Here is a 113432-nt window from a genome sequence, read left to right as displayed (position 1 = left end):
CGGACCAGGTGATCGTCCAGGTCCTGAACGAGGACCCGTGGCCGGCGTACCGCGCGCTGGCGGCGGCGCTGCGCTGAGCGTGTGACGCCCGTCCGGCCGCCGGTTCCGCCGGTGGCCGGACGGCTTCCTTCTGAACCGATCCCACGTGCGCGGAAGTTTCGGAGCGGGGACCGGTGTGCGGCGGCGGTACACCTCGTACGATGCGGTCGGGACCCATCCCTGCCAAGGAGGAATACCGATGCCCATCGCGACCCCCGAGGTCTACGCGGAGATGCTGGATCGGGCCAAGGCGAACGAGTTCGCCTACCCCGCCATCAACGTGACCTCGTCCGAAACCGTGAACGCCGCCATCCGCGGCTTCGCCGAAGCGGAGAGCGACGGGATCATCCAGTTCTCCACCGGCGGCGCCGAGTTCGCCTCCGGCCAAAAAGTCAAGGACATGGTCGTCGGCTCCGTCGCCCTCGCCGAGTTCGCGCAGGTCGTCGCCGCCCGCTACGACGTCAACGTCGCCCTGCACACCGACCACTGCCCCAAGGACAAACTCGACGGGTTCGTCCGGCCGCTGATCGAGATCTCCGCCGAACGCGTCAAGAACGGCCAGAACCCGCTGTTCCAGTCCCACATGTGGGACGGCTCCGCGATCGACCTCGACGAGAACCTCGTCATCGCGCAGGAGCTGCTGGCCAAGACCGCGGCCGCGAACATCATCCTCGAGGTGGAGATCGGCGTCGTCGGCGGCGAAGAGGACGGTGTCGAGGCGGAGATCAACGAGAAGCTCTACACCGCCGAAGGCGACTTCCTGAAGACCATCGACGCGCTCGGGTCCGGCGAGAACGGCCGCTACCTGCTCGCCGCCACGTTCGGGAACGTGCACGGCGTGTACAAGCCGGGCAACGTCAAGCTGCGCCCGGACGTGCTCAAGGGCGGTCAGGAAGCCGCGTCGAAGAAGCTCGGCCTCGACGCCGGGTCGAAGCCCTTCGAGCTGGTCTTCCACGGCGGCTCCGGGTCGCTGCCGGAAGAAATCCGCGAAGCCGTCTCCTACGGCGTGGTGAAGATGAACGTGGACACCGACACGCAGTACGCATTCACCCGCCCGATCGTGGACCACTTCTTCAAGAACTACGACGGCGTCCTGAAGATCGACGGCGAGGTCGGCAACAAGAAGTTCTACGACCCCCGCTCCTACCTCAAGGCTGCTGAGGGTGGCATGGCCGCCCGGATCGTGGAGGCCTGCCAGGCCCTGGGCTCGGCCGGCACCAAGCTCAAGTAGAACGAAACGAAGGCCGCCACGAAAGGTCGTGGCGGCCTTCGTGCTGCTCAGACTTCTATGACCTCGAGCATGCTCTCGAGGCCCTGGAAGTCCTTCGCGTTACGGGTGTAGAGCGGCAGGTTTCGTGACGACGCGATCGCCGCGATCATCAAGTCCAGCTGCCGTGATCGCGGGGTCCGCCCGGCGGCCAGTGTCAAGGCGACCATCGTGCCGTACCGTGCGGCTGCTTCACCGTCGAACGGCAACGGGGTGTACTCGACGAGTGCGGCACCGAGTTGCTCGGTCCGCACGGCTTTCTTCGCCGGGTCCGTCGTCATGACGACGCCTTGGTGAAGCTCGGCCATGGTCACCGCGGTGACTTCCGGGAACTCCGGGAGCGTCGCCGGGTCCAGTCTGTCGATTTCGATGCAGGTGCAGGTGTCGAGCACGCCGGCGGTGTGACGCTCAGCCACGCGTACGCTCCCACGGGTTGTCGTCGTCGCTGAGGCGATCTTCGCCGAAGAACTCATCGGCCTCTCGTCGCAGCTCGGCGGCATCTACCCTGGGTAGTCGCTTGTGCCGCTCGACAAGTTCCTCGGCCGTGAACCTGCGTCGTCGGGACAAGGGGCGCAGCTCGGCGATCTCCGTGCCATTGCGCGTGACGTGGAATGTCTCGCCGGCTTCCACGGCGTCCATGATCGCGGCCGAGCCGTTGCGGAGCTCCCGTTGGCTGATGATCTTCACTAGTCAAGTGTAGCACCGCGTGCTACGCCGTGACCCGCCTCGCGTTCCACCGCCGGGTCACCGGGCCGGCCGCTGCCCACAGCACGAACACCGCCACCAGCGCCACCCCCGCCGTCCAGTACTCCACCGGTGGGGCCGACTCTGTGTGCGCGTCGCCCAGGACCCACGGCCTGACCTGCGACTGCACCCACAGCGCCCCGTACCCGAACGCCGTCACCAGCAGGGCTCCCGCGCCCGCCGTCAACAGGCCGTGACCCCGGCCGATGGTGAACGCCAAGTCCACGGCGAGACCCACGAAGAGCAGGTAGAACGGGATCGTCGAGACCGGGAAGCCCAGGCCCAGCAGCAGTGGCCACATCACCGCGCGGTAGGCGATGTAGGCCAGCGCCACAAAGGACGCCGACCAGCGGCGGCCGAGTGTCTGGCGGGCCAGGGCCAGGATCAGCGCCATCACGCCGATGCCCCACAGCGGGTACACCCACTCCGGGATCGGCATCGTGAAGTGCAGGATCGCCGTCCGGTCGACCGGGTGGCCGATCTGGTTCGCCGCGAACGAGAGCAGCGACGGCTCGGCCTCCGGCGCGCCGCGTTCCCACGCGCGCAGGCCGAGGATGCCGTACTCCTGCTGGCCGTTCGGGAAGAACGTGTTCTCCAGGAAGAACGCCCACAGCGCGAGCAGCACGCCGCTGCGGAAGCGGCCCGGCGGCGCCAGCCGGAGCCAGCCGAGCAGCACGCCCGCCTGCATGATGCCCGTGCCCAGGTAGAGCATCATGTGCGACGGGCTCCACGCGGTCAGGTCGAGGCCGTTGACGCGGTGGTTGATGACGTCCAGCGGCGCCGCGACCAGGAACATCAGCAGGCCGATCTGCATCAGCCGCAGCGACGGCTTGTCGGCGCCCAGCCCGGTGTAGCTGTGGATCGCCACCAGCACGACGATGATCACCGTGCCGACGGTGTTGATCAGGTGCGGCGGCGCCAGGTCGTCGCGCAGCCACATGAAGTGCCACGACATGTCCCACGACGAGCCGACCAGCTTGAACGCGAACGCCGCCAGCCACATCCCGTAGCAGAACCGGAGCACCCAGTCCGGTGTCGGCTGCCCGGGTGCGCCGCGGTGCCAGTGCCGCGCGAAGAACAGCCGCGTCTTGCCGATGGGGCTGCGCGGGATCACGTCCGCAACCGGGACGTCCACTGCCTTGGCCATGCGGACATCATGGCCGGTCGTGGTCACGAGCGGGCCAAGACAGTGGCAAACGACGCGAAAATCGGGGTTCACCCCTACGGGTGGACGATTTGCTTTCGCCCAGCGGGAGTTGGCAGGGTGTGCCGCCATGATGCCGAAACGAGTTGTGGCCGCGGTTCTGATCGGCGCGCTGGTGCTGGCCGGCGGCGGGGTTCTCGCGGGCCTGTTCTTCTGACCCACCAGCCCCTGACCCGCGGGCGTGAGCAGAATGGGCGCATGACGCACAACCTGCTCGGCCCCGAGCCGACGCTGCTGCCCGAGCACACCGCCGCCCAGGCCGCGCTCGACGCCGGGAACGACCCGGCGACCGTCGCGGCCGAACACCCCTACTACAGCGAGGCGTGGGCGTCGCTGGCCGAGAAGGCCTTCGAGTCGGGTGAGACCGTCGCCGCCTACGCCTACGCGCGCACCGGCTACCACCGCGGTCTCGACCAGCTGCGCCGCGCGGGCTGGAAGGGCTTCGGCCCGGTGCCGTGGACGCACCGCCCGAACCAGGGCTTCCTGCGCGCCCTCGCCGTGCTGGGCAAGGCCGCCGGCAAGATCGGCGAGACCGAGGAGTACGACCGCTGCCGGACGTTCCTCGCCGACTCCGACCCGGCCGCCGCGGAAGCCACCGGCCTCAAGTGACCCACCCCTCGTGAGTGGTAATGAGGGTTCTAACCCGAATTACCACTCACGACGGGCCGCGGCAGACCGCAGAACCAGTGAGGTGGGTCACCATGTCGAGCCCCGCTCCGCGCGGGCGGCCGCGGAAGCTCCCGGTCGCGGAGCAGCGCGCCCGCGTGCTGCAGGCGACGGCGAAGGTCGTCGCGCAGCACGGGATGCAGGGCGCGACGATCGAGCAGATCGCGCGCGAGGCCGGCGTCTCGCGCCAGGCCGTCTACGAACAGTTCGGCGACCGGACGGCGCTCTTCGCCGAGGTCGTGGCCGAGATCGAGGAGCGGGCCTTCACGGCCATCGCCGGCGCGTCGGTGGCCGATCCGCAGACCGGGCTCCGGGGGTGGGCGCGGGCCAACTACGCCACCATGGTCACGTTCGTCGCCGACAGCCCGGAGGCCTACGGCGTGCTCCGGGCGGCGGAACGCGCGGGCGACCCCGCGCTCACGCGGCTGCGGGAGCGGCTGGCCGTCGTCTACGCCGACGCCACTGCCAAGCGGTGGGCCGCGCACGGCATCGACTCCGGCCGCGCCGACCGCGCGCTCATCACGCTCGTCTTCGCGATGACCGAGTCACTGGTCCAGGCGACCTGGGACGGCGAGCCGCCGCCGCAGGACGCCCTGATCGACCTGCTGACCGAGTTCACCGTCGGTGGCGTCGCCCGCCTGCAGACCAAGGCGAGCGACGTCATCGAACGGCTGCGCTGAACCAGCCTGCGCTAAGCGGCGGCCATCGTCAGTTCCCGCGACCCGACGACGCGGTTGCGCCCGCCGTCCTTCGCCGCGTAGACGGCGGCGTCCGCGGACGCCATCACTTCCTCGATGGACGCCCCGTCGAGTGGGTAGCAGGCAACGCCGATCGACGCCGTCTGCCGCTTGATGTCCACCGCCTCGCCCTCGTTGGTGGTGGTGCTGATGATCAGCTCGCTGACCCGCTGCCGGATGCGTTCCGCCGTGACGATCGCGTCCTCTTTGGACGTCGACGGCAGCAGCGCGACGAACTCCTCGCCGCCGAACCGGCCGACCAGGTCGTGCGCCCGCGTCTCCTGCTTGACCACGGCCGCGACCGCCTTGAGCACGTCGTCCCCCGCCAGGTGCCCGTAGGTGTCGTTGATCCGCTTGAAGTGGTCGAGGTCGATCATCATGGCGCCGAAGCTGCCCTTCTCCCGCTCCGCGCGGGAGATTTCGCGCTGCGCGCCGTCCTGCCAGGTCGTGGCGTTGAGCAGCTGGGTCTTCTGGTCGGTGGTGGCGAGCTCTTCGAGCCGCTTGATCAGCATCGAGCGCTGCAGCACGTACAGCGGCAGGATCACCAGCACCGACAGCAGCGGCTCGTCGGTCAGCACCATCACCAGCAGGCCGCCGACGCACAGGGTGGCCAGCTCCAGCAGGTTGTCGTCCATGTTCCCCAGGCAGCCCTCGATCGTGGCGTTCTCCTCGTTGGCGAGGTAGAGGCCGACGCTGGTGAGCAGGGCGTTGACGACGAAGTACACGGCGACCGCGACGCACACGGTCAGCACGCTGAGCTGCGGCGACACGTGGATCGCGAGCCCGGCGGTGCACGCGGAGAGGCTGGCGGTGGTGGCGTTGGCGGCGACCCGGTGCGGCTGCCCCGGCCGCGTGCCGGACCAGCTGCGCAGCGCCATGTTGAGGTAGAGCGACACGCTCAGCGCGACGACCAGGTGCGCCGGCAGCAGCAGGCCGGCCGGGATGAGCCAGACCGACGTCATGTTGACGTGCGAGGTCTCGCTCAAGCTGCGGCGCGCGCGCTCGATCCGGCGGCTGATCTCGTTCTGGGCGACGGCCAGCGCGAGCAGCAGGCCGAACATACCGATTTGGTCAAGGGAGACCGAGTTCGTGATCGTGGCGGCGGCTCCCCAAGCCAGCGCCGCGGTGATTGCGGTCAATGTGAGGGCGATCCAGCGCGGCGGCCGCCGCCAAAGTGCCCACTCCGCAACACCAAATACCCGGTCTTGTCCAGATCGTTCCCCCGATGTGACCATTTTTCCCCCAAGCTATTGCGTAGATCCGCGGTGACACCCCACTCACGGACAGTTTCAGCCCGTTTGCCTCCTGTCCACAAGGGCAATCGGTGTGTACCTTTTTCCTGACGCCGGATGAAGGGTGACCAGCGATGCGAACCAGAGACCAGTAACCAGGCGCACCGCAAGGTCGCGAGGTCTAGTGACCCGCGCGTGGGGCACGAGGATCAAGCGTGCTCGGCGCGCGGGGCTTCGTTGTCGACTCTGGACGTCGTCCCCGTGTTCATCGACCGGTGCCAGGCCACGGCCAGCGGGAGAGTGAGCACAACTCCTGCCACGCCGAAGATGCCGACCGTCGTCTGTGGACCCACCAGGTCCGTGAGCAGTCCGCCGATCAGCGGGCTCACCCCCAGCATCGTCGTCAGCCCCGTGTTGGACAGGCCCATCGTCTGCGCGCGGTTCTCGTCCGGCACCGCCAGCGTCAGCGACGCCGTCGCCTGCAGCAGCGCCACCGAGCCGAACGCGCCCGACAGGACGAAGAGGACGATCGAGAGCGGCGTGCCGGGCTGGGTGAACCCCACCAGCATCGGCACGGCGCACAGCGCCGACAGCGGCGCGATCAGCTTCGGCCGGGCTTGGGCGGGCACCCAGCGCGTGAACACGAACGTGCCGATCACGCTGCCCACCGGGTCGGCTGCCAGCAGGAGCCCGACGAGCTCGGGGCCACCGCCCGCCGACGAGACGTACGGCGCCGCGATGCCTTCGTAGACCGGCAGCAGGCCCATCAGCCAGGTGAACAGCACGAGCGCCCGCAGTGCGGGGCTGGACCACGCCACCCGGCCGCCGGTGCTGATCATGGCGAAGAACGACTTCCGCTTCTCGGCGCTCGCGGCGGGCGGCCGGGCCTGGACGCCGAACCGGACGAAGGCCGCGGACAGCAGGAACGTGGCGGCGTCGATGACGAGCGCCAGGTGCGGGTCCACCGCGAGCAGCAGCGCCCCGCCGCCGGCGAAGCCGAGCAGCTGCGCGGACTGGACCGTCATGCTCCGCACGCCCATGCCGACCACGAACCGGTCGCCTTCGAGCACCTGCGGCAGCAGCGCGAGCTGGGCGGCCTTGAACGGCGGGTTCAGCAGCGAGACGGCGCCGACGAGCACGCAGACGACCCAAAAGGGCAACGCGGGGAGGGCGACCAGCACGATCAGGCCGGCCCGCAGCAGGTCGACGACGACCATCACGGTGCGGCGGGAGAAGCGGTCGGCGAGGCCGGTCAGGAAGATCCCGCCGAGCAGTGACGGCGCGAAGGTCAGCGCGTAGGTCAGGCCGGTCAGGGTGGCGGAGCCGGTGGCGGTGAACACCAGGATCGACAGCGCGACTCTCGCCAGCTGGTCACCGGCGATCGAAAGCAGTTCCGCGAGCCACAGCGCCCGGAACTCGGCGATTCCGAACACCTCGCGGAACGTGACTCGATCCGGCGGTGCTGCCATGCGTTTCTCCGACCCTTTTGTGCCAGTCCTTTGCGCTCCCTTGACCACCGGCGTGTCACGGGGCGATCACGAGACGTGAGTTACCTCCGCCAGTGTCTCGTGACTGTTGGTGAATCTCTAGGTTCTTTCGCCGGTATCGAAGGTGTGACGAAGCTTTCCCGAACGTGTCAGACGATAGCCCGCCGTGTCTGCCCGATCGCTCAGGAGTCACCAATGGATCATTCCTCACCCGTTGACCCAGGACCAGAGGCAAAAGTAGCCACCTCGCGCGGGGCGAGGTGGCTACCGGGTGAAGTGGATCGGGCGATTCGGGCTCAGCCGTCGACGGCCAAGGCGTCCTCGGCGGGCGCGCGGGTGGTGCCGGCGGCTCGGGCCGCGTCGCGCTTGGCGACCTCTTCGCGGACGATCGGGATGACGTAGCGGCCGAAGTCGATCGTGTCGCCGAGCATGTCGTAGCCCCGGGCCGACAGGATCTCGACGCCGAGGTCGTAGTAGTCCAGCAACGCCTGCGCGACCGTCTCCGGCGTGCCGACCAGCGCGTTCGAGTTGCCCGCGCCGCCCGTCGCGGCCGCCGTCGGCGTCCACAGAGCACGGTCGAACCGCTCGCCCTGCGCCGCGACCGCCAGGAGCCGCTGGGAGCCCGTGTTCTCCGGCTCGGTCAGCTTGTGCCGCCGGGTCAGCGGCTGCCCGCCCTTGGTGCGGTCCTTGATCGCGCCGACCGTGCGGTGGGCCTTCTCCCAGGCCAGCTCCTCCGTCGGGGCGATGATCGGGCGGAACGCGACCTGGATGCGCGGCACGTCCGTGCGGCCGGCCGCCAGCGCCGCCGCCTTGACCGACTCGATCTGCTCGGCGGTCTGGGCCAGCGGCTCGCCCCACAGGCAGAAGATGTCGGCTTCGGCGCCACCGGCGGCGTACGCGGCCGGCGAGGACCCGCCGAAGGAGACGCCCGGCCGCGGCTGCTGCGCCGGCTTGATGTCGCTGACGTAGTCGGCGAAGCGGTAGTACTCGCCTTCGAAGTCGAACGGCTCGGCCGACGTCCAGGCCTTCTTGATGATCTGGATGGCCTCGCGGGTGCGCCCGTAGCGCTGGTCCTTCGTCAGGAAGTCGCCCTCGCGCTGCTGCTCGTGGTCGTTGCCGCCGGTGATGAAGTGGACCGTCAGCCGGCCGTCGGAGATCTGGTCGAGCGTCGCGAACGTCTTCGCGGCGAACGTCGGGTACGAGACGTTCGCCCGGTGCGCGAGCAGGATCTGCAGCTTGTCCAGCTTCGTGGCGACGTACGCGGCCGCCTGCGCGGGATCCGGCGAACCCGAGCCGTAGGCGAACAGCACCCGGTCCCAGCCGAAGTCTTCGTGCGCGCGGGCCAGGCGCAGCGTGTACTCCTTGTCGAACACCCCGCCCGAGCGGGCGTGCGTCTCCGACCCGTCGTGCGTGCCCCCGATGCCCAGGAACTCCACCGGCATGACGTCCACCTTCTCTCGCGTCGCTCCCTCAACGGCTACGCCTGGACGCACCGGTGCGGCAACGACGTCCGCAGGGTGGAACGGTTCGAGGCTGCTGCGGGAACCCCGGCGTAGCTTCGAACACGTGGCCGATCTCGCGCCGTTCACACTCGCCGTCGTGGGCGCCGGACCCCGCGGGGTCGGCGTCCTCGAACGGCTCGGCGCGAACGCCGCCGAGCTGCTCGGCGGCCGGCGGCTCGAAGTCCACCTGATCGACCCGTTCCCGCCGGGGCCGGGCCGCGTGTGGCGCTACGACCAGTCACCGTTGCTGCGGATGAACTCCATGCCCGAGGACGTCACGATGTTCACCGACGAGTCGGTGAAGATGGCGGGCCCGGTGCTGCCCGGGCCGGCGCTGCTGGAGTGGGCGCGGCTGGTGCGGGACGGCTCGCTCGAGGCCGAGGTGCCCGCGGACGTCGTCGCCGAGCTGACCGCGCTGGACGCCTTCCACTTCCCGACGCGGCGGCTGCAGAGCGCGTACCTGACCTGGGTGTACCGGAAGATCCTCGGCGACCTGCCCGGCGGCATCGACGTCGTCGAGCACGCGGCGCGCGCGGTGGACGTCGAAGGTTCGCTGGTCCGGCTCTCGGACGGTTCGGAGCTGAACGCGGACGCCGTCGTGTTCACGGTCGGGCACCTCGACGCGGAACCGGACGAGCGGGAGCGCGAGCTGGCGTCGTTCGCCGGGCGCCACGGGCTCGCCTACTACCCGGCCGGCTACACCGCCGACGTCGACTACTCCGCCGTCGAACCGGGGGAAACCGTGCTGGTGCGCGGGTTCGGCCTGGCGTTCGTCGACCTGATGCTGCTGCTCACCGAAGGCCGCGGCGGCCGCTTCGAGGAGCTCGACGGCGGCGGCCTGCGCTACCACCCGAGCGGCACCGAGCCGGTGCTGCACGTCGGCTCGCGGCGCGGCGTGCCCTACCACGCGAAGATCGGCTACCGGCTGCGCGGGAAACCGTTGCGGCTGCCCAGGTTCTTCGACGCCTACGCCATCGACGAGCTGGCCGGGGCGCCGGGCGCGCTCGACTTCCGCGCCGACGTCTGGCCGCGGATCGCGAAGGAGCTGGCCTGGGGTTACTACAGCGAGCTGTTCACCGGGCACCCGGACCGGGTGCGGCTGGACTTCGCCGTGTTCGCCGACGCCTTCGCCGACCTGGCCTGGGATTCGCCGGGGATGCGGGACCTCGTCGCGCGGGCCGTGCCCGCCGAGGAGGACCGCCTCGACCTCGACCGGCTGGACCGGCCGATGGCGGGCCGCGCGTTCGGGACGGCCGAGGAGTTCGGCAAGGAGCTGCGCGAATACCTCGAGGCGGACCTCTCGCGCCGCGCCGACCAGACGTTCAGCGCCGACCTGGGTGCGTTCATGGCGCTGCTCTCGGTGTACGGCCAGATGCCGGCGTTGGTCCAAAAGCGACGGTTGAACGCGGCCTCCCAAGTGTCCGATATGGACGGTTGGTTCCACGGGTTCTTCTCGTACTACGCCAGCGGGCCGCCGCCGCGCCGGCTGGAGGAGCTGCTCGCGCTGCACGAAGCCGGGGTGGTTTCGTTCGCGGGCGCGGAAATGCGCGTGACGGCGGACGCCGCGCGCGGCGTCTTCTTGGCGTCCGGGGCGAGCTACCCGGGCGAGGTCGTGTCGCGCACGCTGATCGAGGCACGGCTGCCGGGCCCGAGCGTGACGCGCGCGGCGGACGTCCTGCTGCGGCAGCTGCGTGACACGGGCCAGCTGGCGGAGGAGACGGTGGCGGACCCCGAGACCGGAGTGCACCTGCCGTCGGGCCGGATCCACACGCGCGTCTCGGACTCCCGCCTCCTGGACGGCGCGGGCCACCCGCACACGCACCGCTTCGCCGTGGGCCCGCACACCAGCGCCCGTTCGGCGGCGGCCTTCACCCGGCCGCGGACGAACGCGTCGTCGTTCCGGCAGAACGACGCCGTGGCGCGCGAGATCCTGGCGCTGGTCAACCCGCCCAGCTGACGAGCTCGTCGAGCACCTGCTCCGGCGCGGGCATGGCGGCGATCTCCCGTGCGACGCCTTCGGCGATGGCGCGCGGCTTCGGGTCGGCCAGCAGCTCGCGGGCCGCGGCTTCGATCGCGTCCATCCGCACGGCGTCGCCCACCAGGGACTGCGCCGCACCCAGAGCGGTGAGCGTCTCGGCGTTGACGAACTGGTCGGCGCCCTGCGGCAGCACCAGCTGGGGCAGGCCGGCGGCGAGCGCGGCGAGCACCGTGCCGGTGCCGCCGTGGTGCACGACCAGGCCCGCGTGCTTCAGCACCTCGGCCTGCGGCACGAACCCGGCGGCCCGCACCCGGTCCGGCAGCTCGCCCAGCAGCGCGGGATCACCGGGGCCGAGCGCCACCAGCACGTCGACCGGCAGCCGGGCCAGCGCGTGCAGCGCCCCGCGCAGCACCTTCGTCGCGCCGAACACCACGGTGCCCAGCGTCAGGTAGACGAACCCGTCGGCCGGCAGCGGCGGCAACGGGACGTCGGGGTCGACCGGCGTCGGGCGCATCCGGAACACCTTCGGCACGCCCGCGGTGCCCGGGTCGCGGACGCTGTCGGGCCAGACGTCCACGCAGGCGTCGCCGAACATGGCGTCCGCGGGGAGCGTGCCCCAGAGCGGAGCCAGCCGTTCGGTGGCGAGGGCCAGCAGCTCCGGCGGCATGGACCGGCCGATCACGACGGAAACGGCGGGGATCCCCGCGCGGCGGGCCGCCACGCCGGCGCCGACGTCGCTCTGCTCGTAGACGACGAGGTCCGGGCGCAGCCGCGGGAGCAGCGGAGTCAGGTCTTCGAGCAGCGCCACCGGCAGCAGCTCGCCGAACATCGTGATGCCGACCTCGGCGAAGCCGGCGTCCTCGCCGTGCCGCCGGTTGGCCTCGGTTTCCGCGTCGCTGATGGCGATGCCGGCGCGGTGGGCCTCGAAACCGAGGTCGCGCACGGTGGCGAGGAAGGCCTCACCGGTGCCGAACACGACGTCGTGGCCGACGGCTTTCGCCGCGTCGGCCAAGGGCAGCAGGGGGAAGAGGTGGCCGTACGCCGGGCGGCACGAGAAGAGAATTCGCACCACCCGAGCGTACTGGTCAGCCCTTCACGACCGGGGCGATCTGCTGCACCCACTGCCACGGCGCGGACGTGCCGCCGGGCAGGGAGTTGAAGTACTCCCAGCCGTCGATCCCGCCGAAGTCCGGGTACTTCGAGACGAGACCGCGCACCGTCGACTGGAGGGTCGACATGGCGACGTAACCACTGCAGTTCGCGGGGTTCGTCACGGTCCCGGCGACGACCTTGCTCGCGGGCACGATGCCGCGCTTGACGATGTTGTCGTAGCCGGACGTGCTGCTCAGCGAGCCCCAGCCGCAGTAGAACTGCGTGTTGAACCAGGAGATCTGCGCGCCGCGGTCGCGGTAGAGGGTGTCGTAGTTCAGCCCGGACAGCCCGCCGCCGCCGGTCAGCTCGCTCGCCACCGGGGCGAGCGTGACGAGGAACGAGCTGCCGAAGTCTGCCCGCAGCGCGTCGATCAGCTTGTTGAGCGCGCCGTTGGACATGTGCTCTTCGACGTCCAGGTCGATGCCGGACAGCGAGTACGTCCGGATCAGGTTGCGCAGCAAGGGGTAGTAGGTGTCGAACTGCGTTTCGAGCCGCTGGAAGCTGCCCGCCGCGGCCCCGCCGACGAAGGCGAGCACGTGCACCCCCTGGCTGCGCAGGGTCGCGAGGTCCTGCCACATCCGCGTGAACTTCGCCGCGTTCGGCGGATCGTCGTTGAGGTGCACAACACTGTTCGTGTCGAGGTGGATCGCCCCGACCACGACGTCGGTGACGCCGGTGTTGTTCTGGGTGAGCGTGAGCGGTGAGACGTAGATGGAGCCGTTGTAGATGGTCTGGTAGTAGACGATCACCCTGCGCCCGGCGGCGGCCGAAGCCGGCACCGCACCCGAAAGCAGCATCACCAAGGCCACGAAGGCCACGCCGATCCTCCGCATGGTCCAGACCATACGTCGCGGAGGGTGGTGAGGAAAGAACCCACCGTCGATCCTGTCCGGTTTTGTCTCAACCGACCTCCTGGACCGACCGCCCCGGGATCGCCGCCAGCAGTTCCTTCGTGTAATCCGCCTTCGGCTCGTGCAGCACCTGCGCGGCCGGGCCCAGTTCGACCATCGTTCCCGCCCGCAGCACGCCCACCTGGTCCGCGAGCTGCCGGACCACCGCCAGGTCGTGCGAGATGAACAGGTATGACAACCCCAGCTCCGACTGCAGTTCCGCCAGCAGCCGCAGGATCTGGGCCTGTACTGAGACGTCCAGCGCCGACACCGGCTCGTCGCACACCACCAGGTCCGGCCGCAGCGCCAATGCCCGCGCGATCGCGACCCGCTGACGTTGGCCGCCCGAGAGCTCCGCCGGCTTTCGGCGGGCCACCGACGCAGGCAGCGCGACCTGCTCCAGCAGCTCCGGAACCCGGGTGCGCGGCAGACCGAATGCCCGCAGTGGCTCCGCGATGACGTCCTCGATCGAGAACTTCGGGTTCAGCGACGCGTACGGGTTCTGGTAGACGATCTGCATCCGGCGCCGCAGCCGGCGCAGCTCGTTGCCGCCGAGTGACGTGATGTCCTGGCCGTCGAACTCGATCGCACCGGCGGACGGCGTTTCGAGGCGCAGCAGCATGCGCGCCGTCGTCGACTTGCCCGAGCCGGACTCTCCCACCAGCGCCAGGGTCTGGCCGCGGGGGATGTCGAACGAGATGCCGTCGACCGCGCGGATGCCGCCGTCGAACGTCTTCGCCAGGTCTCGCACCGTCACCAGTGGCTCGGCGGCCGGAGCCGCCGGACGCAGTGTGCTCGTCATGCTCGGTGCCGCCGCGAGCAGTTGCTGTGTATACGGCTGCGAAGGCGCGCTGACGATTTCGGCGGTCTTGCCCTCTTCGGCGACTTCGCCGCGGGAGAGCACGACGATCCGTGACGCGCGATCGGCCGCGACGCCCAGGTCGTGCGTGATCAGCAGGATCGCCGTCCCCGACTCCGCGGCCAGCGACGTCAGGTGGTCGAGGATCCGCCGCTGCACGGTGACGTCGAGCGCGCTGGTCGGCTCGTCCGCGATGATCAGCTTCGGCCGCCCGGCCAGCGCGGCCGCGATCAGCACGCGCTGCCGCAGCCCGCCCGACAACTGGTGCGGGTACTGCTTCGCCCGCAGTTCCGGCTCCGGCACGCCCGCGCGTTCGAGCAGTTCGACGGCCTGCAGCGAAGCGGCGCGGCGGTCGGCGAGGCCGTGGATCCGCAGCACCTCCGCGACCTGGTCGCCGATCCGGTGCACCGGGTTGAGCGAGACGGCCGGGTCCTGCGGCACCAGCGCGATCTCCCGGCCTCGCACAGTCCGCCACTGCTTGGGGGACAACGACGTCAGGTCGCGGTTGCCGAAGCTGATCGCGCCGCTGTCGATCCGGCCGCCACGGGGGAGTAGGCCGATCGCCGCGTGTGCGGTGGTCGACTTGCCCGAGCCGGACTCGCCGACGACCGCGACGACCTCGCCTTCGCCGACGTCGAGGCTGACGTCTTGGACGGCCGGGACCAGCCCGGCCCGCGTCCGGTACGACACGGCCAGGTTTTCGATGCGCAGCAGGGTCATCGCTCGCCTCCGTCCAGTGCCCGGGACAGCCGGTTCGCGGACAGGACCACCGCCGCGACCGTCAATCCCGGGAACGTCGTCATCCACCAGGCCGTGGCCAGGAAACTGCGGCCGCCGGCGACGAGCGAGCCCCACTCCGGCGTCGGCGGGGTCGCGCCGAAACCGAGGAAGCTCAGCGCCGACACCTCGAGCACGGCCGTGCCGAGGGTGAGCGTCGCGAGGGCGAGCACCGGGCCGGCCGCGTTCGGCAGGACGTGCCGCAGCAGCACACCGGACCAGCGCACTCCACTGGCTCGCGCGGCTTCGACGAACACGCCGCTTCGCACGCGAAGCACCTCCGCGCGCATGACTCGCGCGAAGGACGCGAGGTTCGCGATGCCGACGGCGATCGCGACGTTCGTCGTGCCGAAACCCAGCGCCGTCACCAGGGCCAGCGACAGCAGGATCGGCGGGATGGCCAGGAAGACGTCGACGATCCGCATGATCACGGTGTCGGCCCAGCCGCCGCGGAACCCGGCGAGCAGGCCCAGTGCCGAGCCCGCGATCAACGCCGTCAGCACGGCGATCGCGGTGGCGCGCAGCGAGAGGGACGCGCCGTGGATCACCCGCGCGTAGACGTCACGCCCGGTCTCGTCGGTGCCGAAGAAGTGGTGCAGCGACGGCCCTTGCAGCCGTTCGGCCGGGACGCCGGTGATCGGGTCGTAGCTGGTCAACAGGCCGGGCACGAAGGCCGCCAGCAGCACGAACGCCAGCACCACAACGGCGATCACGAGACCGGGCGGGAACGGCACTTTCACGTGAAAGTGCCGCTTGGTGGCGAGGTCAACCACGGGCCACCGCCTCGGGGGTACGCGCGATCCGCGGATCGAGCAGCGGGTAGAGCAGGTCGACGCTCAGGTTGAGCACCACGAACACCAGCGCGGCCAGCACGATCACCGCCTGCACCACCGGGACGTCCTGCGCGGTGACGGCGGCCGCGGTCACCCGGCCGACGCCGTCGCGCGAGAACACCGTCTCGGTGATCACCGAACCGGCGACCAGGTTGCCCGCCACCACCCCGGCGACGGTCAGCGTCGGCACGGCGGCGTTGCGCAGCAGGTGTCCGAAGTGGACGCGCCAGCGGCTCGCGCCCTTGGCCGCGGCGATCTCCGCGTACGGCTGCTCCTGCTGCGTGGCCAGGCTCTTCGCCAGCACCTGGCCGATGATCGCGCCGGTCGGCAGGGCGAGCGTGATCGCGGGCAGGATGATCGTCTCGAAGCCCTGCGTGCCGAGCGCGGGCAGCAGCCGCAGCCGGAACGAGAAGAACTGGATCAGCACCAGGCCCACCCAGAACGGCGGCAGCGAGATCGCCAGCGACGGCAGGGACAGCAGCGCCTGCCGCAGCCAGCGGAACCGCGTGAACGTGCCCAGGAACGCCGAGCCACCACCGAACAGCACGGCGAGCACCAGGGCCAGGCTCGTCACGGCGAGCGTCGGCGGCAACGCCGTGACGACCATGTGCGTCGCGTCGTCGCCGGTCGCGACACTGCGGCCGAAGTCGCCGTGCAGCGCCGAGACCAGCCGTTTCAGGTACTGGACCGGCAGCGGCGAGTCGAGGCCGTACTCCGCGCGGGCCGCGGCGAGCTGCTCCGGCGTCGTCGACGACCCGGCCTCCCCGCCGGCGAGCTTCGCCGAAACGGCGTCACCCGGCAGCAGGTAGAGGATCAGGAACGACAGCGTGAACGCCGCCCACAGCACGAAGACCGCTTGCGCGACCCGGCGGAGCAGGTAGTTCCTCACGACAGCCACGCGTCGAACAGCTGCAGCCGTGACGACGCTTCGAAGTCGACGGCGTGCGCCTTGGCGCTCTCCGCGACGACCTGGGTCAGCTCGAACACCGGCACCGCGTAGGCGTGGTCGACGATCAGCTTCTGCGCCTCGTCGGCCGACGGCTTCCGCTTGGCGTTGTCCACAGTGGACGACTGGGCGTCGAGGGCGACGTCGAGCGGGTTGCCCGGCGTGAGCCGGCTGCGGTTGCCGGCCTTCGTGGAGAACTGGCCGCGCAGGATGTCCGGGTCGGCGCGGGTGACGTTGTACCAGAGGAAGTCGTAGTTGCCGCTCAGCTGGATCTGGGTGGTCTCGGCGTTGGTGTGCTGCTCGATCTTGAGGTCGAAACCGATCTTGCGCAGCTGCTGCTGGATCAGCTCCAGCACGCTGCGGTTCTGGTTGAACACCGGCGAGAACACGACGGCCGCGCTCAGCCGTTGCCCGTTCTTCGTGCGGATGCCGTCGGCGCCGGGCACCCAGCCGTCGCCGTCCAGCAGCGCCGTGGCGCCCTTCTGGTCGTAGGCCAGCTGCGCGGACAGGTCGCTGTGCAACGGCGTCGCCGAGCCCAGGATGCTGGTGGCCGGCTTGTAGCTCGGCGTCAGCACGGTGTTCACGACCTCGGTGCGGTCGACGCCCTTGAGCACGGCCTGGCGCACCTTTTCGTCGGTGAGCACGCCGCGGGTGGTGTTCGCGTGCAGGTTGAACACGACCCCCGGGTTCGGCCGGATGTTCTCGGTGAAGCCGTTGCTCGTGAACTGCGGCTCGTCGACCGGCTGGACGTCGGTGATCGCGTCGAGCTGGCCGGAGGCGAGGCTGCCGGTGCGGACGCCGGGCTCCGGCACGATCTTGTAGTCGATCTTGTCGAGGTACGCCTCACCCTGGTGCTTGAACAGCGACGAGCCCCAGGTGTAGCCCTTGCGCTTGGCCAGCACGATCTCCTGGTTCTGCTTCAGGCTTTCGAAGGTGAACGGCCCGGAGCCGACCAGGCCGTTGCCCTGGCAGCGCTGCTCCGGCGTCTTCTGGAACGCCGCGGGGGCCAGGACGCCGAGCGACACCGTCGAGCTGGCCTGCAGGAACTGGGCGCTGGGCGCGGAGAACTCGAGGCGCGCGGTCCGCGGGTCGACGACGGTCGTGCTCTTGTAGGCCGCGAGGTAGCCGTAGCCGAGCTGGGCCTTCGTGCCGAGAGCCTTGATGCCGTCGAAGCTGGTCTTGATCGCGGCGGCGTCGACCGGGGTGCCGTCGGAGAACGTCGCGCCGGCGCGCAGGTGGAAGGTGAACGCCGTCGAATCGGCGTTGCTCTCCCACTTCTCGGCCAGCCACGGCTTGATCTCGCCGCTCTTCGGGTCCTGGTCGGTCAGCGAGTCGACCAGCTGGCGCGCGACGTTGATCGACGCGTTCGTGGCGGTCTGCTGCGGGTCGATGCAGTCGGGCGCGGACGAGATGCCGAGCCGGAGCGTGCCGCCGGCCTTGGGCGGGCCGGCGTCGGCGGCGGACTGCTCGCCGCCCGCAGCGGAGCAGGCGGTCAGCAGCACGGGCAGGGCGAGCAGGGCCGCGGCGTTGCGGGCACGGGAAAGCTGGGACACCGACGGCCTCCAGGGGAGCGGTTGCGACTTCAAGCGCGACGCTAGTTCCGCACTTGAGGCCGTCCCACAGTGCGAACCCGGGTCCCAACCCCTGGCACCGCAACGATTCCCCCTTGACTTCCGCTCGGCTCGAGTTGTCGTGAGTGTTTAGGGCGGTTCTAACCGCCCTAAACACTCACGACGAGCTGCGGCAGACCCGGGTCAGCAGCGGCCGAGCATGTCCGTCAGGGCCGTCTTCTCCGCGGTGTTGACGGTGAGCTTGAACTTCGTCTTCACCGCGACCCACATCTTCGCGTAGGTGCACCAGTAGCCGGTGAGCGGCGGCTTCCACTGGTCAGGCGACTTGTCGCCCTTCGACTGGTTGACGTTGTCCGTCACGGCGATGAGCTGCGGGTCGGTCAGGTCGTTCGCGTACGCCTGGCGCTGGGCCGTCGTCCACGACGACGCGCCGGTGCGCCACGCGGCGGCCAGCGGCACGACGTGGTCGATGTCCACATCGGACGCCGCCGTCCAGGTCTCGCCGTCGTACGGGCTGAACCAGCTGCCGGAGGTGGCGGCGCAGTTCGACCCGGTGACGACGTTCGTGCCGTCGCGCTTCAACACGACTTCGCGCGTGTCGCAGCTGTTGCCCTGGTCGATCCAGTGCGGGAACTTGTCGCGGCTGTAGCCGGTCTGGGACCCGTCGGCCTTCACGGTCAGCGAAGCCAGCTCCGACTTCGCCGTCGCGGCGGACGGGACGCCCGGCGGGGTGGCGTCGGCGACGCCGGCCAATGTTCCGGAGAGCACCGCGGTGGCGGCGAGGACAGCCAAGGAATGACGAACAGCACGCCTGGTTGGCATATTGCTGCCTCCATGTCAGGTGTGGGGACAGCTAACCCTGATACACCTGAGTGGCGTGTGCAACACGTATAGGTGATATGTTGCTGCCCGTTCGCCAACGCTGAGTGTCCGCTGGCTCACGTGAGAGTGAAAAACGCAGGTCAGGCCGCTCCACGAACGAGTCGCAGATCCTCCGTGTGCCGGTACCAGGTCCACTTGTTCACCGCGCGGTCGAAGACCACGTCGTCGCGCACCGGCCGCGTGGGGATGCAGCCGATCTGGAAAGCGCGCGAGTACAGCGTCGTCGGCCGCTTGAAGACGGTCCCCTTCACCACGCGCACGGCCAGGCCCGGCCCGCCCGGATCCGGCGTCACCTCGATCGACGCGGCCGGCCCGCGCAACGCGACCTGCTCGTCGCAGTAGGCCACCCCGCGGACGAGCCGCAGCAGCCCGCGCCCGACGAGCACACCGCCGACGTCGTCGCGGATCAGCGGCACCGGGTCGACCTCGCCGCGCAACGCGAGCGCGAGCGCCTGCAGCGGCGTCTTCGGCAGCCCCCACAGCGCGGCGACCGAAGAGTCCGGCGAGGACGGCACGAACCCGACCGACACGCCGGAGATCGCGTCCTTCCGCAACAGTCGCAACACGACCGCGGCGAGATCGGCGTCCGTGCCCGACACCACCAGGTGATCGTGTTCGCCCAGCAAGGGGTCGATTTCCGCTTTGCCGGGACGGCTCGGCACGCGGACCGATTCGACGTCATCGACTTCTTCGAAGCCGGCCGCGTCGTCGCCACAGGCCACCACTATTCCGCGCACCCGCGGGTCCTCCGTTACAGTCATGCACCGGCATTTACCAGCGCCACCGGTGTCCGCCCCGGACACCAAACCTCACGTCGTCGAACACCTTGGAGTGTCACATGCCGGCCATCGTGCTCATCGGTGCCCAATGGGGAGACGAAGGCAAGGGCAAGGCCACCGACCTGATGGGTGACCGCGTTCAGTGGGTCGTCCGCTACCAGGGTGGCAACAACGCCGGTCACACGGTCGTCCTGCCGAACGGCGAGAACTTCGCCCTGCACCTCATCCCGTCCGGCATCCTCACCCCCGGCGTGACCAACGTCATCGGCAACGGCGTGGTCGTCGATCCGGGTGTGCTGCTGGACGAGCTGTCCGGACTCGAAGCGCGGGACGTCGACACGTCCAAGCTGCTGATCTCCGCCGACGCGCACTTGATCATGCCGTACCACGTGGCCATCGACAAAGTCACCGAGCGCTACCTGGGCAGCCGCAAGATCGGCACCACCGGCCGCGGCATCGGGCCGTGCTACCAGGACAAGATCGCCCGCGTCGGCGTCCGCGTGCAGGACCTGCTCGACGAGAAGATCTTCCGGCAGAAGGTCGAAGCCGCGCTGGAGTTCAAGAACCAGGTGCTGGTGAAGGTCTACAACCGCAAGGCGCTGGAGGCGAACCAGGTCGCCGACGAGGTGCTCGCCGCGGGCGAGAAGTTCGCGCACCGCATCGCCGACACCCGGCTGCAGCTCAACCAGGCCCTCGAGCGCGGCGAGACCGTGCTGCTCGAAGGCTCACAGGGCACGCTGCTCGACGTCGACCACGGCACCTACCCGTTCGTGACGTCGTCGAACCCGACGTCCGGCGGCGCGAGCGCCGGTTCGGGCATCGGCCCGGGCCGGATCGGCACGGTGCTCGGCATCCTCAAGGCCTACACCACGCGCGTCGGCTCCGGGCCGTTCCCGACCGAGCTGAACGACGAGTCCGGCGAGTACCTGCGCAAGCAGGGCGGCGAGTTCGGCGTCACCACGGGCCGCTCGCGGCGCACCGGCTGGTTCGACGCGGTGATCGCGCGCTACGCGGTCCGCGTCAACGGCATCACCGACTACTTCCTCACCAAGCTGGACGTGCTGTCCGGGCTGGAGAAGGTGCCGGTGTGCGTGGGTTACGAGGTCGACGGCTTCCGCACGCAGGACATGCCGATGACGCAGACCGACGTGCACCACGCGATCCCCATCTACGAAGAGCACCCGGGCTGGTTCGAGGACATCTCGGCGTGCCGCACGTTCGAGGAGCTCCCGGCGAACGCCCGCGCGTACGTCGAGCGCCTCGAAGAGCTGTCGGGCGCCCGGATCTCGGCGATCGGCGTCGGCCCGGGCCGCGAGCAGACGATCGTGCGGCACCAGTTCGTTTAAGGCGCTGTCGTTCAGGTCAGCTTCGTGCTGACCGGCGTCTCGTTGCGGAACAGGTCGAGAACCGGGCAGTGCTCGTCGACCTCGCGCTTGAGGTCTTCGTAGCGCTCGCGGCTCGCCGGCCCTTCGAGCTCGACGGACACCCGGACGTCCCCGAAACCGGGGCGGGTGTTGAGCGAGAAGCCGAAGAAGCCGTGCAGGTCGAGGTCGCCGTCGACGGTGACCTTGACCGAGTCGAGCGGGATCCCGCGCTTGGCCGCCCAGAACTGGTACGTGATCACCTGGCACGACCCGAGCGCGGCGAGCGCGAACTCGACGGGGTTCGCGGCCTGGTCGGCACCGCCGAGCGCCGGCGGCTCGTCGACGGTGAACTCGTGCCCCCGCACCTTGACGGCGACTTCGGTCCTGGTGCCGGGCTTCAGGGTGTGCTCCACGCTGAAGGACACGGCGGCGTTGTGCGGGTCGGCGTCGACGGCCTTGCGAGTGCCGTCGATGACGTCGGTCAGCGACATGGGATCTCCTGAGGATGGTGATCGGGATCTCGCCCCAGAGTGGGTGATTCCCTCACGGTTCGCGCGAGTTCCCACGCGCTGGGAGCGCCGGTTCCCGGGATGCGGAAGCGCTTGCCTGACCGGCCGATGCGGGGATCATGGCGCGGTGGTCCGCCTTCTGGCGTGGGCCGGGGTCCGCCGGGTTTGCCCGGCCATCCCGCCGCCGAGGCCCACCCCGCCCTTCCCTTGGGGGGCCGGTCCCGTCTCCAGCGTATCGGCACCCCCGGCGCGAAAACGGGTCCGGACGAAATCTGTGGACAACCGAACCCATTGTGGATAACTCCGCTTCTCAAGCGCTGAGAAGCCGGAAACCGGTGGCACCGAGGGTTAGCGTGAGGATCATGACCATCGGAGTCACGCTTCCCTCGGGCGACACCGCCGCCGCGCCCAACCTCGTCGACGAGCTCCTGGCGCAGGCCAGGCAAGCCGCCGACGCCGGGCTCAAGTCCGTGTGGTTCTCGCAGCTTCCGCTCAGCCAGGACGCCATCACCGTCGCCGCACTCGCGGGGCGGGAGAACCCCGGGCTCGAGGTCGGCACCTCCGTGGTGCCCATCTACCCGCGGCACCCGCTGGTGGTCGCGAACGCGGCGCAGACCGCCCACGCCGCCACCGGTGGGCGGTTCACCCTCGGCGTCGGGCTCGGCTCGAAGGGGTTCCTCGGGCCCGTCTACGGCGTCGAGTACCCGCCGCCCATCAAGCACCTGCGCGAGTACCTGACCGTGCTCAAGCAGGTCTTCACCGGCGAGGCCGTCGACTTCGACGGCGAGACCGTCCAGGCTCACGCGCCCGGACTGTCCACTGTGGGCGGTGACGTGCCGATCATCGTCGCCGCGATGGGGCCGCAGGCGCTGCGCGTCACCGGTGAGCTGGCCGACGGGACCCTGCCGTTCCTCGCCGGGCCGCGGGCGCTGGCCGAACAGATCGTGCCGCACCTGCCCGCGGGCAAGCGGATCCTCGCCGCCGTGCCCGCGATCGTCACGAACGAGCCCGACGCCGTGCGCGCCCTCGCCGTCGAACAGATGGGCTTCTACGCGCAGATCCCGTCGTATCAACGGATCCTGGCCGCGGAAGGTGTCGATCATCCGGCGGATCTGGCGATCATCGGTGACGAGAAGACCGTCCTCGCCGGGCTCCGGCGGTACTACGACGCCGGCGCGACCGACGTCCTCGTGTCGCAGACCGGCATCCGCTCGTCCGAAGAGCGGCGCCGGACCTGGGAGGTGATCAGCTCAATCGGTTCGTGAGCGTCGTCGACACCGACAGCTCCTCCAGGTCCAGCTCGCGCAGCATCTTCCCGAGGATCTCGTCGTCGAGCCGGCCGGCGCGGTTCTCCTCGATCATCGCCTTGCGCTGGGTGATCAGCAGCTCGCGCCGGGCCTTCGCGAACTGCGCCTGCGGGCTGCCGGAGCGGTCCTCGCCGGACAGTGTGATCGCCGCTTTGGCGAACCGGTAGCGCGTGTCGACGAGCCGTTCCAGCCGCTCCTTCAGGCGCTCGACCTTCTCCGGCGGCAGGTCCAGCTCGGCGAGCCGGTCGCGGCTGATCTCGCGCAACCGCGCGTGCGCCGCCTTCTGCGCGACCTCGCGGGCCGCGAGTTCCTCGGCCTCGTCCCGCGAGGTCTCCGACGGGTCCTGCACCTTCAGCACCCGGATCAGCGGCGGCAGCGTGAGGCCCTGGATGAGCACGGTGCCGATCGCCACCGCGAACGCGAACAGCTGGATCTCCTCGCGGCCGGGCGTGTCGGCCGGGACGCCGGCCGCGGCGGCGAGCGTGACGACGCCGCGCATGCCGGTCCACGAGATCACCGCGATCGTCTGCCAGTCGGGCGCCCGGCGGACCTGGCCGAACAGCCGCAACGTCTTCGGCAGGTACGCGAAGAGCGCCACCGCCGGGATCCGCACCAGCATCGTCACCGCGAGCACGGCCAGCGCCACCAGCGCGAGGGTGCCGTTGTCGCGGGCCGCGTGCGCGGCGCCGTCGAGCACAAACGGCAGCTGCAGGCCCATCAGCGCGAACACCAGCGCCTCCAGCAGGACGTCGATCGACGCCCAGACGGATCTGTCCTGCATGCGCGTCGCGGGTGACGCGTAGAGCGAGCGGTGCCCGAGGTAGAGGCCCGCGGCGACGACGGCGAGCACGCCGGACCCGCTGAACTCCTCACCGAACGGGTGCAGGTGCTCGGCGGTGACGTACGCGCCGAACGGCACGATGATCCCGAACGCCGACTCCAGCAGCGGGTCGTCGAGCAGCCGCCGGATCCCCACCACGAGCGCGCCGATCGCCAGGCCGACGGCGATGCCCAGCACGGTGGCGACGCCGAACACCGCGAAGCCGTGCCCGGCCGAGCCCGCGGTGCCGGCGACGGCGGCCAGCGCGACCTTGTAGAGCGTCAGCGCGGCGGCGTCGTTGACCAGGCTTTCGCCGGTCAGCACGCTCATCACGCGCCGCGGCAGGCCGAGCTTGCGGCCGATCGCCACCGCCGTCACGGCGTCCGGCGGCGCCACGACCGCGCCGAGGACGAGCGCGGAGGCGAACGGCACGTCCGGCAGCAGCAGGTGCACGACCAGCGCGACGACCACCGCGGTGACGGCCACCAGCACCACGCCCAGCGCGACGATCGGGCGCAGGTTGCGCTTGAAGTGCGTCACCGAGCTTTCGAGCGACGTCGAGTAGAGCAGCGGCGGCAGCACGACGGTGAGGACGAGCTCCGGCTCCAGCTCGAGCCGCGGCACGCCGGGAATCAGCGCGACCCCGAGCGCGACCACCACGACCAGCAGTGGCGCGGACAGGTTGTAGCGCCGCGCGAACGCCGTCAGCGCGAGCGAGCCGGTGAGCACGCCCATCAGGACCAGGATCTCCACGCGCGTGATCTTCCCGCAGGTAGAGAGCCTGCGCTTGCCTTCCGGTGAATGGAAGTGACCTGGATTACGTCGTACCCCCTGTGCATACTTGTGCGCACTACGCACACCTGTGCGGATGACGTGCACCGACGCACATCCGGAGGTTCCCCATGTCCCCTGGCACTCGCTCCTGGGTCGTGCCCCTGGCCTGGACCGCCGTACTGCTCGACGGGTTCGACCTCGTCGTGCTCGGCTCAGTGCTGCCCGTGCTCCTGCGTGACCACGTCTGGGGCCTGACGCCCGCCACGGCGTCGGTCGTCTCGACGGTCGGCCTGGCCGGGATGATGCTGGGCGGCCTGGCGATCGGCACGATCACCGACGTCATCGGCCGCCGGAAGTCCCTGATCATCTCGGTCGCGTTGTTCTCGCTGTGCACGCTGTTGTGCGCCTTCGCGCCGTCGACGTTCGTCTTCGGCCTGCTGCGCTTCGTCGCCGGGCTCGGCCTCGGCGGCTGCCTGCCGACGGCCATCACGCTGGTCACGGAGTACGCGCGCCGCGGCAAGGCCGGCAGCGCGACGACCACGGTGATGACCGGCTACCACGTCGGCGCGGTACTGACGGCGCTGCTGGCGATCGTGCTGATCTCGCCGCTGGGCTGGCGCGCGATGTTCGTCGCCGGGGCGCTGCCCGCGGTGGTGCTGATCCCGCTGATGCTGAAGTTCCTGCCGGAGTCCGAGTCGTTCCAGCGGGTCCGCGAGACCGAGCGCTCGGCCGGGCACGCGGTCGCCGGGCTGTTCCGCGGCGGGCTGCTGCGCGCCACCATCGCGTTCTGGATCACGTCGTTCATGGGCCTGCTGCTGGTCTACGGCTTGAACACCTGGCTGCCGGAGATCATGCGCCAGGCCGGCTACCCGCTCGGCGCGGCGCTCAGCCTGCTGCTGACGCTGAACGTCGGCGGCATCGTGGGCCTGCTCGTCGCGGGCCGGGTCGCCGACCGCGTCGGCATCCGGCCGTCCGCACGCGTCTGGTTCATCGCGGGTGCGGTGTTCCTGGCGCTGCTGAGCGTGCGGCTGCCGGCCGTCGGGCTGTACGCGGCGGTGTTCCTGACCGGCTGCTTCGTCTTCAGCGCCCAGGTGCTGGTGTACGCCTACATCGGCCGGATCTACCCGGACGCGATCCGCGCGACCGGCCTCGGCTGGTCCGCCGGCATCGGCCGGATCGGCGCGATCTCCGGCCCGCTGCTGGGCGGCGCGCTGCTGACGGCCGGAATCGCCTACCCGTGGGGCTTCTACGCCTTCGCGGCGGTCGGCGCCCTGGGCGCGGTGGCGGTCACGGTCGTCCGCCCGGGCCACGACGTCCGGGTCGAGGACTCCGTCCCGGCACGGGAAGCCCGGACTTCCTGAGTCTGCCGCGGCTCGTCGTGAGTGTTTAGGGCGGTTAGAACCGCCCTAAACACTCACGACAACTTGCACCGAGCGTCAGCCGAGTTCCTTGAGTTCCTGTTCCACGGCCGCGAGTTCGGCCTCCGAGCCCTGGACCTTGGGGCCCTTGAACCACTTCCGCGCCGAGAGCACCCACCACAGTCCCGCGCCGCCGAGCACCACGAGGAACGCGACCGGTGTGTAGTTGAACGAGTCCACCGTCACCGGGGAAACCTGCGGCAGCATGAACAGGATGAAGATCAGGACGACCCACGTGGTCGCGACGATGCCGACCGGCTTGCCCCAGCGGCCGAGGTGCCACGGCCCGCGCTCGAAGTCGTCACCCTGGCGGACGCGCAGGAACACCGGGATCACGTACGCCACGTACAGCCCCACCACGGCGATCGAGGTCACCGCCGCGTAGGCCGTCGCGCTCCACAGGTACGGCAGCGCGAGTACCAGCGCGCCGCCCGCACCCAGCCAGACAGCGTTGGTCGGCGTCTGCGTGCGCTTGTTGATCTTGTGCCAGAACTTCGACCCGGGGATCGCGCCGTCGCGGGCGAACGCGTAGATCATCCGCGAGTTGGCCGTCACCGACGCCATGCCGCAGAACAGCTGCGCGCCGATGCAGATCAGCAGCAGGAACTTGCCGGTGACCGCGCCGGTCGCGTCGATGAAGATCTGCGCGGGCGGGACGCCGGTGGCCGAGCCGACTTCGCCCGCGTAGTCCTGGATCGCGAACGTCAGGCCGATCAGCAGGATCCAGCCCGCGACGAGCGAGACGACGATCGACATCACGATGCCGCGCGGCCCGGCCGTCGCCGCGCTCTTCGTCTCCTCGGTCATGTGCGCCGACGCGTCGTAACCGGTCAGCGTGTACTGCGCCACCAGGAGACCCAGCGCGAAGACGTAGAACGCCGAGCCCCAGCCCGTCTGGTTCACGAAACTGCCGAAGACGAACGACGCGTCCTGGTGCTTGGCGGGCACGAAGATCAGCACGCCGACGATCACCAGCACGCCGATGAGGTGCCACCACACGCTGACGTTGTTGAGGATCGCCACGATCCGGACCCCGAAGGTGTTCAGCAGGCCGTGCACCACGAGGATGATCGCGAGCAGCAGGATCGTGTGCCCCGGCGTCGCCGAGAAGCCCCACTGCAGGTCGAGGAACGCGTTGAGGAACAGGGCCGCGCCGAAGTCGATGCCCGCGGTGACGGCGATCTGCCCGACGAGGTTGAACCAGCCGGTGAACCACGACCACGCGGGGCCGTTCTTCCGCGCCAGCCGCGCCGCCCAGTAGTACAGCCCGCCCGCGGTCGGGTAGCTGGAGCAGACCTCGGCCATGCCCAGGCCGACCAGGATGACGAAGATCCCGACGAGCGGCCAGCCCCAGATCATCGCGGCCGGCCCGCCGGTCTTCATGCCGAACCCGTAGAGCGTCAGGCAGCCGGACAGGATGGAGATGATGGTGAACGAGACGGCGAAGTTCGAGAACCCCGACATCGTCCGCTTGAGCTCCTGCGCGTAGCCGAGCTGGTGCAGGCGTGCGGAGTCGTCGTCCTGGGCGGGGTCGTGGTCGGGAGTGGTCTGCTGGTCGGAGACATCCATCGGGCACCTCTTGAAAGGTATGCGGCCAGACCATTGAATTCGCCGAAGTTAGCCCCGGCGGCCGAGGGGTGTCAAGGCTTCGTCAAGAACTCGTCCAGCCGCTGGAGCAGCGGTCCGCCGCCGCGGTGGTCGTTCGAGAGGAGCGTCGCGGTGACGCCCCCGGAGTGCGTGCTCCGGAACGAGACGCCGTGGTCGCCGCCTTCGAGCCGCACGGCGCCGGGCCACGGCAGCCAGAAGCCGAGGCCGTAACCCGGGGCGTGCGGGCGCAGCATCCGGGCCACCCACTCGCGGGGCACGATCCGGCCGTCGAGGAACGCGGGCCAGAACCGCCGGAAGTCCGGCGCGGTGCTGTAGCTCCCGCCGTCGCCGTGCCCGCGCACCGGCAGGCTGAACACGTTGGTGCGGCCGTCTTCCAGGTAGCCGGTGGCGGTCCGGCCGGGCAGCGCGTCCGACCGGAGGAACGCCGTGTCCGCCATTCCGGCGGGCGCGCAGACGCGCTCGTGCACGAGGTCGGGGAACGGCCGGCCCGCGACCCGTTCGGCGAGCAGGCCGAGGACGGCGAACGCGCCGTTGTTGTAGTGGAACTCCGTGCCGGGCGCGGACCTCTGCGGATAGCCGTCGAGCGCGGCGAGGTAGTCGGCTGACGTGGCGAGGGACGGCGTCGGCGGCGGGTCCGCCTCTTCGTCGCAGTAGTCGCCGATGCCGGACGTGTGCGTCAGCAGGTGCTCGACGGTGACGGCGTCGTCGATCAGCGGGAGGTCGCCGCCCAGCAAGTCGCGGGCGCGGGCGTCCAGGGTCAGCCGTCCTTCGGCGATCAGCCCGACGACGACCAGCGCGGTGAACCCCTTGGTGCCGCTGGCGATCGCGAACCGGGTGTCGACGGTGTTCTCGACGCCGTAGCCGCGGTGCGCGTACCCGGCCGCCTCGGCGAGCAGCGTCTCGTCACCGCGGCTGACCAGCGCCACGCCGGAGAACGCCGTGAGGGGCACCTTCATGGACGAAGCGTCCCTGAAGGTGCCCCTCACGGCAAAGCGATTACCGGCCCAGGAACGCGTGCAGCGACTCGAGTGCGGTGTCGCCCTGGTCGGCGAAGAAGCCGTCGACGCCCGCCTTGAGGAACGCCGCTTCTTCGGTGAACACGTCACCGTAGGCGTCCGGCTCGGCCGAGGAGCGCAGGTTGGCCGGCAGGAACGGGTTCTCGTTCCGGAACGTGTACGGCTGCACCTTCAGGCCCGCCTTGTGCGCGTCCGCGACGATCGCGGTCGGCTTCGTCAGGTTCCCGGCGGCGTCCAGCGGGATGATCTGGCTCTTGTCCGGCCCGAGGTACTTCGCGTACTTCGCGACGTCCTTCAGCCCGGACGCCGTCACGAGGTCCGCGTACGTCCGCTTGTCGCCCTTCGCGACGAAGTCGGCCGGGGCGCCGGTCGCCGACGTCAGCTGCAGCAGCGGCGTCCGGACCTGCTTGTGCAGCGCGATCAGGTTCGACACCTCGAACGACTGGATGATCGCCGGCGCGTCCGGCCGGTCGAGGCCGTTGCGCTCGAGCGCCGTCACCAGCTTCGGCTCGATCGGGTTGCCGATCGTCTGGAAGAACGTCGAGTGCTTGACCTCGGGGTAGGTGCCCAGCGTCCGGTGCAGTTCCTTGCCGAGGCGCTTGGTCAGGTCGAGCACCTCCTGGAAGGAGGCGATCTGGTAGCGCCCGTTGTACAGCGTGTTGTGCGGCCGGTTCGCCGGGATCCGCTCGACCGCGCGCAGCGTCTTCAGCTCGGCCAGCGTGAAGTCCTGGGTGAACCAGCCGGTCGTCGAGACGCCGTCGATGACCAGGGTCTTCTTGCGGGACGCGAACTCCGGGTGCTGCGCGACGTCGGTGGTGCCGCCGATCTCCGGTTCGTGCCGCGCGACCAGCCGGCCGTCCTTCGTGGGCACGAGGTCGACGTCGACCCAATCGACGCCGAGGCGGTAGGCGAGCTCGTACGAGGCGAGCGTGTGCTCCGGCCGGTACCCGGGCGCGCCGCGGTGTCCGATGATCACGGGGTCATCGTGACCCCGCCCGTGCGCGGCCGCATCGGCGGACCCGGTCTCGGCCGCGTTGGCCGAGCCGATCGCGAATCCGGTGACGCTCAGCAACGCCAGTCCGGCGAGTGCCAGGACGCCGACACGTTTGCGCTTCATCTGGTGACCTCTTTTCACAGGGTGTGCCCTGACTACTCGCGCAACCCTCACTGTCGCAAGCATCCGAAGTGCGTATCCGGGCGAAAGCGGCGGTAAACGGCACGTGGACACCCGCCCCGGGGACGGCGAAATGTCCGGCGCGAAGCCGTCCGGATACGCTGTGCGGCGTGCGCGTACTGGTAATCGGCTCCGGCGCCCGTGAGCACGCTCTCGTCCTCGCGGCGTCCGGCGACCCCACGGTCACCGCCCTGGCCTGCGCGCCCGGCAACGCCGGGACGGCCGCGATGGCCGAGCAGCTCGGCGTCGAAGCGGCGGACCCGGAAGCGGTCGCGGCCCTCGCGAAGAGCTGGCAGGCCGACCTGGTGGTGATCGGGCCCGAGGTCCCGCTCGTCGCCGGCGTCGCCGACGCCGTCCGCAAGGCCGGCATCGCCTGCTTCGGCCCGTCGGCCTCGGCGGCCCGCATCGAAGGCTCGAAGGCGTTCGCCAAGGACGTCATGGCCGCGGCGAACGTGCCGACCGCGCGCAGCGAGGTGGTCGACAACCCGGCCCGCCTCGACGCCGCGCTCGCCCGCTTCGGCCCGACCTGGGTGGTCAAGGACGACGGCCTCGCCGCGGGCAAGGGCGTCGTCGTCACGACCGACTACGACGTCGCGCGCAAGCACGCCATCATGCTGCTCGACGGCGGTCACCCCGTCCTCCTGGAGTCCTTTTTGGACGGTCCGGAGGCCTCGCTCTTCTGCTTCGTCGACGGCCACACCGTCGTGCCGCTGCTGCCCGCGCAGGACTTCAAGCGCGTCGGCGACGATGACGCCGGCCCGAACACCGGCGGCATGGGCGCCTACGCCCCGCTGCCCTGGGCGCCCGAGAACCTGGTCGACGACCTGGTCGAGCGCGTCGTCCAGCCGGTCGCCGACGAGCTGGTCGCGCGCGACGCCTCGTTCTCCGGCCTGCTCTACGCCGGGCTCGCGCTGACGTCCGAAGGCCCGCAGGTCATCGAGTTCAACTGCCGCTTCGGCGACCCGGAGACCCAGGTCGTGCTGGCCCTGCTGCGCACGCCGATCGCCGGGCTGATGCAGGCCACCGCCACCGGCAAGCTCGCCGAGCACCCGCCGCTGGAGTGGGCCGGCGGCGCCGCGGTCACCGTCGTGATCGCGGCCGACGGCTACCCGGGCAAGCCGCGCACCGGCGACGTCATCACCGGCGGCGAGATCGACGGCGTGCTGCACGCCGGCACCCGGCGGCGTGACGACGGCGCGGTCGTGTCCGCCGGCGGCCGCGTGCTCTCGGTCGTCGCCACGGGCAAGACGCTCAAGTCGGCGCGCAAGCACGCGTACGAAACCGTGGAGAAGGTGCACCTCGCGGGCTCGCACCACCGCACGGACATCGCGCTCAAGGCGGCGAACGGCGAGGTCGGCGCCCCGGTGGCGCAGCAGAACGCCTGATCTGAGGGAACGAGGGAACCGGCGGGCGACGAACTTCGTCGAATCTCAGGCTCCGGCTACGTCGTGGTTGGTAGCCTCAACGGGAATCGACCGGTCACTGTCGGTATCACGTCAGGGGAGAGCATGTCAGGACCCTCGTACGACCTCAGCACGGCCGTCCCGGTGGCGCCGGCCGCCGCGGACGTCCTGGTCCGCCCGGACAAGGTCCTCGACGTCGCCCGGATCGTCGAAGAGCAGGCCAACGCGCTCGAAGACCAGCTGCTCACGCGGCTCGGCGAGCTGCGGATCGACGCGCCGTCCGCCGACGTGATCAGCACCCAGTCGATGGCGGCCTGGAACTCCGTGATCGCCGACGGCGACCGCTCCTACGCGGGCCAGGTCCGCGAGTACGTCGCGGGTCTCAAGCGCCTGGTTTCGCAGCTGCGAGACGCGGCGAAGGATTACCAAGTCAGCGAAGACGAGAAGGCGGCGGTGTTCGGTGACCGCGGCAAGCACGGTGCGTAACCGGACCTTGCGGATCACCGGTGGCGTGCTCGCGACAGCGGCGCTCGCCGGCTGCTCGGCGGGCACCGAAGGCACCCCCTACCCGGTCGAGACGGCCGCGACCGCGGCGTCGCAGAGCGCCAAGGCGGCTCAGCTGCCGCAACGGCCGGCCGAGCTGACGCTGCAGGGTGTCAACCTGTGCGACGTCTTCCCGCAGGTGCAGCTCGACGCGCTGAAGATCACCAGCGCGCCCCGGGAGGCGCCGGAGCAGGACGGGCCGACCTGCGTGTTCGACGCGGACGGTGCCGAGCCGGTGCACTCCTACCACGTGCGGGCGGTGTCGTCCGACCTCGACCAGTGGATCACCGGCGCCCGCAAGAAGAACAGCATGACCACCGAACCGAAGAACATCGGCGGTTATCCGGCGCTGACGAACTACCGCGCGGCCGGCGAACCGGCCGACTGCGAAACGCTCGTCGGCGTGGCGAGGGGCCAGACGCTGGCCGTCCAGACCTTCGCCGTCACCCGCGGCCAGCTCACGCAGCCGCAGCTGTGCGACATGTCGGCGCACGCCGCCGACCTGGCGCTGCAGTCCTTGAAGTCACGCAACTAGGGAGAGCGCGTGGAATTCTCCGAGCTCGCGGCCGGGATCCAGAACCACCGGTTCGACGGCTGGACCAACACCGCGATCGCCGACCAGATCACGCGGATGATCACCGGCGACGGCACCGGCAGCATCGGGACCGCCGTCGACGCGCTGAAGGCCGTCGCGACCGCTCTCGCCCACACCGACCAGACGCTGCGCGCCCAGCTGCTCAAGCTCGGCGTCGAGTGGCAGAGCCAGGCCGGCGGCGCGGCGAGCCAGGTGCTCACCGAGCAGGCCGGGTTCTCCCAGGACGCCACCACGAAGGTCGCGCACGCCGCGGAGATGGTGTTCGAGCAGGGTGAGGCGTTCAACCGCACCAAGTACAAGCTCCCGGACGCCGAGACCGTCCGGAAGGGCGCGGGCGGTTACACCCTCGGCGACGGCCTGCTGCTGAGCCTGATCGGCTTCGAGACCGATCACGCCCGGCAGGTCGAGGCCGCGAACAACGCGAAGGCGCAGGCGACGCAGGCGCTGAACGAGTACGCGCAGGACAGCGGCACCAACCTGCTCTCGACGCAGTCGCTGTCGGACCCCGAGTCGCTGAAGCTGGCCGCTCCCGGTGTCACGCCCGGCGTGCTGGACGTCGCCGGCGCGTCCGTCGCGGTCACCCCGGACGGCAGCGTGCGGCCGGCGTCGGACAAGGTCCGCTCGGTGCACGTCGACCCGCCGGTGGTGCAGCCGGTGTCGCACACGGTCCACGCCGACCCGCCGACCCCGGTCTACGGCACCCCGGCGCAGCAGCAGCCGTCGCGGCCGGTGGCGCCGCCGCCGCGGCACACCGGCGTGACCGTCCCGGCGAGCCAGGGCACGTCGCCCAGCTCCGCGACGGCGCCGTCGGCCGCGAAGCCGCCGACGTCACCCGGCCCCGGCTGGGTCAACGCCCCGGGCCGCGGCACGGCCGGCGAGCCCGGCCGGCCCGGCGGGTTCAACCCCGGCCGGCCCGGTGGCGGCGACCCGAACACCTTCGTCCCGCCGGGCGCGCCCGGTTCGTCCGGTCCCGGCTCTGGCTCTGGTTCCGGCCAGCTGCCGGGCGGGCCCGCGACCGGCTCGACGGCGACGTCGCCGATCAAGTCGCTCGGCGGTGGCGGTGCTTCCGGCTCCGGCGTGACGGGGCTCGAAGGCTCGGCCAGTGGCGCGAACCGCGGCGCGGACGGCCTGCTGGCGAAGGGCCGCACGGTCGGCGCCGCCCCGCAGGCCCCGATCGCGCCGGGGCAGTTCACGGCCGAACGCGGGTTCGCGGCGAAGCCGGGCGCGACCCCGGGCGAGCTGGGCGCGGGTGCGGCGGCGGTCGGCGCGGGTGCGGCCGGTGGCGCGCTCGCCGGCGACAAGGACCGCGAGAAGCGCAGCCAGAACCAGCCGAAGGGCCCGGTGCGGCCGCTGCCGGTCGGCGAGCTGCCCGAGGAGGAAGCCGCCGCGCTGCGGAAGTCGGAGCAGATCGGCACGAAGCAGAAGGGCGAGGACCCGCGGTTCCTGTCGCAGGCCGCGCCGCAGGAGGAGGACGACGAGCACGTCCGCCGCTTCGGCGTCGACGACAAGGACCTGTTCGCCGACCAGCGCATGGTTTCGCCCGACGTGATCGGTGACCACGGCGGGGACGGGCACTGACCGTGACGCGTGACCACGGCAGCCTCGTGCTGTCCGCGTCCGAGTTCGACGTCCTCTGGGAGTCGCTCGGACTGCCTCGCCGGCACGTCGCGCTGGACGTGCCGAGCGGGGGAACCACCCGCACGGAACGCGCGGAGGTCGTCGAGGCGGCCTGGACGTCGCTGGCCGAGCGGCGCCTGGCCCGCAACCGCCGGGTGTCCGGCGAGGTGGCCGACATGCTGCACCTGCTGGCCCGCCCGCAGTTCGGCATCGACGTGTGGGTGTGGGCCGAGCGCGAGATCCGCGGCCGCGCGGTCAACGTCCGCAGCCAGGCGGTCCTGGCCGTGGTCGACAACAACGAGGTCTGGCTGATCCCGGCGGCGGAGGACGGCCTCCCGGAGGCGGCGGTCTCGGTGGCGGGCGACCTCGGCCCGGGCATCGGCCAGACGGTCAGCATCCCGTACGACACGCTGCGCGCGGCGGACGCGGCGGCGAGCGGCGACCCGAAGGCGCTGGTCACGGCCTTGGAAGACCAGGGCGTCGTGCTGTTCCAGGCCCAGGAGCTGTCCGGCATGCTGCTGGGCCAGGAAGCCCGCGGCCAGTTCGGCGCGGAACGCACCGGCCGCGACGGCGTGGCCCACCGGGCGCCCCGGGTCCTGGCGTTCTTCGACACGGACGCGGGCCGCTACCTGTTCCAGGTGGCGAAGGACCGCGACGGCCGCGAGTGGGCGACCGTCACCCCGGCGGACAACGCCCTGCTGGCGACCCGGATCCGCGAACTGGTGGCGGAGGCCTGAACCCCGCCGGGGGAAGTTGGCGGAGATCGGTACGCACAGTGCGCGGGACGTCATAAAGTATGCGGGGAACCGTCCTGGTCGTGCCGACGTCTGATCGGGCGGACACAAGTTTTCCGAAGGGGATGACGAACCGTGCCTGTCTACGACGCCGACTCGATGGCCATCGCGGCCGGCCAGGTGGAGAAGCTGAAGGACGAGTTCGAGAAGTCCAAGGGCAAGCTCACCGGCATGGACCACGAGAAGGAAAGCCCCTTCGGCGGGATGGACGCCAACGGCGAGGCGCACAGCTCGGTCGGCAAGTTCAAGGACGGCGTGCACAGCCAGTTCGACGCCGCGGGCAAGCACATGGAGGCGCTGGGGTTCGCCATGCGCAAGGCCGCCGGCCTGATCGCCGAAACCGACCAGGTCGGGGCGAGCGACCTCAAGCTGCACGTCGACAAGTGAACTGAGCAGGGGGCACGAGAGTGGCATTGAACGGGGTCGGCGCCGGGACGCCCGACAATTGGGACGCCTTCCTGCAAAAGGTGAACCAGGTCGAAAAGGTCGATCTGCAGAAAATCACCGACGCCGCGACGCAGTTCCGCGACGCCGGAAAGAACGCGGGTGACCACAACGCCTCGCTGAAGACCTCCACGGACTCGCTGGACGCGCACGTGTGGGCCGGTCCCGCGGCGGACCAGTTCTTCACCTACGTCCGCCAGGTCCGCGACGCCGGGACGAAGGTGCAGACCCACCTCGAAGACGTCGCCAAGGACCTCGACGACCTGCAGCAGAACCTCGCGCAGATCAAGAAGACCGTCCAGGACAAGCAGCTGGCCGCGGAGAAGGACGTCAACGCCCGCAACACCACGGCCGAGTCGGCCATGAACAAAGCGCTGGCTGACGCCAAGACGGCGGTCGACAACGGCAAGCCGGCCCCGAGCCCCAGCGCGGCCGAGATCCTCGCGACGGCCAAGACCGACATCCACACCATCACCGCGGGCTACGACGGTGACGTGGCCGGGCTGCAGACCCAGGCCGACACCGCGATCAAGGCGTCGCAGACGCTGATGTCCCAGCAGATCGAGGGCGGCTACGACCAGGTGCCGCTGCCGGCCAGCTCGGCCGCGGCCCCCAAGAGCACCGGCGGCATCCACTCCAACGGCGCGTCCCACGGCGGCGGCGGTGGGAGCGGAGGCGGCGGTGGTGGTGGCGGAGGCGGTGGCCTCGGCCCCAGCGGCGGCCCGCCCGCGTCGCCGCCCCCGGGCAACGTCCAGCAGTGGATCCAGGAGGCCATCAAGGCACTCCAGGCCGCCGGCGTCCCCGTGACCGACGCCGACATCCCCAACATCTGGGCGATCATCCAGCACGAGTCCGGCGGGAACCCGAACGCCATCAACAACTGGGACTGCGTGCCACTGGACACGCTGATCTTGACCAAGCGTGGTGTCCTGAAGCACGACGCGGTCGAGGTCGGCGACGAGACGATCGGCTTCGACCCGGCCACCGGGCGCGGCAAGTGGACGCGGATCACCAGGGTCGTCCACCACGAGGACGCCGAGCTGGTCCGGATGAGCAACTCCCGGTGGAGTGCGACCACGACACCGAACCATCGCTGGCTCAACCTGCCGCGGGTCAATGTCCGGCGTTCCGACCTGCCGGTGATTTGTCCGGAATGTGGGTGGGCGCCGCGTGCGGCGCACCAGCCGGAGAACGGCGTGGCGGTGCATCGGCGCAAGAAACACGGCTTCGTTTCGCCGAAGCAGGAGAACCGGTACGAGAACGAGCCCGGCTTCGTCGCCACCCAGGACGTCGGATCGCGTGACCGGATTCTGCTGACGGCGCCGGCCGCGACCGAGTCGACGCTGGAAATCAGCGTGCCGGAAGCCGCCGTTCTCGGGTGGATCGCCGGTGATGGTCACGTCGAAACCCGGCAGCACCGCCCGACCATGTCCATCGCCCAGTCGAAGCCCGAAATGGTGGCGAAGATCCGCCGGCTTCTCGACGGCGTGCCGCACGCGGTGTACGTCGACGACCGCGGCGGGTGCGGGCCTCGACACCAGTTCCGCCTGGACCACGACTACGCCCAGGATCTGCTGAGGCGAGCCGGAAATCCCAAGTCCGACGCGGTCGCCCAGGTGCTGGCGATGTCCAGCGGGCAGCGTGCGGCGTGGCTGGAAGCGGTCATCGACGCCGAGGGAAGCCGGTACTCGCGGCCCGGCTATTCGCGACCTCAGGTGGTCGTCTACCAGGCGGCCGGTGCCGTTCTCGACGCCATCGCGCTGGCCGGTTACCTGTCCGGATCGCGGCCTCGCGTTCTCCCGGTCGAACGGGCGAACCAGCCGAAAACGTGGCGCCGGGAGTTCTCCGTGCACCTGAACAACCCGGTCGTCACTGGAGCCTTCCTGAACAAGGAAGCTGCCGGCCGGGGTGACGTGTGGTGCGTGACGACGGAACTGGGCACGTGGACGGCTCAGGAAGGTGATCACATCTTCTTGACCGGAAACTCGAACGCGGCCGCCGGGCACCCGTCCAAGGGGCTCATGCAGTGCATCGACTCGACGTTCAACGCGCACAAGCTGCCCGGGCACGACAACATCTACAACCCGGTCGACAACATCATCGCCGGCGTGAAGTACTCGGTCGACCGCTACGGCGGCCTCGGCAACGTGCCCGGCATCAAGGCGATGGCGCACGGCGGCGCCTACCAAGGCTACTGAGCCAAAAGCCGTGAAGGCCTCCTTACCGGCCATAAGAGCCGGGAAGGAGGCCTTCACGGCTTTTCGGTGACCGGGAGCTAGCCTGGCGGCATGGTCGACCTCGGAGCCTTCGCCGGGCCCGCGCTGCGGGCCGCGGTGCCGCCCTTCCACGTCATGGACGTCATCTCCGCGGCCGGGGCGCGGCAGCGCAGTCACGGCGATCTCGTGTCGCTCGCCGCCGGGCAGCCGTCCGTGCCCGCGCCGAAGCCCGTCCTCGAAGCCGCGGAAAAGGCGCTCCGGAGCAGCCCCCTCGGCTACACCGAGCAGCTCGGCGTCCCGGAGCTGCGGGACGCCGTCGCGGGGCACTACCGGCGGAAGTACGGCCTCGACGTCAGCGCGCAGGACGTCGTCATGACGACCGGGTCGTCCGGCGGGTTCCTGCTGGCCTTCCTCAGCGCGTTCGACCCCGGCGCCCGGGTCGCGATGGCCCGGCCCGGCTACCCGGCCTACCGGAACCTGCTGTCCGTGCTCGGCTGCGAGGTCGTCGAGTTCGCGACGACCGCCGAGACGAACTTCCAGCCCACCGTGGCCCTGCTCGACGAGCTGGGCCCGATCGACGGCCTGATCGTCGCGAGCCCCAGCAACCCGACCGGCACCGTGCTGCCGCCCGGGGAGCTCGCCGCGATCACCGGCTGGTGCGCGTCGCATGGCGTCCAGCTGATCAGCGACGAGATCTACCACGGTGTCTCCTACGGCGCCGAGCTCGACTGCGCGTGGCAGTACGGCCGTGAGCCGATGGTGCTCGGCAGCTTCTCGAAGTACTTCGCGATGACCGGCTGGCGGCTCGGCTGGATGCTCGTGCCGCAGCGGCTGCACCGCGCGGTCGACGTCCTGACCGGCAACTTCACCATCTGCCCGCCCGCGGTCTCCCAGTACGCGGCCATCGCGGCGTTCACGCCGGAGGCGTACGCCGAGGCCGACGCGCACGTCGAGCACTACCGGGCCAACCGCGACCGGCTCTTCGCCGGCCTGAAGGGCATCGGCCTCGACAAGCTGGCCCCCGCTGACGGCGCCTTCTACGCGTACGCCGACGTCAGCGCCCACACCGAGGACAGCCTCAGCTGGTGTCAGCGGCTGCTGGCCGACACCGGGCTCGCCATCACGCCCGGCGTCGACTTCGACCCGGTCGACGGCGGCAAGTACGTGCGCTTCTCCTTCGCGGGCAGCGCCGACGACATCGACGAGGGCGTCCGCCGCCTGGGGGCCTGGCTGGGCCAGGGGGAACCCTGATTCATCCCTGAACGTTGCTCTTGCGAGGGGAGTTTCCCCGGCCGAGGTGGCACGCTTGAGTCACGAGGCCGGAGGGGCCACGGGAACACATCGGAGGAAGCCATGTTCTGGAAGATCGTCGGCGGCCTGATCGTCGCCTGGGTGGCGTTCATGGTGCTGGGCGCCGTGATCGGCTTCGTGTTCAAGGCCGTCCTGTGGATCGCCATCATCGGCGGCGTGATCTTCCTCGGCACGGCCGCCTACGGCGCCATCAGCGGCAAGAAGGACCCCAAGCGCATCAACCGCTACTGAGCGCGGCGCCGGAGCGGCGCCGGGCGGCTCACTCGAGCCACGCCCGCGCCGCCTCGGCACCGTTCCACAGCTGGGCCTGGAGCCCGACCGCCCGCGCGCCGTCCACATTGGACTGACGGTCGTCGAAGAACAGGCAGTCGCCCGGCTCGGCCCCGAGCTGCTCCAGCAGCAGCTCGAAGATCTTCGCGTCCGGTTTCACGCACCGGACGTCGCCGGAGAACAGCGTCACCTGGAACAACCGCGCCCAGTCCTGCTCGCGGACCCACTCGCCGAACACCGACGGCGCGTTCGAGAGCAGGGCCAGTGACGCGCCCGCCTCGGCCAGCGCCTCGAGCAGGTCCTTCGACGACGGCTCCAGGTGCGCCCAGCCCTCGACGTCGATCCGGGTCAGCTCGTCCGACAGCGCCTCGTCGACGGGCCGGCCCAGCGCGTCGCCGACCGTCTGCCAGTACTCCAGCGGCGTGCTGCCGGCGTCGTAGGGGATCCGCAGGTCCCAGTAGGCCCGCTCGAACTCGGGCAGCGGCGCGCCGAGCTTGGCGGCCAGCTCCGGGCGGGCCGCGCTCGGCTTGCTGAGCACGTCGCCGTAGTCGAAGACGATCCAGTTCACTGCTTCTCCATCCGGCGCAGGGTTTCGTCGATGTCGGCCGCGCTCAGGTCCCGGTGCGTGACGAACCGGACCTTGCCCGCCATCGGCCCGGTGCGGATGCCGAGCGAGTCGAGCCAGGCCAGCGCCGCCGGCACGTCGGGCACCTCGGCCAGCACGATGTTCGTGTCCGGCGTGTTGGTCGGCCAGCCGTGTTCGTTCAGGCCCTCGGCCAGCCGTCGCGCGTTCTCGTGCGAGGCGGCCAGGTCGGGGACGCGGTCCAGGGCGATCAGGCAGGCCGCGGCCAGGACGCCGCCCTGCCGGACGCCGCCGCCGAGCATCTGCCGCATCCGGCGGGCCCGCTCGACGAAGTCCACGCTGCCCGCGACGACCGAGCCGACCGGCGCGCCGAGGCCCTTGCTGAAGCAGGCCGACACGGTGTCGACGCCGACCGTCAGCGCCGCCGGCGGCACCTCCAGGGCCACCGCGGCCTGCCAGAGCCGGGCGCCGTCGAGGTGCACGGTCAGCCCGGCCTCTTTCGCGACGGCCAGCAGCTGGGCGTGCTCGTCGGGCGGGGTCACCGCGCCGCCGGCCGAGTTGTGCGTGTTCTCGAGGCAGAGGAGAGATGTCCGTAATGTGAAGTACGGCCCGGGTTGTCCGATCGCCGCCTTGAGGGTGCTCGGCGAAGGGCGGCCCGGGCCGCCGTCGTGCTCCAGCGCCTCCGGCATGCCGCCGGCCAGCCACGCGGCCGAGCCCAGCTCGTTGGCGAGCACGTGCGCCCCGCGCGTGGCCAGGAACCGGTCGCCGCGCTGCAGGTGCAGGCTCAACGCGACGAGGTTGGCCATCGTCCCGCTCGGCACCCACAGGGCGGCCGGCATGCCCAGGACGTGGGCGGCCTTCTCTTCGAGCTCGGCGACGGTCGGGTCGCGTTCGAGGACGTTGTCCCCGACCTCGGCGGAGGCCATCGCCGCCCGCATCGTGTCGTCCGGCCGGGTGACGGTGTCGGAACGGAAGTCCAGCGGAGGCAGCGTGAAGGTCACGGAGTGATCACATCACACCGGCCGGACGGGGATCAATGAGCCCTTGAGTGGTCGAACCCGGGTGGTCCGTGCAACCGTGGACGCCCCTGATTCCGTCCTACCCACCGACGACAACAGAGCGGAGCACGACAGCGCGTGGATCAGCGCGACGAACAGGAGTTCGCGGAGTACTTCGCCGCCCGGCGGGACGCCGTGCGCCGGACCGCGTACATGCTCTGCGGCGACTGGCACCGGGCGGACGACCTCGCGCAGACGGCGTTCGTCGCGCTGCACCGGAGGTGGAAGAAGATCAGGGATCGCGCGGCGACCGACGCGTACGTGCGCAAGACGCTCGTGCGGGCGACGATCGACGAATCGCGGCGTCCGTGGCGGCGCGAGTGGCAGACCGAAGTGCTGCCGGAACGCGTCGACGACGGACCCGGGCTCGACGACCTCGTCGCGACCAGGGAAGACCTGCTCGCGGCGTTGAAGGAAGTGCCGCCCAAGCAGCGCGCGGTGCTGGTCATGCGGTTCTTCGAAGGACTGGACGTGACCGGCGCGGCGCAGGCGCTGGGCTGCAGCGAAGGCAACGTGAAGAGCCAGACCGCCCGCGGGCTGGCGAACCTGAAGCAGGTACTCGAACGGGAGGTGGAGACCAATGGATGAGCAGGAGCTGCGGTCGTTGTTCTCCGCCGCGCCCGGGGACGCGCCGTCGCCCTCGTTCGACCAGGGTGACGTCGTGCGCGAGTCCCGCCGCCAGACCGTGCGGCGCCGGAACCGGATCACCGCCGGGGTGAGCGCCGCGGCCCTGGTCGTCGTCGGGTTCGGCGCTTACGGGCTGCTCTCCGGGGGTACCCCCGAGTCGCTGACCGCGGCGAGCGACAACGCCGTGTCGGCGCAGTCGGGCCCGGGTTCGGGACAACCGAACCCCAGCGTGGCCCGTCCTCAAGCCGGTGGGGAGTCACCGAACTTCTCGTCCACGCCGCCCCAGCAGGGGGGCGGCGTAGACGGGAAGACCGGCCAGCTGGCCGAAGGCGCCTCCGGGTGCGAAGAGGTGGACGGGGAGCTCGCCATCGCCCTCGCTGGCGAGCTTCCCGGCCACGTCGCCGCCGCCCAGGCGTCCCCGGGCAGCGCCTGTACGACGGCGTCGCGGTCCGCGGGGTTCCCGGTTCCGGGCGGCGAGGTCGCCGCGGCGGTGTACCCGAAGGGCATTTCGGTGGCCTTCAAGTCCCAGCCGGCGGGCACGGTGACGGCGCGGGTGGCCACGGCGTCCGGCGGCACGTTGGTGCTGGTCAGCGTGCCGGACGCGGCGAACGCGGCCCCGTACGCGGGTGACGTGGACCGGTTCGCGAGCGAACTCGCGCCCCGCTTCTGAGGCGCCGCCGGGCCGCTTGGCAGAATGAACGGCCATGACCGCTGCGGCAACTCCCAAGGGGGAACGACGGCGCGCCGCGCTCGTCGAGGCCGCCGCGAAGCTGCTCGTCGAGGGCGGGTTCGACGCCGTGCGGCACCGCGCGGTGGCCGAGCGGGCCGGGCTGCCGCTCGCGTCGACGACGTACTACTTCGACTCGCTGGAGGACCTGGTCGCCGCGGCGGTCGAGCACCACGGCAACGCCGAGCTCGAGACCGGCCGCCGCCGGCTGGAGGAGCTCGCCACGCGCAACCGCGGCGTCCAGGCGATGGTCGAGCTGGTGCTCGACATGCTGCTGGGCCCGGAGAGCGGCGACGAGGAAGCGGACGCCGAAGCCGTGCTGCTGCGCTACGAGCGCCTGGTCGCCACCGGCCGCCGGCCGTACCTGCGGCCGTTGATGCGGACGCTGTCGGTCCAGCTCAACGAGCTGCTGACGGAGATCTTCGCCCGCTCGGGCACGCCGGTGCGCGAGGCCGAGCTGGAGAAGCTGGTGGCGCTGGTCGACGGCGCGGTCGTCAACGCGCTGATCGCCGTCGACCCGGCACCCCGCGCCGCCGCGGCCCGCATGCTGCAGGCGGCGCTCGACGGCTCGTGAGTGCGTAACAGTGTTAGAACACTGTTACGCACTCACGACCGCGTGCGCTGAGCCTTCGCCAGGTCGTCGCGGGACTTGGTGACCAGCGCCAGCATCGCCTGCTCGGCCGCGGCCGGGTCCTGGGCGATGATCGCGTCCAGCACCTTGCGGTGCGACGGCACCGGGTCCTCCGCCGCCGAAGCGCCGTGCACCACCTTGTCGCGCTCGGCCAGGCCGATCGCGATGATCCGCTCCATCCGCATCAGGAAGTTGTTGTGGGTGGCCGTCATCAGCCGCCGGTGGAACGCCAGGTCGGCCTGGACGCTGGCCTCCGGACCCTCCGCCGCGGCCATGTCCGACAGCGCCTCCCGCAGCGACTCGATGTCCTCGTCGGACGCTCGTTCCGCCGCGATCCGGGCGGCGGCCGGTTCGACGACCGCGCGGACCTCGGTCAGCTCGTCGAGCAGGCCCGGGTCGTCGGCGGCCGCGGTCTGCCAGCGCATGACGTCGGCGTCGAGCATGTTCCACTTTTCGCGCGGCTGGACGAACGTGCCGCGCTTCTGGCGCGCGTCGATCATGCCCTTCGCGGCCAGCACCTTCAGGGCCTCACGCAGCGCGGTGAGGCTGATGTCGAGCTCTTCGCGCAGCGCCGGCAGGTCGAGGACGGTGCCCTCGCCCCACTCGTTGGAGAGGATCCGGCTGGCCAGCGCCTCCACGGTCTGGCCGTGCAGCCCGCGTGGCCGGTGTTCGGTCAATGGAGGGCCCTCTCAGCTGGCGGCGGTCTAGCTGAGCGCATCCTACGCTGACGGCGAAGTCGTCATAAATTATGAATACATCTTGACAGCGACGGCGCCCGGTTGCACTCTTTGGCAGCAGTCACGCCCGTGCGGACATCGAGACAAAGGGGTCAAGAGATGACGAGTGCCGGCCTGTCCCGCCGTCGTTTCCTGCGCAACGCGAGCCTGGCCGGGCTGGGCGCGATCGGCTCGAGCAGTTTCCTCGCCGCCTGCGCCACTTCCGCGTCCAACGGCCCGGTCAAGCAGGCCGCCGGCGCGGTCACCGTCCAGTCGAACCTGTCCTCGCCCGAGGCGAAGAAGGCCATCGAGGCCCTCGCGCAGGCGTTCGGCGCGAAGGGCGGCGCGACGGCGACGGTCAACACCGTCGCGTCGGAGACCTTCCGCACCCAGCTGCCCAGCTACCTCACCGCGGCCAACCCACCGGACACCTTCACGTGGTACCCGGGTTCGCTGCTGTCGGGCTACGCGCGCAAGGGCCTGCTGCTCGACGTCGGCGACGTCTGGCAGACCATGGGCAACTACAGCGCGGCCTTCCGGAACCTCTCCGGCGACGGCGCCGGGCACCAGGTCTTCGTCCCGACGTCGTACTACTGGTGGGGCTTCTTCTACCGCAAGTCGAACTTCGCGAAGTGGGGCGTGCGGCCGCCGACCACCTGGAGCGAGTTCCTCGCGCTGTGCGAAACGTTGAAGGGCAAGGGCATCGCGCCGATCGGCATGGGCGCCGGCGGCACCACGCCGTGGACCGCGTCGGCCTGGTTCGACTACCTGAACATCCGGATCAACGGCGCGCCGTTCCACCGCGAACTGCTGGCCGGCAAGCAGCGCTTCGACGACCCGCGCGTCAAGAAGATCTTCGACCCGTGGCGCCAGGCGCTGCCCTACACCGACCCCAACGGCACCGCGATCGCGTTCCAGGACGCCACGACCGTGCTGCTCCAGGGCCGCACCGGGATGATCCTGACCGGCACGTTCTTCGCCGACGCCGCCCCGAAAGACGCGTTGGACGACCTCGACTTCTTCCAGTTCCCGATCCTCGACCCGGCCGTGCCGGTCGCCGAGGAGGGCCCGACCGACGGCTTCTTCGCCAGCGCGCGTACCCCGCACGTCGCCGAGGTCAAGGAGTGGTTCTCCTACGCCGCGACGGCCGAGGCGCAGGAGCTCTACATCAAGAACTCCTCCGGCACGGTCCTGCCGACCAACCCGGACGCCAAGGACAACGGCACGCCGTTGGTCCGAAAAGGACGGAAGCTGCTCACCGACGCCAAGGAGATCACGCAGTTCTTCAACCGCGACTCCTCCGACGCGCTGCAGCCGACCGCCGACGCGGCCCTGATCCGGTTCATCCAGAAGCCGAACGAGCTCGACTCGATCCTGAGCGACTGGCAGACCGCCGCGCAGAAGGTCTGGCAGTCCTGAGATGGCGGTGCTGACCGCGAAACGGCCCGACACGGCGTTCCTGGCCGCGAAACGCCGTCGTCGCCGCCGGGTCTCGCCCGTGCTGCTGGCGTTCGTCCTGGTGCCCCTCGTCGTCGAGGGGTTCTGGGTGTTCTGGCCCGCGCTGCAGGGGTTCTACCTGGCGCTGACGAACTGGGACGGCGTCTCGGCGCCGCAGTTCGTCGGCCTGGGGAACTTCGCCGAGATGTTCTCCGACGACATCTTCGGCACGGCCGCGCTCGACACGGTGATCTGGCTCGTGCTCTTCGGCGGCCTCTCGGCCGTCGGCGGGCTCGCGCTCGCCACGCTGCTGCAGAAGGAACGCAAGGGCGTCGGCTTCTACCGGGCCGCGTTGTTCACGCCGGTGGTGTTCTCGCTGGTGGCGACGTCGCTGATCTGGCAGGTGATCTACCAGCCGGACGGCGTGATCAACCGGCTGCTCGCCGCGATCGGGCTCGGCAGCTGGCAGCACGCCTGGCTCGCCGACCCGAAGACCGCGTTGTACGCGGTGCTCGTGCCGGCGTTATGGCGGCAGCTCGGGTACGTGATGGTGCTGTACCTGGCCGGGCTCAAGGGCATCGACCCGGTGCTCTACGAAGCGGCCAAACTGGATGGGGCCACGGCGTGGCAGCAGTTCCGCAACGTCACCTGGCCGCAGCTGCGCAGCGTCAACTCCGTGGTCCTGTCGGTGATCATCATCGATTCGCTGCGGTCGTTCGACGTCATCTGGTCGATGACGAAGGGCGGGCCGTACCACTCGTCCGAGGTGCTCAGCACGTACATGTACGCGACGGCGTTCCAGTCGCTGCGGCTCGGTTACGCGTCCGCGCTGGCCGTCGTGATCTTCGTGCTGGCGTTCGGCGTGATCGTGACCTACCTCGTGCGCGCATTCCGGGAGGACTCGTGAGGCGGACGCGGACCGCGGGGTTCCACCTGCTCGCGGGCGGGCTTTCGGTGCTGTGGCTGCTGCCGATCGTGCTGGTGCTGACGACCAGCGTCCGGACGTTCTCCGACATCGCGTCGAACGGCCTCGGCGCGCTGCCGGCGTCGTTCTCGCTCGACGGCTTCGGGCAGGCGTGGGGCGAGGGCGGCGGCGGGCACGCGATGCTGAACAGCCTGATCGTCACGATCCCGACGGTGCTGCTGTCGTTGCTGCTCAGCGCGGCGGCGGCGTTCGCGCTGAGCCGGTACCAGATTCCGTTGCGGCGCACGATCATCCTGGTGATGCTGTCCGGCAACTTGTTGCCACCGCAGATCCTGCTGGTCCCGGTGGCGAAGCTGTCGGAGCTGCTGGGGATCTACGACACACTGACGGCGTTGATCGTCGTGCAGGTCGGGTTCGGGCTCGGCTTCTACACGTTCGTGCTGCAGGGGTTCATGCGCTCGATCCCGGACGAGATCCAGCAGGCGGCGCTGATCGACGGCGCCGGCGTGGTGCAGATCTTCGGGCGGATCATCCTGCCGATGACCCGCCCGGCGCTGGCCGCGCTCGGCGCGCTGGCGTTCACCTGGACGTTCAACGACCTGCTGTGGTCGATCACCGTGCTGCGCACCGGCACGGTGATGCCGGTGACGCCGGCGCTGCTCGGCCTGCAGGGGCAGTACGTGTCCAACTGGAACGTGATCGCGGCGGGCTCGGTCATCGCGGCCGTCCCGACGGTCGCCGTCTTCCTGCGGTTCCAGAAGCACTTCATCTCGGGGCTGGCGATCGGGGCGATCAAGTGACGTGGACCGTGGCCATGAAGACCACCTCGTACACCGTGGCGCTGGACCCCACTTCCCGGTGGGCCGAACTCGTCGCCTGGGGACCGGCCGGGATCGAGGACGGCCCGTCGGTTTTCACGAACGCGGGCTCGGTGCACTTCATCACCGAGGCCGACGCGGCCCCGGTCGAGTACGCACCGCTGGGCCTGCGCCCGTTCTCCGGCGCGGACGTCGCCGTGCGCGGCGGTTCGTGGTGGCGCTTCGACGGCGCCGCATCGGATGCGGATCTGCGTCTGACCTTTGTGGACGAAGTGACCGGGTTGCGCGCGGTGCTGTGCTACCGGCCGGTGCCCGACACGGACGTCCTCACGCGGTGGGTCGAGTTCACCAACACCGGAACATCGACGCTGGAGTTCGACCGGCTCGGCTCGGCGGGCGTGTGCGTCCCGACGGTCGGCGGCGCCCAGCTGACGTACCTGACCGGCCAGTGGTCACAGGAGTTCACCCGGCAGACACTGGCTCTGCCCGCCGGCGGGTTCCGGATGGAGAGCCGGTTCGGCGTGCCGGGCCACGCGCACGTCCCGTGGCTGGCGGTGCAGGACGTCTCCGGCGGCCCTGCTTACGGCGTCTCGCTGGCCTGGCCGGGTTCGTGGTCCATCGAGGCGGACATCGAGCCGTCCGGCTTGACGCGCATCCGAGCCGGACGGCTGCCGTCCCCGGGCCCGGTGCTTTTAGAACCCGGCGCCTCTCTGTCAACACCGCCGGTCGCCCTGGCGTCCAATGTGGACGGACTGCCGAGGCTGGCGTCGGTCTGGCACGACTACGACCGAGTGCTGGCCGGCTCCCGGTGGCAGCGTCCGCGTCCGGTGCTCTACAACTCTTGGGAAGCAACGGGTTTCGACGTCCGAAGCGAGCATCAGCTGGAGCTGGCGAAGCACGCGGCCGACATCGGCGTCGAGCTGTTCGTGGTGGACGACGGCTGGTTCACCGGCCGCGACGACGACACCGGCGGCCTGGGTGACTGGACCCCGGCGGACGAGTCGTTCGGCGCGTTCGTCGACTCGGTGCGGGACCTGGGGCTGGAGTTCGGCCTGTGGGTGGAGCCGGAGGCGGTGAGCCCGAAGTCGCGGCTCTACGCCGCGCATCCGGACTGGGTGTACCGCATCGACGGGCGTCCCTTGACGCTGATCCGCAACCAGCTGCTGCTGGACCTGGGCCAACCCGCGGTGGTCTCCTTCATCAAGTCCACTCTGGACTCACTGCTGTCGACGTACCCGATCTCGTACCTGAAGTGGGACATGAACCGCCCACCAACGGAACGCGGCCGCCCCGGTTCCCCCTCCGCCGACTTGGACGCCGAGCACGTCGAGGGTTATCTCTCGGTCCTGGACCACCTGCGCGCTCAACACCCACACGTAACGATCGAGGCCTGCGCAGGCGGCGGCGGCCGCACGGACCTGGCAACGGTAGCGCGCACGGACGTCGTCTGGCCGAGCGACAACACGGGCCCGCTGGACCGCCTGTCCATCCAGGACGGCTTCCTGCTGATGCACGCGCCGCACCTGATGAGTTCCTGGGTGACAGACGCACCGGGAGTCTTCGACCCACGCCCGCGTTCGCTGCGTTTCCGCTTCGTCACAGCAATGGCCGGAGTGCTGGGAATCGGCGCGGACCTGTCACGCTGGAACCCTTCTCAACTCGCAGAAGCGGCTGCCTTGGTGGCGCTGTACAAGCAGATCCGCCCAGTGATCCACCACGGCACGGCCCAGGCAATCCACGGCCCAACCGCCCCCACGGCGGCCACCCAGTACACCTCGGAAGACGGCGACACGGTGGTCGTCCTGGCGTGGAACACGGGCACCTTGACCGGAGCACCCTTGGTCCCGGGCCGCTCGTCGCGGGTACGCCTCTCGGTGCGCTCGAATTCGTCCTATGTGGACGCCTCCGGTGTGCACTACTCGGGCACGCACCTGAGGTACGCGGGCCTCCCGTTCGACTGGACCGCAGACCACGACGCCGACGTGGTCATCCTCCGCCGAAAGCCGTGAAGGCCTCCTTCCCGGCTCTTATGGCCGGTAAGGAGGCCTTCACGGCTTTCAGGGCAGCGAGACCGGCAGCACGAACGTCGGCGACCCCGTCGGGTAGCGGCGCAGCTCCGCGTCGCCCGACGCCGTCAGCGTGAACGCCGTGATCGCGTCGTCGCTCTGGGCCGCGACGTAACACGTGCCGTCCACCAGGGCGAAGTGTCGCGGGTTCGCGCCGGACGGCTGGTCCGACACCGCGGCCGCGTCGTCGAGGGCGAACTCCGTGACGCAGTCCGGGCCGCGGTTCGAGACGTACATTCGCGAGCCCGCCAGCTCCAGGTGGGCCACCAGGTTCGGTGTCACCGACGACAGCGTCGACGGCGTCACGGCTACAACCGAGAACGCGCCCGGAGACGTCTCGCGGACCGTCACCAGCGTTCCGGCCAGCTCGCCGACCACGTACGCCAGGTCCGTCCCCGGCCGCCGCACCAGCTGACGTGGGCCGGTGCCCGGCGGCAGGGACGAGACGGCGAGTGGCGACAGGGAACCGTCAGAAGACAGCGTGTAGCTGCGGATCTCGTCCGTGCCCAGGTCGACCGCGCTCACCACCGTCGAATCCGCCGACGGGACCGCCATGTGGACGTGCGCCGCCTCCTGTCGGTCGGCAGAGGGGCCGCTTCCGGTGTGCTGGACCAAGGCCGTCCGGGAGACCAAGGCGCCCGAAGTGGACAGCGAGAACACCGCCAGGCTGCCGCCGGTGTAGTTGGCGCACAACAGGAACCGGCCGTCCGGGGTCACCGCCAGGTGGCACGGGTGGGCTCCGCCGGTAGAAGCAGTGCCCAACACCGAAAGAGCCCCGGCAGGCGACAACGACAGTGCTGTCACAAAGCCGGTGGCGGTCTCGTTCGCCGCGTACAGCACCGGGAGCGACGGGTGCCGGACCAGCCACGACGGCGACTCCAGTGGCAGCGAGGCGACCTCGGTCAAGCCGGACGACGACCGTGAGAACGTCGTGATCCCGGTGCCGTTTCCCGCCTCGCCGGTGTAGCAGCCGACGAAGACCAGCTCAGCCATGCGTGCTCCTCAACAACGTCTCGACCCGGACGGCGATCTCCTCGGTGGTCCCGCGCGTCAGCGCCGAGCCGACCCCGCAGGCCACCGCGCCGGCCGCCAGCCAGCGTGGCACGTCCTCCGGGCCGATGCCGCCGGTGGGTACCAGCGGCGCCTGCGGCAGCGCCGCCCGGACGTCCGAGATCCACGACGGCGCCAGCGCGGACGCCGGGAACACCTTCACCGCGTCCGCGCCTTCCTCCAGCGCCCGCACGATCTCCGTCACCGAGCCCGCGCCGGGGAACGCCGCGACGCCGTACCGGTGCGCGGTCCGGATCACCGCGGCGTCCACCGACGGTGACACCAGGAACCGCGCGCCGGCGCGGATGGCCAGGACCGCTGACGCCTCGTCGAGCACCGTGCCGGCGCCGATCGTCGCGTCCGGGTAGGCCGCGGAGAGCCCCGAGATCGCGTCCAGCGCGCCGGGGTTCGTGAGCGGCAGCTCCACCGAGCGCAGCCCGGCTTCGATGACCGCGCGCGCCGCTTCCACCGCGGATTCCGCGTCGTGCGTCCGTACGATTCCGACGACGCCCTGACGCAGCGCATTCGCCGTGATCTCCCAGCGGTAGGTCATCGGTCCACCTCCGTGCTGATCAGTGCCAGTTCTCTCCGGTCCGGCAGGCCTTCGAGGTCGGTCCGCGTGCCGACGACCCGGGCCGCGCAGGCCGCGCCCGCGCGCAACGCCTCCTCCGGCGACGTGCCGCGCAGCCACGCCGACAGGTACCCCGCCGTCAGCGCGTCCCCCGCGCCGACCGGATCGACGACCCGCGTGACCAGGCTGTCCTGCTTCCACGAGCCCTCCGCCGTCACTGCCCGCGCGATCTTGTCCCGCTGCTTGACGACCACCGTCCGCGCCCGGCCCGCGAGCAGCGGGTCCGGTGTCTGCCCGAGCAGTTCGAGTTCCTCTTCACCGGCGAAGACCAGATCCGCCCTGGTCAGCAGCGGCCCGACGGTCTCGCGCCAGCGCTCCGGGCGGCCGAGCTTCAGCCGGACGTTCGGATCGAAGGACACCCAGGCGCCCGAAGCGCGTGCGAGCGCGAAGAGCGCTTCGACGGCTTCACACGCTCCGGGTGACAGCATCGCCGTGATCCCGGAGACGTGCACGAGCCGAGCGCCATCGAGGCCCGCTTCGCGCACGTACGCAGCTGACAGGCGCGAAGCAGCGGAGCCGCTTCGGTGGTACTCGACCGTTTCGGTGTCCCGGAGCAAGAAGCCCGTGTAGCGCTCGGGATCAACCTCGACGCGCGAGACGTCGACGCCGTCCGCGCGCAGCGTCGCGAGCACGTGCGCGCCGGACGGGTCGTCGCCGACGCGGCTCAGCCAGCGGACGCCGTGGCCGAGCCGGGCCAGGCCGACCGCGACGTTCGTCTCGGCGCCGGCGACCGACGAGGTGAAGGTGTGCGCGCGCCGCAGCGCGACGCCGGGCTCGGCGAGCAGCAGCCGCATCGCCTCGCCGAGAGTGACGACTTCGGTGTTCATCAACGAGAGCATAGCGCGTGAAATCTTAATTTAGGATTTATTCTTGACGGAGCCTGAGGCGTCCCGGCATGCTGCTCGACGGCCAGCTCGACGCTGTAACAACCGGGGCTCCGCCCCGGGCCGGGGGCTCCGCCACCCGGAGCCCCCGCAAAGCACCTGTTCACTGGAGAAGGGTGTCCAGCAACATGCTCCTGAAGAGATCCCTAGCGGTCGTAGCAGCGGCAACCGCCGCGCTCACCGCCATCGCGATCCCGGCCCAGGCCACACCGGCCGTCGACCAAGGCGCTCCCGACTACTACGACAGCGGGGTCGCGAAGACCCCGTACATGGGCTGGAACACCTACTACGGCCTGGGTGCGCCCAGCGAGGCGTCGGTCGAGTCCGTCGCGGACTTCCTCGTCTCCAGCGGCCTGCGCGACGCCGGTTACCGCTACGTCTGGATCGACGGCGGCTGGACCGCCGCGGACCCGCGGGACAAGAGCGGCAACCTCCTCGCGGACCCGGCCAAGTTCCCGAGTGGACTGTCCACTTTGGTCAATTACCTGCACTCCCGTGGGCTCAAGGCCGGCATCTACACCGACGCGGGGGCGTCGGACGGCAAGAACTGCGCGGCCGGCTCCGGCGGCCACTACGAGCAGGACACCAAGCGGTTCGCGAGCTGGAAGTTCGACGCCGTCAAGGTCGACTTCCTCTGCGGCATCGCCCAGAACCTCAAGCCCGCCGACGCGTTCTCGCAGTTCAGCAAGGCCCTCGCCAAGGCGGGCCGGCCGATGGTTCTGAACGTCTGCAACCCGGTCACCGACGAGTGGGGCACCCCGCACGGGCCGGACCAGGTCGCCGGGATCGCCTACAGCTACGGCCCGCTCGTCGCCGACTCCTGGCGCACCAGTACGGACATCGCGTTCGGCACGCCGTACGAGGGGATCTGGACCGACGTCCTGCGCAACATGGACGCCAACGCCGCGCACCCCGAGGCGAACGGACCGGGGCACTACAACGACCCCGACTACCTGATCCCGATGCGCAAGACCGAGCAGGGCACCTACGAGCTCAACGAGGAGGAGTCGACCACCCAGTTCGTCATGTGGGCGGAGATGGCCTCCCCGCTGATCCTCGGCTCCGACCCGCGCACGCTGCCCGCGTCGATGATCAGCACGCTGAAGAACCCGGAGATCGTGGGCGTCAACCAGGACCGCCTGGGCACCCAGGGCGTCCGCGTCGCTAACAACGGCAGCACCGACACCTACAGCAAGGTCCTCTCCCGCGACGGCGAGCGCGCGGTCGTGCTGCTCAACCGCGGTGAGACGCCGATGCAGATGACGCTCAGCTTCGCCGACGCCGGGCTCAAGGGCCGGGTGTCCGTTCGCGACCTGCGCGCCCGCGCCGACCGCGGCAGCGCGACCGGCTCGTACACCGTCACCGTGCCCGCGCACGGCACGGCGTTCCTGCGCCTGCACGGCACCGACCTCGTCCCGGGTGACGACCTCGGCGGCGACGCGTCCGCCAGTCCGACGATCGTCCGCACCGGCGGCAAGACGGTGACGTTCTTCCGGGACCGGAACGGCTCCCTGCAGGTCAAGGGCCTGGACGGCCCGCGTCAGGTCGGCGGCGAGTTCCTCGGCCAGCCCGCCGCGGTCGCCTCGGACGGGAAGATCGACGTCTACGTCCGCGGCCTCGACAACGCGGCCTACCAGCGCACCTACGCGAAGGGCCGCTGGGGCGACTGGAAGCGGCTCGGCGGCACGCTCACCGATTCGCCGTCCGTCACCGGCGACGGCACGCTCTTCGCGCGTGGCGCCGACGGCCAGGTCTGGCTGCGGACCAGCGCGGGTCAGTGGTCCGGTCTCGGCGCGCCCGGCGGCAAGCCGATCTACGGCCGGCCCGGCGCGGCGACGTCCACGAACGGCACGGTCGTCGCGGTCCGCACCGCCGACGACAGCGTCTGGACGCGCACCAGGACCGGCGCCACGTGGTCGGACTGGACGGGCATCGGCGGCACGGTCAGCAGCAGCCCGACGCTTGTGGCGGTCGGCGCGAAGGTCGCGCTCACCGCGTCCGCGAGCGACTACTCGCTGTGGGCCAACGAGTGGTCCGGCACCTGGGCGGGCTGGTTCAAACGGCCGGAGTACCCGAGCGGGAGCATCGTGGGAACCCTCGGCGCGGCGTCGGACGGCGCGTCACTGTGGCTCGCCGCCCGCGGGCCGGACGACCATGTGCACGTAGCGAAGTTCTGAGATAGGGAGAGGCGATGTCCACGCGTACCGCGGTGGTGACCGGAGCGGCGTCCGGGATCGGGGCGGCAACGGCCCGGAAACTGCTCGACGACGGCTACCGCGTACTCGGCGTGGACATCGCCGAACTCCCCGACGGCGTCACGCCGATCCGGGGCGACGTCACCGACGAGGCGACCTGGGCGGCCATCGGCGAGGTGGACGCCCTGGTCAGCAACGCCTACGTCCCCAGCACCGGGCCACTGCACGAGATCGACCGCGCCGAGTGGCGGCGGCAGCTCGACGTCAACCTGACCGGCGCGTACCTCGCCGTGAAGGCCTGCTTGCCGTCGCTGCGGGCGCGGGGCGGGGCGATCGTGCTCGTCTCGTCGGTGCACGCGCACTTCGGCCTGCCGGGTCATCCCGCGTACGCCGCGAGCAAGGGCGCGCTGGTCGCGCTGGCCCGGCAGCTGGCCGTGGAGTACGCCCCGGCCGTGCGCGTCAACTCCGTGCTGCCGGGGCCGGTGCTCACCGAGGCCTGGAGCCGCATCTCGCCCGAGGACCGCGAGCGCAGTGCCCGCGCGACGCCGGCCGGGCGGCTCGGCGAGCCGGCCGAGGTGGCGGACGTGATCGCCTTCCTGCTCTCGGACGCCGCGTCGTTCGTCACCGGCGCCGAGCTGACCGTCGACGGCGGCTGGTCCGCCGCCAAGGATTCCGCATGATGGGGACGCAGATGGGGGACACGGGTGAAGATCACCGGGGTTGAAACGTTTCTGGTCGCGCCGCGCTGGCTGTTCCTCAAGGTCAGCACGGACGAGGGCATCAGCGGCTGGGGCGAGCCCGTGGTCGAGGGCCGCGCGGAGACCGTGCGCGCGGCCGTGCACGAGCTGTCCGAGCTGCTGATCGGCCAGGACCCGCTGCGCATCGAGGACCACTGGCAGGTGCTGCGCCGCGGCGGCTTCTACCGCGGCGGGCCGGTGCTTTCGAGCGCCTTGGCCGGGTTCGACCACGCGCTGTGGGACATCGCCGGGAAGGTCCGCGACGCGCCGGTCCACGAGCTGCTCGGCGGCCCGGTCCGCGACCGCGTCCGGGTCTACAGCTGGGTCGGCGGCGACCGGCCGTCCGGCATCCGCGAAGCGGTGACCGCGCAGGTCGAGGCGGGGTTCACGGCGGTGAAGATGAACGTCGCCGGCCCGTTGACGGCGATCGCGTCACCCCGCGAAGCCGATGCGGCGGTCGCCCGCGCGTGGGAAGCGCGCGAGGCGCTCGGCCCGGACCGCGACCTCGCCATCGACTTCCACGGCCGCGTCTCGCCCGCGATGGCCCGGCGGCTGGTCAAGATGCTGGAAGACGTCCAGCCGATGTTCGTCGAGGAGCCGATCCTGCCGGAGACGCAGGGCGACGCGCTGCGCTCGGTCGTCGAGGCGTCGACCGTGCCGATCGCGGTCGGCGAGCGGCTGTACTCGCGCTGGGAGTTCAAGCCGGTGCTCGACGCCGGGGTCGCGGTCGTGCAGCCGGACCCGTCGCACGCCGGCGGCATCTCCGAGCTGCGCCGGATCGGCGCGCTGGCCGAGATGTACGGCGCGTCGCTCGCACCGCACTGCCCGCTCGGGCCGATCTCACTGGCCGCGTCGCTGCAGGTCTCGTTCGCGACGCCGAACTTCCTGATCCAGGAACAGAGTCTCGGCATGCACTACCACGAGGGCACCGAGCACTCCTACCTCGTCGACCCGTCGATCTTCACCTTCCAGGACGGCTACGCGGCCCGCCCGCTCGGCTCGGGCCTCGGCATCGAGGTCGACGAAGCCGCCGTCCGCCGGGCCGACGAGATCGGGCACGCCTGGCGGTCGCCGGTGTGGCGCCACGACGACGGCGGCCTCGCCGAATGGTGACCTGGCTCGAGCGCGGCGACCTGCGGCTGGGCCTGGTGCCGGAGCTGGGCGGCCGGCTGCTGTCGGTGCGCCACCGCGGCGTCGAGCTGCTCTGGCGCAACGCCGAGCACCTGGACGACGACCTGCGCGGCGACTACGCGCCGAACTCGGGCCGGATGGGCGACTGGGTCAACTACGGCGGCGACAAGACGTGGCCCGCGCCCCAGGGCTGGGACGGCCCGGACCAGTGGGCCGGCCCGCCGGACCCGGTGCTGGACTCCGGGCCGTACGCCGTGGCCGCCGACGGCGACACGGTCACCATGACCAGCGCGCCGGACCCGCGCACCGGCCTGCGGTTCACCCGCGCGATAACCATCCTCGACGACGGCTACCGGCTGGACCTGCGCGCGGAGAACGTCAGCGACCGCGAAGTGCGCTGGGCCCTGTGGAACGTGACACAGTGCCCCGGCGGCGGCGCGGTCACCGCCGGGCTCCGGCGGCCGGACGTCGTCGCGCTGGTGGCGGGGACGGGCACGCCGGAGTACACAGTGGACGGTGACCGGCTGGTCGTGCCGCCGCAGGACGTCGTCGGCAAGCTGGGTGTGCCGGGCACGGCGGGCTGGGTGTCCTACGGCGCGCTGACGCTGTCCTTCGACGTCGACCCGGTGGGCGAGTACCCGGACGAGGGCTCGCCGCTGGAGATCTGGCTGGAGCACCCGCTGCCGGAGCCGCTCGCGGAGCTGGGCGACCTGGCCCCGCCCGCGCGGATCGTCGAGCTGGAGGTCCTCGGCCCGCTGACGACGCTGGAGCCGGGGGCCTCGACCGCCCTCACGATCCGCGCGACCCTCGCCTGACCTGCACAGGTATCGTGAAAGCCGTGACGGACAAGCCCCGCATTCCCAACGTGCTCGCCGCCCGCTACGCGTCGCCGGAGCTGGTTTCGCTCTGGTCTCCGGAGGAGAAGGTCGTCCTGGAGCGGCAGCTCTGGATCGCCGTGCTCAAGGCGCAGAAGGACCTCGGCGTCGACGTGCCCGACGGTGTCGTCGAGGACTACGAGCGCGTGCTGAGGCAGGTCGACCTCGGGTCGATCGCGGCCCGGGAGCGGGTCACCCGCCACGACGTCAAGGCGCGCATCGAGGAGTTCAGCGACCTGGCCGGGCAGGAGCACATCCACAAGGGGATGACCTCGCGCGACCTCACCGAGAACGTCGAGCAGCTGCAGCTGCTCCGCTCGCTGGAGCTGGTCCGCGCCCGCGTCGCCGCCGTGCTCGCCCGGCTGGCCGTGCTCGCCGTCGAGCACACCGACACCGTCATGGCCGGGCGCTCGCACAACGTCGCCGCGCAGGCCACCACCCTCGGCAAGCGGTTCGCCACGGCCGCCGACGAGCTGCTGGTCGCCTTCGAGCGGCTCGACAACCTCATCGGCCGCTACCCGCTGCGCGGCATCAAGGGCCCGGTCGGCACCGCGCAGGACATGCTCGACCTGCTCGGCGACGAGTCCACTTTGGACGAACTCGAAGACCGCGTGATGCAGCACCTCGGCTTCAACCGCCGGTTCGTCAGCGTCGGCCAGGTCTACCCGCGCTCGCTCGACTTCGACGTGCTGTCCACTGTGGTCCAGGTCGCCGCGGCGCCGTCCAGCCTGGCCAAGACGATCCGGCTGATGGCCGGCCACGAGCTGGTCACCGAGGGCTTCAAGCCCGGCCAGGTCGGCTCGTCCGCGATGCCGCACAAGATGAACACCCGCTCCTGCGAGCGCGTCAACGGCCTCGCCGTCGTGCTGCGCGGTTACCTGTCGATGATCGGCGAGCTGGCCGGCGACCAGTGGAACGAGGGGGACGTCTCCGACTCCGTCGTCCGCCGCGTCGCGCTGCCGGACGCCTTCTTCGCGCTCGACGGCCTGCTGGAGACGTTCCTCACGGTGCTGGCCGAGTTCGGCGCCTTCCCGGCCGTCATCGAGCGTGAGCTGGATCGCTACCTGCCGTTCCTCACCACGACGAAGGTGCTCATGGCGTCGGTCCGCGCGGGCGTCGGACGTGAGACGGCCCACGAAGCCATCAAGGAGCACTCCGTCGCCGTCGCGCTGGAGATGCGCGAAGGGCGCGCGGAGAACGACCTGCTCGACCGGTTCGCGGCCGACGAGCGCATCCCGCTCGACCGCGGTGAGCTGGACAAGCTGCTCGCCGACCGGATCTCGTTCACCGGGACGGCCGGGCGTCAGGTGACGCAGGTCGCCGAGCGCGTCGCGCAGGTGCTCGAGCAGTTCCCCGAAGCGGCGGGCTACGCGCCCCAGCCGATCCTGTGAGCTGACGCACGAGTCCACGGACTGGAACGAATCCACACGAACGGGCGAAATCCCTAATCTCGACCGCTGAACCCGGAGCGTCAGATCGTCTACCAGATGACCTGACGTGCTTTCCTCGCGCCACCGGCGCGCCAACCTCTGGAAGAAGCGATGAGATCCACGCTGTCGAAGATCGCCGCCGCCGTCACCGCGGGCGCGCTGACGCTGACCCTGGCCGCCTGCGGTGGTGCCGACTCCTCGGCCGCGAGCAAGACCCTGCGCGTCGGCACGCTGAGCGACGCCCCGCCGTCGATCTACCTGGAGAACGGCCGGTTCACCGGCTACGACAACGAGCTGCTGCGCGACATCGCGAAGCGTGAGGGCTTCGAGGTCGAGTTCGTCGGCACCGAGTTCTCCGGCCTGCTGGCCGGCGTCGCGACCGGCAAGTTCGACATCGGCAGCTCGACGATTTCGAGCACCGAGGCGCGCAAGAAGACGGTCTCCTTCTCCAACGGGTACAACACCGGCTTCACGACGATCGTGACCGAGAAGGGCGCAAACCTCAAGGACCCGGCGGCGTTCGCGGGCAAGCGGCTCGGCGTCGTCCAGGGTTCGGTGCAGGACGAGTTCGCGGGCAAGACCAACGGCGCCCAGGTCGTCCGCTTCCCCGACTACAACGCGGGTTTCGCGCAGCTGAAGAACGGCACGCTGGACGGCTGGGTCGTGCCGCAGGACATCGGCCAGAAGTACCTGGACCAGAACCCCGCGGTGCCGCTGGAGCTCGGCTACACCGTCGAGGACAAGGACACGCCGTCGGCGTTCGCCGTCGCCAAGACCGATCCCGACCTGCTGAAGAAGCTGAACGACGGGCTCGCGAAGGCCATCGCGGACGGCACGGTCGCGCGGATCTACGGCCAGTTCTACAAGACGACACCGCTGTCGAAGGAACTCCAGCAGGGCGGCCCCGGCCTGCCCGTGAAGAACCTGGGTGCGTGACATGAAGAAGCTGATCGTCACCGTACTGGCCGCGGCCCTCACGCTCACCGCGTGCGGCAGTGGCTCGGACAGCGCTTCCCCGACGTTGCACGTCGGCACCCTCAGCGACGCGCCGCCGAACATCTTCCTCAAGGACGGCAACTACACCGGCTTCGACAACGAGCTGCTCAAGGCCATCGCGGCCAAGCAGAACCTGAAGCTGGAGTTCGCCGCGACGGACTTCTCCGCGCTGCTCGGCCAGGTCGCGTCCGGCCGCTACGACATCGCCAGCTCGGCGATCGCGCAGACGGACGAGCGCAAGAAGACCGTCGACTTCTCGGCGGCCTACGACTTCGAGACCATGAGCATCCAGGCCAAGCAGGGCACGCCGGTCACCGACGAGAAGGCGTTGGCGGGCAAGCGGGTCGCCGTCATCCAGGCGACCGTCGGCGACCACTGGCTGGGCACCACGGTGCCGACCGCGCAGGCCGTGCGCTTCCCGGACTACGCCGCCGCGCTGACCGCGTTGAAGACCGGCGCCGTCGACGCGTACATCCTGGACCAGAGCATCGCCGAGAAGAACGTCACCGACAACCCCGACGCCAAGCTCGTCGTCGTGAAGAGCTTCGTCACGGACGTGCCGCACGGCTTCGCGGTGAAGAAGGGCAACACCGAACTGCTCGGCAAGATCGACGCCGGGCTCAAGCAGGTGATCTCCGACGGTACCTGGCTTAAGCTGCACCAGCAGTTCCTGCCGACCGCTCCGGTGCCGGCCGGGTTCCAGGGTTAGGAGACCCATGAAGAAGACACTGGTCACGGCGATCGCGGCGACGCTGCTGGCCGCGCTCACGGCGTGTGGCGGCGGCTCGGACAGCGGCGGCGGTGACAAGACCCTGCGCGTCGGCACGCTGAGCGACTCGAAGCCGAACGCCTACCAGGAGAACGGCACCTTCACCGGCTTCGACAACGAGCTGCTCAAGGCCATCGCGCAGAAAGAGGGCCTGAAGCTCGAATTCGTCGCGACGGACTTCTCGGCGCTGCTCGGCCAGGTCGCGAACGGCACGTTCGACATCGGCAGCTCGGCGATCTCGCAGACCGACGCCCGCAAGAAGACCGTCGACTTCTCGGCGCCGTACAACTACCAGTCCCTCGGCATCGAAGCCAAGGAGACCGCCGGCATCACGGACGAGAACTCCTTGGCGAGCAAGCGGATCGGCGTCGTCCAGGGCACGGTGTCGGACACCTGGCTCGGCACGAACGCGCCGACCGCGCAGGCCGTCCGGTTCCCGAACGACGCCGCCGCGCTCGCCGCGCTCAAGACCGGCGCGGTCGACGGCGCGGTGTTCGACCAGGCCACCGCCGAGGACTACGCGAAGAACAACCCGGACGCGAAGCTCAAGGTGACCAAGGCGATCACCACGACCATCCCGCACGGGTTCGCCTTCAAGAAGGGCAACACCGACCTCATCACCAAGGTCAACGACGGCCTGAAGAAGGTCATCGCGGACGGCACCTGGGTGAAGGTGCACGACCAGTTCGAGGCCACCGCGCCGGTGCCGGCGGAGTTCAAGGCGGGGCAGTAGAACCGCGATGGATCAGTTCTTCGACACCTTCCTCGACTGGGAGTACATCTGGCAGGTCTTCCCGGACCTGCTGAAGACCGGTCTGCTCAACACGCTGATCCTGGCGTTCACCTCCGCGGTGATCGGCACCGTGCTCGGCATGGTCGTCGCGGTGATGGGCCTGTCCACCAAGGCGTGGCTGCGCTGGCCGGCCCGGGTGTACACCGACATCTTCCGCGGCCTGCCGGCGATCCTGACCATCCTCGTGATCGGCCAGGGTCTCGGCACGCTCGCCCGGGACGTCGTCGGCACCAACCCGTACCCGCTGGGCATCCTGGCGCTGAGCCTGATCGCCGCCGCCTACATCGGCGAGATCTTCCGGGCCGGCATCCAGAGTGTCGAAAAAGGACAGCTGGAGGCCAGCCGCGCGCTCGGGATGAGCTACAGCAAGGCGATGCTGCTGATCGTCATCCCGCAGGGCGTCCGGCGCGTGCTGCCCGCCCTGGTGAACCAGTTCATCTCGCTGGTCAAGGACTCCAGCCTGGTGTACTTCCTCGGCCTGCTGTCCGAGCAGCGCGAGCTGTTCCGGATCGGGCAGGACCTGGCGGCCAACACCGGGAACCTGTCGCCGCTGGTCGCGGCCGGGTTCGTCTACCTGGTGATCACGGTGCCGCTGACGCACCTGGTGAACTACATCGACAAGAAGCTCCGGACCGGGCGCAAGGTCCGCGCCGACGAGCCGGACGAAGGCGACCCGGTGGAGATCGGTCCCGGCGGAAGGGTGAGCGCGTGGTGACGACGACAGCGGTGCGTTCGTCCAGTGTGGAACTGCGGGACATCCACGTCAGCTTCGGCACGCTGGAAGTCCTGCGCGGGGTCGACCTCAAGGTGCCGAGCGGCAAGACGACCTGCGTGATCGGGCCGTCCGGTTCCGGCAAGTCGACGCTCCTGCGGTGCGTGAACCGCCTGCAGGAGCCCGACTCCGGCGACCTGTTGCTCGACGGCGAGTCCGTGATCCGGTCCGACCCGGACGCCCTGCGCCAGCGCGTCGGCATGGTGTTCCAGCACTTCAACCTCTTCGGTCACCGGAGTGTGCTGGACAACATCGTGCTGCCGCTGCGCAGCGTGAAGAAGCTGAGCAAGGAGGAAGCGGCGGCGATCGCCCGCGCCCGGCTGGCGGACGTCGGCCTGGCCGACAAGGCGCCGTACCGGCCCAGCGCGTTGTCGGGCGGGCAGCAGCAGCGCGTCGCGATCGCCCGCGCGCTGGCGATGGACCCCGAGGTCATGCTGTTCGACGAGGCCACCAGCGCGCTCGACCCGGAGCTGGTCAAGGGTGTGCTGACGCTGATGGCGGGCCTGGCCGAACGCGGGCTGACGCTGATCGTGGTCACCCATGAGATGGGCTTCGCCCGCAGCGTCGCCGACGAGGTCGCGTTCATGGACGCGGGCAGGATCGTGGAGCAGGGCCCGCCGGCGCAGCTCTTCGACGACCCGCAAAGCCCGCGCCTGCAACGGTTCCTCTCGCAGGTGCTCTGACGCGGTCGTGAGTGGGAAACAGTGTTAGAACACTGTTTCCCACTCACGACTGTGGACCGCCCGCTCAGGTGGCCGTCGGCGACGACGTGATCGTGCACTCCTGGGCCGGGCCCAGCCCGAGCACGGCCGCCGCCGAACTGCCGTTGACGGCGACGGCGAGCCGGCCCGCCGAGTCCGCGAAGAGCACGCTCGCCCCGATGGGCACGTCCGCGAACGTCCGCCCGACCGCCGTGATCACCGCGACCCGCTCGCTGTGCACCGAAACCGCGCCGGTCAGCCCGCTCAGCTCGAGATCCGCCGGCGTCGCGGCCAGCTGGACGTTGCCGAAGTGGTCGACCGTCAGCACTTCCGACACCAGCTTGCCGGGGAACGCCGCCACGAACGGCTCGGGCAGCTCCACCAGCGTCTCGACGGCGTTGCCGAATGCAGACGGCAAGACGCCCAATGCAAGGTGCGCGGCCGCGGGCGCGAAGATGTCCCGCCCGTGGAACGTCGCCGACGTCACCGGCAGCCGCAGCGACGGCTCGGTCAGCTCGTACGCGGCCCGGACCCCGCCGAGGGCCCGCGCGGCGGGCAGCAGCAGGCCGTTGTCCGGTCCGACCAGCAGCCCGCCCTCGGCGACGACGACCACCCCACGCCGTGCCGTGCCGACGCCCGGGTCGACCACCGCGACGTGCACGGCCTCCGGCAGGTAGGGCGCCGTCTGCGCCAGCGCCATGGCCCCGTGGCGGACGTTCTGGGGCGGCACCTCGTGCGTCACGTCGATGACCCGCACGGCGGGCGCCAGCCGCGCGATCACGCCGTGGCAGGCCGCCACGAAGCCGTCGCGCAGCCCGTAGTCGGTGGTCATCGAGGCCCATGTCAGCGGCATGTGCAGCATCATCCTCGGTGGCGGAGCGTGCCCGTTAGGGTTCAGTGCGTGACACCCCTCCCCAGACACCCCAAGCTCGTCACCGGCAAGGTCCGCGACCTGTACGACGCGGGCGACGACCGGCTCCTGATCGTTGCTTCCGACCGCATTTCGGCTTTTGAACGTGTATTTGTCACCCCCGTTCCGGACAAGGGACGGGTGCTCACGGCGATGAGCGTGTTCTGGTTCGGCGAGCTCGCCGACGTCCTGCCGAACCACCTCGTGGCCAGTGACGGGCCGGGGATCCCCGACGCCGTGCGTGGCCGGGCGATGCTGGTCGAGCGGCTCGAGATGCTGCCGGTGGAGGCCGTCGTCCGCGGCTACCTGACCGGCCGCGGCTACGCGGACTACCGCCGTGACGGCGCGGTGTGTGGCGTCGTGCCGCCGCCCGGGCTCGCCGAGGCGGCCCGGCTGCCCGAGCCGATCTTCACGCCGTCCACAAAGGCCCGTCCCGGCGAACCCGACGAGAACATCGACTTCGACACGTTCGTCTCGGTCCTCGGCCGCGCGCTCGCGGAGGAGGTCCGCGAGGCGTCGCTCGAGCTGTACCGCCGCGGTGCCGCGCGGGCCGCGGAGCAGGGCCTGCTGCTGGCCGACACGAAGTTCGAGTTCGGCATCGGCGCGCACGGCGGCCTGGTGCTGGCCGACGAGGTGCTGACGCCGGATTCGGCGCGCTACTGGCCCGCCGACGGCCACCGGCCCGGCCGGCCGTCGTTCGACAAGCAGCACGTGCGCGACTGGCTCGTCGACCCGGTGTCCGGTTGGGACTGCGCGTCCCCGTTGCCGCCGTTGCCGCCCGAAGTGGTGACGGCCACGCGGGACCGCTACATCGAGGCTTATCACCGCATCACCGGGCTGTGCCTGGCAGACTGGCCCCGTGATCCTGCTGATCTGCGGCAGCCTGCGAGCAGGCTCGGGCAATGCGGCGGTACTGGGGACCGTCGCGACCCTCACGGAGACCACGACGTTCACCGGACTCGGCGATCTCCCGCACTTCAACCCCGATGACGACCGCGACCCGCTGCACCCCGCCGTCGCTTCGCTGCGCGCGGCCATCGCGGCCGCGACGTCGGTGCTGATCTGCACCCCGGAGTACGCCGGCGGCCTGCCGGGGTCGTTCAAGAACCTGCTCGACTGGACGGTCGGCGGCGGTGAGATCTACGGCAAGCCGGTCGCCTGGATCAACGCCTCGTCCGTAGCGGCGCCGACTGGCGGCGGCGACGCGCACGACTCGCTGCGCAAGGTGCTGACGTACGCGGGCGCCGAGATCGTCGAGGAAGCCTGCGCGCGGATCCCGGTCCCGCGCGCCGCGGTCGCCGACGGCGTGGTCGTCGACCCCGACCTGCGCGAGCGCATCGCCGTGGCGGTAAAGCGCCTGAGTGAAGGCGGCTGACCCTTCCGGCAACGGCCGCCCGCCCGTCCTGCGCAGTTCACGCCGACGTCAGACGCGTGCGTCCCAATGGTGGCGTGGACGCTCAGTTGCTGGTTTCGCTGTCGGGCATCACCCCGCGCACGCTGCACCGGTGCGCCGATCTCGCGGCCGAGCTCGACCGCCGCAAGGTGCCGCTGTCGGTGCTGTACGCCGCGCGCACCGGCGAAGGCCCGGTGACGGAGTGGGTGCGCACCCGCGCCCGCCGTGGTGATTCCGTGCTGCTGCACGGCTACGACCACGTCGTCACGCCTACGCACCGCACGGTGTACCTGGGCAAGAAGGCGGAGTTCGCGACGCTGCCCGCGCACGAGGCGCGGCTGCGGCTGATCGCCGCGAAGGCCGCGCTCGACGCCGCCGGACTGGCCGTGGACGGCTTCGCGCCGCCGCGCTGGATCGCGTCCCAGGGCACGCTTCAGGCGCTGGGCGAGCACGGCTTCCGCCTGTGCGCGGACCTCGGCGCGGTGCGCGACCTCGTCACCGGCGAGGTGCGCCGCGCCCGCGTCCAGGAGTTCACCAGCCAGTCGCAGCGCACCGAGACTGTCCGCTGCTTCGCGCTGGTGCTGGCGGCCGCGCGCGCCGCGCGCCGGGGCGGCCTGGTCCGGCTCGGTGTCGACGCCATCGACCTCACCCGCCCCGGCCTCCGCCAGGCCCTCCTCGACGCCGTCGACGTCGCCCTGGAGAACCGCGCGTTCGGCGCGACCTACGGCTCACTGCGCACCGTCGCCGCCTAGAGCTTCGCCGGCTCCGCGCGCTCGAGCACCTTCACCTCGGTGCCTTCGGGCGCGAGGTTGCCGAACAGGCCGTAGTGCATGCCCGGGTTGGCGAGCACGGCTTCGTGGATCGGCACGGCGATCCGCGGCGCCACCGCGCGCAGGTAGTCGACCGCCTCGCCGGCCTTGAGCCACGGCGCGCCGGTCGGCAGGCCGAGGACGTCGATGTGCTGCTCCGGCACGAAGAACGAGTCGCCGGGGTGGAAGAACGCGCCGTCGTCGAAGACGTAGCCGATGTTCGGGATCGTCGGGATGTCGCTGTGGATCACGGCGTGCTCGCCGCCGACGGCCTTGATCGACGTGTCCCCGATCGCGAACGCGTCCCCGACGTTCGCGATGTCGAACGGGACACCCAGCTTCCCGACGGCCTCGGCCGAGCCGGGGTCGACGATCAGCTTCGCGTCCGGGTTGGCTTCGAGCACCTTCGGCAGCCGCTCGACGTCGAGGTGGTCGAAGTGCTGGTGCGTGATCAGCACGGCGGCCAGCTCACGCTCGCGCTCGAAGTCCGTGGAGAACGTGCCGGGGTCGATCAGGATCCGCTCCGAGCCGGTCTCCAGCAGCACACAGGCATGTCCGAAATGGACGATACGCATCGATGATTCTCCTTCACGGGTCGTGATTCCACCCTAGTCAGAGTTTGCCGGTCAGCAACGCGTCGCCGAGACCGGTGCGGCGGTACAGCACCCGGTGCCCGCTGCGCTCCGACGTCAGCAGCCCGGCCGCGCGCAACGCCGTCAGGTGCGCCGACACCGTCGCCGGGGCGAGGTCGAAGCGGCGCGCCAGGTCGGCCGTCGCGGCCGGGGCGTCCAGGCCGGTCAGCAGCAGCGCCCGGGTCCGGCCGAGCACCTCGGCCAGCGGTTCCGGCGGTGCCGTCGCCGACGTCCACAGCGACGCGACGCCGCGGGCGGGGTAGAGCAGTGACGTCTGCCACGGCGGCACCGTCACCACCCCGACGTTCGGCCACGCGAACACCGCCGGGATGAACAGCAGGCCGCGGGAGTCGATCTCGAGCCGTTCGCGGGAGCGGACGTCGACCAGCACCGACGTCCCGGCCAGCCGGACCTGCGGGTGGAGTCCGGCCAGCATCGCGGTGATGCCCCCGGAGCCGAGCAGCCGCGTCCGGTACGCGATGTCGGCGGCCAGCAGCTCGCGCAGGCGCGGCCACCGCGGGGCGAGCAGCGCGTTCCAGACGGTCTCGAGCTGGCCGGCCAGCAGGTCCCGCGCGGCCGCCGGGTCGGCCGGGAGCAGCGAAAGGTCGGCGTCGACCATCGCCAGCTCCAGCGCGACCTGGTGCGGCGGCGTCTCGCGGACCACCCGCAGCTGGGCCTCGGCGGTGGTCTCCGGCCCGTCGGGCGGCGGACTGAGGAACTCGGTGATGTAGTGCCGCGCGCTCAGGACCGCCGCCAGCTCGGGGACGTCGAGCGCGGGGGCCGCGGACACCCACGGCAGGTGCGCCGGGTGTCCGCGGAGCCCGAGCAGGGTCTGGACGGCGCCGAGGACCTCTTCCAGCGGCGAGATCGCGAAGCGGACGCGCTGGCTGCCGGCCGCGCTCAGGACCAGCTCGATCATGGCGACCCCGGATTCGCTCGTGCCCGAATCAGTATGGCGCAAACCGCTGCCGTAAGAGCGTGCTCCCATGTCGTTGTTCACCCATCGCGCCTACTGGCGCTGGTCGGCGGGCGTCCAGTTCGCCCGGCTCCCGGCGACCATGGCGCCGCTCGCGTTCACCCTGCTGACCACGGCCACCACCGGCTCGTACCGGCTCGGCGGGGTGCTGATGTCGGTCTACGTCGTCGCCGAGATGACCGGCGCGGTGCCGGTCGGGCGGCTGCTGGACCGCGTCGGCGTGACGCGCGGCCTGCCCGCGCTGCTGCTCCTGACCGCCGCCGGCTTCGCCGTGCTCGCCTTCGCGGCGTCGGCGGCCGCGCCGACCGCCGTGCTGCTCGCGCTGGTCCTGCTGCCCGGCGCCACCGCGGGTGCGTTGTCCGGCGGGTTCCGGACGCTGCTCGCGGACACCGTCGACGACGCGCTGCTGCCGCGGGCCATCTCCGTCGACGCGATGCTGCTCGAAGGCGTGCTCATCGGCGGCCCGGCGCTGGTCGCGCTGCTCGACCTGGCCGGTCCGTTCGTGCCGCTCGCCGCGATGGCCGCCGCCTGCGTGGGCGCCGCCGTGCTCGTCCCGCGCCGCGCCGCTGAGCGCGAACGGGAAGAAACCGGGCCGGACGTGCCACCGGTCGGCGTCGGCACCTACCTGCCGTGGCTGTGCTGCGCGTTCACCGTCGGGCTGCTGCTGTCGACGATCGAGGTCGCGCCGCTGCCGCTCGTCCAGCGGCTCGGCGCGCCCGACACGGCCGCGCCGGTGGTGATCGCGGTGCTGAGCGGCGCGAGCATCGTGGGCAGCGCGCTCTACGCGTGGCGCGGCAAGACCGGCGACCCGCGGCTGTTCCTCGGCGGGTTCATCGTCGGCGGACTCGCCCTCGCGGGCGACTTCGGCTGGCCGGGCCTGATCGCTTCGGTGGCCGTGATCGGCGGGTGCACCGGGCCGCTGGTGGCCGCGACCTCGGTCAACCTGCAGCGGCTGCTGCCGAAGAACCGCAGGTCAGCGGGCTTCTCGCTGTCGTTCACGGTGCAGGCGTGCGGCTTCGGGCTCGGCTCGCTGGCGGTGGGCGTGCTGCCGCTGTGGCTCGCTCCGGTGTTCGGTGTCTTTGCTGCGGCGATCGCCGGTGCAATGCTGGTGGCGAAGCCCGCAGGCGCTATTGGCACCACGTCAGTAACGTCGTAACCTGGGCTGAACCTCGACCTTGCGGGAGACGCCGATGATTGCCGTCCAGCCTAAGCCGACGTCCCTCGGCGAGACCTTCGACTCGCTGAGCCCGGCGACCGACGAGGTCGTCGGGACCTACCCGGTACACAGCGCCGAGGACGTGCAGGCCGCCGTGGTGCGGGCGCGCGTCGCGGCGAAGTGGTGGGCTGACCTCGGCTTCGCCGGCCGCGCGGAGCGGCTTCGCGGCTGGAAGGGCGTGCTGACGCGACGGCTGCCGCAGCTGTGCCAGGTGGTGCGCGACGAGACCGGCAAGCCGATCGCCGACGCGCAGCTCGAGAGCGTCCTGGCCATCGAGCACATCGCGTGGGCCGGCAAGCACGCGAAGAAGATCCTCGGCAAGCAGAAGCGCTCGGCCGGGCTGCTGATGTCGAACCAGGCGGCCACCGTCGAGTACCAGCCGCTCGGCGTCGTCGGCGTGATCGGCCCGTGGAACTACCCGGTGTTCACGCCGCTCGGCTCGATCGCCTACGCGCTCGCGGCGGGCAACGCCGTCGTCTTCAAGCCCAGCGAGTACACCCCGGGCGTCGGCAAGTGGCTGGTCGACGCGTTCGCCGAGATCGTCCCGGAGCAGCCGGTGCTGCAGCTGATCACCGGCTTCGGCGAGACGGGCGCGGCGCTGGTCGGCGCGGGCGTCGACAAGATCGCGTTCACAGGCTCGACCGCCACCGGCAAGCGGATCATGGCCGCGGCCGCCGAGACGCTCACCCCGGTCGTCATCGAGGCGGGCGGCAAGGACCCGGTGCTGGTCGACGCGGACGCCGACCTCGACGCCGCGGCCGACGCGACGGTCTGGGGCGCGTTCTCCAACTCCGGCCAGACCTGCATCGGCGTCGAGCGGGTGTACGTCCACGAGAAGGTGCACGACGAGTTCGTCGCGAAGGTCGTCGAGAAGTCGAAGGACGTCCGCGCGGGCTCGGACGAGGCCGCCCAGTACGGCCCGGTGACGATGCCGTCGCAGCTCGGCGTGATCAGGCGCCACATCCAGGACGCCGTGGCCCGCGGCGGCAAGGCGGTGCTGGGCGGCGAGGACTCGGTCGGCGACCGGTACGCGCAGCCGACGGTCCTGATCGACGTCCCCGAGGACTCCGAAGCCGTCACGGAGGAGACGTTCGGCCCGACGGTGACCATCGCGAAGGTCCGCAACATGGACGAAGCGATCGAAAAGGCGAACAACACGAAGTACGGCCTGGGCTCGACGGTGTTTTCGAAGTCCCGCGGCGTCGAGCTGGCGGAAAAGCTGCGCACGGGCATGACGTCCATCAACGCCCCGCTCTCGTTCGCGGGCATCGCATCCCTGCCGTTCGGCGGCGTGGGCGACTCGGGCTTCGGCCGCATCCACGGCCCGGAGGGCCTGCGCGAGTTCGCCCGCACCAAGGCCATCGCCCGCCAACGCTTCACGGCGCCGTTGACGCTGACGTCGTTCACCCGCAAGCCTTCGACGGACGCGATGGTCGCCAAGCTGGTGACCATCCTCCACGGCAAGCGCTGACCGGCTCCGGGGTTGTGGACAACTCCCGTCCGCAGCCCCGGAACTGTCGGTAGCCTCCGGTAAACTGGATACCGGGGGCCGCGGCCCGCCCTCAGCGCCCCCGGATGAGGTCCGCCGCCTTCTCCGCCACCATGATCGTCGGCGCGTTCGTGTTCCCGCGCGGCACCACCGGCATCACCGACGCGTCCACCACCCGCAGCCCCTCGATCCCGCGCACCCGCAGCTGCGGGTCGACCACCGCCTGCTCGCCCGTGCCCATCGCGCACGTCCCGACCGGGTGGTACAGCGTCTGCGTGTTCTCGCGGATGTGCTCCACGAACTCGGCGTCGGTCAGGTCGTGCCGCGTGGGCAGGAACGGCTTGTCGAGGAATCGCTTGAGCGGCCCCGACTTCCCGATCTCGACGAGCGCCTTCAGTCCGGCGATCATCGCGTCCATGTCCTTCGACTCCGCGTAGTAGGCCGGGTCGATTTCCGGCTTCCACAACGGATTCGCCGACTTCAGCCGCAGCCGGCCGCGGCTGGCCACGTCCACCAGCGTCGCCGCCGACGTGAAACCGGGGACGGTCGGTTCGCGCATCCCGTTGTCGTAGAACAACGTCGGCGCCACGTGGATCTGCATGTCCGGCGCGGGCAGGCCGTCGCCGGTCGGGAAGAACGCGCCCGCCTCGCCGATGTTCGACGCCAGCGGCCCGCGCTTGGTCAGCTGGTAGCGCACGAGTCCGGCCGGCGTGGCGGCGTTCACCAGGTCGGTGGTGCCGCGGGTGGACCAGATGATCCCGCACGCGGGGTGGTCGTGCAGGTTCTCGCCGACGCCGGGCAGCGCGGTGACGATGTCGATGCCGTGCTCGCGCAGGTGCTCGGCCGGGCCGACGCCGGAGACCATCAGCAGCTGCGGCGAGTTGACCGCGCCGCCGCTGAGCAGCACTTCGGCCGACGCGCGCGCGGTGCGCTCGACGCCGTTGTCCACATAGGACACGCCGATCGCGCGAGTGCCCTCGAACACGATCCGGGTGGCCTGCGCGCCGGTCTTCACGGTGAGGTTCGGCCGGTCGAGCGCCGGGCGCAGGTAGGCGTCCGCAGTGGACCAGCGACGGCCCTTCTTGCAGGTCACCTGGTAGTTGCCGGCGCCTTCCTGGCTCTCGCCGTTGAAGTCGTCGGTGCGCTTGAGGCCCCACGCGACGGCGGAGTCGACCCACGCGCTCGACAGCTCGTGGGTGAACCGGCGGTCCTCGACGTGCAGCGGGCCGTCGGTGCCGTGCAGCGGCCCGCCGAGGCGCTGGTTGCCTTCGGCGCGCTTGAAGTAGGGGAGGACGTCGTCCCAGCCCCAGCCTTCGGCACCGTGGGAATCGCGCCAGCCGTCGTAGTCGGCGCGGTTGCCGCGGATGTAGATCATGGCGTTGATCGACGAGCAGCCGCCGAGCATCTTCCCGCGCGGCCAGTACGCGGACTTGCCGGTGTGCTTCTGCTCGACGGTCTCGTAGTTCCAGTCCCACCGGGTCTTGAACAGCGACGCGAACGCGGCCGGAATGCGGACTTCGTCGGCGGTGTCCTCGCCGCCCGCCTCCAGCAGCAGGACCTGCGCCGACGGATCCTCGGTGAGGCGGTTCGCCAGCACGCACCCGGCGCTGCCCGCACCGACGATCACGTAGTCAAAGGAGTCCTGGACGGCCACGGTGCCTCCACTCGCTGTTGGCGCGATGTCAACGACTCATCATGGCGCAGCACCGCGCCGTGGGCCAGTCTAGGTTTTCCGGTGGCCCTCGCCACCTGGGCGCGGGTCCGGTGAACCGGGTGAACTATGCTCGCCGGGTACCCACGACCTGCGTGAATAAGGAGCAGCCTGCCGTGGCCCGAGTTGTCGTCGACGTCATGCCCAAGCCCGAAATCCTCGACCCGCAGGGACAGGCCGCGCTCGGCGCCGCCGGCCGTCTCGGCTTCACCGGGATCAAGGAGATCCGCCAGGGCAAGCACTTCGAGATCGAGGTCGACGACTCCGTCGACGACGCGACGCTCGAGAAGATCGCCGAAGGTTTCCTCGCGAACCCGGTGATCGAGCAGTGGACCATCACGCGGGTCGGCGCGTGAGCGCCCGCATCGGCGTCATCACCTTCCCGGGCACCCTCGACGACGGCGACGCCGCCCGCGCGGTCCGCTACGCCGACGCGGAGGCCGTGCCCCTGTGGCACGCCGACGAGGACCTGCGCGGCGTCGACGCCGTGGTCGTCCCGGGTGGCTTCTCGTACGGCGACTACCTGCGCGCGGGCGTCATCGCCCGGTTCGCGCCGGTGATGACGTCGGTGATCGAGGCCGCGCGGGCCGGGATGCCGGTGCTCGGCATCTGCAACGGGTTCCAGATCCTCTGCGAGGCCGGCCTGCTGCCGGGCGCGATGATCCGCAACCAGGGCCTGCACTTCATCTGCCGCGACCAGTGGCTGCGCGTCGAGAACACCTCGACGGCGTGGACCTCGCGCTACGAGCAGGGCGCCGAGATCCTCATCCCGATGAAGAACATCGACGGCTGCTACGTGGCCGAGCAGTCCACTTTGGACGCGCTGGAGGCCGAGGACCGGGTCGTGTTCCGCTACGTCGGCGGCAACCCGAACGGCTCCCGCAACGACATCGCGGGCATCCGCAGCGAGAACGGCCGCGTGGTCGGGCTCATGCCGCACCCGGAGCACGCGATCGACGCACTCACCGGCCCGTCCGACGACGGTCTCGGCATGTTCTACAGCGCGGTGGACGCGCTGATCAAGGCTTGACGCACCGGCCGGGGAGGGTGTCGCCTCCCCGGCCACCGCGCCGACCCTCCCGGCACGCGCCCCGACTCCCCAGGTACGCGAGTCGACTCCCCAGGTACGCGACCCGACTGCCTGGGTACGCGACCCGACTGCCTGGGTACGCGTGTCGTCCCGGTGATCACGCGTGTCGACTGCTCAATCACGCGTGTCGACTGCTCAATCACGCGAGTCGACCCTTCGATCACGCGTGTCGGCGCTTCGCGCACGGCTTCCGGCCGGAACTCGCGAGCCGATCGCTGTGCTCACCGCGCGAAGTGCGGCCCGCGGCCCCCGGAATCCAGTTTACCGGCGTCCACCGACAGTTCCGGGGCCGCGCACAGGGGATCAGCTTCCCCATCCACAACCCGCGAGTTGTCCACAATCCGGACCGGTCAGGTCTTGCTCTGGTCGTTCGAGAGCCACTTCTCCGGCCGCACCCGCACGAGCACCGACTGCGGGCCCAGTGCCGAGTCGACGTACTCCTTCGCCTGCTCCGCCGGCCAATACCGGCCTGCTATCCGCAACGCCTGTTCGCGCGTCGGGGGCTCGTCGTTCGCGATCACCGGGCCCTCCACCGTCACGTACCTGTACGGCGGTGTCTCGTCCTGTGCGGCCAGGCTCAGCCGGCCCGCCGCGCGGATCGCGCGGTCCTTGACCGTGTCGCGTTCCATCCAGATCAGCAGCTCGCCGCCCGGCGCGTAGTCGTACCAGACCGGGACCGCCAGCGGTGCGCGTCCGGCGCGCTCCACCGCCAGCACCCCGACGTGCACCCCGCTCAGGAACGCTTCGCGCTCCGAAGCCGTCATGACGAAAGACGACATGTCACTCCCCAGGTAGCGGTCATCTACCGGGGAGCAACACGTCGGCGAGTCCGGACATTCCGGACTCAGCTCGCCGCCGCCACCAGGCGGGCGTACGAACCGCCCGCCGCCAGCAGTGACGCGTGCGGGCCCAGCTCCGTGATGCGGCCGCCCTCGACCACCGCGACGCGGTCGGCCGCCGCCGCTGTGTGCAGGCGGTGGGCGATCGCGATCACCGTGCGGCCGGCCAGCACGCTGTTCAGCGAACGCTCCAGGTCGCGCGCCGAGCCCGTGTCCAGCAGGGACGTCGCTTCGTCGAGCACCAGCGTGTGCGGGTCCGCGAGCACGACCCGGGCCAGCGCCAGCTGCTGCGCGACCGCCGCCGGCACCGGGTACGCGCCCGAGCCGATCTTCGTGTCGAGGCCGTCCGGCAGGCCCGCGACCCAGCCGGACGCGCCCGCCGACTCCAGGGCCGCCGTCAGCTCGGCGTCCGGCCAGTCGCCGCCCGCGCGGCGGGCCGGCAGGGCCAGGTTCTGCCGGAGCGTCCCCGAGAAGACGTGGTGCTCCTGGGTCAGCAGCAGGACCTCGCCGCGCAGCACGTCGTCGGCCAGCGCCGAGACGTCCTGGCCGCCGATGCGCACCGAGCCCGCGGACGGCACCGCGATGCCGGCCAGCAGCCGCCCGAGCGTCGACTTGCCCGCGCCCGACGGGCCGACGATCGCCAGCCGCTCGCCGCGTGGGACGCGCAGGTCGATGCCGTGCAGCACTTCGCGGTCGGCGGTGTAGGCGAACCGGACGTCGTGCACGTCTATGTCGCGCCCGCGCGGCACCTGCGTCACCTTCGGGGTTTCCTCCACCGCGACCTCGCGGATGCCGAGGATCCGGCGGGCCGCGGCCGCCGCGACCTGCAGGTCCTCCAGCCAGAACAGCGCGGAGTTGAGCGGGTTCGCCATCGCCTGCATGTACAGCAGCATCGTGGTGATCTCACCGAGCCCGGCCCAGCCGCGCGTGTACGCGAGCAGCCCGAGCAGCAGCATGACGGCCAGCGGCAGCACGTAGCTGATCTCCAGCGACGGCAGCCAGCGCAGCTGCAGCGCCCGCATCCGGCGTTCGCCGAGGATGCTCCGGTCCAGGTCGTCGTGGGCGCCGGTGACCCGGCGTTCGGTCAGCCCGAGCGCCTCGACCGTCCGCGCGCCCTCGGCCGTCTCGTGGACGCTGGTCGTCAGGTCCGCCCAGCGGTCCAGCATCGCCTGCATCAGCGCCGGGATCCGCCGTTGGTACCAGACGTTGACGCTGATCAGCAGCGGTGCCGCGACCAGCAGGCCCAGGGCCAGCAGTGGTGACGTCAGCACCATCGCCGCCACCGTGAACACCACGGTCACCGCCGCGACCAGGATCTCCGGCGCCGCGAACCGCGCCGCGTGGTCGATCCGGCCGAGGTCGGTGGTGGCCCGGCTGAGCAGGTCGCCGGTGCCGGCCGCCTCGACGGTGCCGAGCGGCAGCTGCAGCGCCGTGCCGACGAACTCCTCGCGGGTCTCGGCCAGCACCAGCTCGGCGAACACCGCGCCGCGCATCCGCGCGACCTTCCGCGACAGCGCCTGCAGCAGCAGGATCACGACGAACACGCCCGCCAGCACGTCGACGTGCGTGGTCGTGGTCCCGGCCGCGACGGCGTCGACCAGCGAACCGAGCAGCTGCGGGCCGGCCAGCCCGATCAGCGTGGACACGGCGAGCGCGCCGAGCAGCAGCGCGACCTCGCGCTTGTGGGCCGCCGCCGTCCGCAACGCCCAGCGGCGGACGTCCCGCCGGGACGCCGTGGGGAGCCGCTTCACACCGTCACCACCTTCGTCGTGAATACCTCGTCGGCCACATGTGTCCACAATGGACTCTGGCTGAACACCACCGTCGTCTTGCCGCGGCGCAGGGCCGCGACGCGCTCGGTGATGCGTGCCTCCGTGTGCGCGTCGACCGCCGACGTCGGCTCGTCCAGCACCAGGACGTCCGCGTCCACCGCCAGCGCGCGGGCCAGGTTCAGCCGTTGCCGCTGGCCGCCGGACACCTCACGGCCGCGCTCGCCGATCACCTCGTCGACGCCGTCGGGCAGCGCCTCGACGATGTCGTCGGCGTCGGCCGCGTACAGCGCGTCGGTGATGTCCACGCCGCTCGGCCGCGCCGGCGTCAGCTGCTCGCGCAGCACGCCGGAGAACCAGATGTCCTGGTTGTGCGCGTACACCACCCGCCGCCGCAGCTCCACGAGCGCGACCTGGTCCGCCCGGACTCCGCCGACCAGCACTTCCTCGCCCGCGGCCGGGTCGGCGAACCGGGCCAGCCGGTCGGCCACCGCCTCGCCGCCGGCGCCGAAGTCGACCACCGTCAGCTGCCCGGCCACGACCCGCACCCCGGACTCCGTGTCCGCCAGGTCCAGCGGCCCGTCGGGCAGCCGCACCGGCGTTTCGGGGTCCGCCAGCGCCGGGTGCAGCGCCAGCAGCGCCACCACCTTCCGCGACGCCACCAGGCCGGACGTCAACGACCCGACGGCTTCCGTGGCGGCGGAGACCGGCCAGATGAGGAACATCGAAACGCCGTAGAACGCCACCAGCTGCCCGAGGTCGATGGTGCCGCCCACGGCCAGCCGCGCGCCCAGCCACGTGATCACCACGGTGACCAGGCCCGGCATCGCGACTTCGGCCGCGGCCAGCCACGACTCGGCCTTGCCGACCTCGACGCCGGCCCGGCGCACGCGCTGGCTGGTCTCGCGGAAGCGGCCGGAGAACCGCCGCTCACCGCCGATGCCACGCAGGATCCGCAGGCCGGACACGATGTCCGCGCCGAGGGCGTTGACCTCGCCGCGCATCTCGCGCTGGCTCGTCTTGCGCTTCTGCAGCGGGGCCAGCAGCGGCCCGATGCCCAGCACCGCGAGCGGCACGCCGACCAGCGCGACCACGCCGAGCAGCGGCGACGTCGAGACCAGCCAGATCGCGACCACGACGAACGCCAGCAGCGAGCCGAACGCCCGGCCGGCCATCTCGACGGTGTTGCCGATGTGGTTGATGTCGGTGGTGGCGATCGCGACCAGGTTGCCGGTGGTCGTCTGCTCGCGCAGGCCGGCGCCGACGCGCGTGGTGTGCGTCGACACGAGCCGCTGGGTGGAGCCCGCGCCGTGCAGCCACAGGCCGTAGTTGATGAAGTGCATCCAGGTCCCGGACACGGTCTGCACGACGCCGAGCACGGCCGCGGCCAGCGCCCAGCGCCCCACGCCCGCGCCGTCGTGCGCGGTGATGGCGCCGATGCCCTGGCCGATCACCAGGGGCAGCAGGGCGCCCGGCAGCGCCCACACGACGCCGATCGTCGCCGAGCCCAGCACCGTGCCGAGGCGAGCCCGGAACACGGCGAGCAGGAACCGGCTCGCGGTCGGCCGTGCGGGGAGCCGCAGCGGCGGGAAGGGATATGTGGCGGAAAGCACGATTCCCGACGTTAAGCCGACGACCCGGGGTTGGCGACCGATTTTCGCGCGCCCGCCTGCGGCCGCGCCTCCGCTCGGTGGCCGCGCACCCGGCCGGTCGCTCGTCTGCCGGAGTCCCGGATCAGCCGATCCGGGACCGGAAGTACTACTCCGCGCGGGCCTTCAGCCGCAGCTCCCGGACGATCTTCGCCCACTCGGGTTGTCTGCTCCGTCACACCCGGAACGGTGAGATCCGGTGGGGCGGCCCAGTGTCCGGGGCACCCGGGCCCGGCACGTATCCTGGCGGCCGTGGCGAACCCTGACACGGACACCGTGACCAGCACCGTTGACACCACCGAGCGGGCCGGGGCGACCCCGGACCACACCCAGCCCTATCGCGAGCTCGGGCTCGCCGACGACGAGTACGCCCGCATCCGGGAAATCCTCGGCCGCCGGCCCACCGACGCCGAGCTGGCCATGTACTCGGTGATGTGGAGCGAGCACTGCTCCTACAAGTCCTCCAAGAAGCACCTTCGCTACTTCGGCGAGACCGCGACCGACGAGATGAAGGCCAAGATGCTGGCCGGCATCGGCGAGAACGCCGGCGTCGTCGACATCGGCGAGGGCTGGGCGGTCACCTTCAAGGTGGAGAGCCACAACCACCCGTCCTATGTGGAGCCCTACCAGGGCGCCGCGACCGGCGTCGGCGGCATCGTGCGCGACATCATGGCGATGGGCGCGCGGCCGCTCGCGGTGGCGGACGCGCTGCGCTTCGGCCCGGCCGACGCCCCCGACACCAAGCGCGTGCTGCCCGGGGTCGTCGCCGGCGTCGGGGGTTACGGCAACTGCCTCGGCCTGCCGAACATCGGCGGCGAGCTGGTCTTCGACCCGTCCTACAGCGGCAACCCGCTGGTCAACGCGCTGTGCGTCGGCGCGATGCGCGTCGAGGACCTGCACCTGGCCTTCGCGTCCGGCACCGGCAACAAGATCATCCTGTTCGGCGCCCGCACCGGCCTCGACGGCATCGGCGGCGTCTCCGTCCTGGCGAGTGACACCTTTTCGGGTGACGAGTCGTCGGGTGGCCGCAAGAAGCTGCCGAGCGTCCAGGTCGGCGACCCGTTCACCGAGAAGGTGCTCATCGAGTGCTGCCTCGAGCTGTTCGCGGCCGACCTCGTTGTCGGCATCCAGGACCTCGGCGGCGCCGGGCTGTCCTGCGCGACGTCGGAGCTGGCCGCGGCCGGTGACGGCGGCATGCACGTCTACCTCGACCGGGTTCCGTTGCGCGCCACCGGGATGACCCCGGCAGAGGTGCTCTCCAGCGAGTCGCAGGAGCGCATGTGCGCGGTCGTCTCGCCGGAGAACGTCGAGGCGTTCATGGCCGTCTGCCGCAAGTGGGACGTCATCGCCACCGACATCGGCGAGGTCACCGACGGCGAGCACCTGGTGATCACCTGGCACGACGAGGTCGTCGTCGACGTCCCGGCGCACACCGTGGCGCACCAGGGCCCGGTGTACGACCGGCCGATCGAGCGACCGTCCTTTCAGGACGCTCTGATCGCCGACACCTCGGCGAACCTGCCGCGTCCGGCCACTCCTGAAGAATTGCGCGCGGACGTGCTCAAGCTGATCTCGTCGCCGAACCAGGCGTCGAAGGAATGGGTGACGTCGCAGTACGACCGGTACGTGCGCGGCAACTCCGTGCTCTCGCAGCCGTCCGACTCGGGCATGATCCGGATCGACGAGTCGAGCGGCCGCGGCGTCTCGGTGGCGACCGACTGCAACAGCAAGTTCGTCTACCTCGACCCGTACCGCGGCGCGCAGCTGGCGCTGGCGGAGGCGTACCGCAACGTGGCGACGGGCGGCGCGACCCCGGTCGCGGTGTCGGACTGCCTCAACTTCGGCGCGCCGACCGACCCGGGCGTGATGTGGCAGTTCGAGCAGGCCGTGCACGGCATCGCGGACGGCTGCGTCGAGCTGGGCATCCCGGTCACCGGCGGCAACGTGAGCTTCTTCAACCAGACCGGCTCGACGGCGATCCTGCCGACGCCGGTGATCGGCGTGCTCGGCGTGATCGACGACGTCACCCGCCGCATCCCGACCGGCATCGGCGCCGAGGCCGGCGAAACCCTGCTGCTGCTGGGCGAGACGCACGACGAGCTGGACGGCTCGGCGTGGGCCCGCGAGCTGCACGGCCACCTCGGCGGCGTGCCCCCTCGCGTGGACCTCGCCCGTGAGAAGCTCCTCGCGGACATCCTGGTGGCGGGCTCCCGTGACGGCATGATCTCGGCCGCGCACGACCTTTCGGACGGCGGCCTGATCCAGGCGTTCGTCGAGACCGTCCTCATCGGACAGTGCGGCGCCCGGTTCTTCCTCGACGCCGACCAGGACCCGTTCGTCCAGCTGTTCTCCGAGTCGTCGGGCCGCGTGCTGGTGGCGGTTCCGCGCACGGAGGAGCTGCGCTTCACGGAGATGTGCACCGCGCGCGGCCTCCCGTGGCGCAAGACCGGCGTGGTCGACCCGGAGTCGGGCAAGCTGGAGCTGCAGGACATCACGGAGTTCACGCTCGACGAGCTGCGCGAGGCGTGGGAGAAGACCCTCCCGGCCCTGTTCGACTGAGACCTGTGGACAGCTGACCGGAGGGCACCGATTTCTGTCGGTGCCCTCCGCTAGCGTGGAAAACGGGGGCTGCTCAGCCGGCTTCGGCGACGATCCGGTCTTCGTCGCCGTCGCGCAGTTTCTCGCGCTTCCAGCCGCCAGGCAGCTGAACGTCCTTTTCGGACTGGACGCGCGTGTTGTACAGCGAGAGCGACTCGGGCAGCACGGCGAACCGCAGGTCGGTTTGGCCCTCGAAGCGGGTCCGGCGCAAGTCCAGTTCGCCGGTCGCGCGCACGTCGTGGAAGACCGCGTCCTTGACGAACGTCGCGTCCTTGAAGGTGGTCTTGCCCGCGAAGGTCGTCGCGGTGAAGTCCGCCAGCTCGGCGAACCGGGTGCCGCTGAACCAGGCGTGGCTTTCGAAAACCGCGCCACGGCAACGGAAGTTGCCGATGAGCCGGCCCTTGTCGGTGCCCGCCGCGGTGAAGTACACCCGCCCGGTGAAGCGGCAGCCACTCAGGTTGGTGCTGCTGTGCAGCGCCGCGTACCGCAGCACCATCCCGCCGATCCGGCACCCCGAGAGATCGAGGTATTCGACGACCGCGCCGGTCAGGTCGAGGTCGTAGTCCGGCGCGTCCGCCTGGTCGGCCGCCGGCAGCAGCTCCCGGATCAGCCGCTGCGCGGTCAACCGGACCTGGAGTTCCTGTTCCTGCGCGGGCGTGTCCCGCCTGGCGTCGGGGTCGCGGCGGTCGACGTCCGCCTTGTAGCGCACGTGCTCGAACGGCCGCCGCAGGTACGAGCACAGCACGTCCAGCACCGTCTGCGTGTACGCCGGGCGGCTCCGCGCCAGGCCCGCCAGTGCGTGCAGCGCGCCCACCCGCACCTGGTCGGCCGCGTGGCCGAGCAGCTCGACCGCCTTCGCGAACCGCTCGTCCGCCACCCGCTCGCGGTCCTGCTCCGCACGTTGCGACTCCAGCTCGTGCCGCTGCCGCTCGATGTCCTGGCGGCGTTCCTCGACGCGGCGGCGCCGGTCGTTCAGCCAGAGCGCGTACAGCGCCACGATCGCGCCGCCGGCCAGGCCGCCGGTCTTGAGCGCGTCACTGCGGCTGGTGGCGGGGTCGGTCAGCAACCAGCCGCCGACCCCGAGCAGCAGCACCAGCGACGCGGCGAACGTCCACGCCAGCGGTGATCGCCACAGCTTCACCCGCTCAGGACACCAGCATGGTGCTGACGCAGAAGCCCTTGTCGTCGAAGTTCGTCGCGCTCAGCGTGCCCTTGACCGACTTGCCCGCGGACGTCCCGGTGACCTGGCCCTCGACGAGGTACTCGTCGTCCGGCACGTCGCCGAGCTCCAGCTGCAGCGGCGACTTGAGGAACGTCTTGAGCCACGAGTCGAGCAGGTCCTTCGAGTCCGAGCAGCCCATCGCGATCGCGGCGTTGTTGTCGCCGGCGTTCAGCTTGTCGATGAAGCCCTGCAGCACGACCTTGCCCTGCGCCGAGCCCGAGCCACCGCCCGGCGTCGACGTCTTGGTGCTCGGCGTCGTCGACTTCTTCGGGGTGCTCTTCGGCGTCGACGGCTTGGCCGAGGTGCTCGTGCCCGGGGACGCCACGGTGTTGTCGTCCTTCGAGAGGAAGAACCCGGGCGCCACGAACCCGGTGATGCCCAGGCCCGCCAGCACCAGCACCACGACGGCGCCGACGGCGATCCACATCCCGGTCTTGCTCTGCTTCGGCGGCGCCGGCGGCCCGCCGAAGCCCTGCCCGTAGCCGCCCTGCTGGTCCCAGCCCGACATCTGGCCGCCGGTGTTCGGGTCCCACGCCTGCTGGCCGTACTGCTGGGCGTTCGGGTCCGCCCACGCCTGCTGCTGCTGGGCGCTCGGATCGGCCCAGCCCTGCTGCTGCTGGTTCGGGTCGCCCCAGCCCTGCTGCGGGTAACCGGCGGTGCCCGGCTGCTGGTAGCCCTGCTGGTTCGGGTCCCAGCCCTGCGGGTACTGCTGCGTCGGGTACGGCTGTTGCTGCTGGTTGGGGTCCCACCCGCCCTGCTGGGGATACGGCTGCTGCGGGAAGCCGCCGGACTGCGGCTGCTGGCCGTACGGGTCGGGCTGGCCGGGCTGGCCCGGCTGAGGCGGGTAGGTCATCGGTCATGCCTTCCGGGCGCGGGGTGTTCGTGCGCATCCGACGCCCGGCGGACGCGTGCGGTTCCCCCAGGAGTCGTGAGCAGCATTCTGCAAGCTCGGACGGTACGGCATGAAACCGGCTCCCGGCCGCGACGACGCGAAGTCGTCACGATCCGGGAGCCGGGGTGGTGCGGGTCAGCCGTTGGCGAGGGCCTGGAGCCGGTCGAGGGCGCCGTTGAAGGTGTCCTGGTCGAGCGGGCTCGAGGTGTACTGCCAGACGGTGTAGAAGCCCCAGTTGTAGGGCAGGGCGCCGACCGACGACGCGTACCGCGCGACCCACAGCGGGGCCGTGCTGGAGAAGTCGGCGCTGACGCACTGGTTCCACCAGCTCTGGGACGTGTAGATCACCGGGTACCGGCCGGTCTTGGCGTGGTAGGTGTCGTGGAAGTCGAGGATCCACGACGTCATCGCCGCCTGGCTCAGCCCGTAACAGGTGGCGCCGTACGGGTTGTACTCCATGTCCAGGGCACCGGGCAGGGTCTTGCCGTCCCTCGACCAGCCGCCGCCGTGGGCCAGGAAGTAGTTCGCCTGGGCGGCGCCGCTCGCCGTGTTCGGGGTGGCGAAGTGGTAGGCGCCGCGGAGGAAGCCCTGGTTGAAGGAACCGTTGTACTGCTGGGCGAAGTAGGGGTTGGTGTAGCTCGTGCTTTCGGTGGCCTTGGTCCAGACGAACCGCTTGCCCTGGTTCCACCAGCTCGCCCAGTCGACGTTGCCCTGGTAGCTGGCGACGTCGATGCCGGCCACCGTGGCCAGCACCTGGCCGGGGATGGCCTGAGCGGGTTGCGGCTGCTGCGCCGCCTTCTGCGTGTCCGGCGTCGACTTGTCACCTTCGACGCGCCGGATCTGCGAGCCCATGTCGTGGTTGTGCACGGCGATGTCCGCGTTGATCGCGGTCACCGGGTCGACCTCGGGGGAGATGGTGGCGGCCGTCGCCTGGACCGTGCTGCCGAGCAGGAGCAGCGTGGCGGGGACGGCCAGGGCAGCGAACAGCCGCCCTCTTCGGGAAGTGGACATCGTTGAATCCCTTCACAGATACCCTCGCTGAGGACGGCTTACTGCAGGTAGCCGTCCGAGCACGATTGTTAGCGACGCACCCAGGGTTTGTCACTCAGTTCCGTGAAATTGGGTATACGCGTGGGTGATTTTCTGTGGAAGTCGATCATCAATTGGTGACTGGTTAACACCTATTACCGATGAGCTGCGCCGTTCAGCCGAGCGAACGCGCCCGCAATCGGTCGGCCGGGCACGCCCGGGCCGTTCCGGTAGCCGGCGAACCGCGGTCAGCCGAGCGCCAGGACCCGCAGCCGCTCGGCCGCGCCGTTGAACCAGTTCTGGTCACCGGGCAGCGTCCCCTTGTCGGCGAACTGCCAGATCGTGTGCACGGTCCAGCCGGCCGGGAGCTCGCCGATGTAGGTGTTGTAGCGGGCGATCCAGAGCGGGTTGGCGCCGAAACCGCCGTTGTTCGCCGTGCACCGCTTCCACCAGCTCGTCGACGTGTAGATCGTCGGGTACCGGCCGGTGGCCGCGCGGTAGGTCTCGGAGAAATCGCTGAGCCAGCGGACCATTCCGGCGGCGTCCTTGCCGTAACAGGTTTCGCCGTACGGGTTGTACTCCGCGTCGAGCGCACCCGGCAGCGTCCGGCCGTCGGCCGACCAGCCGCCGCCGTGGGACAGGAAGTACCGGGCCTGTGCCGCGCCGTCGGAGACGTCCGGCCGGGCGAAGTGGTAGGCGCCGCGGATGAGCCCGGCGTCGTAGGACCCGTTGTACTGCTGGGCGAACTGCGGGTTGACGAAGCCGGTGCCCTCGGTCGCCTTGACGTAGACGAACTTCGCGCCCGCCCCCGCCGCGCCGCCCCAGTCGACCGGCCCCTGGTGCCCGCTGACGTCGTGGCCGAGCTGCTGGTCGTCGGCCGCGTACAGCACGTCCGGGAGCGCCTCGATCCCTTCGACCTTGGCGATCTGCGAACCGGCGTAGTGGTCCTCGGCGCCCTCGTACAGGTCGACGGCGGTCGCCGGGGTCTGCCCGGCGACCAGGAACGCGGCGGCGGCGAGGAGCGGCAGCGAACGGCCTCTTTGTGAACGGCCCAGCACCCTCTTGCCCCCCACCAGTCCCGTGAGTCTCATTGAGCCTCACGATGCACCCGTGTCGCCGGATCGGCTACCCGGTGCCACTCGAAAGTGTGAGGGGCTGAAGGGTGACGCCGTCAGCGCTGCTGTTCGTCCGCGAGCGCCTTCACCAGGTGTTCCGCCGGCACGACGGCGGTGATCAGGTCGTGCGGGTTGATCGCGACCGGGTGACCACCCAGCAGGCTGACGATGTCGCGGCCGACGACCGCGCGGGCGTGCGGCCACTCGCGCGGCACCAGGGTCTTGCGCGTGTACGCCGGCACCATGACGCGGCCGTCGGTGTTGTGGAAGCCGATGACCGTGCGCTGCACCGGCGACATCGCGTAGACGAACAGCGTCGAGTCGAGGACGATCTTCGGCAGGTCCGACGGCGGCCGGTGCTCGGTGCGCACGAGCTGCAGCAGGTGCTCGAGGTCGTTCGACGGCTCCGGGAACCCGAGGGCCTTGGGCGAGGGCCGGTAGCGGTCGTTCGGGTGGAAGTCCGCGACGACGTCGCCCGCGGCGTTCACCGGGTACGCGCCGACGACCGCCCACGACGGCACCGGGCCGTTCGGGTCGAAGGCCTCGTCGATGACGTAGAGCCAGCTGTCGGGGTTGGCGCGCGCGTTCGCGCGCATCTCCTCGGTGATCTCGGGGGTGCCGTGCTTGCCGGAGCGCCGGGCCTGCTGGCCACCGCGCCGCGCCGACCGGCTGTGCTTGCCGTGCTTGCCGGGGCGATCCGGTCCGTTTCCGGCTGGCTGCTGCGAAACCATCCGATCTGCCTCGTCCCGCTGCGCCATCGTGATCCCCACGTTCTCGGGTGTGCCGGAAAACTCTTGGTGCGCCACTCTACTGTTTGCCCATGGCCTCTTCGCGTTCGGTCGACCCCGGACAGTTACGTGCGGCGGTGCAGGCGATTTCCCCGTGGCTGCAGGGCGACGGGCCCGACCCGGCCCGCGCGGAGCTCGCCGCCGCCGTCCGGCTCAGCCTGCGCGCGCTGGCGGCCGACGCTCCCGGAAGGACGGTCGAGGTCCGCGTGCCGCCGTTCGCCGCGGTGCAGTGCGTGGACGGACCGCGCCACACCCGCGGCACTCCGCCCAACGTGATCGAGACGGACCCGCGCACCTGGCTGGAACTCGCGACAGGCCGATTGGACTGGACCACTGCGGTGGCCGACGGCCGGGTGTCCGCTTCGGGCACCCGGGCCGACCTCGCGCAGTGGCTCCCGCTCGTCCGCGTCTGACTACGGCTTGCGGCCGACGCCGCCCGCGATGGTGCGCTGCGCGACGTTGAGCTCCTTGAGGCGCGGGCCGTCCGGCCACCAGTCGGCGCACAGGGTCACGCCGGGTTCGACCATCTCGAGGCCGGCGAACAGGGCCTCGATGTCCTTCTGCGTCCGGAACGTGCCCGAGCCCATCGGGCTGTGCACGAAGAAGTCCTCCATGCGGCGCGCGGTCGCGGAGTCTTCGTTCTCCGGGTCGAAGAAGTGGCTGAGCCCGACGAAGGAGCCGGACGGCAGCGCGTCGACGTACTCCCGCATGATCTCCGCCGGCCGGTCGTGGTCGCCCTTGAAGTGGTGCAAGGTGCCCATCTGCAACATGATCAGCGGCTGCGTGAAGTCGATGTGCTCGCGCACGGTCTCGTTCTCGAGGATCCGCGCCGGCTCGAAGATGTCCTCGGCGACGAAGTGGGTGTGCTCGTTCTCCTCGAGCAGTGCCCGGCCGTGGGCGAGCACCACCGGGTCGTTGTCGACGTAGACGACCCGGGTCTCCGGGTTGATCCGCTGGACGACCTGGTGGGTGTTCTCGGCGGTCGGGAGACCGGACCCCAGGTCGAGAATCTGGGTGATACCCGTTTGGCCCGCGAGGAAGCGGCACGCGCGGATGAGGAAACCCCGGTTTTCGAAGGCGAGATCCTGCGCCTCGGGGGCGGCCTGCTGCACCTGCTTCAGGACCTCCCGGTCGATCTCGTAGTTGTCCTTGCCCAGCAGGAACGCGTCGTAGACCCGCGCGATGCTGGCCCGGGTCGGGTCGACTCCAACGGGAACTCGTTCGGTCCGGGTCGCGGCGTCGGGCATCTTGAACCTCGCAAGTTCTGTGTCGAAAGTCTCGTACTCTACGTAGAGTAGGACTACACACGCATGCGGTAAACCGGGTCACCTCTTTGCGCAGGACGGCCCAACGTGTACTTTCGGTAGTCGGGCTAGAGCCCCCTGGTGACTGACGCGCGGAAGGTCCGGGAATGAACGCGGTGAACGCGTCCAGTGCTGAACAGAACATCGGCCCGACGGCGCGCCGGATGATCCTCGGCTCGCAGCTGCGACGACTCCGCGAAGAAGCGGGCATCACGCGGCAGCAGGCCGGCTACAACATCCGCGGGTCCGAATCGAAGATCAGCCGCCTCGAGCTGGGCCGGGTCGGCTTCAAGGAACGCGACGTCACCGACCTCCTCACGATGTACGGCGTCGAGGAGTCCACCGAGCGCCAGACGTTCCTCGACATGGTCAAGCAGTCGAACGAACCAGGCTGGTGGCGCCGCTTCGGCGAGACGATGCCGAACTGGTTCACCGACCTCGTCGGCCTGGAAGAGGCCGCGGCCCGGATCCAGATCTGGGAGCCGCTCTACGTCTCGGGCCTGCTGCAGATCGAGGGGTACGCGCGGGCGATCTTCAGCCACGGCCGGCCGGACATGGCCGACGACCGGGTCGACCAGCTGGTCGCGCTGCGGATGCGGCGGCAGAAGATGTTCAGCAGGCCGGACGCCCCGCGCGTCTGGATGGTGCTCGACGAGTCCGTGCTGCACCGGCCGATCGGCGGCGTCAAGGTCCTGAAGCGGCAGATCGAATACCTGCTCGAGATGAGCGCGCTGCCGCACGTGTCGGTCCAGGTGCTGCCGTACTCGCGCAGCGGGCTGTCCGCGGAGCACGCGTTTTCTCTGATGCGGTTCGGCGAGCCGGAACTGCCGAACATCGCGTACGTCGAATACCTCACCGGCGCGCACTACATCGAGAAGCGCGAAGAGATCGAGAAGTACAGCCGCGCGCTGGACATGCTCGCGGTCGACGCGGAGACGCCCGACCGGAGCCGGTCCATGCTCGCGAAGCGCCGTCAAGAGATCTAGAAGACCCGCGTTCGACGGTATCGACGGTTTCCCGCTGATCGGTGACCCACCGTGGCGACTAGCCCATTGGGGAACGCTTCTCTCGCCCGTTAGGTGAAGTGTGACCAGGTGATCCTTCACTGTGGGAGAACTTTGCAAGAACTTCTGCACGTGCATTTACCGCTGCAGGCACACGTGCTAGCGTGCTTTACGCGGGCAAATGCACATGCATCTGCACCGCCTCAGGTATCCCGTATCGAGAGGTTGGGACCATGGCAGAGCGATTCGAGAACGGCATCCCGGCCGATCGGCTGTCCGGTGCCCAGTGGCGCAAGGCGAGCTACAGCGGCGCCGTCGGCAACTGCGTCGAGGTCGCACCCCTGACCACCGGCGAGATCGCGATGCGCAACTCGCGCTTCCCGACCGGCCCTGCGCTCGTCTACACGCGTGCGGAGATGGCCGCGTTCCTCGCGGGCGCGAAGGACGGTGAGTTCGACGATGTCCTCGGCTGAGGCCCCCGTCGCTCCCGTCTACGACATCGAGACCGGACTGCGGGAACTGGTCGCCCGTGGCTACCAGTTCGTCCACCCCGCCGATGACCGTGGTGAAGTTCTCGCCGTCGTCGGTGTGCGGGTGCACGACAACGTCGTGGACGTGGTCCGGCTCAACGCCGAGGACGACGTGGTGGCGACGCGCATGCCCGGTACCGAAGAGAACATCTTCGAACCCGAGCGGTGGTTGTGGCGCCGCAGCGGTGACGGAGCCCGGGTGCTCACGGAAATCCTCGCGCTGCCGGATGCCTGCTAGCGCACGAAGAACTTCAGGCCCTGTCCGAAGTGGTCAGAACCACGTCGGGCGGGGCCTGACTCATGTCCGGACCGTTTACACTGAAATCGGCCTGACCGCGTCTTCCTGGGAGCACCTCGGTGGTTTCCGACCCACAGCACGTGTCCTCCGACCAGCCCGACCCGGAACCCCGCGAGGAGTGTGGCGTCTTCGGCGTCTGGGCTCCCGGGGAAGAAGTCGCCAAACTGACCTACTACGGCCTCTACGCCCTGCAGCACCGGGGCCAGGAGGCCGCCGGCATCTCCGTCTCCGACGGCTCCCAGATCGTGGTCTTCAAGGACCTCGGCCTGGTCAGCCAGGTCTTCGACGAACAGATCCTGCAGTCGCTGCAGGGCCACATCGCCGTCGGCCACTGCCGGTACTCGACCACCGGCGCCACCATCTGGGAGAACGCGCAGCCGATCTTCCGCACCACCGAGACCGGCAGCGGCCTGTCCTTCGCGCACAACGGCAACCTCGTCAACACGGCGGAGCTGCGTGAACGCACCATCGCCGCGGGCCTCAAGCCGCACGCGGGGCTGACCGGCTCGTCCAGCGACTCGGACCTGATCTGCGGGCTGCTCGCCGCGAACGCCGCCGACAAGGGCATCGAAGGCGCCGCGATGGAGCTGCTGCCCACGCTCAAGGGCGCCTTCTGCCTGGTGTTCGCCGACGAGAACACGCTGTACGCCGCGCGTGACCCGCACGGTGTGCACCCGCTGGTGCTCGGCCGTCTCGAACGCGGCTGGGTCGTCTCCAGCGAGACCGCGGGCCTGGACATCGTCGGCGCGTCGTTCGTCCGCGAGGTCGAGCCGGGCGAGCTGATCGCCATCGACGCCGAAGGCCTGCGCTCGTCGCGGTTCGCCAACCCGGACCCCAAGGGCTGTGTCTTCGAGTACGTCTACCTGGCGCGGCCCGACACCACGATCGCCGGCCGCGGCGTGCACGCCACGCGCGTCGAGATCGGTCGGCGGCTCGCCGGCGAGGAGCCCGTCGAGGCCGACCTGGTGATGCCGGTGCCGGAGTCCGGCACGCCGGCCGCCATCGGCTACGCGCAGGGCTCGGGCATCCCGTACGGCACCGGCCTGGTGAAGAACGCCTACGTCGGGCGCACGTTCATCCAGCCGTCGCAGACCATCCGCCAGCTCGGCATCCGGCTCAAGCTGAACCCGCTGCGCGACGTCATCCGCGGCAAGCGGCTGGTCGTCGTGGACGACTCGATCGTCCGCGGCAACACCCAGCGCGCGCTCGTGCGGATGCTGCGCGAGGCCGGCGCGCTCGAGGTGCACGTCCGCATCGCGTCGCCGCCCGTCCGGTGGCCGTGTTTTTACGGCATCGACTTCGCGTCGCGGGCCGAGCTCGTCGCGAACGGCGTCGACCTCGACGGCATCCGCCGCTCGATCGGCGCGGACTCGCTGGGCTACATCTCGCTCGACGGCCTCGTCGCGGCGACGGAACAGCCGAAGACGCGGCTGTGCACGGCGTGCTTCTCCGGCGAATACCCGATCGCGCTGCCCGACGACGCGCTCATCGGCAAGAACCTGCTGGAGAGCCTCGACGCGGTCAATGGCGCGGCGACCCCGGTCAGCCCGGCCGGGTACGGTGCCGAGGACGCTGTTCGGCGTCCCTAGCCCTCCGGCTAGTCCTTCCAGTTGGGAGTCCTTCTACCGTGAGCGAGTCCACGAGCGCCACGTACGCCGCCGCCGGCGTCAGCATCGACGCCGGCGACCAAGCCGTCGAGCTGCTCAAGCCGCACGCCGAACGGGCCACGCGGCCGGAGGTGCTGGGCGGTGTCGGTGGTTTCGCCGGGCTCTTCTCGCTGAAGCTCGACAAGTGGAAGGAACCGATCCTCGCCTCCTCCACCGACGGCGTCGGCACCAAGATCGCCGTCGCGCAGGCGCTGGACAAGCACGACACCGTCGGCATCGACCTGGTCGCCATGGTCGTCGACGACCTGGTCGTGACCGGCGCCGAGCCGCTGTTCCTGCAGGACTACATCGCCGTCGGCAAGGTGCACCCGGAGAAGATCGCCGCGCTGGTCGGCGGTATCGCCGAGGGCTGCGTCCAGGCCGGCTGCGCGCTGCTCGGCGGCGAGACCGCCGAGCACCCCGGCATGATGGGCGAGCACGACTACGACATGTCGGCCACCGGCGTCGGCGTGGTCGAGGCGTCCGCGCTGCTGTCGCCGGAGAAGGTCCGCCCGGGTGACGTCGTGCTGGCGCTCGGCTCGTCGGGACTGCACTCGAACGGGTACTCCCTGGCCCGGCACGTGCTGCTGGACATCGCGCGGATGCCGCTCGGCGGCCACGTCGAGGAGTTCGGCCGCACGCTCGGCGAGGAATTGCTGGAGCCGACGCGGATCTACGCGAAGGACTGCCTCGCGCTGGCCGCGGAGACCGAGGTCCGGACGTTCGCGCACATCACCGGCGGTGGCCTGGAGGCGAACCTCGCCCGCGTCATGCCGCGCGGCCTGGTCGCCCGGCTCGACCGCGGCACCTGGTCGCCGTCGGCGGTGTTCGCGCTGATCGGCCACCGCGGCCGGGTCGAGCGCGCCGAGCTGGAGAAGACGTTCAACATGGGCGTCGGCATGGTCGCGATCGTCGGGGCCGAGGACGTCGACCGGGCGCTGGCCATGTTGACCGCGCGGCACGTCCCGGCGTGGGTGCTGGGCGACGTCCAGCCCGCGAACGACGTCGACGGCCCGCGCGCGGTGCTTTCGGGCGACCACCCGCGCTTTTAACGGTGTTGATCGAAAAACGGGCTTGATCGCGGCTGTCACACTGGTGACATGGCAGCCGGAGACGTGGTGATCGGCTCCCGGTTCACGATCCCGGGAGCCGAGCTCAACGAACGCTTCTCGCGGTCGTCCGGCCCGGGCGGCCAGGGCGTGAACACGACCGATTCGCGGGTCGAGCTGTCGTTCGACGTCGCCGCGTCGCCGTCGATCCCCGAGCACCTGCGGGACCGCGTGCTGGCCGGGCTCGAGGGCCGGCTGGTCGACGGCGTCCTGACGATCGCCGCCAGCGAACACCGCTCCCAGCTGCAGAACCGTGAAGCCGCGCGCGGCCGCCTGGCCAACCTGCTGCGCGACGCGTCGGCCCCGCCGCCCGCCAAGCGGCGCCCCACGAAGCCGTCACGCGGTTCGAAGGAGCGCCGCCTGGCGTCGAAGAAGCGCCGGAGCGACGTGAAGCGCGGCCGCTCCGGCCGCTTGAACGACTGAGCGGCTAGCTCAGCGAGAGGTGCACGCACTCCCCGGCCGGCTGGTAGCCGACCCGGGCGTAGACGTTCCCGATCCCCAGGTCACCGGGGGTGAGGAACGCCGTGTGCGCGCCGGACTCGTGTGCTTCGCGGGTGAGCCGGGCGGTGATCGCCGCCGCGATCCCGCGGCCGCGGTACGGCTCGAGCACGGCGATGCCGGCGACCTCGGTGGTGCCGTCGACGATCGCTAGCGCGAGCCCGCCGCCGAGGACCGCGCCGGTGGCGATGTCCTCCGCCAGGAGGTGCCGCACCCCGGCCTCGATGCCGGACCGCAGGCGTTCGACCTCCTTGTCGGGCACCTCCGGCGACTCGCCGAACGCCGTGTTCTGCGCCGACCGCAGCCGCCGGATGTCGTCAGCGGACTCCGGCGCGCGCAGCCGGACCCCCGCCGGGACCGGTTTGTCGACCCGCTCGGCGGGCGCGCAGGTCATCAACGGCACCTGCCGTTCGAGCTGGTAACCGGCCTCGACCAGGAGTTTCTCCAGGTCCGGGGCGATGTCGGTGAAGTACTCCAGCCGCGGGAGCAGGCCCCGCCGCCGGTACGCCGTGGTCAGCGCGTCGATCTCGGCCGCCGACGGCCGCGCGCCGTCGTCCGGGATCGCGTAGTTGAGCATCGGGTGGTCGTTGTCCGGCGAGTAGGTGGCCAGGAACGGCCCGACCTGCTCGGTCTCCCGGCCGCGGGGCGCCGTCTTGCGGACATACGTCTGGATAGCGGACATTGCTGGTGGAAGCCCTTTCGAGAGCACGACGAGGAACCGCAGCTCAGTGCGGGTGGATCGCTGGGCGTCAGGCCTAGCGGAGGCCGACGCCGGAGACGGCGCCAGGCATAGGCGTTCATTCCTCGAGTCGAAAGGGCTCTTCGGAGCCAGTGTCGCACGGCTCGCAACCCGGTTACTGCCGGTCGGGGTGGGCGATGGCGGCGTACCGCGCGTCCCAGACCGACCGCGGGACCCGCATGGTGAGCGTCGGGGCTTCGCAGACCGTGCGGCGCTGCTGCGTCGGGATGACCACCGGCGGTGGCGGCGGCGGGTCCAGTGAGCGCCAAACGCGCCTGCTCAGGGCCGCGCCGAGCGTCGCGCCGGCGGTGTTGAGCAGGACGTCGTCGGTGGACGTCACCCGGCCGGTGTGGATCAGATATTGCGTACCTTCCACCAGCACGGAGGCGAGCAGGGCGACCAGCGCGATCCGGAGGAGGGTGCGCAGGCCGCGCAGCCGCAGCGGGAGCAGCGCGCCGAGCGGGCAGAGCAGCAGGACGTTGCCGATCACCTGCCACAGCGAGCCGTCGTCGCCGAACGCGGCGGTGATGTCAGCGCCCGGGACGAGGTCGAGCGTGCTCTGGCCGGAGCCGCCGACAGGCATCGTGACCAGGCACAACACCAGGAAAGCGACCAGGACGGCGGCGCTGTCGACGCCGGCGGTCGCGCTCGCGTACCGGGCCGGGAGTCTTCGCCGCCGTCGAGCCGCGAGCAGTGGCCACCCGAGCAGCGCGTACGGCAGCGCGATGGCCGAAACCGGAATCATCCCCCAGAAGGCGCGCAGCAGGGTTTCCATGCGCCTCCCTCCTTGAGCACCCAAAGATCGTCTGTGCGCTGGAAACGGCCCTCCCAAGATCACCTTCGCATCACAAGATCGTCTCGGCATGCTGAGGGAGGCGCACTATTCGGTGATCTTTCCGGTGGCGCGACGGAACTTTCCGTGGTTCGGTCGGGAGGCGCACTGTCCACAGTGGATGCTGTGGACAACCCTGTGGATGAATCGGGGGATGCTTCGTAAACCCCTTGATTCACAACGGAAACTCTCAGGGGGTGCCTGTGTACTACTTTTCGCCGGCCAGCTCGCGAGCGCGCTCGATCAGGCCCTGCAGATGCAGGCCGCGGCGGACGTCGCAGGGGTGGGCCGTGGTGCCGCTGGCGATCATCGCCGCGAAGTCGTCCAGCAACGCCGTGTAGGACTCCGCCGCCGAACCGGGCTTGCGCCCGAGCGTGCGGTAGCCGTGCTGACCCCAGACGGCGACCTCGACGACGGTCGGCTGCACCGGCAGCCGCAGGGCCAGCGTGGCCGTGCTGACCACGTTGTTCTCGTGGGCCAGCATCAGCTGCCACGTGTCGCCGGGGCTCCGCCGCGCGGCGACGACGTCGGTGATCGGCCCGAGCGCGGCGTCCAGCAGGTCGAGGGCGTGCGGGCCGATGTCGAACAGCGCGCCGCCGTCGTCCTGACGCCACTCCGAGGCCGCGTACTGGCCGCCGAGCAGGGCGCCGGACAGCCAGCGCGCGCCGCCACCGGCCCAGCCGCCCGCCTGGGCGAGCCCGGCGAGCCACTCCTGGGTCTGCGCCGAGTACCGCAGGGTCAGCACGACGAGGGCGGCGACGTCGGCGGCCGCGACCGCGTCGGCCAGCCGCTGCGCGCCGGCCAGGTCGGCGGCGATCGGCTTCTCGAGGATCAGGTGCTTCCCGGCTTCGGCCGCGCGGACGCCCAGCTCGGCCTGAATCGACGGCGGGACGGCGAACGCCACGGCGTCCACCTGCGCGAACAGGTCTTCGATGCTCTCGGCGGCGGTCGCGCAGTGGGTGTCCGCAAGCGCTTGCGCCGCCTCCGGCCGCCGGGCCCAGACCGCGGTCAGCGCCGTGCCGGGGTGATCCGCCAGGCCGGGCGCGTGAACCGTCGTGGCCCACGGGCCGGCGCCGACGAGGCCGACCCGCAGCTGTCCCTCCGCGATGCGCTGTCCCACGGGCCGCAGTCTAGGTGTGGTCGGCGTCGCGCCGGAACCGCACCTGCGACGGCGGCCGTCCTGGCTAAAGTGCCTGCATGATCACCCTGCCGTCCCGCATCGCCGCGGTCTGCCTGCTCCTCCTGGCCACCTGCCTCGCCGGGGCCGCGCCCGCGTCGGCGACGGGCACGGACGGCACCTGCCCGGCCGGTGGCGGCGTCACGGTGGTCGTGGACTTCGGCGACCTGGCGCCGCAGCCGCTGATCCGCTGCGCCCCGGGCACCCCCGCGACGGGCATCGCGGCGCTGCAGGGCGCCGGGATCGACGTCGCGGGCTCGCAGAAGTACGGCCTCGCCATCGCCTGCCGGATCGACGGCAAGCCGGGCCCGGACGTCGAGTCGTGCGCGGGCATGCCGTCGGCGACGGCGTACTGGAGCTACTGGCACGCCGCGGCCGGCGGCAAGTGGGAGTCGAGCCAGGAAGGCGCCCAGACGTCGAAGCCGGCGGCCGACGGGTTCGAGGGCTGGTCGTTCGCCCGGCCGAAGACGGCCAACGACCTGCCGACGCCGCCTCGGGTGGCGCCGGTCCGCCAGGCCGTTTCGACCCCGTCCCCGGCGCCCGCGGCCACCAGCAGTTCCTTCCCGTGGGGCGTGGTCATCGCCATCGCGGCGATCCTGCTGATCGGTGGCGCGGCCTGGGTCGCCGCACGACGTCGCCGGACGTGACCAGCCGGGCGCTGCACCCCGGCGCGTGGTGGGTCTGGGCGCTCGCGCTGGCCGTCGCGGCCAGCCGGACGACGAACCCGCTGCTGCTGGGCCTGCTCATCGCGGTCATCGGCTTCGTCGTCGCGAACCGGCGGAGTGACGCGCCGTGGGCGCTGGCGTTCCGGCTGTACGCCTACGTCGGCGCGGTGATCGTCGCGACGCGGGTGCTGTTCCGGATCCTGATCGGCGGCGAGGACGGCGGGCACATCCTGTTCACGCTGCCGCGGATCCCGCTGCCGGCTTTCGCGGCCGGGGTGTCGCTGCTCGGCTCGACGTCGGCGGAGGAACTGCTCGGCGGCTTCTACGACGGCCTCCGGCTGGCGACGATGGTGCTCTGCGTCGGCGCGGCGAACGCGTTGGCCAACCCGAAACGCCTGCTCAAGGCCGTGCCGGGGGCGTTGTACGAGGTCGGTACGGCCGTGACGGTGGCGCTCACGGTGGCGCCGCAACTGGTCGAGAGCGTTCAGCGCGTCCGGCGGGCCCGGCGGCTGCGGGCGGGGCGGACTCGCGGGCTGCGGGCGGTCAAGGGCATCGTGGTGCCGGTGCTGGAGGACGCGATGAACCGCTCGCTGCTGCTGGCGGCGGCGATGGACTCGCGCGGCTACGGCCGCCGCGCGTACCTGAGCGCCGGCGTGCGCGCGACGATCGCCGGCTGCGTGCTCGGCGGGCTGGTCGGCGTGTGCGTCGGCGTCTACGGCGTGCTCGACGGGACGTCGTCGTGGCTGGGCGTGCCGCTGCTGGCCCTCGGGCTGGTCGTGGCCGCGGCCGGGTTCGTGCTGGGCGGGCGGCGCATCCGGCGGACGGCCTACCGGCCGGACCCGTGGCGCCGGCCGGAGACGCTGGTCGTCGCGTCCGGCGTCGGGGCGTGCGCGCTGCTGTTCTTCTCCGCGCGGGTCGATCCGGGGAACCTCTACCCGTCGCTGAGCCCGCTGAGCTGGCCCGAGGTGTCGTTGCTGCCGGCGTTGTCGTTGCTGCTCGGGGCGCTGCCCGCGTTCGTCGCACCCCGCCCGCCGTCGTTGTCGGAGGTGGTCCGGTGATCGAGTTTTCGCAGGTCACGGTGACCTACCCGGACGCCGCGCGGCCGGTGCTGTCCGACGTCTCGCTGCTGGTCGAGGAGGGCGAGCTGTGCCTGGTCGCCGGGCCGACCGGCGTCGGCAAGTCGACTTTCCTCGGCGCGATCAACGGGCTCGTCCCGCACTTCACCGGCGGGCGGCTGGCCGGGCGGGTGCTGGTCGACGGCTTGGACACGTCGTCTCACCCGCCGCGCGAGCTGGCCGCGGTGGTCGGCGTCGTCGGTCAGGACCCGCTGGCCGGCTTCGTGACCGACACGGTCGAGGAGGAACTGGCGTACGCGATGGAGCAGCTGGCGGTGGCGCCGGACGTCATGCGCAAGCGCGTCGAGGAAACCCTGGACCTGCTGGGCATCGCCGAGCTGCGCCACCGTCCACTTCGGACGCTCTCGGGCGGGCAGCAGCAGCGCGTCGCGATCGGCTCGGTCCTGACGGCGCACCCGCGGGTCCTGGTGCTCGACGAACCGACGTCGGCGCTGGACCCCACGGCGGCCGAGGAGGTCCTCGCGGCGATCACGCGGCTGGTGCACGACCTCGGGACCACGGTGGTCGTCGCGGAGCACCGCATGGAGCGCGTCGTCCAGTACGCCGACCGGCTGCTGTACCTGCCGGGCGACGGCTCGGTGCGGTCCGGGCCGCCGGCGGAGATCCTGGCGACGGCGGAGATCGCGCCGCCGATCGTCGAGCTGGGGCGGCTCGCGGGCTGGTCGCCGTTGCCGCTGTCGGTGCGGGACGCGCGGCGGGTCGCGGGGCCGCTGCGCTCGCGTCTCCAGTCACATCGTCCGAAATTGTCGGTGGTGGGTCGTACCCTCTCGGTGACCGGTCGAGCACTGGATGTTAGAGGGGTGGTGGTCCGCTACGGAGATGTCCTGGCGGTGCGTGGGGTGGACCTGCGCGTCGGGCCGGGGGAAATCGTCACGCTGATGGGACGCAACGGCTCCGGCAAGTCGTCGCTTCTCTGGGCGGTGCAGGGCAGCGGTCCGCGGTCGGCGGGGAAGGTCGACGTCGGCGGCGTGGACCCCGCGTCGCTCAAGCCGAGAGCGGCCCGTCAGCGTGTGGGGCTGGTCCCGCAGTCACCCGCCGATCTGCTGTACCTGGATTCGGTCGACGCCGAGTGCGCACAGGCCGACACCGAATCCGGCGCCACAGCAGGCACGGCGAGGTCCCTGCTGGACCGCCTGGCCCCCGCGATCGCCGGTGAAGCGCACCCCGGCGACCTGTCCGAAGGGCAGCGACTGGCGTTGGTGCTGGCCGTCCAGCTGGCGGCGGCACCCCCGGTGGTCCTGCTGGACGAGCCGACGCGCGGCCTCGACTACCACGCCAAACGGCGCTTCGCGGCGATCCTGCGAGAGCTGGCCTCGCAGGGCAACGCGATAGTGCTGGCCACCCACGACGTCGAGTTCGTGGCATCGGTGGCCCACCGCGTGGTGGTCATGGCCGAGGGCGAGGTGGTAGCGGACGGCCCGACGAAGGACGTCATCGTCGCGTCCCCGGCCTTCGCGCCCCAGGTGGCGAAGGTGCTGGCGCCGCAGGAGTGGCTGACGGTGGACGAAGTAGCGGAAGCCCTGTCATGACGTCCGCCGTTCGACTTCGCTCGCCTGCTGCGCCCTCGCGCACCTTTGCGCCGCCGTTCGGCCCGCGGGCCGGTGTCGGTGGGCGGGCGCGCTCCTGTGCGACTTCGTGTGGGTGGCCGCGCGTCGACCCGGCGCTGTGCCTGAACGCACCGGGAGCTGCTTGGCGCACCTTTGCACCGCCGGTCGGCTCGCGACCCGGTGTCGGTGGGCGGGCGCGGTCCTGCGCGACTTCGTGTGGGCGGCCGTGCGTCGACCCCGCGCGGCGCTTGAACGCGCCGAGAGCTGCTTGGCGCACCTTTGCGGCGCCGTGCGGCTTGCGAGCCGGTGTCGGTGGGCGGGCGTGGTCCCGCGCGACTTCGTGCGAGGTGCTGACGTGACCGGCTTCCTCGACCCGCCGCCCCGGGCCATCCGCCTCCGGCCGCGTCCTGCGCTGGTGCTCACCGTCGCGGCGGTCCTCGGCCTCGTCATGTTCTGCTGGCCGCTCTTCGCGCACCCCGCGCCCAGTGTGTCCGCGCACACCGCCGATGCGCCGTTCGTCTTCATGGCGACCCTGCCCGTGCTGATCCTCGTCGTGCTGGCCGAACTGTCGCGTGGCGGAATCGATGCGAAAGCGCTTGCGCTGCTCGGCGTCCTGTCCGCGGTGAACGCCGGGCTGCGGCCGCTCGGGGCCGGGACCGGGGGGATCGAGCTGGTGTTCTTCCTGCTCGTGCTCGCCGGGCGGGTGTTCGGGCCCGGGTTCGGGTTCGTGCTCGGCTCGACGTCGCTGTTCACCTCGGCGCTGCTGACCGCGGGCGTCGGGCCGTGGCTGCCGTTCCAGATGCTCGCGTCGTCGCTCATCGGGCTCGGCGCCGGGCTGCTGCCGCGCGCCCGCGGGAAGGCGGAGATCGCGCTGCTCGTGGCGTACGGCGTCGTCGCGGCCTACCTCTTCGGGCTGCTGATGAGCCTGTGGTCGTGGCCGTTCCTGGCCGGGTCGTCGCTCGGCGGCACCACCGCGGGCCTCGGCTACGTGCCCGGCGCGCCGCTGCTGGACAACCTGCACCGGTTCGCCGTCTTCACCGTCCTGACCTCGACGCTCGGCTGGGACACCGGCCGCGCGATCACCAACGCCGTCGCGATCCTCGTGCTGGGGCCGGCCGTCCTGGCCGTCCTGCGCCGCGCGTCGCGGCGGGCGGCCTTCGACGCGCCCGTGATCTTCGATCAGGAGCGCGTCAACCCGTCGTAGATGTCGACGAGCTCAGCCAGCTTCGCCGCGTCCGGGACGTGACTGGTGTCCAGGTCGACGACGTGAAAGTGGTTTCCCGGCGTGGCGGCGTCGGCCTCGCGGATCATGCGGTCCTGCAGTTCCAGGGGGATGATCCGGTCGCGCAGGTGCCGGACGTAGACGCGGGGCACGCGGCCCCACCTCGCGCGGTCGCCGCGGGCCGGGGTGGCGCCCTTGCCGAGGAGGTCGTCGGGGGCCATGGCGTTGAGGAACGCGTAGAACTCGGCGTCCGTGCCGTTGGCGACGAACGCTTCCTTGGCCTTCGCGAGCAGCGCGCGGTTCGCCGTGCGCCAGTTGAACCGGACCGCGCCGATCACCGACGGGTCGGCCGCGGCGAAGCCCAGCAGATCGCCGACGCGGGTCTCGGCCGCCTCCGGGGTGGCCATGTACTCGTCCGGGGTCTCGAGGTCGACGCAGCAGAACGCCGTGTCGTAGACGAGCAGGTCGATCAGGTCCGGCACGGCGTCGGCGACCAGGCTGATCGCCGCGCCGCCGATGCTGGCGCCGACCAGGACCACCGGGCCGTGCGCCGCCGCGCGGCGGACGACCTCGACCGTGGCCGCCACCTGGTCGGCGAGCGTGACGCCGGCCAGCGCCGACGGCTCCGTCGCGAACGCCGCCAGGTCCTGGGGTGCCTGGTAGGAGAGCCGGAACTGCTGCCCCGGCTGGTCGACGCCGACGCCGCGGTGCCCGCGCAGGACCAGCTCGTTCGGGGCGGCCGACACGCCGTTGGCGCCCGCGGCGAAGACGAAGGTGGTCACGCCGCGACGGCGTCGCGTGGTGGCGTCCGCGGGCGAAGCACCCGCGAAAGCGGGCGCCAGGGCGGCGGAAGCGGCGAGGGCAGCACGGCGGCTCAGCTCAGGCATGCCTGACAGTCAAGCGAGCCCGGCCGCCCGGCCCAAGACGACAAAGTCGCCGCACGGACCACCGAAAGTGGATCGTGCGGCGACGAAGGTCGGTCAGCCGTAGGAGTAGAAGCCGCGGCCGGTCTTCTTGCCCAGCAGGCCCGCGTCCACCATGCGCAGCAGCAGCGGCGGGGACGAGTACAGCGGCTCCTTGAACTCCGCGTACATCGAGTCCGCGATCGCCTTGATGGTGTCCAGGCCGATCAGGTCCGACAGCCGCAGCGGGCCCATCGGGTGAGCCGTGCCCAGCTCCATGCCGCGGTCGATGTCCTCCGCCGAGGCGAAGCCCGATTCGATCATCCGGATCGCCGACAGCAGGTACGGGACCAGTAGCGAGTTCACGATGAACCCGGCGCGGTCCTGGGACCGGATGACCGTCTTGCCCAGGGCCGTCGTCGCGTGGTCCTCCGCGCGGCGGGCCGTCTCCTCGCTCGTCAGCAGCGAGGGCACCAGCTCGACCAGCGGCAGCACCGGGACCGGGTTGAAGAAGTGGATGCCGACCACCTGCTGGGGGCGGTTCGTCGCCATGCCCAGCTTCATGATCGGGATCGAGGACGTGTTGGACGCGAACAGCGCGTCCTCCGCCTCGACGATCTTGTCGAGCTGGCGGAAGACGTCGACCTTCGCCTGTTCCTGCTCGAGGATCGCTTCGATGACCAGTTCGCGGTCGGCGAACTCGGCGATGTCCGTGGTGAAGCGCAGCCGGCCGAGGGCCGCGTCGGCGTCCTCGGTGGAGAGCTTGCCGTTCTTGACGCCGCGCTGGAGCGACTTCTCGATGCGCGCCTTGCCCGCGTCGAGCGCCGGCTGGTTCACCTCGGTGACCACGACGTCCAATCCGGACCGCGCGTGCACCTCGGCGATGCCGGAACCCATCAGTCCCGCCCCGACGACTCCAACCCGACTTACCACCGGCTCACTCCTTCATCCGCTACGCAGCCCACAGGTTTTTGGGCAGCACGCAGCGCGCGAGGGCGGTCGCCGGGTTGTGCCCAGCTACGCCCTCGCGCGGTTACGCGTGCTCAACGACGGTACTCGTCGTACCCGTCGTCGTACGGATCTTGATCATTGCTATCGGGCTCCTCATAGTGACCACTAGAGGAACCAGTCGACAGCTCGCGCTGCAAAGCATCGAAGTCGGTTTCGTGCGAGCTGTACTTGAGCTCGCGCGCCACCTTCGTCTGCTTGGCCTTAGCCCGGCCGCGCCCCATGGCTCGACCCCCTCGCACAGGGGCGGGGCGGCCGGGGGAATCGGCGGCCCCGCATCGTCTCGACAATTCTTTCCTGCTGACACCGTACCGTGTCCGGGGGGTTCGATGCGACGTGGCACGGTGTGCCGGTGGTGACAGTGTCCGCCGGACACCGGTTACCGGCCGGTCGGTGACGATCGGCGCAGGTCGGCGTGCCACGATCTACTCGTGCTCCGTCCCTTCGTGGCCTATCTGCGGGTGTACGAACCCCTGCTCGCCTTGGGCGAGCCGCCCGACGATCGGCTGCGCGCGGCCGTCGCGGCGGCCAAGCTGGGGCGGACCGACGCGGGTGCCCGCGAGCAGGCCATGTGGCTCAAGTCACAGGTCGCCGCGCCCCGCCGGTTGCTGCCCGCCGAGCTCGCCAACGGCAAGGCCGCGCCCAGCCTGCAGACCGACGTCCTGGTGCTCGATCCGGCCGACGTGCCGGCCGCCCAGCGCGTGCACGGCCCGTTCGTCTGCCCGCTGGAGCTGCGCGCCCGCTCGGCCGCCGCGCTGGTGACCTTCCTCGGCGACGCGCACCCGGCGCTGAAGAACGTCATCCTCGACGAAGCCGGCTTCACCCAGGACGCGATCCGCGCCCGCACGAAGTCCGCGCTGTCGGACCTCAGCACCTCCGCCGCGCACACGCTGTCGACCACCTGGACCGTTCCGCTGCCGTGGTTCGTGCTGGTCGACCCGGAGGAGCGCAAGCTCGTGCTGGGCTCCGGCCGCGACGACCCGAAGCGCGAACTGTCCTGGCGGAGCACCCTCGCCGACGCCCAGCACCGGGCGCGCGAGGCCGGTGACCTGCTGGAACAGACCTTCGGCGACTCCGGGCCGGGCCGGGTGCTGTTCGAGACGCGGCGCTGGCTCGACAACTTCCACGCGGACTCGATCGTCGAGCTCGACTACGGCGGCCTCGTGCAGCTGTTCGCGGACCCCATCCTCGAAGCCGACACCACCGCCGACGAGGTCCACGACATCCTGGACGCGCTGCGCTCCGGAAACGTCGAGGAGCTCGCCGAGCTGTTCTCCGACCTGCGGGAGTTCTGGGGCGACCTGGCCTCGCGGGAACGCGCGAACTAGCTAGCCGCGCAGCCCCGGCACCCGGATCTCGCCGACCGGGCGACCGCCGCCGAGCACCGAGCCGTGGGCGAGCTCGTCGAGGCCGGAGACGTCCACGCCGAGGAACCGCAGCGCTTCGACGGCCAGCGGCGCGCAGGCCCGCTTCGCGCCGTCGTCGATCTTCAACGCCACCGCGAACCCGTCCGGCAGCGCGAAGGCCTGGACGCCCTCGGCGCCGCCCTTCGAGACGAGACCGTCCACGGCGGACATCAGCTCGGTGTCCTCGCGCCCGGTGCCGGCGACCAGCCACGGGTGGGCGCGCATCGCGTCGGCCACCGTCCGTTCGGGACCGTCGGCGGCGCTGCCGACCCGGCCGAACGCGCGGGCCAGCCCGGTCAGGGAGAACGCGAGGAGCGGCGCGCCACAGCCGTCGACGCCGGTGTGCGCGACCGGCTCGCCGGTCAGGTCGGTGACGGCGGCGGCGATCGCCTGCTGCAGCGGGTGGTCCGGCGCCTCGTAGCCCGCGGTCGGCCAGCCGGCCCGGACGCAGGTGGTGAGCATGCCGGTGTGCTTGCCGGAGCAGTTCATCATCACGCGCCGCGGCTCGGCGGCGTCGCGCATGCTCGGCACGTGCAGCGGGAAGTCGGCCGGGCACGCGAGGTCGTCCTCGGTCAGGCCCGCCGCCTGCAGCAGTTCCAGCACGCCCTTGACGTGCCGGGGCTCGCCGGAGTGGGACGCGCAGGCCAGCGCCAGGTCCTCGCCGGTGAAGTCCAGCCCGGACCGCAGCATCCCGACGGCCTGCAACGGCTTGTTCGACGAACGCGGGAAGACCGGCGAGGTGACGTCGCCGAGAGCCAGCCTGACGTCGCCCTCAGGGCCCGTCACCACGAGCGCGCCACGGTGGACGCTTTCGACGAAATCGGAACGGACGACCTCGGCCAGGACAGGGTTGGTCACTGAACCTCATTCTGGTTAGCACGGCGCTGCGGTGCCGCAGCCCGGCTGCCAGCGGTGACCTTCGCGCCGGGCGACGGCTGAATGAGGTTCACTGAGCCTCGTGCCCGCCTTCGCTCTCGAGCAGCTCGTCCACTGTGGCCGAACCTTGCTGGTAGCGCTGGGCGATCTCCGCGTTCAGGGTGTCCATGACGTTCTGGACCTCGCGCCGGAACGACGACACCGAAACCTCTTCGCTGGCGTAGGTGTCCAAAGCGGAGGCGAGCTTGTCGTCCGTCAGGGAACCGACGTCGGTCAGGTCGGTGTCGCCGATCAGCGCCTCGGCGTGCCGGCGGTGCTCGCCGGCGCGTGAGGGTTCCAGCTGCTGGTGCCGCCCGGAGCCCGCGGCCGGGCCCAGCGCGTTGTCGGCGAGGATCGTGGCCAGCTGGTCGACGATGCTGGACTCGCCGCCGGAGCTGCGCCGGGTCTGCTCGGCGCGGACGATGTCGATCCGGGCGTGCAGCAGCCTGCGCAAGTAGGAAAGATCGGTCTCTTCTTGGGCGGCTTCGTCGCGCCGCTCGCGGAGCACCTTCAACGGCAGGTCACCCAAGCCGCTGAGGTATCCCGGGCCGAGCACGCGGTCGATCCGCCGCCTGCCGCCGGGCCGCACTTCGATCACAGCGCAGTTTATCCCGGTTGGGCGTGATCCTGCTGTCAGGGGTTTTCGATCAGCCACGAAGTTGCGCCGCCGCGGCCCGCCCGGGCGCCGGGAGCTCCGACGGCACGGAGTCGGGGTCGATCGCCGCCTGGACGAGCTCGTCTTCGGAGCCGGTCAGCAGCTCGGCCCCCACCGGCGTCGACCGCTTGACCAGGGCCAGCGCGATCGGGCCGAGCTCGTGGTGCTGGATCACCGTGCCGACGCGGCCGACCGTGCGGCCGTCGAGCAGCACCGGGTCGCCGGGCTCCGGCCGGATCTCGGGGGAACCGTCCAGGTGGAGCAGCAGCAGGTTGCGCGGCGGACGGCCGACGTTGTGCACCTTCGACACCGTCTCCTGGCCGCGATAGCAGCCCTTCGCGACGTGCGCGGCCGAACCGACCCAGCCCACCTCGTGCGGGATCGTGCGATCGTCGGTGTCGACGCCCAGCCGCGGCCGCAGCGACTCGACGCGCAAGGCGTCGAACACCCAGCTCCCGGCCGCGCGGGCGCCGGCGTCGGTGAGCTTCTTCCACCAGCCGGCGAGCTCGGCGCGTGGCACCGCGAGGTCGACGCTGAACCGCCCGGGCCACGGCATCCGCCGCGCGAAACCGCCACCGGGCAGCGCCACGACTGCGTACGGCTCCGGCCCGACCTCGGCGCCGACCGCGCTCAGCACGCGTTCGCTGTCCGGGCCGAGCACGGTGAGCAGGGCCAGCTCGTCGGTCGCGTCGCGGATGTCCACCTTGGACCAGAACTTCATGGCTTCGAGGTATTCGCGCAGCGTCTGGGGGCCGCCCTTCGGCAGCGCGCTGGTCACGCGCGGCTCCGGGTCGCCGTCGAGCCAGACGGTGCCGTCGAGGTGCGCGAGCACCATGTGCGTTTCGACACGGCCTTGGCTGTCGAGCACCAGCGCCTCGGTGCCGGACCCCTCGGCGAGCTCGGTCACGTGCTGCGAGATCACCAGGTGCAGCCACGACAGCCGCTCCTCGCCGGTCACGGCCAGGACTTCGCGGTGTGACCGATCGATCACGACGACGCCGCGCGTCGCGGTGCGCTGCTCCGCGAAGGGGTCTCCCCAGTGCCAGGGGACGCCGGCTTCGGGGTGGTCGTCGGGCGGGGGGATGGATCCGGGCACGTCCAGCAGCGGCGAGCGGTACGGCATACCGCCCAGCCTAGGTGAGTACGGTGTGGGAATGCGCGTGCTCGTCTTCCTCGACGGAACCCTGGCCGACCCGGACACCGCCCAGATCAAGGTGGACGACCTCGGATTGACCCGCGGCGACGGCGTCTTCGAGACGATCCTCGTGGTCGGCGGCAAGCCCCGCGAACTGCGGCCGCACCTGGAGCGGCTGGCGCGGTCGGCGGCCATGCTCGACCTGCCGGAGCCCGATCTCGCGGCCTGGGAACGAGTCGTCTCGCTCGTGCTCGAACACTGGACCGGCAGCCCCGAAATGGTGCTGAAACTGGTGTACACCAGGGGTTCCGACGGCGATCCCGCCGCGGTGCCGACCGGTTTCGCGCTGGGTTCGGAGGTCGCGCCGTCGATCCTGAAGGCGCGCGCCGAGGGTGTCGCCGCGGTCACCCTGGAACGCGGTTTCCCGCCGGACCTCGCCGAGCGCGCGCCGTGGCTGCTGCTGGGCGCGAAGCCGTTGTCGTACGCCATGAACATGGCCGCGTTGCGCGAAGCCCGCCGCCGCGGCGCCGAAGATGTGATTTTCACCGCCGCCGACGGCTCGGTGTTCGAAGGCCCGACGTCGACCGTGGTGCTGGCGAAGGGGCGGACGCTCTTCACGCCGCCGTCGAGCGTCGGCATTCTGCCGGGTACCACCCAGGCCGCGCTGTTCCGCGGCGCGGAGCAGGCCGGCTGGGCGGTCAAGGTGGAGCCGCTGCGTGTGGCCGACCTGGTGGCGGGGGACGGCGTGTTCATGGCTTCGTCGGTCCGCAAGCTGACGCGCGTCCACACGCTGGACGGTGTGCGGCTGCCCGACTCGTCGGCGGTGTACGCGGAGCTGGTGGCGGCCTACGAGGCCGAGTACGCCTGAGCGATCCGCACGACCGCGGGCGCGATCTCCTCGGCTCGGTAGGCGGCGATCTTGTGGTGGCCGTCGAGGATCAGCTCGCGCTCGCCGTCGGCGAGGACCACGGCGACCGGGCGGTGGCCGGTGCGGATCGCGGTCCGGTAGTAGCCGACGCGCGCCTCGTCGGACGGCGGCCAGGTGTCGGTCGGGGTGAGGGACACCTCGTCCGGCAGGCGTTCCGGGCCGCTGACGCGGTAGTCGCCGTCGACGAGCAGGTCGAGCACGGGGCCGAGCGTGGTGGCCAGCGGACGCCGCAGCTGCCCGGTGGCGAGCGCGATCCGCAACGCCTGGGGCAGCTCCGCCCGCGCGCGCACGTTCACGTCCAGGAAACCCGTGCCACCGCTGATCGTCACCTGTTCCACAGCTATCTGGACGGGTGGCGCCGCGACATGGTTCCGGGCGCTACCCGGACGGGTGCACCGGGTGATCCGGGTCTCACCCGCGTGGCGGTACAGACCTTTCACGTCACCCAGAAGCGCACCCGAGCACGCCCTCCACCCCACCGAAAGCCGTGAAGGCCTCCTTCCCGGCCATAAGAGCCGGGAAGGAGGCCTTCACGGCTTTTCCAGACACCGGTGGCGCGGTTGGGGCAGCACCGCCGGCAGGCCGTGGGCGGCGGCTGCGGTGGGCGGGGCGCTTCAGGCCACCCGGAAGCGCACTCGGGTGCCCGGTCGGGCCTGGGCGAGTGCGCTCAGTGCGGCGGTCCGGACCACTGCCGCGACGGGGTAGCCGCCCGTGGTGGGGTGGTCGTTCAGGAAGACCACCGGGAGGCCGCTCGGCGGGACCTGGATCGCGCCCGTCAGCACGCCTTCGCTGGGCAGCTCCGCCTCGGCGAACTCCGCGGCCCGGCGCAGCGGGGTGCCGTCCAGGCGCAGGCCGACGCGGTTCGACTCCGGCGTCACCGTCCACCACGCCGACAGGCCCTCGGCCGGGGACTCCAGCCAGTCGTCGCGAGGACCCGGCGTCACCGGGATCACCAGGTCTGGCGGCGCCGTGGCCGGGACGACGACGTCCGCGCCCGCCGGGACTCCGCGGGCCGGACCGAGCGGGAGGACGTCGCCGGACCGCAGCGGTGCCGGGCCGATGCCGGACAGGACGTCCCGGGACCGGCTGCCCAGCACCTCCTCGACGTCGATCCCGCCGGACACCGCCAGGTAGCAGCGCAACCCGGCACCGGGGGTGCCCACGGCAAGCGTTTGCCCGGCTCCGACGAAGACCGCCGTGTGGGAGCCGAAGGGACGGCCGTCGACGTCGACCGCGACCGACGGGCCGGTCACGGCCACCGTCGCCGATGCCGTGAAGCGCACCGAAAGGCCGCCGAGCAGGGCTTCGATGCCGGCCAGGTCCTCGGGGTTACCGGCGAGCCGGTTCGCCAGCCGCAGCGACGCCGTGTCGAGGGCACCCGACGGTGCCACGCCGAGGTGCGCGTATCCGGGCCGGCCGAGGTCTTCGACCAGCGCGTACGGGCCTGACGAGACGACTTCCAGTGACCTCACCGGACGCTCCGGAACCGCACGCGATCGCCCGGTGCGAGCAGGGCGGGCGGGTCGGCGTGGGCGTCGAAAAGCGGCGTGGTCGTGTGCCCGAGCAGCCGCCAGCCGCCCGGGGACTCGCGGGGGTAGACGCCGGTGAACTCGCCCGCCAGCCCCACCGACCCGGCCGGGACGCGGGTGCGCGGGGAATCCAGCCGCGGCTGCCGCAACGGCGAGGGAAGTCCGGTCAGGTAGCCGAAACCGGGCGCGAAGCCGGTGAACGCGACCGTGTAGGCGGCGCCGGTGTGCAGCTCGGCCACGGCGTCTTCGGAGCAGCCGGCGTCGGCGGCCACCAGCGCGAGGTCCTCGCCGTCGTAGTGGACGTCGAGGGTCACTTCGCGCGGGTTGCCGTCGGGTGGGTGCGTGAGATCGGCGCCGTCCAGCAACGCGCGTACCGCGGCGACCGCGCCGACGACCAAAAGGCTGCGAGCGCCGGGAACGAGGTCGACGACGCCGTCCGGGCGCGCGGCGAGCACCGTCGCGTGCGCCGCCCGCATCTGGTCGAGCGAGTCGCAGTCCAGCAGGGCGGCGTCCTCGCCACACCGCCGCCAGCGCATGCCGGGTGCCGTCAGCCGACCACGCGGTGCAGCAGGGCCGAGGTGTGCGGCTGCAGCTCCTGGCCCATCATCGCGCGCTCCTCGACGTAGCCGAGCGAGCCCTCGATCAGGCCGTACAGCCGCTGGGCGGCCTTGACTTCCTTCGCGCTGGCCGTGCGGATCACCGCGTCGGTGCCCAGCTCCCAGGACGTCTGGTTGCGCGGCTTGCCGTAGTACAGCTCGACGAGCCCGGTGTTGTGCGTGAGCAGCAGCTCGAGCGTGTCGTCCGCCTGCGGCCGCCAGAACCCGGTCTCGCGCGCGGCGGGGCGGATGACGTTGCCCTCGTCGTCGAGCAGCCAGGACCGCGACTCGTGGATCAGGAACGGCCGGCCGTCGTGCGCGATCGTCAGCTGCTGCGCGAACTTGCGGGGGCCTTCGATGGTCGGGTAGTCGACCTCGCCCTCACCGCGCCAGACACCGACCATCGGCAGCAGCGCGAGACAGGCCTCGTTGAGGTCCGGCCCCTCGCGCAGGTTGGCCGTGTCGTTGGGGATGGGCAGGTCGTCCCACAACGGGAGGTTGCGCGCGCGGGTGCTCGCCGCGCGCATTTCCGCTGCTGCAATGGCGTCGTCGCCGCTGTCGGTCATGGGTCAGCGCTGGTCCGCGTAAAGCCGGTAGACGACGTACACGGCGAACCAGGTGATCGCGACGCCGGCGAGCACCAGCAAGGTCGTAAACAGTGCTTCCACGCCCAGCAGGATAGTCCGCCGCCGCTCAGCCGGCCCGGCGCAGGGTCGCCGCGGTGAGCACGGTCACCGCGAGCAGCACCACGCCGGCCACGCCCATCGCCGCGTGCAGGCCGCTCGGCAGCGTCGAACCGCGGGCCAGCAACGCGCCGAGGGCGGCGACGCCGAGCGCGGTGCCGGTCTGGCGGGCGGCGTTGACCGTCGCCGACGCGATCCCGCTGCGGTGCCCCGGCAGCCCGGCCAGCCCGACGATGTTCGACGGCGTCACCGACAGCCCGACCCCGGCGCCGGCCAGCGCGAACGCGAGCGCCACCAGCCAGTACGGGCTCCGCGCGTCCAGTACCAGGAACGCGAAGGAGCCGACGGCCGCGACGAAGTAGCTGATCGGCAGCAGCCGCTCCGCGCCGTAGCGGGCCGAAAGCCGGCCGGCGGTGAAGGCCGCGGCGACGTTCGCCAGCACGTACGGCAGCATCTGGACGCCCGCCTCGGTCGCCGTCGCGCCGCGGGCCTGCTGCAGGTAGACGCCGATCAGGAAGACCGCCGGGTAGGCCGCGAACCCGAGGCTCCACGCGGCGAAGATGGCCACCGAGAACCGGGTCCTGGCGAACAGCCGCACCGGCAGCATCGGGTGTTCCGCGCGCAGCTCGACCACGATGAACGCCGTCAGCGCGGCGAGCCCGAGAACGCCGGTGACCAGCACGGACGTGCTCAGCCCGAGCCGGCCGGCCTCGATCACGGCGTACGTCAGCAGGCCGATCCACAGGGCGCCGAGCACCTGCCCGGTCAGGTCGAGCGCGCCGTGCGCCGGGTCGCGGGACTCGCTGATCCCGCGGCGGCCCAGCACGACCGCGACCAGCCCGATCGGCACGTTGATCAGGAAGATCGACGGCCAGCCGAAGGCGTCGGTCAGCGGGCCGCCGATCAGCGGGCCGAGCACCAGCGCGCAGCCCGCGACCGTGCTCCACAGGCCCATCACCCGCGCCCGCGCGGCCGGCTCCGGGAACGCGTGCGCGAGCAGCGCGACCGAGCCCGGGATCACGGCGGAGGCCGCAAAGCCCTGGATGATCCGGGCGACGACCAGCACTTCGAGCGTCGGCGCCAGTGCGCAGCCGGCCGACGCGATCGTGAACAACGTCAGCCCGCACAGGTAGACGAGCTTGCGGCCGTAGCGGTCGCCGAGCGTGCCGCCGGAGAGGATCACGGCGGTGAGGGCGACGGTGTAGCCGTCGATGATCCACTGCAGGCCGCTGAAGCTCGTGCCCAGCGTCCGCTGCATGGTCGGCAGCGCGACGCTCACGACGCTGACGTCGAGCAGGGCCATGAAGCTGCCCAGGAAGACGGCGGTGAGCAGGCCGGTCCGGCGCGTCGCAGTAGCGGTAAGGGTCACCTAAACAGGTTGCGACCTCAACCCGGGTTGAGGTCAACTCGTCTCATGCTGTCCATCGGGGAAACCGCCGCGACCGTCGGCGTCGCGGTGTCGCGCCGGGGCGGGAACGCGTCTACGGGCCGGACGAGCTGCACCGGCTGGCCACCGTGAAGATGTTGCAGGACAAAGTTTTGCTCAGCCGCGACGAGATCGCGCTGGTGCTGCGCGGCCCGGAGGATGGTGACTGGCGGACCGCGGCCCGCGACCGGATCGCCGAGCCGGCCGAGCAGCAGCGGAAGCTCGCGATCGCGGAGACGTTCCCCTCACTGCGGGACTACACCGACCGCGTCCTGGCTGCCGCTGGAAAGCCGTGAAGGGCACCCTCATGGACATAAAGTCCCTGAAGGTGCCCCTCACGGCAGAGCAGAACTCAGGCGACCGAGATGGCCAGCTGGTGCAGGCCGGGCCCGGAAGCGGTGACGGACGCTTCGCCGTTGCCGCTGCGGTGCAGCGCGCGCACGGTCCACTCGCCCGGCGCCGCGTAGAAGCGGAAGTCGCCGTCGGCCGAGGAGACGACCTCGCCCGTGAAGTCGCCGCCGCCGTCCAGCAGCCGGACGAACGCGCCGCCGACCGGCCCGTCCGCGCCGGTCACCTTGCCGGCCAGGACGACCTGGCCCTTGGTGTCGTAGTCCGCCGGCGTGGCCTCCTGGACCGGTGCGCCGCAGCTGTCGTCGACCGCCATCACTTGGCTCCCAACTCGACCGGCACGCCGACCAGCGAGCCGTATTCCGTCCACGAACCGTCGTAGTTCTTCACGTCCTGGTGGCCGAGCAGCTCGTGCAGCGCGAACCACGCGATGGACGAGCGCTCACCGATGCGGCAGTAGGCGATGGTGCCCTTGCCGGCGTCGATGCCCTGCTCCTTGTAGAGCTCGTCGATCTCGCCCTCGGACTTGAAGGTGCCGTCCTCGTTGGCGACCTTCGCCCACGGCACGTTCAGCGCGCCCGGGATGTGGCCGGGGACCTGGGACTGCTCCTGCGGCAGGTGCGCCGGGGCGAGCAGCTTGCCGGAGAACTCGTCCGGCGACCGGACGTCGACGAAGTTCTTCGCGCCGATGGACTGGACGACCTCGTCGCGGAACGCGCGCAGGGACAGGTCCTGGTCCTTGGCCTTGTAGTCGGTGGTGTCGCGCTTGACGTCGTCGGAGTTCAGCTCCCGGCCGTCGAGCTCCCACTTCTTGCGGCCGCCGTCGAGCAGCTGGACGTTCTCGTGGCCGTAGAGCTTGAAGTACCAGTACGCGTAGGCGGCGAACCAGTTGTTGTTGCCGCCGTAGAGGACCACGCGGTCGTCGTTCGAGATGCCCTTCTCCGACAGGAGCTTCTCGAAGCCCTCCTTGGAGACGAAGTCGCGGCGGACCCCGTCCTGCAGGTCCTTTCGCCAGTCGAACTTCACCGCGCCCCGGATGTGGCCGCCGTCGTAGGCGGTGGTGTCCTCGTCGACCTCGGCGAACACGACGCCGGGGGTGTCCAGGTTCTCCTCGGCCCACTGGGTGGTGACCAGGACGTCTTCACGGCTCATGGAGATGAACTCTCTTTCTGGGTTGGATCTTCAGGACGACGCGCGGGCGGGACTGAAGCGTTTGATCAGCAAGAACATTTCGCAGCCCAAGCAGAAGTTGAAAGCCGCGTTGAGGAAGGCCGCGAAGAGCGCGAAGGCCGTCGCGACGATACCGAGGGGCGTGATGCCGACGGCGAAGCCGATGGTGCCGACGAGCGCGAACACGAACCCGACGGCCTGGGCGAACCGCAGCGGCGCCGCGTCCTCCCGCTCGGTCGTCGGGCCGAGGCGCGGGGCCACCAGGTAGCGGTAGGCGATCGAGTACGGCGCGGGCTTGAGCCCGACGAACGCGCCGATCGCGAAGACGACGGTCTGGATCGCCAGCAGCGGCCACCACTGGGTGACCAGGACGACCGCGAGCACGATCGTCGTCAGGATGGCGGCGAACCGCGGGCCACGCGGGTCGACGGCCGGTCCGGCGGACATGGTTCCTCCAGCTGGAGCAGAGGGGATGCGTGCGAACGGCACGCGTCAGCGTTTTCAGGCTGGCTGGGGACCGAGGCGATGAAGACGTCGTTCAGCGCTGGTCTGGCTGAAGGCGACACAGGCTGCTGCGGACGCGGCAGAGGTCTACTGCGCGTCGCTGCGTCAAGAAGGTGGTCAGCCTGGTCACGGGTGCGAGGGTACCCAGTGCTCCCTCAGAGTGGGAACCACGTTCATACCTTGGGACGATTCCCGTCCCTTGGGACGAGGTCCTGGTCAGGACGTCCGCGCAGTGAGATGCGGGCGCAGCGCGTCCAGCAGTTCGGGGCCCTTCGGGACGCCGCCGACGCGCAGCAGCTCCCGGCCGTCCGGGGTCAGCGCGATCGTGGTCGGCGTCCGCAGCACGGCCAGGGCCTGCGCGACCTCCGGCTGGTTGGTGACGTCGAGTTCGACGTGGTGCAGGCCGTCGGTCCGCTCGGCCAGCGGCGCGAGGACGGCCTTCGCGTGCCGGCAGGGCGCGCAGAAGGTGGTGGAGATCTGGACCAGCGTCACGGCGGACGCCGGGTCGAGGACGGCGGCGACGGGGCCGGGCAGCTCACGCACGGGCCCGGCGTCCCGCGCCTCCCGCACCCGGCCGTTGCGGGCCCGCAGCAGCAGCCCGGCGGCCGTCCCGGCCACCAGTACCGCCACGAGCACCCACAGCCCCGTCACCGGCCACTCCTACTTGCTCAGGTCCGCGAAGGACACGTTCGACGCCTCACCCTTGATCGTCACCGATCCGCTCTGCACCCGCACGCCGGTCGGCGTCACCGACAGCGGCAGGTCCTTCGTCGCGATCGACGCGTTGAAGTTCGGCAGCAGCGCCTTCTGCACCGCCTGGGGAACGACCGTGGTCTCCTGGTCATTCCCGAACTGCAGCCGCTTCGGCGCGAAGGTGATCGTTCCCGCCTTCGCGTCCGCCTCGATCATCGCGAAGCAGAAGATTTCCAGATCCTTGCCCGCGAACTGAAGGTGTCCCGAAATGCGGACGCCGGTGCTCGACTCGTCGACCGGCTGGCCGTCGGCGGCGGTCGTGGTGGTCGTCGGCGTCGGCTCGGCCTGCCCGGAGTCGCCGTTCTGGACGTAGTCCGTGGTCGCGGGCTCGATCCGCAGGTCCTTGATCTTGTCCAGCGGCGAGATGCGGGCCAGGTCGGCGGCCTTGATGGTGACCGCCCCGGTCAGCTTGCCGATGGTGATGGCCTTCGTGTTGCCGTTCGTGAGGTCCGACAGCGGCGCGGTGACGTCCTCGAGCTCGGCGTTCAGCGCGACGTCCTGGAGCTTGTCGCCGACCGGCACGCCGGCGGCCGACACGCTGATGTGACTGTAGTCACCGCCCAGGGCCTGCGTGAGGAACGGGAAGCCGTGGATGGTCACCGACGGGTCGTCGGTCAGCTGCAGCTGTTCGCGCGCCTTCTGCGAGATCGTGTGCTCGGCGAACGCGGCGGCCCCGAAGTCGGCGCCGACCAGCAGCAGCACCAGCACGACCAGGGCGATCACCCAGCGACGGCCCCGGCGGCCGCGGCGTCGCGCGTCCGGCCTCGGTGCGGGTCGGTCGTCCCGGGTCACGGGCCTGCTCACCATCGCGTCCGTACTCCTGTTTCGTCGGGGTTGCTCGGGGTTCGTCGGGCGCACCGGGGGTTTCTCCAGGTGTGATCGATCCAGCAAGGGTTAGGTACCCGGCCGTCGAGCCGCTATTCTCACTTAGCACCGACTAACGCCACCGTGAGGCGACGACTTGAGAAGGCGGTGCGGCTCATGAGCCTGGACCTTCTGGTACTGACTGCGGAAGCGGATGCCACGTCGGTGCTGCCCGCGCTGGACCTGCTGCCGCACACCGTACGCGTCCGTCCCCCCGAGGTGACCGCCCTGCTCGACGCGGGTCACCGGGACGTCATCCTGCTGGACGCGCGCAGCGATCTGGCCTCGGCGAAGAGCCTCTGCCGGCTGCTCAAGGGCACCGGCGAGGACGAGGCCTCCACCCCGATCATCGCCGTCGTCGGCGAAGGCGGCCTGGTGGCCGTGAGCGCCGAATGGCGCACCGACGACATCCTCCTGCCGACGGCCGGCCCGGCCGAGGTCGACGCCCGGCTGCGGCTGGTCACGACCCGCGACGGCGGTTCCGCGCAGGTCGACGCCGAGCTGCGGGTCGGCGAGCTGGTCATCGACGAGGCGACCTACACCGCACGCCTCAAGCGGCGCACGCTGGAGCTCACCTACAAGGAGTTCGAGCTGCTCAAGTACCTCGCGCAGCACGCCGGCCGGGTGTTCACCCGCGCCCAGCTGCTGCAGGAGGTCTGGGGCTACGACTTCTTCGGGGGCACCCGCACGGTCGACGTCCACGTCCGGCGGCTGCGCGCCAAGCTCGGCCCGGAGCACGAGCAGATGATCGGCACCGTGCGCAACGTCGGCTACAAGTTCGAGCGGCCCGCCAAGGGCGCGCAGCAGCGGCCCAACCTGCCGGTGCAGGCGTCCGCCGAGGCCCCGGCCGACACCCCCGAACACGCGCACTAGGTCCCCCACGCTCTCCAGGACGTCCCGCACGACCTTCGCGTTGCTCCGGGTCCCGGGTACGGTCCAGGGGTGAGCGGAGACGGGGAATGGCTTCAGGAGCTGGACGAGCAGCAGCTCGCGCACGTGCGGCAGCTGCTGCTGGCCGTGCGCGAGGCGGACGGGCGGCCCGAGGTCGAACCCGACGGCGCGCTGCCCGGTGAGTTCGACGGCGGTGAGCACCTCGTCGCCTGCGTCGAAGGCGACGTCGTCGGCTACGCGCACCTCGACACCACGGGTGACTCCTTCGGCCACCAGGTCGCCGAGCTGCTCGTGCACCCCGCCCACCGCAACCGCGGGTACGGCGCGAAGCTGCTTCAGGCGCTCGACGAGCGCGCCGCCGTCGGGTTCCGCGTCTGGGCCCACGGCGACCACCCCGCGGCCCGGCAGCTCGCGCTGCGGACCGGGCTGGAGCGCAAGCGCGAACTGCTGATCCTGCACACCACCGTCGACGGCGCGGACTGGCCGGAGCCGGTGTTGCGCGACGGAGTCTCGCTGCGCACCTTCGTGCCGGAGCAGGACGAGGACGCCGTCGTCCAGGTCAACGCGCGCGCCTTCGACTGGCACCCCGAGCAGGGTGCGATGAC

General features: G+C 71.0%; 114 protein-coding genes and 2 pseudogenes (2 of these 116 only partly in view). 59 read left to right on the top strand and 57 right to left on the bottom strand.

Going from position 1 to position 113432, the window contains the following annotated elements:
* Both OHS58_RS35875 and fbaA read left to right on the top strand, forming a co-directional pair.
* Nucleotides 1–77 carry the final stretch of an LLM class F420-dependent oxidoreductase gene (locus tag OHS58_RS35875; protein ID WP_328645401.1) on the top strand. It extends 745 nt beyond the left edge of the window, so only the last 77 of its 822 coding nucleotides appear in the window; its start codon lies off the left edge, out of view; it ends in the stop codon at nt 75–77.
* Between the two features lie 161 nt (nt 78–238).
* On the top strand, nt 239–1270 hold the full coding sequence (fbaA, locus tag OHS58_RS35870) for a class II fructose-bisphosphate aldolase (protein ID WP_326945215.1): 1032 nt from the start codon (nt 239–241) through the stop codon (nt 1268–1270).
* Nucleotides 1271–1317: 47 nt separating this feature from the next.
* Here the strand turns inward: fbaA and OHS58_RS35865 are convergent, their stop codons facing one another.
* Genes OHS58_RS35865 through OHS58_RS35855 form a run of 3 tightly spaced genes read right to left on the bottom strand, consistent with a single transcriptional unit; the run spans nt 1318 to nt 3197 of the window.
* The gene (locus OHS58_RS35865; RefSeq protein ID WP_326945214.1) at nt 1318–1722 is read right to left on the bottom strand and encodes a type II toxin-antitoxin system VapC family toxin; all 405 of its coding nucleotides are present in this window, start codon (nt 1720–1722) and stop codon (nt 1318–1320) included.
* Nucleotides 1715–1993: a type II toxin-antitoxin system Phd/YefM family antitoxin gene (locus tag OHS58_RS35860; RefSeq protein WP_326945213.1), complete on the bottom strand. Its 279-nt coding sequence runs from the start codon at nt 1991–1993 to the stop codon at nt 1715–1717. The genes OHS58_RS35865 and OHS58_RS35860 overlap by 8 nt, the downstream gene beginning before the upstream one ends.
* A gap of 22 nt (nt 1994–2015) precedes the next feature.
* The gene (locus tag OHS58_RS35855) at nt 2016–3197 is read right to left on the bottom strand and encodes a hypothetical protein (protein WP_328645400.1); all 1182 of its coding nucleotides are present in this window, start codon (nt 3195–3197) and stop codon (nt 2016–2018) included.
* 255 nt (nt 3198–3452) lie between these two features.
* Between OHS58_RS35855 and OHS58_RS35850 the strand changes: the two genes are divergently transcribed.
* Together OHS58_RS35850 and OHS58_RS35845 are read left to right on the top strand one after the other, a co-directional pair.
* Nucleotides 3453–3863 (top strand): DUF3151 domain-containing protein, encoded by a 411-nt coding sequence (locus OHS58_RS35850; RefSeq protein ID WP_247059272.1) that lies wholly within the window; start codon nt 3453–3455, stop codon nt 3861–3863.
* A 92-nt stretch (nt 3864–3955) separates the two neighbouring features.
* Nucleotides 3956–4600, top strand: coding sequence for a TetR/AcrR family transcriptional regulator (locus OHS58_RS35845; RefSeq protein ID WP_326956592.1), 645 nt, complete (start codon nt 3956–3958; stop codon nt 4598–4600).
* Between the two features lie 11 nt (nt 4601–4611).
* On the opposite strand, the gene OHS58_RS35840 is transcribed toward OHS58_RS35845, so the two are convergent.
* From OHS58_RS35840 to OHS58_RS35830, 3 genes are all read right to left on the bottom strand, one after another.
* Entirely contained in the window at nt 4612–5775 is a 1164-nt protein-coding gene (locus tag OHS58_RS35840; protein ID WP_247063808.1) for a GGDEF domain-containing protein, read from the bottom strand.
* A gap of 323 nt (nt 5776–6098) precedes the next feature.
* Nucleotides 6099–7358, bottom strand: coding sequence for an MFS transporter (locus tag OHS58_RS35835; protein ID WP_326945209.1), 1260 nt, complete (start codon nt 7356–7358; stop codon nt 6099–6101).
* A gap of 314 nt (nt 7359–7672) precedes the next feature.
* On the bottom strand, nt 7673–8818 hold the full coding sequence (locus tag OHS58_RS35830; RefSeq protein WP_328645399.1) for an LLM class flavin-dependent oxidoreductase: 1146 nt from the start codon (nt 8816–8818) through the stop codon (nt 7673–7675).
* A 124-nt stretch (nt 8819–8942) separates the two neighbouring features.
* Between OHS58_RS35830 and OHS58_RS35825 the strand changes: the two genes are divergently transcribed.
* Nucleotides 8943–10835, top strand: coding sequence for an FAD/NAD(P)-binding protein (locus OHS58_RS35825; RefSeq protein WP_328645398.1), 1893 nt, complete (start codon nt 8943–8945; stop codon nt 10833–10835).
* Here OHS58_RS35825 and OHS58_RS35820 read toward each other — a convergent pair.
* From OHS58_RS35820 to OHS58_RS35785, 8 genes are all read right to left on the bottom strand, one after another.
* Entirely contained in the window at nt 10819–11925 is a 1107-nt protein-coding gene (locus OHS58_RS35820) for a glycosyltransferase (protein ID WP_328645397.1), read from the bottom strand. The two genes, OHS58_RS35825 and OHS58_RS35820, sit on opposite strands and share 17 nt — an antisense overlap.
* 16 nt (nt 11926–11941) lie before the next feature.
* A complete protein-coding gene (locus OHS58_RS35815) occupies nt 11942–12841 on the bottom strand; it encodes a glycosyl hydrolase family 18 protein (protein ID WP_328645396.1) in 900 nt (299 codons plus the stop codon).
* A 67-nt stretch (nt 12842–12908) separates the two neighbouring features.
* On the bottom strand, nt 12909–14477 hold the full coding sequence (locus tag OHS58_RS35810; RefSeq protein WP_328645395.1) for an ABC transporter ATP-binding protein: 1569 nt from the start codon (nt 14475–14477) through the stop codon (nt 12909–12911).
* A complete protein-coding gene (locus OHS58_RS35805; RefSeq protein WP_326956599.1) occupies nt 14474–15307 on the bottom strand; it encodes an ABC transporter permease in 834 nt (277 codons plus the stop codon). Before OHS58_RS35805 ends, OHS58_RS35810 begins: the two co-directional genes overlap by 4 nt.
* Nucleotides 15300–16256 (bottom strand): ABC transporter permease, encoded by a 957-nt coding sequence (locus tag OHS58_RS35800; protein WP_326951712.1) that lies wholly within the window; start codon nt 16254–16256, stop codon nt 15300–15302. The genes OHS58_RS35805 and OHS58_RS35800 overlap by 8 nt, the downstream gene beginning before the upstream one ends.
* Complete coding sequence (locus OHS58_RS35795) at nt 16253–17866, bottom strand: ABC transporter substrate-binding protein (protein WP_328645394.1); 1614 nt, start codon at nt 17864–17866, stop codon at nt 16253–16255. Before OHS58_RS35795 ends, OHS58_RS35800 begins: the two co-directional genes overlap by 4 nt.
* A 201-nt stretch (nt 17867–18067) precedes the next feature.
* A complete protein-coding gene (locus OHS58_RS35790; protein ID WP_247059258.1) occupies nt 18068–18706 on the bottom strand; it encodes an HNH endonuclease family protein in 639 nt (212 codons plus the stop codon).
* Nucleotides 18707–18846: 140 nt separating this feature from the next.
* Entirely contained in the window at nt 18847–19527 is a 681-nt protein-coding gene (locus tag OHS58_RS35785) for a hypothetical protein (RefSeq protein WP_442875486.1), read from the bottom strand.
* A 77-nt stretch (nt 19528–19604) separates the two neighbouring features.
* On the opposite strand from OHS58_RS35785, the gene OHS58_RS35780 reads away from it, so the two are divergent.
* Nucleotides 19605–20891: an adenylosuccinate synthase gene (locus OHS58_RS35780; protein WP_247059256.1), complete on the top strand. Its 1287-nt coding sequence runs from the start codon at nt 19605–19607 to the stop codon at nt 20889–20891.
* Nucleotides 20892–20902: 11 nt separating this feature from the next.
* On the opposite strand, the gene OHS58_RS35775 is transcribed toward OHS58_RS35780, so the two are convergent.
* Nucleotides 20903–21400 (bottom strand): OsmC family protein, encoded by a 498-nt coding sequence (locus OHS58_RS35775; protein WP_247059255.1) that lies wholly within the window; start codon nt 21398–21400, stop codon nt 20903–20905.
* A gap of 380 nt (nt 21401–21780) precedes the next feature.
* Here OHS58_RS35775 and OHS58_RS35770 point away from each other — a divergent pair, with 380 nt between their 5' ends.
* Nucleotides 21781–22683: a TIGR03564 family F420-dependent LLM class oxidoreductase gene (locus OHS58_RS35770; RefSeq protein WP_328645393.1), complete on the top strand. Its 903-nt coding sequence runs from the start codon at nt 21781–21783 to the stop codon at nt 22681–22683.
* Here the strand turns inward: OHS58_RS35770 and OHS58_RS35765 are convergent.
* Complete coding sequence (locus OHS58_RS35765) at nt 22664–24298, bottom strand: Na+/H+ antiporter (protein WP_326956604.1); 1635 nt, start codon at nt 24296–24298, stop codon at nt 22664–22666. The genes OHS58_RS35770 and OHS58_RS35765 overlap by 20 nt on opposite strands.
* A 149-nt stretch (nt 24299–24447) precedes the next feature.
* Here OHS58_RS35765 and OHS58_RS35760 point away from each other — a divergent pair, with 149 nt between their 5' ends.
* Nucleotides 24448–25680 carry an MFS transporter gene (locus tag OHS58_RS35760; RefSeq protein ID WP_326956605.1) on the top strand — a complete coding sequence of 411 codons (1233 nt, stop codon included), beginning with the start codon at nt 24448–24450 and terminating at the stop codon, nt 25678–25680.
* Nucleotides 25681–25755: 75 nt separating this feature from the next.
* Here OHS58_RS35760 and OHS58_RS35755 read toward each other — a convergent pair whose 3' ends face one another.
* The 3 genes from OHS58_RS35755 to OHS58_RS35745 form a co-directional block, all read right to left on the bottom strand.
* Nucleotides 25756–27306, bottom strand: coding sequence for an amino acid permease (locus OHS58_RS35755; protein ID WP_328645392.1), 1551 nt, complete (start codon nt 27304–27306; stop codon nt 25756–25758).
* A gap of 71 nt (nt 27307–27377) precedes the next feature.
* Nucleotides 27378–28301 (bottom strand): serine hydrolase domain-containing protein, encoded by a 924-nt coding sequence (locus OHS58_RS35750; RefSeq protein WP_328645391.1) that lies wholly within the window; start codon nt 28299–28301, stop codon nt 27378–27380.
* Between the two features lie 40 nt (nt 28302–28341).
* Entirely contained in the window at nt 28342–29478 is a 1137-nt protein-coding gene (locus OHS58_RS35745) for a glycerophosphodiester phosphodiesterase (RefSeq protein ID WP_328645390.1), read from the bottom strand.
* Nucleotides 29479–29645: 167 nt separating this feature from the next.
* Between OHS58_RS35745 and purD the strand changes: the two genes are divergently transcribed.
* The 10 genes and pseudogenes from purD to OHS58_RS35695 all read left to right on the top strand — a co-directional run bounded on the left by purD (nt 29646) and on the right by OHS58_RS35695 (nt 38689).
* On the top strand, nt 29646–30920 hold the full coding sequence (gene purD, locus OHS58_RS35740) for a phosphoribosylamine--glycine ligase (protein ID WP_326945194.1): 1275 nt from the start codon (nt 29646–29648) through the stop codon (nt 30918–30920).
* A 123-nt stretch (nt 30921–31043) separates the two neighbouring features.
* Nucleotides 31044–31424: a hypothetical protein gene (locus OHS58_RS35735; RefSeq protein ID WP_328645389.1), complete on the top strand. Its 381-nt coding sequence runs from the start codon at nt 31044–31046 to the stop codon at nt 31422–31424.
* 25 nt (nt 31425–31449) lie between these two features.
* A complete protein-coding gene (locus OHS58_RS35730) occupies nt 31450–32016 on the top strand; it encodes a DUF3558 domain-containing protein (RefSeq protein ID WP_326951710.1) in 567 nt (188 codons plus the stop codon).
* 9 nt (nt 32017–32025) lie between these two features.
* A complete protein-coding gene (locus OHS58_RS35725; RefSeq protein WP_328645388.1) occupies nt 32026–33654 on the top strand; it encodes a hypothetical protein in 1629 nt (542 codons plus the stop codon).
* Nucleotides 33655–33656: 2 nt separating this feature from the next.
* Entirely contained in the window at nt 33657–34430 is a 774-nt protein-coding gene (locus OHS58_RS35720) for an ESX secretion-associated protein EspG (RefSeq protein WP_328645387.1), read from the top strand.
* A 132-nt stretch (nt 34431–34562) separates the two neighbouring features.
* Nucleotides 34563–34874 (top strand): hypothetical protein, encoded by a 312-nt coding sequence (locus OHS58_RS35715; RefSeq protein ID WP_326945191.1) that lies wholly within the window; start codon nt 34563–34565, stop codon nt 34872–34874.
* A gap of 20 nt (nt 34875–34894) precedes the next feature.
* A pseudogene (locus OHS58_RS35710) lies at nt 34895–35203 on the top strand (WXG100 family type VII secretion target); the annotation flags it as partial.
* 1710 nt (nt 35204–36913) lie between these two features.
* Nucleotides 36914–37129: pseudogene (locus tag OHS58_RS35705) on the top strand (transglycosylase SLT domain-containing protein); the annotation flags it as partial.
* Nucleotides 37130–37219: 90 nt separating this feature from the next.
* Nucleotides 37220–38398, top strand: coding sequence for a pyridoxal phosphate-dependent aminotransferase (locus tag OHS58_RS35700; RefSeq protein ID WP_326945190.1), 1179 nt, complete (start codon nt 37220–37222; stop codon nt 38396–38398).
* A gap of 102 nt (nt 38399–38500) precedes the next feature.
* Nucleotides 38501–38689: a hypothetical protein gene (locus OHS58_RS35695; protein WP_247059237.1), complete on the top strand. Its 189-nt coding sequence runs from the start codon at nt 38501–38503 to the stop codon at nt 38687–38689.
* Between the two features lie 28 nt (nt 38690–38717).
* Here the strand turns inward: OHS58_RS35695 and OHS58_RS35690 are convergent, their stop codons facing one another.
* A complete protein-coding gene (locus OHS58_RS35690; protein ID WP_328645386.1) occupies nt 38718–39296 on the bottom strand; it encodes an HAD family hydrolase in 579 nt (192 codons plus the stop codon).
* Nucleotides 39293–40312 (bottom strand): threonine aldolase family protein, encoded by a 1020-nt coding sequence (locus tag OHS58_RS35685; protein WP_328645385.1) that lies wholly within the window; start codon nt 40310–40312, stop codon nt 39293–39295. The genes OHS58_RS35690 and OHS58_RS35685 overlap by 4 nt, the downstream gene beginning before the upstream one ends.
* A gap of 135 nt (nt 40313–40447) precedes the next feature.
* Here OHS58_RS35685 and OHS58_RS35680 point away from each other — a divergent pair, with 135 nt between their 5' ends.
* The 3 genes from OHS58_RS35680 to OHS58_RS35670 are packed head-to-tail and all read left to right on the top strand — an operon-like array spanning nt 40448 to nt 42297.
* Nucleotides 40448–40957, top strand: coding sequence for a SigE family RNA polymerase sigma factor (locus tag OHS58_RS35680; protein ID WP_326945187.1), 510 nt, complete (start codon nt 40448–40450; stop codon nt 40955–40957).
* Nucleotides 40950–41666 (top strand): hypothetical protein, encoded by a 717-nt coding sequence (locus tag OHS58_RS35675; RefSeq protein WP_326956613.1) that lies wholly within the window; start codon nt 40950–40952, stop codon nt 41664–41666. The genes OHS58_RS35680 and OHS58_RS35675 overlap by 8 nt, the downstream gene beginning before the upstream one ends.
* A gap of 34 nt (nt 41667–41700) precedes the next feature.
* A complete protein-coding gene (locus OHS58_RS35670) occupies nt 41701–42297 on the top strand; it encodes a TetR/AcrR family transcriptional regulator (protein WP_326956614.1) in 597 nt (198 codons plus the stop codon).
* A 32-nt stretch (nt 42298–42329) separates the two neighbouring features.
* Here OHS58_RS35670 and OHS58_RS35665 read toward each other — a convergent pair whose 3' ends face one another.
* Nucleotides 42330–43031 carry a FadR/GntR family transcriptional regulator gene (locus OHS58_RS35665; RefSeq protein WP_326956615.1) on the bottom strand — a complete coding sequence of 234 codons (702 nt, stop codon included), beginning with the start codon at nt 43029–43031 and terminating at the stop codon, nt 42330–42332.
* Between the two features lie 159 nt (nt 43032–43190).
* Here OHS58_RS35665 and OHS58_RS35660 point away from each other — a divergent pair, with 159 nt between their 5' ends.
* Genes OHS58_RS35660 through OHS58_RS35645 form a run of 4 tightly spaced genes read left to right on the top strand, consistent with a single transcriptional unit; the run spans nt 43191 to nt 48259 of the window.
* Nucleotides 43191–44489, top strand: a complete 1299-nt coding sequence (locus tag OHS58_RS35660; protein ID WP_326956617.1) for an ABC transporter substrate-binding protein — start codon at nt 43191–43193, stop codon at nt 44487–44489.
* A gap of 1 nt (nt 44490) precedes the next feature.
* Nucleotides 44491–45414: a carbohydrate ABC transporter permease gene (locus OHS58_RS35655; protein WP_326945182.1), complete on the top strand. Its 924-nt coding sequence runs from the start codon at nt 44491–44493 to the stop codon at nt 45412–45414.
* Complete coding sequence (locus OHS58_RS35650) at nt 45411–46232, top strand: carbohydrate ABC transporter permease (protein WP_326945181.1); 822 nt, start codon at nt 45411–45413, stop codon at nt 46230–46232. Before OHS58_RS35655 ends, OHS58_RS35650 begins: the two co-directional genes overlap by 4 nt.
* Before the next feature lie 14 nt (nt 46233–46246).
* Nucleotides 46247–48259 carry an alpha-galactosidase gene (locus tag OHS58_RS35645; RefSeq protein WP_328645384.1) on the top strand — a complete coding sequence of 671 codons (2013 nt, stop codon included), beginning with the start codon at nt 46247–46249 and terminating at the stop codon, nt 48257–48259.
* A 48-nt stretch (nt 48260–48307) separates the two neighbouring features.
* On the opposite strand, the gene OHS58_RS35640 is transcribed toward OHS58_RS35645, so the two are convergent.
* Genes OHS58_RS35640 through OHS58_RS35630 form a run of 3 tightly spaced genes read right to left on the bottom strand, consistent with a single transcriptional unit; the run spans nt 48308 to nt 50824 of the window.
* Nucleotides 48308–49309, bottom strand: a complete 1002-nt coding sequence (locus OHS58_RS35640) for a lactonase family protein (RefSeq protein WP_328645383.1) — start codon at nt 49307–49309, stop codon at nt 48308–48310.
* Nucleotides 49302–49919, bottom strand: coding sequence for a bifunctional 4-hydroxy-2-oxoglutarate aldolase/2-dehydro-3-deoxy-phosphogluconate aldolase (locus OHS58_RS35635; RefSeq protein ID WP_326945178.1), 618 nt, complete (start codon nt 49917–49919; stop codon nt 49302–49304). Before OHS58_RS35635 ends, OHS58_RS35640 begins: the two co-directional genes overlap by 8 nt.
* Nucleotides 49916–50824: a sugar kinase gene (locus tag OHS58_RS35630; protein WP_328645382.1), complete on the bottom strand. Its 909-nt coding sequence runs from the start codon at nt 50822–50824 to the stop codon at nt 49916–49918. Before OHS58_RS35630 ends, OHS58_RS35635 begins: the two co-directional genes overlap by 4 nt.
* A 185-nt stretch (nt 50825–51009) precedes the next feature.
* Here OHS58_RS35630 and OHS58_RS35625 point away from each other — a divergent pair, with 185 nt between their 5' ends.
* From OHS58_RS35625 to OHS58_RS35580, 10 genes are all read left to right on the top strand, one after another.
* On the top strand, nt 51010–53058 hold the full coding sequence (locus OHS58_RS35625) for a hypothetical protein (RefSeq protein ID WP_328645381.1): 2049 nt from the start codon (nt 51010–51012) through the stop codon (nt 53056–53058).
* Nucleotides 53059–53072: 14 nt separating this feature from the next.
* On the top strand, nt 53073–53756 hold the full coding sequence (locus OHS58_RS35620) for an SDR family NAD(P)-dependent oxidoreductase (RefSeq protein ID WP_328645380.1): 684 nt from the start codon (nt 53073–53075) through the stop codon (nt 53754–53756).
* Between the two features lie 24 nt (nt 53757–53780).
* Complete coding sequence (gene dgoD, locus OHS58_RS35615) at nt 53781–54926, top strand: galactonate dehydratase (RefSeq protein WP_328645379.1); 1146 nt, start codon at nt 53781–53783, stop codon at nt 54924–54926.
* Complete coding sequence (locus tag OHS58_RS35610) at nt 54920–55759, top strand: DUF4380 domain-containing protein (protein ID WP_328645378.1); 840 nt, start codon at nt 54920–54922, stop codon at nt 55757–55759. The genes dgoD and OHS58_RS35610 overlap by 7 nt, the downstream gene beginning before the upstream one ends.
* A gap of 23 nt (nt 55760–55782) precedes the next feature.
* Entirely contained in the window at nt 55783–57210 is a 1428-nt protein-coding gene (purB, locus tag OHS58_RS35605) for an adenylosuccinate lyase (RefSeq protein ID WP_326945172.1), read from the top strand.
* 150 nt (nt 57211–57360) lie between these two features.
* A complete protein-coding gene (locus tag OHS58_RS35600; RefSeq protein ID WP_328645377.1) occupies nt 57361–58185 on the top strand; it encodes a substrate-binding periplasmic protein in 825 nt (274 codons plus the stop codon).
* A gap of 1 nt (nt 58186) precedes the next feature.
* Nucleotides 58187–58954 (top strand): ABC transporter substrate-binding protein, encoded by a 768-nt coding sequence (locus OHS58_RS35595; protein ID WP_328645376.1) that lies wholly within the window; start codon nt 58187–58189, stop codon nt 58952–58954.
* A gap of 7 nt (nt 58955–58961) precedes the next feature.
* On the top strand, nt 58962–59747 hold the full coding sequence (locus tag OHS58_RS35590; protein ID WP_247059211.1) for an ABC transporter substrate-binding protein: 786 nt from the start codon (nt 58962–58964) through the stop codon (nt 59745–59747).
* 7 nt (nt 59748–59754) lie between these two features.
* A complete protein-coding gene (locus OHS58_RS35585; RefSeq protein ID WP_247059210.1) occupies nt 59755–60522 on the top strand; it encodes an amino acid ABC transporter permease in 768 nt (255 codons plus the stop codon).
* A complete protein-coding gene (locus OHS58_RS35580) occupies nt 60519–61262 on the top strand; it encodes an amino acid ABC transporter ATP-binding protein (protein ID WP_326951709.1) in 744 nt (247 codons plus the stop codon). Before OHS58_RS35585 ends, OHS58_RS35580 begins: the two co-directional genes overlap by 4 nt.
* Before the next feature lie 64 nt (nt 61263–61326).
* Here OHS58_RS35580 and OHS58_RS35575 read toward each other — a convergent pair whose 3' ends face one another.
* A complete protein-coding gene (locus tag OHS58_RS35575; RefSeq protein ID WP_328645375.1) occupies nt 61327–62133 on the bottom strand; it encodes an SAM hydrolase/SAM-dependent halogenase family protein in 807 nt (268 codons plus the stop codon).
* Between the two features lie 48 nt (nt 62134–62181).
* Between OHS58_RS35575 and OHS58_RS35570 the strand changes: the two genes are divergently transcribed.
* From OHS58_RS35570 to OHS58_RS35560, 3 genes are all read left to right on the top strand, one after another.
* Complete coding sequence (locus OHS58_RS35570) at nt 62182–63180, top strand: phosphoribosylaminoimidazolesuccinocarboxamide synthase (RefSeq protein ID WP_326945168.1); 999 nt, start codon at nt 62182–62184, stop codon at nt 63178–63180.
* A complete protein-coding gene (locus tag OHS58_RS35565; RefSeq protein WP_328649911.1) occupies nt 63074–63565 on the top strand; it encodes an NADPH-dependent FMN reductase in 492 nt (163 codons plus the stop codon). The genes OHS58_RS35570 and OHS58_RS35565 overlap by 107 nt, the downstream gene beginning before the upstream one ends.
* 74 nt (nt 63566–63639) lie before the next feature.
* The gene (locus OHS58_RS35560) at nt 63640–64335 is read left to right on the top strand and encodes a DUF2334 domain-containing protein (protein WP_247059207.1); all 696 of its coding nucleotides are present in this window, start codon (nt 63640–63642) and stop codon (nt 64333–64335) included.
* Here OHS58_RS35560 and OHS58_RS35555 read toward each other — a convergent pair.
* Complete coding sequence (locus OHS58_RS35555) at nt 64332–64967, bottom strand: MBL fold metallo-hydrolase (RefSeq protein WP_326956633.1); 636 nt, start codon at nt 64965–64967, stop codon at nt 64332–64334. The genes OHS58_RS35560 and OHS58_RS35555 overlap by 4 nt on opposite strands.
* A gap of 37 nt (nt 64968–65004) precedes the next feature.
* Nucleotides 65005–65943, bottom strand: a complete 939-nt coding sequence (locus OHS58_RS35550; protein WP_328645374.1) for an ArsR/SmtB family transcription factor — start codon at nt 65941–65943, stop codon at nt 65005–65007.
* Nucleotides 65944–66010: 67 nt separating this feature from the next.
* Between OHS58_RS35550 and OHS58_RS35545 the strand changes: the two genes are divergently transcribed.
* Entirely contained in the window at nt 66011–67156 is a 1146-nt protein-coding gene (locus OHS58_RS35545) for an MFS transporter (protein ID WP_328645373.1), read from the top strand.
* A gap of 34 nt (nt 67157–67190) precedes the next feature.
* Nucleotides 67191–68687 carry an aldehyde dehydrogenase family protein gene (locus OHS58_RS35540; protein ID WP_328645372.1) on the top strand — a complete coding sequence of 499 codons (1497 nt, stop codon included), beginning with the start codon at nt 67191–67193 and terminating at the stop codon, nt 68685–68687.
* 91 nt (nt 68688–68778) lie between these two features.
* Here OHS58_RS35540 and OHS58_RS35535 read toward each other — a convergent pair whose 3' ends face one another.
* Nucleotides 68779–70359 carry a GMC family oxidoreductase gene (locus tag OHS58_RS35535; protein WP_328645371.1) on the bottom strand — a complete coding sequence of 527 codons (1581 nt, stop codon included), beginning with the start codon at nt 70357–70359 and terminating at the stop codon, nt 68779–68781.
* 173 nt (nt 70360–70532) lie between these two features.
* Between OHS58_RS35535 and purS the strand changes: the two genes are divergently transcribed.
* Both purS and purQ read left to right on the top strand, forming a co-directional pair.
* On the top strand, nt 70533–70772 hold the full coding sequence (gene purS / locus OHS58_RS35530; protein WP_247059198.1) for a phosphoribosylformylglycinamidine synthase subunit PurS: 240 nt from the start codon (nt 70533–70535) through the stop codon (nt 70770–70772).
* Nucleotides 70769–71446, top strand: a complete 678-nt coding sequence (gene purQ, locus OHS58_RS35525; RefSeq protein ID WP_326945162.1) for a phosphoribosylformylglycinamidine synthase subunit PurQ — start codon at nt 70769–70771, stop codon at nt 71444–71446. The genes purS and purQ overlap by 4 nt, the downstream gene beginning before the upstream one ends.
* 410 nt (nt 71447–71856) lie before the next feature.
* Here the strand turns inward: purQ and OHS58_RS35520 are convergent, their stop codons facing one another.
* From OHS58_RS35520 to OHS58_RS35510, 3 genes are all read right to left on the bottom strand, one after another.
* Nucleotides 71857–72285, bottom strand: a complete 429-nt coding sequence (locus OHS58_RS35520) for a pyridoxamine 5'-phosphate oxidase family protein (protein WP_328645370.1) — start codon at nt 72283–72285, stop codon at nt 71857–71859.
* 65 nt (nt 72286–72350) lie between these two features.
* Nucleotides 72351–74096, bottom strand: coding sequence for an ABC transporter ATP-binding protein (locus tag OHS58_RS35515; protein WP_326956638.1), 1746 nt, complete (start codon nt 74094–74096; stop codon nt 72351–72353).
* On the bottom strand, nt 74093–75727 hold the full coding sequence (locus OHS58_RS35510; protein ID WP_328645369.1) for an ABC transporter ATP-binding protein: 1635 nt from the start codon (nt 75725–75727) through the stop codon (nt 74093–74095). Before OHS58_RS35510 ends, OHS58_RS35515 begins: the two co-directional genes overlap by 4 nt.
* A 288-nt stretch (nt 75728–76015) precedes the next feature.
* On the opposite strand from OHS58_RS35510, the gene purL reads away from it, so the two are divergent.
* Nucleotides 76016–78322 (top strand): phosphoribosylformylglycinamidine synthase subunit PurL, encoded by a 2307-nt coding sequence (gene purL / locus OHS58_RS35505; RefSeq protein ID WP_442792242.1) that lies wholly within the window; start codon nt 76016–76018, stop codon nt 78320–78322.
* 73 nt (nt 78323–78395) lie between these two features.
* Here the strand turns inward: purL and OHS58_RS35500 are convergent, their stop codons facing one another.
* From OHS58_RS35500 to OHS58_RS35480, 5 genes are all read right to left on the bottom strand, one after another.
* Nucleotides 78396–79502 (bottom strand): pentapeptide repeat-containing protein, encoded by a 1107-nt coding sequence (locus OHS58_RS35500; RefSeq protein ID WP_326945158.1) that lies wholly within the window; start codon nt 79500–79502, stop codon nt 78396–78398.
* Nucleotides 79503–79506: 4 nt separating this feature from the next.
* Nucleotides 79507–80436, bottom strand: a complete 930-nt coding sequence (locus OHS58_RS35495) for a hypothetical protein (protein WP_328645368.1) — start codon at nt 80434–80436, stop codon at nt 79507–79509.
* A gap of 174 nt (nt 80437–80610) precedes the next feature.
* A complete protein-coding gene (locus OHS58_RS35490) occupies nt 80611–81486 on the bottom strand; it encodes a lysozyme (RefSeq protein WP_326945156.1) in 876 nt (291 codons plus the stop codon).
* Between the two features lie 266 nt (nt 81487–81752).
* Nucleotides 81753–82595: a lysozyme gene (locus OHS58_RS35485; RefSeq protein WP_328645367.1), complete on the bottom strand. Its 843-nt coding sequence runs from the start codon at nt 82593–82595 to the stop codon at nt 81753–81755.
* Nucleotides 82596–82675: 80 nt separating this feature from the next.
* Nucleotides 82676–83383 carry a type VII secretion system-associated protein gene (locus OHS58_RS35480; RefSeq protein WP_247063795.1) on the bottom strand — a complete coding sequence of 236 codons (708 nt, stop codon included), beginning with the start codon at nt 83381–83383 and terminating at the stop codon, nt 82676–82678.
* A gap of 56 nt (nt 83384–83439) precedes the next feature.
* Between OHS58_RS35480 and OHS58_RS35475 the strand changes: the two genes are divergently transcribed.
* Nucleotides 83440–83820, top strand: coding sequence for a sterol carrier family protein (locus tag OHS58_RS35475; RefSeq protein ID WP_326945154.1), 381 nt, complete (start codon nt 83440–83442; stop codon nt 83818–83820).
* On the opposite strand, the gene OHS58_RS35470 is transcribed toward OHS58_RS35475, so the two are convergent.
* Complete coding sequence (locus tag OHS58_RS35470; RefSeq protein ID WP_326945153.1) at nt 83821–84654, bottom strand: SAM-dependent methyltransferase; 834 nt, start codon at nt 84652–84654, stop codon at nt 83821–83823.
* 164 nt (nt 84655–84818) lie between these two features.
* Between OHS58_RS35470 and OHS58_RS35465 the strand changes: the two genes are divergently transcribed.
* The 6 genes from OHS58_RS35465 (at nt 84819) to arfB (ending at nt 89721) form a co-directional block, all read left to right on the top strand.
* Nucleotides 84819–85697 carry a helix-turn-helix domain-containing protein gene (locus OHS58_RS35465; protein WP_326945152.1) on the top strand — a complete coding sequence of 293 codons (879 nt, stop codon included), beginning with the start codon at nt 84819–84821 and terminating at the stop codon, nt 85695–85697.
* Between the two features lie 251 nt (nt 85698–85948).
* Complete coding sequence (locus OHS58_RS35460) at nt 85949–86188, top strand: DUF397 domain-containing protein (RefSeq protein ID WP_247059172.1); 240 nt, start codon at nt 85949–85951, stop codon at nt 86186–86188.
* Nucleotides 86175–86483 (top strand): hypothetical protein, encoded by a 309-nt coding sequence (locus tag OHS58_RS35455; RefSeq protein ID WP_328645366.1) that lies wholly within the window; start codon nt 86175–86177, stop codon nt 86481–86483. Before OHS58_RS35460 ends, OHS58_RS35455 begins: the two co-directional genes overlap by 14 nt.
* Before the next feature lie 119 nt (nt 86484–86602).
* Nucleotides 86603–88132: an amidophosphoribosyltransferase gene (gene purF, locus OHS58_RS35450; protein WP_326945151.1), complete on the top strand. Its 1530-nt coding sequence runs from the start codon at nt 86603–86605 to the stop codon at nt 88130–88132.
* Between the two features lie 38 nt (nt 88133–88170).
* Nucleotides 88171–89241, top strand: a complete 1071-nt coding sequence (gene purM, locus OHS58_RS35445) for a phosphoribosylformylglycinamidine cyclo-ligase (RefSeq protein ID WP_328645365.1) — start codon at nt 88171–88173, stop codon at nt 89239–89241.
* A 48-nt stretch (nt 89242–89289) separates the two neighbouring features.
* A complete protein-coding gene (gene arfB, locus OHS58_RS35440) occupies nt 89290–89721 on the top strand; it encodes an alternative ribosome rescue aminoacyl-tRNA hydrolase ArfB (protein ID WP_247059164.1) in 432 nt (143 codons plus the stop codon).
* A 4-nt stretch (nt 89722–89725) separates the two neighbouring features.
* Here the strand turns inward: arfB and OHS58_RS35435 are convergent, their stop codons facing one another.
* The 3 genes from OHS58_RS35435 to OHS58_RS35425 all read right to left on the bottom strand — a co-directional run bounded on the left by OHS58_RS35435 (nt 89726) and on the right by OHS58_RS35425 (nt 92487).
* Nucleotides 89726–90478: a GNAT family N-acetyltransferase gene (locus OHS58_RS35435; protein WP_328645364.1), complete on the bottom strand. Its 753-nt coding sequence runs from the start codon at nt 90476–90478 to the stop codon at nt 89726–89728.
* 172 nt (nt 90479–90650) lie between these two features.
* Nucleotides 90651–91310, bottom strand: coding sequence for a VanZ family protein (locus OHS58_RS35430; protein ID WP_328645363.1), 660 nt, complete (start codon nt 91308–91310; stop codon nt 90651–90653).
* 265 nt (nt 91311–91575) lie between these two features.
* Entirely contained in the window at nt 91576–92487 is a 912-nt protein-coding gene (locus OHS58_RS35425; RefSeq protein WP_328645362.1) for a Gfo/Idh/MocA family protein, read from the bottom strand.
* A gap of 77 nt (nt 92488–92564) precedes the next feature.
* Here OHS58_RS35425 and OHS58_RS35420 point away from each other — a divergent pair, with 77 nt between their 5' ends.
* The 4 genes from OHS58_RS35420 (at nt 92565) to OHS58_RS35405 (ending at nt 97096) form a co-directional block, all read left to right on the top strand.
* Nucleotides 92565–93191 (top strand): hypothetical protein, encoded by a 627-nt coding sequence (locus OHS58_RS35420; RefSeq protein WP_328645361.1) that lies wholly within the window; start codon nt 92565–92567, stop codon nt 93189–93191.
* Nucleotides 93188–94267: a CbiQ family ECF transporter T component gene (locus tag OHS58_RS35415; RefSeq protein WP_328645360.1), complete on the top strand. Its 1080-nt coding sequence runs from the start codon at nt 93188–93190 to the stop codon at nt 94265–94267. Before OHS58_RS35420 ends, OHS58_RS35415 begins: the two co-directional genes overlap by 4 nt.
* Nucleotides 94264–95874, top strand: coding sequence for an ABC transporter ATP-binding protein (locus OHS58_RS35410; protein ID WP_328645359.1), 1611 nt, complete (start codon nt 94264–94266; stop codon nt 95872–95874). Before OHS58_RS35415 ends, OHS58_RS35410 begins: the two co-directional genes overlap by 4 nt.
* 373 nt (nt 95875–96247) lie before the next feature.
* Nucleotides 96248–97096, top strand: coding sequence for an ECF transporter S component (locus tag OHS58_RS35405; RefSeq protein ID WP_328645358.1), 849 nt, complete (start codon nt 96248–96250; stop codon nt 97094–97096).
* On the opposite strand, the gene OHS58_RS35400 is transcribed toward OHS58_RS35405, so the two are convergent.
* The 3 genes from OHS58_RS35400 to OHS58_RS35390 form a co-directional block, all read right to left on the bottom strand.
* Nucleotides 97072–98001, bottom strand: a complete 930-nt coding sequence (locus tag OHS58_RS35400) for an alpha/beta hydrolase (protein ID WP_328645357.1) — start codon at nt 97999–98001, stop codon at nt 97072–97074. The two genes, OHS58_RS35405 and OHS58_RS35400, sit on opposite strands and share 25 nt — an antisense overlap.
* 93 nt (nt 98002–98094) lie before the next feature.
* Nucleotides 98095–98949 (bottom strand): 3-hydroxybutyryl-CoA dehydrogenase, encoded by an 855-nt coding sequence (locus OHS58_RS35395; protein ID WP_256475830.1) that lies wholly within the window; start codon nt 98947–98949, stop codon nt 98095–98097.
* Nucleotides 98950–99059: 110 nt separating this feature from the next.
* Nucleotides 99060–99248 carry a DUF3073 domain-containing protein gene (locus OHS58_RS35390; RefSeq protein ID WP_247059144.1) on the bottom strand — a complete coding sequence of 63 codons (189 nt, stop codon included), beginning with the start codon at nt 99246–99248 and terminating at the stop codon, nt 99060–99062.
* 207 nt (nt 99249–99455) lie between these two features.
* Between OHS58_RS35390 and OHS58_RS35385 the strand changes: the two genes are divergently transcribed.
* Nucleotides 99456–100352 (top strand): hypothetical protein, encoded by an 897-nt coding sequence (locus OHS58_RS35385; protein ID WP_247059142.1) that lies wholly within the window; start codon nt 99456–99458, stop codon nt 100350–100352.
* Here the strand turns inward: OHS58_RS35385 and OHS58_RS35380 are convergent, their stop codons facing one another.
* The 3 genes from OHS58_RS35380 to ygfZ all read right to left on the bottom strand — a co-directional run bounded on the left by OHS58_RS35380 (nt 100353) and on the right by ygfZ (nt 103123).
* Nucleotides 100353–101288, bottom strand: coding sequence for an asparaginase (locus OHS58_RS35380; protein WP_328645356.1), 936 nt, complete (start codon nt 101286–101288; stop codon nt 100353–100355). It lies immediately after the preceding gene.
* 88 nt (nt 101289–101376) lie between these two features.
* On the bottom strand, nt 101377–101943 hold the full coding sequence (locus OHS58_RS35375; RefSeq protein ID WP_326956655.1) for an RsiG family protein: 567 nt from the start codon (nt 101941–101943) through the stop codon (nt 101377–101379).
* 49 nt (nt 101944–101992) lie between these two features.
* Entirely contained in the window at nt 101993–103123 is a 1131-nt protein-coding gene (ygfZ, locus tag OHS58_RS35370) for a CAF17-like 4Fe-4S cluster assembly/insertion protein YgfZ (protein ID WP_326945138.1), read from the bottom strand.
* Between the two features lie 31 nt (nt 103124–103154).
* On the opposite strand from ygfZ, the gene OHS58_RS35365 reads away from it, so the two are divergent.
* Nucleotides 103155–104003 carry an aminodeoxychorismate lyase gene (locus OHS58_RS35365; RefSeq protein ID WP_328645355.1) on the top strand — a complete coding sequence of 283 codons (849 nt, stop codon included), beginning with the start codon at nt 103155–103157 and terminating at the stop codon, nt 104001–104003.
* Here the strand turns inward: OHS58_RS35365 and OHS58_RS35360 are convergent.
* The 5 genes from OHS58_RS35360 to OHS58_RS35340 form a co-directional block, all read right to left on the bottom strand.
* Nucleotides 103982–104401, bottom strand: coding sequence for a hypothetical protein (locus OHS58_RS35360; RefSeq protein WP_326956658.1), 420 nt, complete (start codon nt 104399–104401; stop codon nt 103982–103984). The two genes, OHS58_RS35365 and OHS58_RS35360, sit on opposite strands and share 22 nt — an antisense overlap.
* 276 nt (nt 104402–104677) lie before the next feature.
* Nucleotides 104678–105535, bottom strand: a complete 858-nt coding sequence (locus tag OHS58_RS35355) for a biotin-dependent carboxyltransferase family protein (RefSeq protein ID WP_328645354.1) — start codon at nt 105533–105535, stop codon at nt 104678–104680.
* Entirely contained in the window at nt 105532–106128 is a 597-nt protein-coding gene (locus tag OHS58_RS35350; RefSeq protein ID WP_328645353.1) for a 5-oxoprolinase subunit B family protein, read from the bottom strand. Before OHS58_RS35350 ends, OHS58_RS35355 begins: the two co-directional genes overlap by 4 nt.
* An 11-nt stretch (nt 106129–106139) precedes the next feature.
* Entirely contained in the window at nt 106140–106754 is a 615-nt protein-coding gene (locus tag OHS58_RS35345; RefSeq protein WP_326945132.1) for an FABP family protein, read from the bottom strand.
* A gap of 127 nt (nt 106755–106881) precedes the next feature.
* Nucleotides 106882–108240, bottom strand: a complete 1359-nt coding sequence (locus OHS58_RS35340) for a DHA2 family efflux MFS transporter permease subunit (RefSeq protein WP_328645352.1) — start codon at nt 108238–108240, stop codon at nt 106882–106884.
* A gap of 155 nt (nt 108241–108395) precedes the next feature.
* Between OHS58_RS35340 and OHS58_RS35335 the strand changes: the two genes are divergently transcribed.
* Nucleotides 108396–108593: a hypothetical protein gene (locus OHS58_RS35335; protein ID WP_328645351.1), complete on the top strand. Its 198-nt coding sequence runs from the start codon at nt 108396–108398 to the stop codon at nt 108591–108593.
* Nucleotides 108594–108649: 56 nt separating this feature from the next.
* Here OHS58_RS35335 and OHS58_RS35330 read toward each other — a convergent pair whose 3' ends face one another.
* The 5 genes from OHS58_RS35330 to OHS58_RS35310 all read right to left on the bottom strand — a co-directional run bounded on the left by OHS58_RS35330 (nt 108650) and on the right by OHS58_RS35310 (nt 111879).
* The gene (locus OHS58_RS35330; protein WP_247059122.1) at nt 108650–108961 is read right to left on the bottom strand and encodes a DUF1416 domain-containing protein; all 312 of its coding nucleotides are present in this window, start codon (nt 108959–108961) and stop codon (nt 108650–108652) included.
* The gene (locus tag OHS58_RS35325; RefSeq protein WP_326945128.1) at nt 108961–109797 is read right to left on the bottom strand and encodes a sulfurtransferase; all 837 of its coding nucleotides are present in this window, start codon (nt 109795–109797) and stop codon (nt 108961–108963) included. The genes OHS58_RS35330 and OHS58_RS35325 overlap by 1 nt, the downstream gene beginning before the upstream one ends.
* Nucleotides 109798–109827: 30 nt before the next feature.
* Nucleotides 109828–110262: a DUF4395 domain-containing protein gene (locus tag OHS58_RS35320; protein WP_328645350.1), complete on the bottom strand. Its 435-nt coding sequence runs from the start codon at nt 110260–110262 to the stop codon at nt 109828–109830.
* 273 nt (nt 110263–110535) lie between these two features.
* Nucleotides 110536–110970: a TlpA family protein disulfide reductase gene (locus OHS58_RS35315; protein ID WP_326956663.1), complete on the bottom strand. Its 435-nt coding sequence runs from the start codon at nt 110968–110970 to the stop codon at nt 110536–110538.
* Between the two features lie 9 nt (nt 110971–110979).
* On the bottom strand, nt 110980–111879 hold the full coding sequence (locus OHS58_RS35310; protein WP_247059112.1) for an LmeA family phospholipid-binding protein: 900 nt from the start codon (nt 111877–111879) through the stop codon (nt 110980–110982).
* A gap of 174 nt (nt 111880–112053) precedes the next feature.
* On the opposite strand from OHS58_RS35310, the gene OHS58_RS35305 reads away from it, so the two are divergent.
* Together OHS58_RS35305 and mshD are read left to right on the top strand one after the other, a co-directional pair.
* Complete coding sequence (locus tag OHS58_RS35305; RefSeq protein WP_247059110.1) at nt 112054–112809, top strand: winged helix-turn-helix transcriptional regulator; 756 nt, start codon at nt 112054–112056, stop codon at nt 112807–112809.
* Between the two features lie 69 nt (nt 112810–112878).
* On the top strand, nt 112879–113432 hold the 5' portion of the coding sequence (mshD, locus tag OHS58_RS35300; RefSeq protein ID WP_326945125.1) for a mycothiol synthase. Its footprint extends 352 nt past the window's final position; the window shows 554 of its 906 coding nt (coding positions 1–554); its start codon is at nt 112879–112881; its stop codon lies beyond the right edge, outside the window.

Origin of the sequence: Amycolatopsis sp. NBC_00348, assembly GCF_036114655.1 — a bacterium.
In the GTDB taxonomy this organism is placed as follows: Bacteria; Actinomycetota; Actinomycetes; order Mycobacteriales; family Pseudonocardiaceae; genus Amycolatopsis.
Note: the sequence above shows the minus strand (reverse complement) of the source record. Positions and strands in the feature narration are given on the sequence as shown.

Coding starts and splice junctions, on each gene's coding strand:
- OHS58_RS35760 (WP_326956605.1), top strand. CDS start 24,448: ATGTCCCCTGGCACTCGCTCCTGGGTCGTGCCCCTGGCCTGGACCGCC.
- OHS58_RS35780 (WP_247059256.1), top strand. CDS start 19,605: ATGCCGGCCATCGTGCTCATCGGTGCCCAATGGGGAGACGAAGGCAAG.
- OHS58_RS35430 (WP_328645363.1), bottom strand. CDS start 91,310: ATGGAAACCCTGCTGCGCGCCTTCTGGGGGATGATTCCGGTTTCGGCC.
- OHS58_RS35495 (WP_328645368.1), bottom strand. CDS start 80,436: ATGACCTACCCGCCTCAGCCGGGCCAGCCCGGCCAGCCCGACCCGTAC.
- OHS58_RS35855 (WP_328645400.1), bottom strand. CDS start 3,197: ATGGCCAAGGCAGTGGACGTCCCGGTTGCGGACGTGATCCCGCGCAGC.
- OHS58_RS35835 (WP_326945209.1), bottom strand. CDS start 7,358: ATGGCAGCACCGCCGGATCGAGTCACGTTCCGCGAGGTGTTCGGAATC.
- OHS58_RS35815 (WP_328645396.1), bottom strand. CDS start 12,841: ATGCGGAGGATCGGCGTGGCCTTCGTGGCCTTGGTGATGCTGCTTTCG.
- OHS58_RS35810 (WP_328645395.1), bottom strand. CDS start 14,477: ATGACCCTGCTGCGCATCGAAAACCTGGCCGTGTCGTACCGGACGCGG.
- OHS58_RS35775 (WP_247059255.1), bottom strand. CDS start 21,400: ATGTCGCTGACCGACGTCATCGACGGCACTCGCAAGGCCGTCGACGCC.
- OHS58_RS35310 (WP_247059112.1), bottom strand. CDS start 111,879: ATGGTGAGCAGGCCCGTGACCCGGGACGACCGACCCGCACCGAGGCCG.
- OHS58_RS35330 (WP_247059122.1), bottom strand. CDS start 108,961: ATGGCGGTCGACGACAGCTGCGGCGCACCGGTCCAGGAGGCCACGCCG.
- OHS58_RS35620 (WP_328645380.1), top strand. CDS start 53,073: ATGTCCACGCGTACCGCGGTGGTGACCGGAGCGGCGTCCGGGATCGGG.
- OHS58_RS35695 (WP_247059237.1), top strand. CDS start 38,501: ATGTTCTGGAAGATCGTCGGCGGCCTGATCGTCGCCTGGGTGGCGTTC.
- OHS58_RS35850 (WP_247059272.1), top strand. CDS start 3,453: ATGACGCACAACCTGCTCGGCCCCGAGCCGACGCTGCTGCCCGAGCAC.
- OHS58_RS35345 (WP_326945132.1), bottom strand. CDS start 106,754: ATGACCGACAGCGGCGACGACGCCATTGCAGCAGCGGAAATGCGCGCG.
- OHS58_RS35590 (WP_247059211.1), top strand. CDS start 58,962: ATGAAGAAGACACTGGTCACGGCGATCGCGGCGACGCTGCTGGCCGCG.
- OHS58_RS35745 (WP_328645390.1), bottom strand. CDS start 29,478: ATGAAGCGCAAACGTGTCGGCGTCCTGGCACTCGCCGGACTGGCGTTG.
- arfB (WP_247059164.1), top strand. CDS start 89,290: ATGGCAGCCGGAGACGTGGTGATCGGCTCCCGGTTCACGATCCCGGGA.
- OHS58_RS35390 (WP_247059144.1), bottom strand. CDS start 99,248: ATGGGGCGCGGCCGGGCTAAGGCCAAGCAGACGAAGGTGGCGCGCGAG.
- OHS58_RS35600 (WP_328645377.1), top strand. CDS start 57,361: ATGAGATCCACGCTGTCGAAGATCGCCGCCGCCGTCACCGCGGGCGCG.
- OHS58_RS35585 (WP_247059210.1), top strand. CDS start 59,755: ATGGATCAGTTCTTCGACACCTTCCTCGACTGGGAGTACATCTGGCAG.
- OHS58_RS35455 (WP_328645366.1), top strand. CDS start 86,175: ATGTCCTCGGCTGAGGCCCCCGTCGCTCCCGTCTACGACATCGAGACC.
- OHS58_RS35475 (WP_326945154.1), top strand. CDS start 83,440: ATGGCCTCTTCGCGTTCGGTCGACCCCGGACAGTTACGTGCGGCGGTG.
- OHS58_RS35755 (WP_328645392.1), bottom strand. CDS start 27,306: ATGGATGTCTCCGACCAGCAGACCACTCCCGACCACGACCCCGCCCAG.
- OHS58_RS35660 (WP_326956617.1), top strand. CDS start 43,191: ATGACGAGTGCCGGCCTGTCCCGCCGTCGTTTCCTGCGCAACGCGAGC.
- OHS58_RS35845 (WP_326956592.1), top strand. CDS start 3,956: ATGTCGAGCCCCGCTCCGCGCGGGCGGCCGCGGAAGCTCCCGGTCGCG.
- OHS58_RS35750 (WP_328645391.1), bottom strand. CDS start 28,301: ATGAAGGTGCCCCTCACGGCGTTCTCCGGCGTGGCGCTGGTCAGCCGC.
- OHS58_RS35790 (WP_247059258.1), bottom strand. CDS start 18,706: ATGCCAACCAGGCGTGCTGTTCGTCATTCCTTGGCTGTCCTCGCCGCC.
- OHS58_RS35305 (WP_247059110.1), top strand. CDS start 112,054: ATGAGCCTGGACCTTCTGGTACTGACTGCGGAAGCGGATGCCACGTCG.
- OHS58_RS35545 (WP_328645373.1), top strand. CDS start 66,011: ATGTCGTTGTTCACCCATCGCGCCTACTGGCGCTGGTCGGCGGGCGTC.
- ygfZ (WP_326945138.1), bottom strand. CDS start 103,123: ATGCCGTACCGCTCGCCGCTGCTGGACGTGCCCGGATCCATCCCCCCG.
- OHS58_RS35830 (WP_328645399.1), bottom strand. CDS start 8,818: ATGCCGGTGGAGTTCCTGGGCATCGGGGGCACGCACGACGGGTCGGAG.
- OHS58_RS35325 (WP_326945128.1), bottom strand. CDS start 109,797: ATGAGCCGTGAAGACGTCCTGGTCACCACCCAGTGGGCCGAGGAGAAC.
- OHS58_RS35655 (WP_326945182.1), top strand. CDS start 44,491: ATGGCGGTGCTGACCGCGAAACGGCCCGACACGGCGTTCCTGGCCGCG.
- OHS58_RS35350 (WP_328645353.1), bottom strand. CDS start 106,128: ATGCGCTGGCGGCGGTGTGGCGAGGACGCCGCCCTGCTGGACTGCGAC.
- OHS58_RS35550 (WP_328645374.1), bottom strand. CDS start 65,943: ATGATCGAGCTGGTCCTGAGCGCGGCCGGCAGCCAGCGCGTCCGCTTC.
- OHS58_RS35675 (WP_326956613.1), top strand. CDS start 40,950: ATGGATGAGCAGGAGCTGCGGTCGTTGTTCTCCGCCGCGCCCGGGGAC.
- OHS58_RS35645 (WP_328645384.1), top strand. CDS start 46,247: ATGAAGACCACCTCGTACACCGTGGCGCTGGACCCCACTTCCCGGTGG.
- OHS58_RS35465 (WP_326945152.1), top strand. CDS start 84,819: ATGAACGCGGTGAACGCGTCCAGTGCTGAACAGAACATCGGCCCGACG.
- OHS58_RS35435 (WP_328645364.1), bottom strand. CDS start 90,478: ATGTCCGCTATCCAGACGTATGTCCGCAAGACGGCGCCCCGCGGCCGG.
- OHS58_RS35320 (WP_328645350.1), bottom strand. CDS start 110,262: ATGTCCGCCGGACCGGCCGTCGACCCGCGTGGCCCGCGGTTCGCCGCC.
- OHS58_RS35400 (WP_328645357.1), bottom strand. CDS start 98,001: ATGCCTGAGCTGAGCCGCCGTGCTGCCCTCGCCGCTTCCGCCGCCCTG.
- OHS58_RS35490 (WP_326945156.1), bottom strand. CDS start 81,486: ATGTCCACTTCCCGAAGAGGGCGGCTGTTCGCTGCCCTGGCCGTCCCC.
- OHS58_RS35595 (WP_328645376.1), top strand. CDS start 58,187: ATGAAGAAGCTGATCGTCACCGTACTGGCCGCGGCCCTCACGCTCACC.
- OHS58_RS35610 (WP_328645378.1), top strand. CDS start 54,920: ATGGTGACCTGGCTCGAGCGCGGCGACCTGCGGCTGGGCCTGGTGCCG.
- OHS58_RS35540 (WP_328645372.1), top strand. CDS start 67,191: ATGATTGCCGTCCAGCCTAAGCCGACGTCCCTCGGCGAGACCTTCGAC.
- OHS58_RS35785 (WP_442875486.1), bottom strand. CDS start 19,527: ATGACTGTAACGGAGGACCCGCGGGTGCGCGGAATAGTGGTGGCCTGT.
- OHS58_RS35555 (WP_326956633.1), bottom strand. CDS start 64,967: ATGCGTATCGTCCATTTCGGACATGCCTGTGTGCTGCTGGAGACCGGC.
- OHS58_RS35635 (WP_326945178.1), bottom strand. CDS start 49,919: ATGACCTACCGCTGGGAGATCACGGCGAATGCGCTGCGTCAGGGCGTC.
- OHS58_RS35735 (WP_328645389.1), top strand. CDS start 31,044: ATGTCAGGACCCTCGTACGACCTCAGCACGGCCGTCCCGGTGGCGCCG.
- OHS58_RS35700 (WP_326945190.1), top strand. CDS start 37,220: ATGGTCGACCTCGGAGCCTTCGCCGGGCCCGCGCTGCGGGCCGCGGTG.
- OHS58_RS35420 (WP_328645361.1), top strand. CDS start 92,565: ATGATCACCCTGCCGTCCCGCATCGCCGCGGTCTGCCTGCTCCTCCTG.
- OHS58_RS35470 (WP_326945153.1), bottom strand. CDS start 84,654: ATGCCCGACGCCGCGACCCGGACCGAACGAGTTCCCGTTGGAGTCGAC.
- OHS58_RS35630 (WP_328645382.1), bottom strand. CDS start 50,824: ATGAACACCGAAGTCGTCACTCTCGGCGAGGCGATGCGGCTGCTGCTC.
- OHS58_RS35625 (WP_328645381.1), top strand. CDS start 51,010: ATGCTCCTGAAGAGATCCCTAGCGGTCGTAGCAGCGGCAACCGCCGCG.
- fbaA (WP_326945215.1), top strand. CDS start 239: ATGCCCATCGCGACCCCCGAGGTCTACGCGGAGATGCTGGATCGGGCC.
- OHS58_RS35770 (WP_328645393.1), top strand. CDS start 21,781: ATGACCATCGGAGTCACGCTTCCCTCGGGCGACACCGCCGCCGCGCCC.
- OHS58_RS35670 (WP_326956614.1), top strand. CDS start 41,701: ATGACCGCTGCGGCAACTCCCAAGGGGGAACGACGGCGCGCCGCGCTC.
- OHS58_RS35485 (WP_328645367.1), bottom strand. CDS start 82,595: ATGAGACTCACGGGACTGGTGGGGGGCAAGAGGGTGCTGGGCCGTTCA.
- OHS58_RS35520 (WP_328645370.1), bottom strand. CDS start 72,285: ATGTCGTCTTTCGTCATGACGGCTTCGGAGCGCGAAGCGTTCCTGAGC.
- OHS58_RS35460 (WP_247059172.1), top strand. CDS start 85,949: ATGGCAGAGCGATTCGAGAACGGCATCCCGGCCGATCGGCTGTCCGGT.
- OHS58_RS35575 (WP_328645375.1), bottom strand. CDS start 62,133: ATGCCGCTGACATGGGCCTCGATGACCACCGACTACGGGCTGCGCGAC.
- OHS58_RS35365 (WP_328645355.1), top strand. CDS start 103,155: ATGCGCGTGCTCGTCTTCCTCGACGGAACCCTGGCCGACCCGGACACC.
- OHS58_RS35640 (WP_328645383.1), bottom strand. CDS start 49,309: ATGGCTGAGCTGGTCTTCGTCGGCTGCTACACCGGCGAGGCGGGAAAC.